The sequence below is a fragment of the Bacillus sp. FSL M8-0266 genome (assembly GCF_038613425.1).
GTDB classification, from domain to species: Bacteria; Bacillota; Bacilli; order Bacillales; family Bacillaceae; genus Bacillus; species Bacillus pumilus.
In genome coordinates this window covers 2,876,247-2,990,608 of record NZ_CP152015.1, presented here as the reverse complement: position 1 = coordinate 2,990,608, position 114,362 = coordinate 2,876,247, and the positions used below count along the sequence as shown (strand labels likewise).

General features: G+C 41.2%; 124 protein-coding genes and 2 pseudogenes (2 of these 126 cut by a window edge). 86 read left to right on the top strand and 40 right to left on the bottom strand.

The features are described from left to right. Positions 1 to 1,037: the 3' portion of a S9 family peptidase gene (locus tag MKY83_RS15525; RefSeq protein ID WP_278176411.1), read on the top strand. It extends 934 nt beyond the left edge of the window; 1,037 of the gene's 1,971 nt are visible here — the last part of the coding sequence; the start codon falls outside the window, past its left edge; the stop codon is at positions 1,035 to 1,037. Between the two features lie 49 nt (positions 1,038 to 1,086). On the opposite strand, the pseudogene MKY83_RS15520 reads toward MKY83_RS15525, so the two are convergent. Further along, a pseudogene (locus MKY83_RS15520) lies at positions 1,087 to 1,386 on the bottom strand (NifU family protein). 121 nt (positions 1,387 to 1,507) lie between these two features. Between MKY83_RS15520 and MKY83_RS15515 the strand changes: the two are divergent. Then, a complete protein-coding gene (locus tag MKY83_RS15515; RefSeq protein WP_003212989.1) occupies positions 1,508 to 1,837 on the top strand; it encodes a YuzD family protein in 330 nt (109 codons plus the stop codon). A 99-nt stretch (positions 1,838 to 1,936) separates the two neighbouring features. Further along, a complete protein-coding gene (locus MKY83_RS15510) occupies positions 1,937 to 2,167 on the top strand; it encodes a hypothetical protein (protein ID WP_126740854.1) in 231 nt (76 codons plus the stop codon). Between the two features lie 50 nt (positions 2,168 to 2,217). Here MKY83_RS15510 and MKY83_RS15505 read toward each other — a convergent pair whose 3' ends face one another. Then, positions 2,218 to 3,285 (bottom strand): NAD(P)/FAD-dependent oxidoreductase, encoded by a 1,068-nt coding sequence (locus MKY83_RS15505; RefSeq protein WP_065099090.1) that lies wholly within the window; start codon positions 3,283 to 3,285, stop codon positions 2,218 to 2,220. 255 nt (positions 3,286 to 3,540) lie between these two features. On the opposite strand from MKY83_RS15505, the gene MKY83_RS15500 reads away from it, so the two are divergent. From MKY83_RS15500 to erpA, 3 genes are all read left to right on the top strand, one after another. Beyond that, complete coding sequence (locus MKY83_RS15500; protein WP_003213414.1) at positions 3,541 to 3,777, top strand: YuzB family protein; 237 nt, start codon at positions 3,541 to 3,543, stop codon at positions 3,775 to 3,777. Positions 3,778 to 4,047: 270 nt separating this feature from the next. Further along, the gene (dapF, locus tag MKY83_RS15495) at positions 4,048 to 4,902 is read left to right on the top strand and encodes a diaminopimelate epimerase (protein ID WP_342487455.1); all 855 of its coding nucleotides are present in this window, start codon (positions 4,048 to 4,050) and stop codon (positions 4,900 to 4,902) included. Positions 4,903 to 4,975: 73 nt separating this feature from the next. Then, positions 4,976 to 5,338, top strand: a complete 363-nt coding sequence (gene erpA, locus MKY83_RS15490; RefSeq protein ID WP_340912823.1) for an iron-sulfur cluster insertion protein ErpA — start codon at positions 4,976 to 4,978, stop codon at positions 5,336 to 5,338. Between the two features lie 123 nt (positions 5,339 to 5,461). On the opposite strand, the gene MKY83_RS15485 is transcribed toward erpA, so the two are convergent. Then, entirely contained in the window at positions 5,462 to 5,878 is a 417-nt protein-coding gene (locus tag MKY83_RS15485) for a hypothetical protein (RefSeq protein ID WP_065099088.1), read from the bottom strand. A 199-nt stretch (positions 5,879 to 6,077) separates the two neighbouring features. Between MKY83_RS15485 and MKY83_RS15480 the strand changes: the two genes are divergently transcribed. Further along, on the top strand, positions 6,078 to 6,284 hold the full coding sequence (locus MKY83_RS15480; protein WP_012011136.1) for a hypothetical protein: 207 nt from the start codon (positions 6,078 to 6,080) through the stop codon (positions 6,282 to 6,284). Between the two features lie 45 nt (positions 6,285 to 6,329). Here the strand turns inward: MKY83_RS15480 and yumC are convergent, their stop codons facing one another. Further along, a complete protein-coding gene (gene yumC / locus MKY83_RS15475; protein ID WP_065099087.1) occupies positions 6,330 to 7,328 on the bottom strand; it encodes a ferredoxin--NADP reductase 2 in 999 nt (332 codons plus the stop codon). Between the two features lie 391 nt (positions 7,329 to 7,719). Between yumC and MKY83_RS15470 the strand changes: the two genes are divergently transcribed. From MKY83_RS15470 to MKY83_RS15455, 4 genes are all read left to right on the top strand, one after another. Then, positions 7,720 to 8,937, top strand: coding sequence for an NAD(P)/FAD-dependent oxidoreductase (locus MKY83_RS15470; protein WP_189318741.1), 1,218 nt, complete (start codon positions 7,720 to 7,722; stop codon positions 8,935 to 8,937). A gap of 130 nt (positions 8,938 to 9,067) precedes the next feature. Beyond that, the gene (locus MKY83_RS15465) at positions 9,068 to 9,193 is read left to right on the top strand and encodes a YuiA family protein (RefSeq protein WP_157957789.1); all 126 of its coding nucleotides are present in this window, start codon (positions 9,068 to 9,070) and stop codon (positions 9,191 to 9,193) included. Between the two features lie 81 nt (positions 9,194 to 9,274). Continuing rightward, positions 9,275 to 9,595 carry a YuiB family protein gene (locus MKY83_RS15460; RefSeq protein WP_044140838.1) on the top strand — a complete coding sequence of 107 codons (321 nt, stop codon included), beginning with the start codon at positions 9,275 to 9,277 and terminating at the stop codon, positions 9,593 to 9,595. A gap of 99 nt (positions 9,596 to 9,694) precedes the next feature. Beyond that, positions 9,695 to 10,339 carry a 3D domain-containing protein gene (locus MKY83_RS15455; protein WP_003212854.1) on the top strand — a complete coding sequence of 215 codons (645 nt, stop codon included), beginning with the start codon at positions 9,695 to 9,697 and terminating at the stop codon, positions 10,337 to 10,339. A gap of 41 nt (positions 10,340 to 10,380) precedes the next feature. On the opposite strand, the gene MKY83_RS15450 is transcribed toward MKY83_RS15455, so the two are convergent. Further along, a complete protein-coding gene (locus MKY83_RS15450) occupies positions 10,381 to 10,857 on the bottom strand; it encodes a divergent PAP2 family protein (RefSeq protein ID WP_044140837.1) in 477 nt (158 codons plus the stop codon). A 325-nt stretch (positions 10,858 to 11,182) separates the two neighbouring features. Between MKY83_RS15450 and MKY83_RS15445 the strand changes: the two genes are divergently transcribed. From MKY83_RS15445 to MKY83_RS15435, 3 genes are all read left to right on the top strand, one after another. Next, positions 11,183 to 12,673: a leucyl aminopeptidase gene (locus tag MKY83_RS15445; protein WP_065099085.1), complete on the top strand. Its 1,491-nt coding sequence runs from the start codon at positions 11,183 to 11,185 to the stop codon at positions 12,671 to 12,673. A 141-nt stretch (positions 12,674 to 12,814) separates the two neighbouring features. Further along, positions 12,815 to 14,143, top strand: a complete 1,329-nt coding sequence (locus MKY83_RS15440; protein WP_044140834.1) for a Na+/H+ antiporter family protein — start codon at positions 12,815 to 12,817, stop codon at positions 14,141 to 14,143. Positions 14,144 to 14,302: 159 nt separating this feature from the next. Continuing rightward, a complete protein-coding gene (locus tag MKY83_RS15435) occupies positions 14,303 to 15,079 on the top strand; it encodes a sporulation protein (RefSeq protein ID WP_342487454.1) in 777 nt (258 codons plus the stop codon). Positions 15,080 to 15,149: 70 nt separating this feature from the next. Here the strand turns inward: MKY83_RS15435 and MKY83_RS15430 are convergent, their stop codons facing one another. The 3 genes from MKY83_RS15430 to MKY83_RS15420 all read right to left on the bottom strand — a co-directional run bounded on the left by MKY83_RS15430 (position 15,150) and on the right by MKY83_RS15420 (position 18,338). After that, positions 15,150 to 15,746 carry a biotin transporter BioY gene (locus tag MKY83_RS15430; protein ID WP_003212636.1) on the bottom strand — a complete coding sequence of 199 codons (597 nt, stop codon included), beginning with the start codon at positions 15,744 to 15,746 and terminating at the stop codon, positions 15,150 to 15,152. A gap of 115 nt (positions 15,747 to 15,861) precedes the next feature. Next, positions 15,862 to 16,998 (bottom strand): alanine dehydrogenase, encoded by a 1,137-nt coding sequence (ald, locus tag MKY83_RS15425; protein WP_061409499.1) that lies wholly within the window; start codon positions 16,996 to 16,998, stop codon positions 15,862 to 15,864. A 110-nt stretch (positions 16,999 to 17,108) separates the two neighbouring features. Continuing rightward, entirely contained in the window at positions 17,109 to 18,338 is a 1,230-nt protein-coding gene (locus MKY83_RS15420; protein ID WP_044140830.1) for a PucR family transcriptional regulator, read from the bottom strand. 405 nt (positions 18,339 to 18,743) lie between these two features. Between MKY83_RS15420 and MKY83_RS15415 the strand changes: the two genes are divergently transcribed. The 8 genes from MKY83_RS15415 to MKY83_RS15380 all read left to right on the top strand — a co-directional run bounded on the left by MKY83_RS15415 (position 18,744) and on the right by MKY83_RS15380 (position 30,118). Then, on the top strand, positions 18,744 to 19,037 hold the full coding sequence (locus MKY83_RS15415; RefSeq protein ID WP_003213769.1) for a WXG100 family type VII secretion target: 294 nt from the start codon (positions 18,744 to 18,746) through the stop codon (positions 19,035 to 19,037). A 95-nt stretch (positions 19,038 to 19,132) separates the two neighbouring features. Then, the gene (locus MKY83_RS15410) at positions 19,133 to 19,372 is read left to right on the top strand and encodes an EsaB/YukD family protein (RefSeq protein WP_003213579.1); all 240 of its coding nucleotides are present in this window, start codon (positions 19,133 to 19,135) and stop codon (positions 19,370 to 19,372) included. A 14-nt stretch (positions 19,373 to 19,386) separates the two neighbouring features. Further along, on the top strand, positions 19,387 to 20,700 hold the full coding sequence (gene essB, locus MKY83_RS15405; protein ID WP_265208448.1) for a type VII secretion protein EssB: 1,314 nt from the start codon (positions 19,387 to 19,389) through the stop codon (positions 20,698 to 20,700). Positions 20,701 to 20,751: 51 nt separating this feature from the next. Beyond that, positions 20,752 to 25,227 carry a type VII secretion protein EssC gene (gene essC / locus MKY83_RS15400; RefSeq protein ID WP_342487453.1) on the top strand — a complete coding sequence of 1,492 codons (4,476 nt, stop codon included), beginning with the start codon at positions 20,752 to 20,754 and terminating at the stop codon, positions 25,225 to 25,227. After that, entirely contained in the window at positions 25,224 to 28,121 is a 2,898-nt protein-coding gene (esaA, locus tag MKY83_RS15395; protein ID WP_342487452.1) for a type VII secretion protein EsaA, read from the top strand. Before essC ends, esaA begins: the two co-directional genes overlap by 4 nt. Continuing rightward, positions 28,111 to 28,596, top strand: coding sequence for a type VII secretion protein EssA (essA, locus tag MKY83_RS15390; protein WP_185106866.1), 486 nt, complete (start codon positions 28,111 to 28,113; stop codon positions 28,594 to 28,596). Before esaA ends, essA begins: the two co-directional genes overlap by 11 nt. 99 nt (positions 28,597 to 28,695) lie before the next feature. Further along, the gene (locus MKY83_RS15385) at positions 28,696 to 29,439 is read left to right on the top strand and encodes a (S)-benzoin forming benzil reductase (RefSeq protein WP_342488690.1); all 744 of its coding nucleotides are present in this window, start codon (positions 28,696 to 28,698) and stop codon (positions 29,437 to 29,439) included. 145 nt (positions 29,440 to 29,584) lie between these two features. Next, positions 29,585 to 30,118: an HD domain-containing protein gene (locus MKY83_RS15380; protein WP_003212819.1), complete on the top strand. Its 534-nt coding sequence runs from the start codon at positions 29,585 to 29,587 to the stop codon at positions 30,116 to 30,118. Here MKY83_RS15380 and MKY83_RS15375 read toward each other — a convergent pair. Then, positions 30,115 to 31,599 carry an alpha/beta hydrolase gene (locus MKY83_RS15375; RefSeq protein WP_217012170.1) on the bottom strand — a complete coding sequence of 495 codons (1,485 nt, stop codon included), beginning with the start codon at positions 31,597 to 31,599 and terminating at the stop codon, positions 30,115 to 30,117. The two genes, MKY83_RS15380 and MKY83_RS15375, sit on opposite strands and share 4 nt — an antisense overlap. Before the next feature lie 182 nt (positions 31,600 to 31,781). On the opposite strand from MKY83_RS15375, the gene MKY83_RS15370 reads away from it, so the two are divergent. The 9 genes from MKY83_RS15370 to MKY83_RS15330 all read left to right on the top strand — a co-directional run bounded on the left by MKY83_RS15370 (position 31,782) and on the right by MKY83_RS15330 (position 38,167). Continuing rightward, on the top strand, positions 31,782 to 32,018 hold the full coding sequence (locus MKY83_RS15370) for a YuzF family protein (protein WP_003213721.1): 237 nt from the start codon (positions 31,782 to 31,784) through the stop codon (positions 32,016 to 32,018). Positions 32,019 to 32,203: 185 nt separating this feature from the next. Next, complete coding sequence (locus MKY83_RS15365) at positions 32,204 to 33,307, top strand: AI-2E family transporter (RefSeq protein WP_003213254.1); 1,104 nt, start codon at positions 32,204 to 32,206, stop codon at positions 33,305 to 33,307. A 71-nt stretch (positions 33,308 to 33,378) separates the two neighbouring features. Continuing rightward, a complete protein-coding gene (locus MKY83_RS15360; RefSeq protein WP_065099075.1) occupies positions 33,379 to 33,600 on the top strand; it encodes a spore germination protein in 222 nt (73 codons plus the stop codon). 98 nt (positions 33,601 to 33,698) lie between these two features. Beyond that, positions 33,699 to 33,920 carry a spore germination protein gene (locus MKY83_RS15355; protein ID WP_050944046.1) on the top strand — a complete coding sequence of 74 codons (222 nt, stop codon included), beginning with the start codon at positions 33,699 to 33,701 and terminating at the stop codon, positions 33,918 to 33,920. 96 nt (positions 33,921 to 34,016) lie between these two features. Continuing rightward, positions 34,017 to 34,265 carry a YueH family protein gene (locus MKY83_RS15350; RefSeq protein ID WP_034660684.1) on the top strand — a complete coding sequence of 83 codons (249 nt, stop codon included), beginning with the start codon at positions 34,017 to 34,019 and terminating at the stop codon, positions 34,263 to 34,265. 27 nt (positions 34,266 to 34,292) lie between these two features. Beyond that, positions 34,293 to 34,700, top strand: a complete 408-nt coding sequence (locus MKY83_RS15345; protein WP_044140823.1) for a YueI family protein — start codon at positions 34,293 to 34,295, stop codon at positions 34,698 to 34,700. Between the two features lie 60 nt (positions 34,701 to 34,760). After that, positions 34,761 to 35,312: an isochorismatase family cysteine hydrolase gene (locus tag MKY83_RS15340; RefSeq protein WP_012011112.1), complete on the top strand. Its 552-nt coding sequence runs from the start codon at positions 34,761 to 34,763 to the stop codon at positions 35,310 to 35,312. A gap of 17 nt (positions 35,313 to 35,329) precedes the next feature. Further along, positions 35,330 to 36,799 (top strand): nicotinate phosphoribosyltransferase, encoded by a 1,470-nt coding sequence (locus MKY83_RS15335; protein WP_058013789.1) that lies wholly within the window; start codon positions 35,330 to 35,332, stop codon positions 36,797 to 36,799. A 141-nt stretch (positions 36,800 to 36,940) separates the two neighbouring features. Beyond that, positions 36,941 to 38,167 carry an HDOD domain-containing protein gene (locus tag MKY83_RS15330; RefSeq protein WP_106066310.1) on the top strand — a complete coding sequence of 409 codons (1,227 nt, stop codon included), beginning with the start codon at positions 36,941 to 36,943 and terminating at the stop codon, positions 38,165 to 38,167. A gap of 30 nt (positions 38,168 to 38,197) precedes the next feature. On the opposite strand, the gene MKY83_RS15325 is transcribed toward MKY83_RS15330, so the two are convergent. After that, positions 38,198 to 38,551, bottom strand: coding sequence for an inner spore coat protein (locus tag MKY83_RS15325; protein WP_113768032.1), 354 nt, complete (start codon positions 38,549 to 38,551; stop codon positions 38,198 to 38,200). Positions 38,552 to 39,056: 505 nt separating this feature from the next. Here MKY83_RS15325 and degQ point away from each other — a divergent pair. From degQ to MKY83_RS15295, 6 genes are all read left to right on the top strand, one after another. Further along, positions 39,057 to 39,197 carry a degradation enzyme regulation protein DegQ gene (gene degQ / locus MKY83_RS15320; RefSeq protein WP_003213123.1) on the top strand — a complete coding sequence of 47 codons (141 nt, stop codon included), beginning with the start codon at positions 39,057 to 39,059 and terminating at the stop codon, positions 39,195 to 39,197. 151 nt (positions 39,198 to 39,348) lie between these two features. Further along, complete coding sequence (locus tag MKY83_RS15315) at positions 39,349 to 40,272, top strand: polyprenyl synthetase family protein (RefSeq protein WP_106029260.1); 924 nt, start codon at positions 39,349 to 39,351, stop codon at positions 40,270 to 40,272. Next, a complete protein-coding gene (gene comX, locus MKY83_RS15310; protein ID WP_012011107.1) occupies positions 40,250 to 40,420 on the top strand; it encodes a competence pheromone ComX in 171 nt (56 codons plus the stop codon). The genes MKY83_RS15315 and comX overlap by 23 nt, the downstream gene beginning before the upstream one ends. Positions 40,421 to 40,433: 13 nt before the next feature. Then, on the top strand, positions 40,434 to 42,740 hold the full coding sequence (locus MKY83_RS15305) for an ATP-binding protein (protein ID WP_044140820.1): 2,307 nt from the start codon (positions 40,434 to 40,436) through the stop codon (positions 42,738 to 42,740). Between the two features lie 80 nt (positions 42,741 to 42,820). Next, positions 42,821 to 43,462, top strand: coding sequence for a response regulator transcription factor (locus MKY83_RS15300; RefSeq protein ID WP_003213500.1), 642 nt, complete (start codon positions 42,821 to 42,823; stop codon positions 43,460 to 43,462). A gap of 23 nt (positions 43,463 to 43,485) precedes the next feature. Continuing rightward, positions 43,486 to 43,875 carry a hotdog fold thioesterase gene (locus MKY83_RS15295; protein ID WP_003213775.1) on the top strand — a complete coding sequence of 130 codons (390 nt, stop codon included), beginning with the start codon at positions 43,486 to 43,488 and terminating at the stop codon, positions 43,873 to 43,875. A 107-nt stretch (positions 43,876 to 43,982) separates the two neighbouring features. On the opposite strand, the gene mnhG is transcribed toward MKY83_RS15295, so the two are convergent. Genes mnhG through MKY83_RS15260 form a run of 7 tightly spaced genes read right to left on the bottom strand, consistent with a single transcriptional unit; the run spans position 43,983 to position 49,759 of the window. Beyond that, positions 43,983 to 44,357, bottom strand: coding sequence for a monovalent cation/H(+) antiporter subunit G (mnhG, locus tag MKY83_RS15290; protein ID WP_003213369.1), 375 nt, complete (start codon positions 44,355 to 44,357; stop codon positions 43,983 to 43,985). Continuing rightward, entirely contained in the window at positions 44,341 to 44,622 is a 282-nt protein-coding gene (locus MKY83_RS15285; RefSeq protein WP_113768029.1) for a Na(+)/H(+) antiporter subunit F1, read from the bottom strand. Before MKY83_RS15285 ends, mnhG begins: the two co-directional genes overlap by 17 nt. After that, positions 44,622 to 45,101 carry a Na+/H+ antiporter subunit E gene (locus MKY83_RS15280; RefSeq protein ID WP_003213059.1) on the bottom strand — a complete coding sequence of 160 codons (480 nt, stop codon included), beginning with the start codon at positions 45,099 to 45,101 and terminating at the stop codon, positions 44,622 to 44,624. The genes MKY83_RS15285 and MKY83_RS15280 overlap by 1 nt, the downstream gene beginning before the upstream one ends. A gap of 6 nt (positions 45,102 to 45,107) precedes the next feature. Further along, positions 45,108 to 46,586, bottom strand: coding sequence for a Na+/H+ antiporter subunit D (locus MKY83_RS15275; protein ID WP_342487451.1), 1,479 nt, complete (start codon positions 46,584 to 46,586; stop codon positions 45,108 to 45,110). Next, the gene (locus MKY83_RS15270; RefSeq protein ID WP_003213576.1) at positions 46,579 to 46,920 is read right to left on the bottom strand and encodes a Na(+)/H(+) antiporter subunit C; all 342 of its coding nucleotides are present in this window, start codon (positions 46,918 to 46,920) and stop codon (positions 46,579 to 46,581) included. The genes MKY83_RS15275 and MKY83_RS15270 overlap by 8 nt, the downstream gene beginning before the upstream one ends. After that, complete coding sequence (locus MKY83_RS15265) at positions 46,920 to 47,351, bottom strand: Na(+)/H(+) antiporter subunit B (RefSeq protein WP_034317176.1); 432 nt, start codon at positions 47,349 to 47,351, stop codon at positions 46,920 to 46,922. Before MKY83_RS15265 ends, MKY83_RS15270 begins: the two co-directional genes overlap by 1 nt. Beyond that, positions 47,348 to 49,759 (bottom strand): Na+/H+ antiporter subunit A, encoded by a 2,412-nt coding sequence (locus tag MKY83_RS15260; RefSeq protein WP_106067672.1) that lies wholly within the window; start codon positions 49,757 to 49,759, stop codon positions 47,348 to 47,350. The genes MKY83_RS15265 and MKY83_RS15260 overlap by 4 nt, the downstream gene beginning before the upstream one ends. A gap of 220 nt (positions 49,760 to 49,979) precedes the next feature. Between MKY83_RS15260 and MKY83_RS15255 the strand changes: the two genes are divergently transcribed. Next, positions 49,980 to 50,189 (top strand): hypothetical protein, encoded by a 210-nt coding sequence (locus MKY83_RS15255; RefSeq protein ID WP_012011099.1) that lies wholly within the window; start codon positions 49,980 to 49,982, stop codon positions 50,187 to 50,189. Between the two features lie 82 nt (positions 50,190 to 50,271). On the opposite strand, the gene MKY83_RS15250 is transcribed toward MKY83_RS15255, so the two are convergent. From MKY83_RS15250 to malK, 8 genes are all read right to left on the bottom strand, one after another. Further along, positions 50,272 to 51,422 (bottom strand): IS3 family transposase gene (locus tag MKY83_RS15250; RefSeq protein WP_340911867.1). Its coding sequence is split into 2 segments (ribosomal slippage): positions 50,272 to 51,149 and positions 51,149 to 51,422, totalling 1,152 coding nucleotides; the frame shifts between segments, so codons are not numbered across the junction. A 127-nt stretch (positions 51,423 to 51,549) separates the two neighbouring features. Next, the gene (locus MKY83_RS15245) at positions 51,550 to 52,887 is read right to left on the bottom strand and encodes a 2-hydroxycarboxylate transporter family protein (RefSeq protein WP_003213451.1); all 1,338 of its coding nucleotides are present in this window, start codon (positions 52,885 to 52,887) and stop codon (positions 51,550 to 51,552) included. 175 nt (positions 52,888 to 53,062) lie between these two features. Beyond that, positions 53,063 to 54,022, bottom strand: a complete 960-nt coding sequence (locus MKY83_RS15240; protein WP_003213713.1) for an ABC transporter permease — start codon at positions 54,020 to 54,022, stop codon at positions 53,063 to 53,065. Further along, positions 54,023 to 55,069: an ABC transporter permease gene (locus tag MKY83_RS15235; RefSeq protein WP_065099073.1), complete on the bottom strand. Its 1,047-nt coding sequence runs from the start codon at positions 55,067 to 55,069 to the stop codon at positions 54,023 to 54,025. Further along, entirely contained in the window at positions 55,062 to 56,597 is a 1,536-nt protein-coding gene (locus tag MKY83_RS15230; RefSeq protein ID WP_065099072.1) for an ABC transporter ATP-binding protein, read from the bottom strand. The genes MKY83_RS15235 and MKY83_RS15230 overlap by 8 nt, the downstream gene beginning before the upstream one ends. A 159-nt stretch (positions 56,598 to 56,756) precedes the next feature. Next, entirely contained in the window at positions 56,757 to 57,839 is a 1,083-nt protein-coding gene (locus MKY83_RS15225) for a BMP family protein (protein WP_342487450.1), read from the bottom strand. Positions 57,840 to 58,233: 394 nt separating this feature from the next. Beyond that, positions 58,234 to 58,941: a response regulator gene (locus MKY83_RS15220; RefSeq protein ID WP_065099070.1), complete on the bottom strand. Its 708-nt coding sequence runs from the start codon at positions 58,939 to 58,941 to the stop codon at positions 58,234 to 58,236. Continuing rightward, entirely contained in the window at positions 58,934 to 60,532 is a 1,599-nt protein-coding gene (gene malK, locus MKY83_RS15215) for a malate sensor histidine kinase MalK (protein ID WP_106067614.1), read from the bottom strand. The genes MKY83_RS15220 and malK overlap by 8 nt, the downstream gene beginning before the upstream one ends. Before the next feature lie 185 nt (positions 60,533 to 60,717). Here malK and MKY83_RS15210 point away from each other — a divergent pair, with 185 nt between their 5' ends. Continuing rightward, entirely contained in the window at positions 60,718 to 61,275 is a 558-nt protein-coding gene (locus tag MKY83_RS15210) for a YufK family protein (protein ID WP_044140810.1), read from the top strand. A gap of 42 nt (positions 61,276 to 61,317) precedes the next feature. On the opposite strand, the gene MKY83_RS15205 is transcribed toward MKY83_RS15210, so the two are convergent. The 3 genes from MKY83_RS15205 to MKY83_RS15195 all read right to left on the bottom strand — a co-directional run bounded on the left by MKY83_RS15205 (position 61,318) and on the right by MKY83_RS15195 (position 64,935). Further along, positions 61,318 to 61,728, bottom strand: coding sequence for a thiol-disulfide oxidoreductase DCC family protein (locus tag MKY83_RS15205; protein WP_106067615.1), 411 nt, complete (start codon positions 61,726 to 61,728; stop codon positions 61,318 to 61,320). 18 nt (positions 61,729 to 61,746) lie between these two features. Then, positions 61,747 to 63,648, bottom strand: a complete 1,902-nt coding sequence (locus tag MKY83_RS15200) for a transglycosylase domain-containing protein (protein ID WP_342487449.1) — start codon at positions 63,646 to 63,648, stop codon at positions 61,747 to 61,749. 108 nt (positions 63,649 to 63,756) lie between these two features. Then, on the bottom strand, positions 63,757 to 64,935 hold the full coding sequence (locus MKY83_RS15195) for an MFS transporter (RefSeq protein WP_044140807.1): 1,179 nt from the start codon (positions 64,933 to 64,935) through the stop codon (positions 63,757 to 63,759). A gap of 218 nt (positions 64,936 to 65,153) precedes the next feature. On the opposite strand from MKY83_RS15195, the gene kapD reads away from it, so the two are divergent. Next, positions 65,154 to 65,771: a 3'-5' exonuclease KapD gene (gene kapD / locus MKY83_RS15190; RefSeq protein ID WP_003213730.1), complete on the top strand. Its 618-nt coding sequence runs from the start codon at positions 65,154 to 65,156 to the stop codon at positions 65,769 to 65,771. Here kapD and MKY83_RS15185 read toward each other — a convergent pair. Further along, positions 65,768 to 66,160: a kinase-associated lipoprotein B gene (locus tag MKY83_RS15185; RefSeq protein ID WP_044140805.1), complete on the bottom strand. Its 393-nt coding sequence runs from the start codon at positions 66,158 to 66,160 to the stop codon at positions 65,768 to 65,770. The two genes, kapD and MKY83_RS15185, sit on opposite strands and share 4 nt — an antisense overlap. Before the next feature lie 90 nt (positions 66,161 to 66,250). On the opposite strand from MKY83_RS15185, the gene MKY83_RS15180 reads away from it, so the two are divergent. Further along, on the top strand, positions 66,251 to 66,430 hold the full coding sequence (locus MKY83_RS15180) for a hypothetical protein (RefSeq protein ID WP_044140804.1): 180 nt from the start codon (positions 66,251 to 66,253) through the stop codon (positions 66,428 to 66,430). Here MKY83_RS15180 and MKY83_RS15175 read toward each other — a convergent pair whose 3' ends face one another. Together MKY83_RS15175 and MKY83_RS15170 are read right to left on the bottom strand one after the other, a co-directional pair. Continuing rightward, positions 66,431 to 67,723: a sensor histidine kinase gene (locus MKY83_RS15175; RefSeq protein ID WP_044140803.1), complete on the bottom strand. Its 1,293-nt coding sequence runs from the start codon at positions 67,721 to 67,723 to the stop codon at positions 66,431 to 66,433. Positions 67,724 to 67,856: 133 nt separating this feature from the next. Beyond that, on the bottom strand, positions 67,857 to 69,032 hold the full coding sequence (locus MKY83_RS15170) for a MalY/PatB family protein (RefSeq protein ID WP_106067617.1): 1,176 nt from the start codon (positions 69,030 to 69,032) through the stop codon (positions 67,857 to 67,859). Between the two features lie 83 nt (positions 69,033 to 69,115). On the opposite strand from MKY83_RS15170, the gene MKY83_RS15165 reads away from it, so the two are divergent. After that, complete coding sequence (locus MKY83_RS15165; RefSeq protein WP_065099065.1) at positions 69,116 to 69,376, top strand: YugE family protein; 261 nt, start codon at positions 69,116 to 69,118, stop codon at positions 69,374 to 69,376. Here MKY83_RS15165 and MKY83_RS15160 read toward each other — a convergent pair. Further along, entirely contained in the window at positions 69,373 to 70,197 is an 825-nt protein-coding gene (locus MKY83_RS15160) for an alpha/beta hydrolase (protein ID WP_050944033.1), read from the bottom strand. The two genes, MKY83_RS15165 and MKY83_RS15160, sit on opposite strands and share 4 nt — an antisense overlap. Positions 70,198 to 70,373: 176 nt before the next feature. On the opposite strand from MKY83_RS15160, the gene MKY83_RS15155 reads away from it, so the two are divergent. The 3 genes from MKY83_RS15155 (at position 70,374) to yugI (ending at position 72,659) form a co-directional block, all read left to right on the top strand. Then, positions 70,374 to 70,874 (top strand): Lrp/AsnC family transcriptional regulator, encoded by a 501-nt coding sequence (locus tag MKY83_RS15155; protein ID WP_003213765.1) that lies wholly within the window; start codon positions 70,374 to 70,376, stop codon positions 70,872 to 70,874. Then, entirely contained in the window at positions 70,875 to 72,068 is a 1,194-nt protein-coding gene (locus tag MKY83_RS15150) for an aminotransferase (RefSeq protein ID WP_065099063.1), read from the top strand. 198 nt (positions 72,069 to 72,266) lie between these two features. After that, positions 72,267 to 72,659, top strand: a complete 393-nt coding sequence (yugI, locus tag MKY83_RS15145) for a S1 domain-containing post-transcriptional regulator GSP13 (protein WP_106067618.1) — start codon at positions 72,267 to 72,269, stop codon at positions 72,657 to 72,659. Positions 72,660 to 72,726: 67 nt separating this feature from the next. Here yugI and MKY83_RS15140 read toward each other — a convergent pair whose 3' ends face one another. Continuing rightward, positions 72,727 to 72,963 (bottom strand): DUF378 domain-containing protein, encoded by a 237-nt coding sequence (locus MKY83_RS15140; protein ID WP_003212952.1) that lies wholly within the window; start codon positions 72,961 to 72,963, stop codon positions 72,727 to 72,729. Positions 72,964 to 73,107: 144 nt separating this feature from the next. Here MKY83_RS15140 and MKY83_RS15135 point away from each other — a divergent pair, with 144 nt between their 5' ends. The 5 genes from MKY83_RS15135 (at position 73,108) to MKY83_RS15115 (ending at position 77,807) form a co-directional block, all read left to right on the top strand. Further along, on the top strand, positions 73,108 to 74,271 hold the full coding sequence (locus MKY83_RS15135; RefSeq protein ID WP_106067619.1) for an iron-containing alcohol dehydrogenase: 1,164 nt from the start codon (positions 73,108 to 73,110) through the stop codon (positions 74,269 to 74,271). A 121-nt stretch (positions 74,272 to 74,392) separates the two neighbouring features. Next, on the top strand, positions 74,393 to 75,565 hold the full coding sequence (locus MKY83_RS15130; RefSeq protein ID WP_065099061.1) for an iron-containing alcohol dehydrogenase: 1,173 nt from the start codon (positions 74,393 to 74,395) through the stop codon (positions 75,563 to 75,565). A gap of 126 nt (positions 75,566 to 75,691) precedes the next feature. Continuing rightward, the gene (locus MKY83_RS15125; RefSeq protein ID WP_342487448.1) at positions 75,692 to 77,047 is read left to right on the top strand and encodes a glucose-6-phosphate isomerase; all 1,356 of its coding nucleotides are present in this window, start codon (positions 75,692 to 75,694) and stop codon (positions 77,045 to 77,047) included. A 108-nt stretch (positions 77,048 to 77,155) separates the two neighbouring features. After that, positions 77,156 to 77,374 (top strand): spore germination protein, encoded by a 219-nt coding sequence (locus MKY83_RS15120; RefSeq protein ID WP_106067620.1) that lies wholly within the window; start codon positions 77,156 to 77,158, stop codon positions 77,372 to 77,374. A 31-nt stretch (positions 77,375 to 77,405) separates the two neighbouring features. Next, on the top strand, positions 77,406 to 77,807 hold the full coding sequence (locus MKY83_RS15115; RefSeq protein ID WP_342487447.1) for a YugN-like family protein: 402 nt from the start codon (positions 77,406 to 77,408) through the stop codon (positions 77,805 to 77,807). Here the strand turns inward: MKY83_RS15115 and MKY83_RS15110 are convergent. Continuing rightward, positions 77,804 to 78,790, bottom strand: coding sequence for a potassium channel family protein (locus MKY83_RS15110; protein WP_003213017.1), 987 nt, complete (start codon positions 78,788 to 78,790; stop codon positions 77,804 to 77,806). The genes MKY83_RS15115 and MKY83_RS15110 overlap by 4 nt on opposite strands. 118 nt (positions 78,791 to 78,908) lie before the next feature. Here MKY83_RS15110 and MKY83_RS15105 point away from each other — a divergent pair, with 118 nt between their 5' ends. The 6 genes and pseudogenes from MKY83_RS15105 (at position 78,909) to MKY83_RS15080 (ending at position 83,111) form a co-directional block, all read left to right on the top strand. After that, positions 78,909 to 79,133, top strand: a complete 225-nt coding sequence (locus MKY83_RS15105; RefSeq protein ID WP_003213467.1) for a hypothetical protein — start codon at positions 78,909 to 78,911, stop codon at positions 79,131 to 79,133. A gap of 81 nt (positions 79,134 to 79,214) precedes the next feature. Beyond that, a complete protein-coding gene (locus MKY83_RS15100; protein ID WP_041816317.1) occupies positions 79,215 to 79,889 on the top strand; it encodes a zinc metallopeptidase in 675 nt (224 codons plus the stop codon). Between the two features lie 48 nt (positions 79,890 to 79,937). After that, complete coding sequence (locus MKY83_RS15095; RefSeq protein WP_106067621.1) at positions 79,938 to 81,230, top strand: hemolysin family protein; 1,293 nt, start codon at positions 79,938 to 79,940, stop codon at positions 81,228 to 81,230. Between the two features lie 135 nt (positions 81,231 to 81,365). After that, positions 81,366 to 81,767, top strand: coding sequence for a secondary thiamine-phosphate synthase enzyme YjbQ (locus tag MKY83_RS15090; protein WP_065099057.1), 402 nt, complete (start codon positions 81,366 to 81,368; stop codon positions 81,765 to 81,767). A 16-nt stretch (positions 81,768 to 81,783) separates the two neighbouring features. Next, complete coding sequence (locus MKY83_RS15085; RefSeq protein WP_342487446.1) at positions 81,784 to 82,815, top strand: nitronate monooxygenase; 1,032 nt, start codon at positions 81,784 to 81,786, stop codon at positions 82,813 to 82,815. A gap of 24 nt (positions 82,816 to 82,839) precedes the next feature. Continuing rightward, positions 82,840 to 83,111: pseudogene (locus tag MKY83_RS15080) on the top strand (hypothetical protein). 14 nt (positions 83,112 to 83,125) lie between these two features. Here the strand turns inward: MKY83_RS15080 and MKY83_RS15075 are convergent. Further along, positions 83,126 to 83,866, bottom strand: a complete 741-nt coding sequence (locus MKY83_RS15075; RefSeq protein ID WP_044140789.1) for a protein-glutamine gamma-glutamyltransferase — start codon at positions 83,864 to 83,866, stop codon at positions 83,126 to 83,128. A 156-nt stretch (positions 83,867 to 84,022) separates the two neighbouring features. Between MKY83_RS15075 and MKY83_RS15070 the strand changes: the two genes are divergently transcribed. The 5 genes from MKY83_RS15070 (at position 84,023) to MKY83_RS15050 (ending at position 93,051) form a co-directional block, all read left to right on the top strand. Further along, positions 84,023 to 86,014, top strand: a complete 1,992-nt coding sequence (locus tag MKY83_RS15070) for a methyl-accepting chemotaxis protein (RefSeq protein ID WP_106067623.1) — start codon at positions 84,023 to 84,025, stop codon at positions 86,012 to 86,014. Between the two features lie 126 nt (positions 86,015 to 86,140). Then, complete coding sequence (locus MKY83_RS15065) at positions 86,141 to 88,132, top strand: methyl-accepting chemotaxis protein (RefSeq protein WP_065099055.1); 1,992 nt, start codon at positions 86,141 to 86,143, stop codon at positions 88,130 to 88,132. A 174-nt stretch (positions 88,133 to 88,306) separates the two neighbouring features. After that, the gene (locus MKY83_RS15060) at positions 88,307 to 90,283 is read left to right on the top strand and encodes a methyl-accepting chemotaxis protein (RefSeq protein WP_342487445.1); all 1,977 of its coding nucleotides are present in this window, start codon (positions 88,307 to 88,309) and stop codon (positions 90,281 to 90,283) included. A gap of 164 nt (positions 90,284 to 90,447) precedes the next feature. After that, on the top strand, positions 90,448 to 92,436 hold the full coding sequence (locus tag MKY83_RS15055; protein ID WP_342487444.1) for a methyl-accepting chemotaxis protein: 1,989 nt from the start codon (positions 90,448 to 90,450) through the stop codon (positions 92,434 to 92,436). Positions 92,437 to 92,526: 90 nt separating this feature from the next. After that, positions 92,527 to 93,051, top strand: a complete 525-nt coding sequence (locus MKY83_RS15050; RefSeq protein WP_044140784.1) for a type 1 glutamine amidotransferase domain-containing protein — start codon at positions 92,527 to 92,529, stop codon at positions 93,049 to 93,051. A gap of 81 nt (positions 93,052 to 93,132) precedes the next feature. Here the strand turns inward: MKY83_RS15050 and MKY83_RS15045 are convergent, their stop codons facing one another. After that, positions 93,133 to 94,116 carry a Gfo/Idh/MocA family oxidoreductase gene (locus tag MKY83_RS15045; RefSeq protein ID WP_268508378.1) on the bottom strand — a complete coding sequence of 328 codons (984 nt, stop codon included), beginning with the start codon at positions 94,114 to 94,116 and terminating at the stop codon, positions 93,133 to 93,135. Between the two features lie 200 nt (positions 94,117 to 94,316). Between MKY83_RS15045 and MKY83_RS15040 the strand changes: the two genes are divergently transcribed. The 4 genes from MKY83_RS15040 (at position 94,317) to MKY83_RS15025 (ending at position 97,533) form a co-directional block, all read left to right on the top strand. After that, positions 94,317 to 94,709, top strand: a complete 393-nt coding sequence (locus MKY83_RS15040; protein WP_065099051.1) for a DoxX family protein — start codon at positions 94,317 to 94,319, stop codon at positions 94,707 to 94,709. A 65-nt stretch (positions 94,710 to 94,774) separates the two neighbouring features. Further along, positions 94,775 to 95,917: an AI-2E family transporter gene (locus MKY83_RS15035; protein WP_003213553.1), complete on the top strand. Its 1,143-nt coding sequence runs from the start codon at positions 94,775 to 94,777 to the stop codon at positions 95,915 to 95,917. A 126-nt stretch (positions 95,918 to 96,043) separates the two neighbouring features. Further along, on the top strand, positions 96,044 to 96,877 hold the full coding sequence (locus MKY83_RS15030; protein WP_034660680.1) for an undecaprenyl-diphosphate phosphatase: 834 nt from the start codon (positions 96,044 to 96,046) through the stop codon (positions 96,875 to 96,877). Positions 96,878 to 97,059: 182 nt separating this feature from the next. Next, positions 97,060 to 97,533: a hypothetical protein gene (locus MKY83_RS15025; protein WP_003212767.1), complete on the top strand. Its 474-nt coding sequence runs from the start codon at positions 97,060 to 97,062 to the stop codon at positions 97,531 to 97,533. Positions 97,534 to 97,574: 41 nt separating this feature from the next. On the opposite strand, the gene bioB is transcribed toward MKY83_RS15025, so the two are convergent. The 3 genes from bioB to MKY83_RS15010 all read right to left on the bottom strand — a co-directional run bounded on the left by bioB (position 97,575) and on the right by MKY83_RS15010 (position 99,659). Then, on the bottom strand, positions 97,575 to 98,570 hold the full coding sequence (gene bioB / locus MKY83_RS15020) for a biotin synthase BioB (protein WP_065099049.1): 996 nt from the start codon (positions 98,568 to 98,570) through the stop codon (positions 97,575 to 97,577). A gap of 162 nt (positions 98,571 to 98,732) precedes the next feature. Beyond that, entirely contained in the window at positions 98,733 to 99,083 is a 351-nt protein-coding gene (locus MKY83_RS15015; protein ID WP_106029242.1) for a hypothetical protein, read from the bottom strand. A gap of 198 nt (positions 99,084 to 99,281) precedes the next feature. After that, entirely contained in the window at positions 99,282 to 99,659 is a 378-nt protein-coding gene (locus MKY83_RS15010) for a helix-turn-helix transcriptional regulator (RefSeq protein WP_044140780.1), read from the bottom strand. Between the two features lie 159 nt (positions 99,660 to 99,818). Between MKY83_RS15010 and MKY83_RS15005 the strand changes: the two genes are divergently transcribed. The 18 genes from MKY83_RS15005 (at position 99,819) to MKY83_RS14920 (ending at position 111,083) form a co-directional block, all read left to right on the top strand. Next, positions 99,819 to 100,082: a helix-turn-helix transcriptional regulator gene (locus MKY83_RS15005; protein WP_126741598.1), complete on the top strand. Its 264-nt coding sequence runs from the start codon at positions 99,819 to 99,821 to the stop codon at positions 100,080 to 100,082. Beyond that, positions 100,079 to 100,231: a hypothetical protein gene (locus MKY83_RS15000; RefSeq protein WP_165840216.1), complete on the top strand. Its 153-nt coding sequence runs from the start codon at positions 100,079 to 100,081 to the stop codon at positions 100,229 to 100,231. The genes MKY83_RS15005 and MKY83_RS15000 overlap by 4 nt, the downstream gene beginning before the upstream one ends. Further along, positions 100,209 to 100,451 carry a hypothetical protein gene (locus MKY83_RS14995; RefSeq protein ID WP_065099047.1) on the top strand — a complete coding sequence of 81 codons (243 nt, stop codon included), beginning with the start codon at positions 100,209 to 100,211 and terminating at the stop codon, positions 100,449 to 100,451. The genes MKY83_RS15000 and MKY83_RS14995 overlap by 23 nt, the downstream gene beginning before the upstream one ends. A gap of 50 nt (positions 100,452 to 100,501) precedes the next feature. Then, on the top strand, positions 100,502 to 100,903 hold the full coding sequence (locus tag MKY83_RS14990) for a hypothetical protein (RefSeq protein WP_044140778.1): 402 nt from the start codon (positions 100,502 to 100,504) through the stop codon (positions 100,901 to 100,903). Next, complete coding sequence (locus tag MKY83_RS14985; RefSeq protein ID WP_012011053.1) at positions 100,900 to 101,106, top strand: XtrA/YqaO family protein; 207 nt, start codon at positions 100,900 to 100,902, stop codon at positions 101,104 to 101,106. The genes MKY83_RS14990 and MKY83_RS14985 overlap by 4 nt, the downstream gene beginning before the upstream one ends. A gap of 126 nt (positions 101,107 to 101,232) precedes the next feature. After that, positions 101,233 to 101,751 (top strand): sigma-70 family RNA polymerase sigma factor, encoded by a 519-nt coding sequence (locus MKY83_RS14980; protein ID WP_044140776.1) that lies wholly within the window; start codon positions 101,233 to 101,235, stop codon positions 101,749 to 101,751. 152 nt (positions 101,752 to 101,903) lie between these two features. Continuing rightward, complete coding sequence (gene terS / locus MKY83_RS14975) at positions 101,904 to 102,548, top strand: phage terminase small subunit (RefSeq protein WP_044140775.1); 645 nt, start codon at positions 101,904 to 101,906, stop codon at positions 102,546 to 102,548. A gap of 8 nt (positions 102,549 to 102,556) precedes the next feature. Then, positions 102,557 to 103,858 (top strand): PBSX family phage terminase large subunit, encoded by a 1,302-nt coding sequence (locus MKY83_RS14970; RefSeq protein WP_268507048.1) that lies wholly within the window; start codon positions 102,557 to 102,559, stop codon positions 103,856 to 103,858. Beyond that, positions 103,855 to 105,312 carry a phage portal protein gene (locus MKY83_RS14965; protein ID WP_065099045.1) on the top strand — a complete coding sequence of 486 codons (1,458 nt, stop codon included), beginning with the start codon at positions 103,855 to 103,857 and terminating at the stop codon, positions 105,310 to 105,312. Before MKY83_RS14970 ends, MKY83_RS14965 begins: the two co-directional genes overlap by 4 nt. 38 nt (positions 105,313 to 105,350) lie before the next feature. After that, on the top strand, positions 105,351 to 106,439 hold the full coding sequence (locus MKY83_RS14960; protein ID WP_065099044.1) for an XkdF-like putative serine protease domain-containing protein: 1,089 nt from the start codon (positions 105,351 to 105,353) through the stop codon (positions 106,437 to 106,439). A 22-nt stretch (positions 106,440 to 106,461) separates the two neighbouring features. Beyond that, positions 106,462 to 107,385 carry a phage major capsid protein gene (locus MKY83_RS14955; protein WP_065099043.1) on the top strand — a complete coding sequence of 308 codons (924 nt, stop codon included), beginning with the start codon at positions 106,462 to 106,464 and terminating at the stop codon, positions 107,383 to 107,385. Between the two features lie 13 nt (positions 107,386 to 107,398). Then, positions 107,399 to 107,782, top strand: coding sequence for a DUF3199 family protein (locus tag MKY83_RS14950; protein WP_044140770.1), 384 nt, complete (start codon positions 107,399 to 107,401; stop codon positions 107,780 to 107,782). Next, positions 107,779 to 108,135, top strand: a complete 357-nt coding sequence (locus MKY83_RS14945) for a YqbH/XkdH family protein (RefSeq protein ID WP_044140769.1) — start codon at positions 107,779 to 107,781, stop codon at positions 108,133 to 108,135. The genes MKY83_RS14950 and MKY83_RS14945 overlap by 4 nt, the downstream gene beginning before the upstream one ends. Then, complete coding sequence (locus MKY83_RS14940) at positions 108,132 to 108,629, top strand: HK97 gp10 family phage protein (protein ID WP_065099041.1); 498 nt, start codon at positions 108,132 to 108,134, stop codon at positions 108,627 to 108,629. Before MKY83_RS14945 ends, MKY83_RS14940 begins: the two co-directional genes overlap by 4 nt. Positions 108,630 to 108,633: 4 nt before the next feature. Further along, the gene (locus MKY83_RS14935; protein ID WP_065099040.1) at positions 108,634 to 109,089 is read left to right on the top strand and encodes a phage portal protein; all 456 of its coding nucleotides are present in this window, start codon (positions 108,634 to 108,636) and stop codon (positions 109,087 to 109,089) included. Then, the gene (locus MKY83_RS14930) at positions 109,076 to 109,288 is read left to right on the top strand and encodes a hypothetical protein (RefSeq protein ID WP_003212736.1); all 213 of its coding nucleotides are present in this window, start codon (positions 109,076 to 109,078) and stop codon (positions 109,286 to 109,288) included. The genes MKY83_RS14935 and MKY83_RS14930 overlap by 14 nt, the downstream gene beginning before the upstream one ends. A 3-nt stretch (positions 109,289 to 109,291) precedes the next feature. Further along, complete coding sequence (locus MKY83_RS14925) at positions 109,292 to 110,638, top strand: phage tail sheath family protein (protein ID WP_065099039.1); 1,347 nt, start codon at positions 109,292 to 109,294, stop codon at positions 110,636 to 110,638. Position 110,639: 1 nt separating this feature from the next. Next, positions 110,640 to 111,083, top strand: a complete 444-nt coding sequence (locus tag MKY83_RS14920) for a phage tail tube protein (protein ID WP_003213309.1) — start codon at positions 110,640 to 110,642, stop codon at positions 111,081 to 111,083. Between the two features lie 285 nt (positions 111,084 to 111,368). Here the strand turns inward: MKY83_RS14920 and MKY83_RS14915 are convergent, their stop codons facing one another. After that, the gene (locus MKY83_RS14915) at positions 111,369 to 111,458 is read right to left on the bottom strand and encodes a putative holin-like toxin (protein ID WP_080772987.1); all 90 of its coding nucleotides are present in this window, start codon (positions 111,456 to 111,458) and stop codon (positions 111,369 to 111,371) included. A gap of 152 nt (positions 111,459 to 111,610) precedes the next feature. Here MKY83_RS14915 and MKY83_RS14910 point away from each other — a divergent pair, with 152 nt between their 5' ends. The 3 genes in view from MKY83_RS14910 to MKY83_RS14900 are tightly spaced (at most 41 nt apart) and all read left to right on the top strand, a layout consistent with a single transcriptional unit that may run on beyond the window. After that, positions 111,611 to 112,051: a phage portal protein gene (locus MKY83_RS14910; protein WP_012011040.1), complete on the top strand. Its 441-nt coding sequence runs from the start codon at positions 111,611 to 111,613 to the stop codon at positions 112,049 to 112,051. 41 nt (positions 112,052 to 112,092) lie between these two features. Continuing rightward, positions 112,093 to 112,230, top strand: coding sequence for a hypothetical protein (locus tag MKY83_RS14905; protein WP_088002055.1), 138 nt, complete (start codon positions 112,093 to 112,095; stop codon positions 112,228 to 112,230). Continuing rightward, on the top strand, positions 112,231 to 114,362 hold the 5' portion of the coding sequence (locus MKY83_RS14900) for a transglycosylase SLT domain-containing protein (protein ID WP_231129538.1). 1,972 nt of this gene lie beyond the right edge of the window; only the first 2,132 of its 4,104 coding nucleotides appear in the window; its start codon is at positions 112,231 to 112,233; its stop codon lies off the right edge, out of view.

Below are 114,362 nucleotides of genomic sequence, written 5' to 3'. Positions count from 1 at the left end.
AGGGATTTTATGCACTTGTTTCTGATCAAGGCAGTACAGGGATTTATTATTTCTCTGTTGAAGGCTTAGCCTATCCTGTTCGATTAGAGGCAGAACATATCACAAACTTCAGCCTTCATCCAGATGAATCCAAATTATTGCTTAGCCGACTGTCACCCGTTTCACCAAGTGAGCTGTATGAGCTGACATTAGGGGAGGCGGATCTAAAGCAAATCACGTTCGAGCATGGTGAATTCCTCAAGGAGCATGTTCTATCGGTACCAGAGCCATTTTCGTTTCAGTCAAAAGAAGGCGACGAGGTGCATGGCTGGTTTATGAAGCCCTCCCAAATGGAAGAGGGGAAGACTTATCCGCTTATTTTAGAAATTCATGGCGGACCGCATGCCATGTATGGTTATACGTATTTTCATGAATTTCAAATGCTCGCCGCTGAAGGCTATGCCATCGTATATATCAATCCTCATGGCAGTCATGGATACGGACAAATGTTTTCCGACCGTGTGAGAGGGAGCTATGGTGACGTTGATTATGAGGATGTCATGCTGGCTGTTGATCATGTGCTGAAAGCCTATGATTTCCTTGATGAGACAAGACTTGGAGTGACAGGCGGCAGCTATGGCGGTTTTATGACCAACTGGATTGTCGGACAGACCGACCGTTTTCACGCAGCCGTCACACAGCGGTCCATTTCAAACTGGATTAGCTTCTATGGCATCAGTGATATCGGTTATTACTTCACAAGATGGCAGATTGATGGGAATATTTATGATTCAGCCGATAAGCTATGGGACCGTTCGCCGCTCAAGTATGTGAAACAGGTGAACACGCCGCTTCTCATCCTGCACAGCGACGAAGACTATCGCTGCCCAGTTGATCAAGCAGAACAGCTTTTTGTGGCACTGAAGGAGCTTGGGAAAGACACAAGGCTCGTCAAATTCCCGAAGGCTTCTCATGATTTATCCAGAAGCGGACATCCGGGGCAGCGTATTCAAAGACTGACCTTTATAAAGGATTGGTTTAGAGAGAAGTTAAGCTAATAATGAAAAAAACGACCCGAATTCGGGTCGTTTTCATGTCATATATAAATTAGAAAACCTGTTCAACTTCTACAACGCCAGGCACTTCTTCTAATAATGCGCGCTCAATACCGGCTTTCAATGTAATGGTTGAACTTGGGCAGCTGCCGCATGCACCAAGAAGACGTAATTTCACAATGCCATCTTCAATGTCTACAAGCTCACAGTCTCCACCATCACGTAATAGAAATGGACGAAGTTTGTCCAGTACTTCCTGTACTTGGTCTTTCATTTCGACTTCAGTCATTGGATATAATCGCTCCTTTCACAACATATCACCATTATATTCATCTGGACGATAAAAATCTATTGATTGGTTTCAAAGTTTCCTTCTCATTATAGCACAAACTCATCTTGAAACAAAAAGTGATTTTGACTTTTTTCATACAGAAAATTCAGCTAAAATAAAGAAAGAATAGGGGGCTTGCCAAATGAATCAAACCGTCGACCTTTATGTATATGGAAGAGATGTACTTTGCGCTAGCTGCGTGAATCTGCCTTCTTCAAAAGATACATTTGAGTGGTTAGATGCAGCATTAAAACGAAAATATCCAAATCAGCCGTTTCGCATCACATATATTGATATTGAGCACCCACCAGAAAACGAACACCAAAAGGAATTGTCTGAACGAATTCTTGATGATGAATTCTTTTACCCGCTTGTCTTAGTTGAGGATCAAATTGTTGGAGAGGGCAATCCAAAATTAAAAGACATCTATCAAGAAATGGAGAAATACGGTTACACGGAGAGCAGTGAATAAACTGTTCTTTTTTTCAAAAATAAATAGAACAAACGTTCCTTTTTAGGTTGAAAAAGAACATTTGTTCGATTATAATTAAATGAAAGGAGCGTGAGCATCATGAATTATTTACTGAAACAATCTCTTCAACAGCAAATACCAATTGAGATGATTTATATGAAAAAAAACGGAGAGTGCACGAAGCGTAAAATCATTGTCCACCGTCAAACAGATCAGCTCATCCAAGCGTATTGTTTATCGAAAAAGACGATGAGAACGTTTCGTAAAGACTGCATCCTTGCCCTTGCTCCGATTAAATTGACCCGTTCATCGGCACATGCCGTTTCATAGAAAAAAGCTCCCTCGTCATGAAGGAGCTTTGAGAAAAAAATCACATGATGTTAGCCATTGTGATGCTTGTACATCCAAAGGAGTCCGGATTTTAGAAGTCTTGGTACACGGCCAATAAGTGGACGATCTGCTACTAAGCCAAAGCCGGCTTTTTTCCCTAAAGAGCCTAAGACACCTTTTAGCTTAAACTGAGGATAAGCCTCAGGAAGCGGCTCGTTTTTCCAGCGTTTTTGCAGAGATTGGACAATTTGTTCTGCCTGCGCCTCGGCAAGCTGTGCACTTGGGGCATGCGGCAAGCTTGCGCAATCACCCACGACATAGACGTGCTCATTTCCAGGGAGATTGTGATGAGGTGTTAGTACGACGCGGCCTTGTGCGTCTTTTTCAACATCCATCTCTCGTATCACTTTGCTTGGCTGAATGCCTGCTGTCCATACGGTGACCTCTGCTTCAATGGCGTCATCATGGTTGTAAACAACACCTTCTTCAACCTTCGTAATATTGGCACAGTTAATGATCTTTACGTCATTTTCTTCAAACCACTTTTGCACATATAAACTTAATCTTTTTGGGAAGCTTGATAGAATCAGCTCTCCGCGGTCAAAAAGAATAATGTTTAAATCAGCACGGCTTTCTCTTAATTCACTGGCTAGCTCTACCCCGCTAAGTCCAGCACCGACGATACCAACCGTTGCACCTGCACCCAAATTGTTTAATTTGTTATACGTATGTCTTGACTGATCAATGGTTTGAATGCTGTATGTATGTTCTTTCGCACCAGGGACATTATGATACTTGTCCTCACAGCCGAGTCCAATCACCGTGTCGTCATAAGGAATGGGTTCACGGTCGCTGAATAAGATCTGTTTGTTTTCAATATCAATTTTTTCTACTTCCCCATATTGAATATCCAGCTTCGGATGCTCTGGAAAAGATACTCGGATGTGATGATCAGAGATCGTTCCAGCAGCGAGTGCATAATATTCTGTTTTTAAACAGTGGTAAGGATTTCGATCAATTAATGTGATAGTAACATCATCAGGTAATTGATTTGGCAATAAGCGGTGGAGAACCCGCATATTCCCGTAACCTCCGCCGATCAAGACTAAATTTTTCATGACGATTCTCCTTTTCCCCGTAGACATTGAAAAACACTTATACTAAAAAACTTTAAGTTAAAATACCAAATAAAATTATATCGAATTTACTGTGAAACCACAATAATTGTTTCAAAATAACCTACATATTCATTAGTTAGTCCTAAATAGTAAAACATTTTACGAGTAATAGGCGTAACGATACAGGTGAAGCTCATGTTTTGACTAATAGAAGGAATTTCGGTAGGATGGTAAAGCAATGTGAGGTGAAGCAAAGTGTTCCCACTGATCGAATTTTGTGTAAGTAATCTTGCGCAAGGGTCTCAAGAAGCAAAAGAGAAGCTTGATAAAGACCCAAACCTAGACGTTATGGAATACGGCTGTTTAAGCTACTGCGGCAAATGTATGGACTCCCCATTTGCACTCGTGAATGGAGAATTTGTTTCAGGAGAAAATGCAGAGCAGCTAGTCGAGCGTATTTATGCTTTTATAGAGGAAAATGAGATGTTTTAAATGCACCACATGGGTCATGAGGTGCATTTTTTTCATACTTTCAGTTTCCATTTTTAAGGAGAATCAATAGAAAGCGCATCCAATATGTTATGCTAATAAAATATCATCAAAATGAAGCATCACACGAGAGAAAATGAGGCATATGCATAATAAAAGCCCCTTGCCATGGCAGCAAAGAGCTTTTATGTATGAAAAACGGGGGATGATAAGATTGTCTCCTGAATCGACTCCTTTTATACTATAAAGAAACAACATTTTTGGAGGACGCTCATGACATCATTTCAATTCACGAAAATGCACGGACTAGGAAATAATTATATTTACGTCAATCAGATGAAGGAACAGCTTCCAGAAGAGCAGCTATCAGAGATAGCAATCCGCGTGTCTTCTGTTTATACAGGAATCGGTTCAGATGGTATGATCCTCATTTGTCCATCAGATATTGCACCTGTGAAAATGCGCATTTTCAATAATGATGGATCAGAGGGGAAAAACTGCGGCAACGGTCTGCGCTGCGTCGCAAAATATGTGTATGAGCATCAAATCGTAACAGACACAACGTTTCAGATTGAAACATTGTCAGGACTCGTTGAAGCGACCGTTCATGTGCAGGATGGTCACGTACATTTAGTGACAGTTGATATGGGAAAACCTCGTTTTGAAAAAGAAGAAATGCCGATGCTTGGTGAACCAGCCAGCACAACGATTAATGAACCGCTTGATTTTGGCACGACGACCTTAAATGGAACGGCTGTTTCAATGGGAAACCCGCACATCGTTTTTTATTTAGAGGACATTGAAAAGGCACCGCTTGATACAGTTGGGCCAATCATCGAAAAACATGACATGTTCCCAGAAGGCGTCAATGTAGAATTTGTAGAAGTGGTCAGTGAAACAGAACTGCATTTTCGCGTGTGGGAAAGAGGGTCTGGCATTACTCAAGCCTGCGGAACGGGAGCTTGTGCGGCGGCCGTATCCACGATTGTGAATGGACAGGCGAAAAAAGAAACGGACATGACGGTTCACTTAGCAGGCGGAGATCTCATCATTCGCTGGAAAGGCAATGAGCATGTGCTCATGACAGGACCTGCTGAAACGATTTGTGACGGCACATTTTATTTGTAAACCATTTATTTGAGAAAAGGCACCATCACGTTTATAATTGAAAAGAAACATCCAGTCAAAAGGAGGGATGATCATGAGTACACCAGTAACCATTACAGAAGATGCTGCACTGCAGATTAAAGATATGATGAAAGAACATGAAGAAGAAAATGCGTTCCTACGAGTGGGCGTAAAAGGCGGCGGCTGCAGCGGTCTTTCATACGGCATGGGATTTGACCATGAAGTTTCAGAGAAAGACACGCAGTTCGAACAGCAAGGCATCCAGGTTCTTGTCGACTCCGAAAGCCTTGATATCATGAACGGCACCATCATTGACTTCAAACAATCACTAATGGGCGGCGGTTTCACCATCGACAATCCGAACGCGATTGCTTCATGCGGATGCGGCTCTTCTTTTAGAACAGCGAAGAATACCGGTACGCCGGAAGAGTGTTAACAACTGATCATGGATTAAGATAAGCCTTCTTGTTCGTTTGTTTTTGTAAACAACACGATCGAGGAGGCTTTTTTATTGAGGAAAATCAACCATAAAAAAAGACACTCATTCAGTGTCTCTTTCTCATATAGCTTCTTCTATTTTCAACAGTTCTTTATCCAAGACATCCACCAGCTCTTGGGTGCTAAACATATAGATCACCACTTCTTTATTGCCATCTTCCACATGAACTTCAATCACAATTTTAATCTTTGCTTGTTTTTCATGGTACACCACTTCAAAAGTACCCACTTTTTTCGTTTCATTGTTTTTATTCATTTTTTGAACTTTAGAGAGTATCTGTTTGATTTCTTGATCACTCAAACCAGAATCTAAAATTGAAGTGGACACATGCTTTAAAAAAGGTTCTAGTTGATCAACATCCATATTCAATCCTGCTGCGAACTGCGCATAATGTTTATTATAGTCTTTTGCAAACAGTTCAACTGAGCCACCAATCATCAGTAACAAGCTCAAACTGATTATTAAACGCTTAAACATCTTTCCACCTATCCTCCATTATATCTTCTTCATTTCCTTTCCTATATCGGTTGATCAGCTAAAACCTTCATTCTCACTTCAACAATTTATAAATCGCTCAATTTTGTTACAGCTTGCTCTCACAACTGGCTATTTCCACCCGAAAAGAGTATCATGAGAACCAAACATAAACTGTAGGTAGAAAAGAGGTTGCTGAGGTTTGAGTGAACAAATCAATTGCAGGAACTGTCATGAACTGATTCCGTATCGTTCTAAAACGTGTCCAGCTTGCGGGATTGAGAAGCCGCTTCCGAAAAAGGAACGTGTGAAGGATCGGGTGATTTTGGTTGTGGCAGGGATTGTTGTGGTGCTGCTTGCTGCAATGGTACTTGGAATGGCGAATGCCTATATTGGGGTTTTTAAATAAACGAAAAAGGAGTTCCGCTTGTGGGAACTCCTTTTTTGATTTCGCTTATTTGTTTTCAAATAAGCTTGTGGAATGAAGAGGCTGTACACGGGCTTTCGGGTCCATGTAGGCTTTCGCATTGTTGACAGCCGTTGGTGCTTCACCGAATCCGCTGGCAATCAATTTGACTTTTCCTTCATACGTACAGATGTCTCCTGCCGCATAGAAGCCTTCAATGTTTGTTTCCATTGTGGATTTCACGACGATCGAGTTCTTTTCGATTTCAAGACCCCATTGCTTAATTGGTCCAAGAGAGGAAACAAAACCGAAGTTGACGATCACGTCGTCCACATCAAGCACTTGTTTTTTGTCGCCTTTGACTTCTTCTAGCACAATCTGTTCAATGCGGTCTTCACCAATGAGCTCAGTTGGCACAAATGGTGTCACGACATTGACTTTCGAGTTGTGCAGGTTTTCTACACTGTGCTCATGCGCGCGGAATTTATCGCGGCGGTGAATAATGGAAACCTCTTTTGCGATAGGTTCAAGCATCAGTGCCCAGTCCACCGCAGAGTCTCCGCCGCCAAGAACAGCGACACGTCTGCCAGCAAATTGATTCAAATCATTAATGAAGTAATGCAGGTTGCTTCCTTCAAATGATTCTGCTGCATCTAGTTCAAGCTTTCTCGGTTGGAATGCACCGTTACCAGCTGTGATGATGATCGTTTTAGAATAATGAATCTCTTGATTTGTCACAAGTTTAAAGATACCATCTGCCTGTTTTTCAACTGTTTCAACTGCTTGCTCTAAGCAAATGGTTTGATCAAATTTATCCATTTGTTCCTTTAAGTTATCAATTAATTCTTGTGCGCGGATTTTTGGAAAACCAGCCACATCATAAATGTATTTTTCAGGGTAAAGAGCGGATAATTGACCGCCGAGCTGAGGAAGGCTTTCAATGATTTTCACACTTGCCTGTCTCATGCCACCGTAAAACGCAGTAAACAATCCTACTGGGCCGCCCCCGATAACGGTAATGTCATATACCTTAGAATCTTCTTGCATTCCTCTAATCCTCCCAAATGAAAATTGTTATCACTATATCATATCATACCACACATCGTCGTTTGACTTGTTTTGAAAAACTTGTCGTTTTTTGATGCCGAAGCTTTGAAAAAGAGGGAAAAGTGAGAAAGACCGTTTATCATGAGGATTTTCAGTTTAAAGCCTTGAAAATTGGATCAGAACTCGCTATTATTGTTAAGGGAACTAAATATTAATTTTTTATGAATTTTTGTCGGATACGGTCAAATGCTTTCGTTTTATGTAGGTGAAAGTTCAGATTTTCACATACTTATTTTTTTGTTTAAATTTCATAAAATGCCGGAAAGCGGTTGAGAATAACGATATGTAATTCTTTATCCGTTTTACAGCAAATTTAAAAAAGGTGGATGTGATTCCAGTGAATAAACCGAAAATCGTTGTATTAGGTGCAGGTTATGGCGGATTAATGACTGTAACAAGATTAACAAAACAGCTTGGCACAAATGATGCGGACATTACTCTTGTGAACAAGCATAATTATCATTACGAAACAACATGGTTACATGAAGCAAGTGCAGGTACACTTCATCATGACCGCTGTCGTTATCAAATCAAAGATGTGATTAACAGTTCCCGTGTCAACTTTGTACAAGCAACAGTTGAAAGCATTAATAAGGAAGAGAAGAAAGTCGTGACATCAGATGGCGAACTTTCTTACGACTACCTTGTTGTTGCGCTTGGTGCTGTTCCTGAAACATTTGGTATTGCAGGACTGAAAGAATATGCATTCTCAATCTCTAACATCAACTCTGCTCGTCAGCTTCGTGAGCATATTGAGCTTCAATTTGCGACGTATAATACGGAAACTGAAAAACGTCCAGAGCGCTTGACAATCGTTGTCGGCGGTGCGGGCTTCACAGGTATTGAGTTCCTTGGTGAGCTTGGAAACCGTGTGCCTGAGCTTTGCAAAGAGTATGATATTGATCAAAAAGATGTGCGCATCATCTGTGTAGAAGCTGCACCAACAGCTCTTCCAGGATTCGATCCTGCATTGATCGACTATGCAATGAACTACCTTCAAGGTAAAGGTGTTGAGTTCAAAATTGGTACAGCGATCAAAGAATGTACGCCTGAAGGCATCATTGTTGGAAAAGACGATGATACTGAAGAAATCAAAGCTGAAACTGTTGTTTGGGCAGCTGGTGTACGCGGTAACCCAATCGTTGAAGAAGCTGGATTTGAAAACATGCGCGGCCGCGTAAAAGTATCTCCAGATCTTCGTGTACCAGAAAATGATGATGTATTCATCATCGGTGACTGTTCATTGATCATCAATGAAGAAATCAACCGTCCATACCCACCAACTGCACAAATCGCGATGCAGCAAGGTGAAACAGTAGCGAAAAACCTTGCCGCACTAGTGAAAGGTGGTTCTCTTGAAAGCTTTAAGCCAGACATCAAAGGAACCGTTGCTTCTCTTGGTGAACACGACGCTGTAGGTGTTGCGTTTGGTAAAAAACTTCAAGGAACAAAAGCTTCAGCAATGAAGAAAATCATCGACAACCGTTCTTTATTCATGGTTGGCGGACCAGGACTTGTTCTGAAAAAAGGAAAATTCAAGTTCTTCTAAACCATCATAGACAAAAACGTGTATCCTCGTGATACACGTTTTTTTTTTGACATATTTTCTTACTTGGTTATCGGCAGTAAAGTATGGTATGATAAATTATCAGAAAATTTAGATTAAGGGAGTGAGCAATATGAATGCACATACAAAAGAAAAGAAGTCCACCTGTCAATATTGTTCGGGGAAAGGATATTTTCAGCTATTGCTCGGCGGATCTGAAACATGTGAGGAATGTAAAGGGACAGGAAAGAAGCTTTAATCCATCTGCTTTTTCCATTGATTGACTTCATCTCTATTTCCAAGTTAAACTAATGATGGGATATTTGGGGGTGGAGATGAAGTGATCAGTTTACCAGTCGTTATCATTTCAGTTATTTTATTTTTCGTGTTATTCTTCGGCATTGGCTTTTTGCTCAATATGCTGCTGAGAATGTCATGGATTATGGCTATTTTATATCCAATTGTATGCCTTTTCATTATCAATAATCAAAAGATGATCGCTTATGTCAGAGAACCGGGCACCGCTTTTTCAGGAATAGGAGACCGCATTGTCTCTCTCGCTGCGGCCGATATCATGATCTTGTTAAGTGGTCTGATTGGTGCAATTGCATCAGGTTTTGTCATCAATGCACTTCGAAAAAGAGGATATCAAATGTTTTAACTCACTTGTGGACATGCAAGTGGGTTTTTTTGTTTCTCCTTTGCATAGTTTCCATTTTGTTTGGAAACAAATAGATGGGTAGAGGAGTGACAAATAAAGATGAAAACATGGATGAAACGATTGTTCATGACAGCCCTTTTTATGCTTGCTCTTTTGACAAGCTTTACGGGCATATCTGGAGTTGAACCAAGTGATGTAGCTGCCTGGGTGAAAGAGACTGATCCTGGCAAGCAAGTATCTTCTTTTTTCCAACAGCAAAAAAGAGAAACGATGGCACTCAAAAGTGATGACTTGCGGGCTATTTCTCTCGAAGAAGCGTTTAATTGGAACGATTACCCGAAGCAAAAGGTTGTCGCCACAGGCTATACAGCAGGTGTGGAATCAACAGGTAAAACGAAGGAACACCATGCATATGGCATTACATATTCAGGCGTCAAAGTGAAACGTGATTTATATTCAACCGTGGCAGCAGACCCATCAGTCTTTCCGATTGGAACTGTTCTCTTTATCCCAAACTATGGCTACGGAGTGGTCGCAGATACGGGAAAAGCCATTAAAGGTCATAAGCTTGATTTATACTATGAAACCGTAGATGATGTGTATAGAGAATGGGGTAAAAAAGTGCTCGATGTGTATATCATCAAAAAGGGAGAAGGAACGTTAACGGAAAAAGACTTAAACCAGCTTAATGAAGCAAAATCAATGCAAGTATTCCGTCAACAGTTTCAAGCCAATAAAGAATAAAAAAGCTTTGGACAAGTTTTAGGTCCAAAGCTTTTTCGCTTCTACATGAAGTAATAATCTAAGATGAGTGTCAGTAAGACCCCTGTTAAGCCGCCAAAGAAGACTTCAATCGGCTTATGACCAAGAAGCTCTTTCAATTTCTTTTGCTTTTCTTTTTCTTCCGCACTCGGGAAATTCTTTGCTTCAGAAACAAATCGGTTAAAATCTGTTACCAGCTTGTTCAGTACAGTCGCCTGTTCTCCTGCCTGTCTGCGTACACCTGTTGCATCGAACATGGTAATAATCGCAAAGATGGCTGAAATCGCAAAGATCGATGTATTTAGCCCGTGCTCTAAAGCCACTGCTGTTGAGAGTGCTGTTACGGCTGCGGAGTGTGAACTTGGCATTCCGCCTGTGCTTGTAATGAGCGACCAATCTAGTCGTCTAGAAATGATAAATTGAATCGGTACTTTTACAAATTGAGCAAAAAAGATGGCTGCAAGGCTGGCAAGCAGCGGAAAATTCGTCAGTACGCTCATGAACAAGAAACATCCTCTCTGTAAGAAAAAATATCGTGCAAAATGATGGACTGTGTACCCTAGTATGATGAAAAAATGATAGCAGATTCAAATGCTGCCAAGTCCATGTTCAATTATAACATTAAAGAAAGTAGATGTGGAACGGGGAGACGCGGACGGGCTGTACAAGTTTTCATCGCTTGTTCATGATGCCCTTCCGCGTGTGAAAATATAAATGTTCATCAAGTAAAGACAGACTGGCAATGATCGTATAGACCCGCAAATTTTGATATAATAGAAGTTCCAATGTGAAAAATGGAGTTCATTGAAGGAGCGTGTGATAAATATGTTTTTCTCGACAAATGAATGGCAACATAAAGATACACTGGCGATCGGACTTTTTCAAAAGAGCCAATTATCAGGAAAAGCAAAAGAAATGGATGAATTACTTGAAGGACGAATCACTGAATTATTAAAAGAAGGCGATATTTCATCTAAACGAAATCAGCTTTCGAAGTTTTTCCCATCCCCTGAAACAGGCATCAAACGCATTTATTTTGTCGGGCTTGGGAAGGAATCAGATTACACGTTTGAAGAGGCAAAAGAAGGATTTGCCCATCTATTTAAAAAGCTTCATCAAGATAAAAAGCAGGCGGTTTCTGTCTTGCTAGATACGTTTATTGGAAAGGATCTGCCTGCCCAAGATGCAGCCCATGCCCTTTCTGAAAGCTGCCTTTTAGCTACATATGAATTACAAGATTTTAAACATAAAACAAATGAACCGGATCGCTTTATCGAGTTTGTTTATGCAACGACGGATCATGATACAGCAGAAATTCAGGCAAGTCTGAAAGTGGGCGAGGTCTACGGACAGTCTGTCAATTCGGCTCGTACCCTTGTGAATATGCCGCCGAATATGCTTACATCCTCTGATCTGGCTTCGTACGCGGCAGAGCTTGCGTATAAATACGAATTTGAGATTGAAATTTTAGATAAAGAACAAATGGAAGAGCTCGGGATGGGCGGGATTCTAGCTGTCAATAGAGGTTCAACAGAACCACCAAAGCTCATCGTTCTGAAATATCAAGGCAAGGAAGAATGGACGGACGTGATTGGGCTTGTCGGTAAAGGCATCACATATGATACTGGTGGCTATTCGTTAAAGCCAAGAGCCAGTATGGTTGGGATGAAAACTGATATGGGCGGCTCAGCCTCTGTTTTAGGTGCTATGGAAATCATCGGTGAACTGCGACCAGAGCAAAATGTCATTGCTGTCATTGCCTCAACCGATAATATGATCTCGGCTGACGCCATGAAGCCAGATGACGTCATTGTGTCGCTTAGCGGTAAAACAATCGAAGTACTGAATACGGATGCAGAGGGGCGTCTTGTTTTAGCAGATGGGGTGACATATGCGAAGCAGCATGGTGCCTCTGTCCTTGTAGACGTGGCGACATTAACAGGCGGAGTCATTGTGGCACTTGGAAATGAGACAACAGGCGTCATGACGAATAACGATGAACTGTATGCCCAGTTTAAAGAGGCATCAGAAGAATGCGGTGAAATGATTTGGCAGCTGCCAATCACTGAAAAAGATAAAAAACGCGTACGAAACAGCAAAATGGCGGATCTCAATAACTCACCAGGCCGTGATGGACATGCGATCATGGCAGGAGCATTCATTGGTGAGTTCGCTGAGGATACGCCTTGGGTTCACTTGGATATTGCAGGAACAGCAACAACAGAAAAGCCTTCATGCTTTGGGCCAACAGGGGCGACAGGTGTGATGGTAAGATCACTCGCAACGTTTGTGGAACGATTTGAAGGAAAGAAATAAAGGATGAGGCTCTGCCACATGGCGGGGCCTTTTTTATGTAGGACAAACGCCATTTGACGTAGTATTTTTTCTATGGTAACATACGTTGGTACTTTAATTATCTACTACATTAGTAAACTAAAGGATTTCGGGGGTTTCACCATGAATGCAGTTGTTCTAGCGGTTGTTTTAATGTTGATATTAAGCTTGCTGCGGGTCAATGTCGTGATTGCACTGGCACTTGGTGCTTTAGCTGGCGGACTTGCGGGTGGATTAGGCCTGGGAGGAACAGTGGAAGCCTTTACTGACGGGCTCGGAGGAAATGCGACAGTGGCGATTAGTTATGCGCTTTTAGGGGCATTTGCTGCGGCGCTGACAAAAACGGGTCTTCCAGATGCCATGGTTGAAGGAGCAGTGAAGCTTTTAGGAAAAGAAGGCGACTCAAGAAGAAAAACATTATCAAAAGTACTGATCATTCTTGTGATTTTGATCGTATCTTGTTTTTCACAAAACGTCGTTCCTGTTCACATTGCCTTTATTCCAGTCTTAATTCCGCCATTATTAAAAGTGTTTAACGAGCTTCAAATTGACCGTAGACTGCTAGCATGTGTCATGACCTTCGGACTCACTGCACCATATATTTTACTTCCAGTCGGTTTTGGACAGATTTTCCACGGAATGCTCCGTGACAATATGAAGGATGCAGGTCTAGCTGTGAATTTAGCAGATATTCCATATGCCATGCTGATCCCTGTTGGGGGGATGGTGCTAGGATTGATCGTCTCCCTTTTCATGTATCGTAAGCCAAAAGTATATGAGAATCGCGATATTACAGATGTAGAGAAATCAGCTTATACGACAAAAAGTCTATTCTTTGCCGGTCTTGCCATTCTCGTGTCCTTGATTGTCCAGCTTTATCTGTCTCAAAGCCTTGGCGTGGAAGGGATGATCTTCGGTGCACTTGCAGGACTGCTTGTCTTGTTTGTAACCGGAATGATGAAACGCGATGAAGCAGATCAACTGATTACATCTGGAATGAACATGATGGCATTTATCGGTTTTGTCATGCTTGTTGCGGCTGGATTTGCCAACGTTTTAACCAAAACAGGAGACATTGAAACGCTTGTTAAAGCATCTTCACAATTTATCGGCAACAGCCAAAGTCTCGCGGCCATTTTAATGCTGCTTGTGGGTCTGCTTGTGACAATGGGGATCGGATCATCATTTGCCACGATTCCGATTATTACGACCATCTTTGTTCCACTTTGTTTACACCTTGGATTTAGTCCAATGGCGACCATTGCCATTATTGGTTCAGCTGCGGCTGTTGGGGATGCAGGTTCACCTGCAAGTGACAGTACGCTTGGACCGACATCTGGATTGAACATGGATGGACAGCATCACCACATTTGGGGTACATGTGTCCCGACTTTTATCTATTATAATATTCCGCTTGTTCTATTCGGCTGGCTTGCGGCAATTATCCTGTAAGATGAAAAGCTTGTAGAGAAAACGATGATGTTTTTTCTATAAGCTTTTTTGTTGTTCACAAACGAAAAAATAATTAGGACTAAAGTATGTATTAAATGAATCTTTCTTCCTCTATTTTACGTATATATGCTGATAAAAATGAAAAGGGGAAGATGGGACATGTCATTTTTTAAAAAGCTAGCGACAAGTGCAGGGATTGGTGCGGCAAAGGTAGATACCATTTTGGAGAAAAACGCTTATTATCCTGGACAAGAGGTAAGGGGAACTGTCCATGCAAAGGGCGGAAAAATCTCTCAGGACATCCGCTATATTGATGTTAAGATTCAAACACAGTATGTGATTGTGCAAGATGATGAAGAGCGTCGAAAATATGTGGATATCATTTCTTTACGGGTGACGGATTCTTTTACCATCCAGCCTGGCGAAAAACACGAATTTCCGTTTTCATTTATTCTTCCGATTGATACCCCGATGACTATTGGAAAAGTAGAAATTGCCGTAGTGACAGACCTTGATATCCAAGGCGGAATTGATAAATCTGACTATGACCGTATTTTTGTGGAAGCACATCCTTGGGTGAAAAATGTACTGGAAGCCACTAGTCATCTAGGCTTCCACTTGAACGAAGCAGACTGTGAACAAGCGCCTTACTTCCAGCGTCGTCTGCCATTCGTTCAAGAATTTGAGTTTATTCCGACATCAGACGACTATCGTTATATGCTTGATGAGTTAGAGCTGATTTTTCTGATAGATGAAGGCGGATTAGACATTGTTTTCGAAGTCGACCGCAGAGCAAGAGGACTCAGAGGGTGGCTTGAGGAGATGTATCATGATGGAGAACAGCTTGTGCGCTACCGCTTCAGTCCATCAGATCTTGAAGATGTAGAAGTGCTTGTAGGGATGCTAGAAGGAATCATCAATCAATACGCTGAGTAATGATGAAAAAAAGAGCCTAAATGAAGAGAGGCTCTTTTCTCTATGTTCAACTTGTAGATGATGTCTGCACTTATGATGCGGCTTGTTGTTTTCGAAAGGACGTGGCTTTTGAAACAGAGCGATAAATTTTAGGTGCCAGCATCGCAAGCAATATCGTCAAAGCGTAGTCTTTCACCATAAACCAGATCATAAAGAACCACGTGGTTTGATAGGAAATGGGTGCATTCAGCCACACATTTAATGCGAGATACGTATAAGTCGTTCCGATCACATACATGACGGTCGTACCTGCAATAGCTGCAAGCAAAAAGCGGCCAAAGCCAGGATTTTTTCTTTTTTCTAAAATGAATCCAGCTAACCAAGCAGCAGGAATATACGATAAGACAAAACCACCGCTTTTACCTAAAATCACCCCAAAGCCTGCTGAGAACTGTGCGAATACAGGTGCGCCAGCAATTCCGACCAAGGCATATACAATCATAGCTAATGCACCAAGCCGTCTGCCGAGCAAAAGACCAGCAAGTACACAAAAAAACGGCTGCATCGTAAGTGGAATTCCGCCGACTTGCAAAAACGGCACAATGGATGTGATATTGGCTCCAATCGCCATGAGTGCAGCAAACATTCCGACTAACACAAAATCAGCGGTTCTTGTTTTCTGTTGCATGATGTTTCCCCCTGTCTTATCTGTACAAATAGATTAAGGGGAGGAGGACTATTTGTCAACCTGTTTTTATTGTTGGTTAACAATAAAACCCGCCCATCAAAAGGGCGGGTCTGTATTAAGCTTCTGTCATAGAAGACGCATCGATCGCTTGATGAACAGGTACATAATCATAGCCGAGATCACGAGCGACGGCTTCATATGTGATATGTCCGTTCATGACATTGACACCTTCTGCAATGGCTTTGTTTTCTTGAATGGCTTTTGCAGCGCCTTTATTAGCAATTTGCAGCGCATATGGAACGGTGACATTCGTTAAAGCAACAGTCGATGTCCGTGGAACTGCTCCAGGCATATTGGCGACAGCATAATGTAAAATACCGTGTTTTTCATAAGTAGGTTGATCATGTGTTGTGATATGATCTATGGTTTCGACAATGCCGCCTTGGTCAATGGCTACGTCTACGATGACGGAACCGGGCTTCATTTGCTTCACCATTTCTTCCGTCACAAGCGTTGGTGCTTTGGCACCTGGGATCAGTACCGCACAAATGAGAAGGTCTGCCTCACTGACTGAATCGGCGATGTTGACAGGGTTAGACATTAACGTTTTCATTTGATGACCAAATTGATCGTCCAGTTGACGTAAGCGTTCTGCGTTTACGTCAATAAGAGTGACATCTGCGCCAAGTCCAATCGCCATTTTCGCTGCGTTTGTTCCAACAACACCGCCGCCTATAATCGTGACCTTCCCTCTTGATACTCCTGGTACGCCTGCGAGCAAGATGCCTTTACCGCCTTTTGGCTTTTCTAAAAATTGTGCACCGATTTGGGCGGCCATTCTGCCTGCCACTTCAGACATAGGTGTTAAGAGAGGGAGTGATTTTCCGTCCGTTACAGTTTCATAAGCAATAGCTGTGACGCCTTTTTGTTTTAAAGCTTCAGCCAAGGAGGGCTCTGCAGCAAGATGCAGGTACGTAAATAAGATGAGTCCTTCTCTGAAAAATGAATATTCCTCAGGTAATGGTTCTTTTACCTTCATGATCATATCAGAAGATGCCCACACATCTTTCGCTTGATCAAGAATTTCTGCACCAACAGATACATAATCGTCATCAGTGAATCCGCTTCCAAAACCAGCGTTTGTTTCAATCAAAATCTGATGTCCAGCTGAAAGTAATTGAGAAGCTGCTCCTGGTGTTAATGCCACTCGGTTTTCATTGTTCTTAATCTCTTTCGGAATGCCGATGATCATGTTTATTCCTCCCATGCTTATCTATTCATATTGTATGTCTAGTGTATCCTGAATGTTTAAAAAATGCTTCGGTTGAAATAAAAAATAAAAAAACGCCTCTTTGTGAAATTTCACAAATGGACGTTTTTTAGCTTCATATCAAGGTATATGGTCATTTTCTCATTCATGTTTTTTAAATCGATTTCTGCAATGTCTGTAATGCGTTTTAATCTGTAATTCAATGTATTGATGTGGATGTTTAATTGCTTTGCCGCAATATTGGCATTGCTGTCACAGTCAATAAATCGTTCAAGGGTTTCGACTAGGTTGGAATGGTGCCTCAGGTCGTAATCTTCCAGCTTTGATAATGAGTAACTGGAGTAAGATGAGCCCCTTCGTTTTTCAGCGAGGACATCTAAATATTGATAAATACCAAGTTCAGAAAAACTGTGTAAACGTTCGGTTTCAACAGGGAAGCGCTCTTTTGTTTTTAATACAGCGAGTGCTTCTTTATAGGATGGCTGAATATGAGAGATGTTATCGTAAATTCCACCAATCGCTGCTTGAACGTGATGGATATGATAACGGTCAGACAGCTGCTGCAGCATGCCGCTTGTGAATTGTTTAATATCCTGCAGCGGGTGCTCTGTTTTTGGTGAGACAAGAATAATGAATTCGTGAAAATCAACAGTCGTTAACAGCACTTGGACTTGCTGCGTTGTTTCAAGCAGATAAGATAGCTTTTTTTCTGTGTCCTCTGTGAGTTCGTCACGAAGGCGGAAGATGATGATGGCATACGTGTCTGGACATCTGATGCCGAGTCTTAAAAATAGGTCGAGCATCTCATCCTTTTCATGAATATGACCTGTGAGCATCTTCCAAAAAAGCTCCTGATTGCGTACTTCTGTTTTCGTTTTACGAATTTGTAAGTTAAGTAATTTGTTTTTAACAGCATGTGCTGCCATCTTCAGAAGGTCCATGTCTTCTTCTGAAAAAGGCTGCGTGGATTCAATCGCCCAGATAAATCCGAGTACTTCTTTGTCCTTCCAGATTGAAATGGCAACCCTGCTAGATAAACCCACCTCTGCAATTTGAGGGACACGAAGCGGTTCGTCTGTTTTAAGAAGTGTAGGAATGATGCCGTCCTTCCAAAGCCGATTAATGACCTTTTCCGGTACGCGGCGGGAGATAATGGTTGAAGTTCTGGCGGGATCAGTAAAATCATTATGTGTGCTATAAGCCAACAATCGATGATGCGTATCTTCTATAGTAATAGGGCAATTGAGCACATCACTAATTTGGTCTGCCACATCCTCTAAACGATCAAGACTATACTTAAATGGATCCGTCTTTTTTGTCATAAAAACCCCTGCTTTTTCGAATATTTCACGTACTTACATTATGAAGAGAAAGAGGTACGTAAATCAATAACAAAATGCCATAAATTTAAAAAAGAGATCGCTATGAGAAGCGAGCGCATCGATGCTGAAAGATGGCGAAAAAGAAATAGTACAATAATAACGTAGTAATAAATCAATAGGCGGAAAGATTCAGTGAAGTGTGTCTACACTTATTAAGAATATATGACCAAAAAAATGTTAAATAATAGATAAAAAGCGAAAATACAGTAATTCTATAGACTCATTTTGTAAAATAAAAACAGATTTGTTTGACTGTGTATCATTTCTGTTTTTATAATAATAACGTCAAAAAATAAGTGGATTAGCCCATTATATGGCGGCTATGCACGGGAGGTAATGAGGAATATGTCAGGAATTATTCGTGTAACCCCAGAAGAACTAAGAGCGACCGCTAAGCAATATGGTGTTGAAAGTCAAGAAGTGTTAAACCAAGTTGATCGTCTAAATAGAATGATCTCAGATTTAAAAGGAATGTGGGAAGGTGCTTCTAGTGAAGCATTTGCTGATCAATACGAGCAGTTAAAGCCTTCATTCATCAAAATGTCTGATCTATTAACAGATGTCAGCAATCAGCTTGATCAAACGGCAAATACACTTGAAAGCACTGACCAAGACATCGCCAGCCAAATCCGCGGCTAATCAAAGGGATTTCCTTTCTAAGTGTGAAAAGCAGAAAAAGCGCCGAGTCTGTCAATGGATGCCGGCGCTCTTTCTATTTTGTGAGGTGGAAATTTGTGTATATCGATATTACCATCGACTTAAAAAATTATGATGGCAGTGTGTTTGATTTGAGACTATCAAATTATTTACATATTAAACAAGTCATCCATATCGCCTGGCAGGCAAAACAAATCTCACTTCCTAAGCGAGAAGGCGGCTGGGTGCGAGTAGTCAATAAGAAAGCTGTGTTTTCAGGCGAATATAAGCTGTCAGACTGTGGAATCACCACAGGAGACAGGCTGGAAATACTATGAAAGGACTTTTGTAAATGGCAGATAAAAAGAGTTCCTATTTAGAAGAACAATTAGAAGCAGTGATGAAAAAAGAGGGTGTCACCTACAGCTTCATTTTTCAAAGAGAGACCATTAAACTCTTAGACGGTTTAGAAGCGGCACCAATCAAAGACATCAATCCTTCATTCAAAAAAGAGATTCAATTAACTGAAGATGAGGTCATTATTTCTATTCAACCGCCTCCTGCCTATCAGGAATTTCGTTTCATCCATGCGAAGGATGAAAAAAGCAAATGGATTTTTTCATACCAGCTTGTCGATGCAGTGTGCAAACACGACGTGAAGCGGCTGCATCCTATTGTTTCTCCTGAAAACATTGTTTTTCATCAAGGCTTAGCTCCTGCACTTTTGCATTACGGCGTCAAAGAAAGCATCCCGCCATATGAAACGGATGAGCATCGTCTGTTAAAAGAGGTCAAAGCCGTCATTCTTCGAGTGGTGGACCATGAATATCAGTTTCAAGAATATGTGGCTTACTGCGAGACGCTGAAATTATCTGAACTGGCAAAAGAGATCAGCGAAACGCAGTCTCTGGAAGAATTGTCTGCCCTGATTCAGCAAAAGATCGAAGCGATTGAAACGAAAGAGAAAACGCTATTGACCATTCCGAAAAAGAAATGGAAGGTCGAACGATATGTCGGACTAGGTCTGCTTGTCCTATTAATCCCTGCATTGGTGTACACCATCTACACCTTCTTTTTTGCAATGCCGAAACAAGAAGCGTATGTCGAGGCAAACAAATATTATCTCAACAAACAGTACAGCCAAGTGGTGGATACGTTAGAAAAATATTCAGCCAATCAAATGCCGGTCTCTCTTCAATATGAACTGGCCATTTCGTATGTACAAACAAATCAAGGCAATCTGTTACTCGATCAGCATAAAAAAGAAATCACAGATACATACACATTACAGACTGATCCGCAATATTTCCTTTTCTGGATTCATATCGGACAAGGCAATAGCAAGGAAGCACTTGATATTGCACGGGTACTTGGAGACGACCGGTACATATTTACGGCACTCGTCGCCTACCGCAATGACATTCAAAACGATGACAGTCTTTCTGCTGAAGAAAAACAAAAACAGCTAGATCCGATCATTAAGGAAATGGCGAAATATGAAGAAAAAGAAACAACGGAGACAAGCACCAATGACTCCTCGGGCGCAAGCCAAACAGATGAAACAGCTGAACAAAAAGAGCAGTCAAAAACCGATCAAGAGAAAAAAGAGAAAGAATCTGAAGCGAAAAAGAAAACCTCTCAGACGAAAAAAGATGAGAAAAAATAATTCTTTCGATACAACTGACAGTTGGTGCTGTCCCATGAGGAGGTGGAGCGTTTGGGTCTTCTTTGGGTTTTTTATGAGGAGGATTATCAAACCGTCCGTTTAGACGAGCAGTTCAATCGAGAAGCTGTGATTGGACCTGAAATAGAGCATACGGTGACAATCCCTTCACTTTCGTTTGATGAAGGGGTCATCCGTTTAACTCCCGATGAACCGAATGATGGCTTTTCCATTTATCAGGGTGAAGAGAAGAAAGGCACATTGCTTCCACATGAACCATATAAGCTTAATACACTGACACTTATTTTAATGGAAGCACATCATGATCAACACATTTATTACCTAGGAAATAGAGTCGAGCTGTCTTTTTCACGTGAGAACAAAGATGAGATCGATGTGTGGAAAGAACAAGCGCATTCTATGTTTCAAGATGCGAGACAGTTTACTTTGGAGAAAATCGAAGGAACTTGGTACGTCATGCCTCAGGACGAAACGATTTATGTGAACGGGAAAAAAATTCACGGTCCAGAGACAATTGATGCTGGAGATGAGCTGTTCTGGAACTTTCTGACGGTGACATTGAAAGATGATGATTTATTGCAGGTGACTGCATATGAACCATTTCAAACACGTTTGGAAAAAACAAGAGCACCAAGCACAGAAACAAAACAAAAATATCCTTTATATAGACGAACACCACGTTTAATTTATGATCTGCCAGATGACCGGGTTTCCTTTAGCTTTCCTTCGCAGGAGAGCGAAAATAACAGCAGAGGGCTTTGGCTTGTTGTCCTCCCGCCGCTTGTGATGCTTCTTGTGATGGGAATTGTCGCTCTTGTCCAGCCGCGCGGAATCTTTATTGTCGTGTCGATGGCGATGTTTATCATGACATTAATCACATCGTCTGTTCAATACTTTAAAGAGAAATCACAACGCAAAAGACGGGAAGAGAAACGGCAGCGAGTCTATTCTCTTTACTTAGAAAATAAACGAAAAGAGCTGCAAGAGCTTTACGACCGCCAGCAATATATTTTGACGTATCATTATCCGTCATTTGAACAAATGAAGTATTTAACGTCAGAAATTAGCGGCCGAATTTGGGAAAAAACACTTGTGAGTGATGATTTCTTGCAGCTGCGTCTTGGGACGGGCGCAGTTCCGTCAAGCTATGAACTATCGATGAGCGGCGGTGATATGGCCAATCGTGATATCGATGACTTAATGGAACAAACGCAGCACATGCAACAGGTCTATCGTGAAGTGAAGGATGTACCTATCACATTCGGTCTTGCCGATGGCCCAACTGGATTGATTGGAAAGCCAGCCATTGTAAAAAAGGAGCTTCATCAGCTTGTCGGACAGCTTGCTTTCTCGCATAGCTATCATGATTTAAGATTTGTGTTTATTTTTCATGAGCAAGAGTATGAGAATTGGGAATGGATGAAATGGCTTCCGCATTTCCAGCTGCCTCATACATACGGCAAAGGGTTTATTTACAACGAACAAACACGCGATCAGCTGTTGTCCTCCATTTATGAAATTTTACGTGAGCGTGATCTAGAAGAAGAAAAAGAGAAGAAGATCTTTACGCCTCACTTTGTGTTTATCGTGACAAATCATGAGCTCATTGCGGAACATGTGATTTTAGAATATTTAGAAAGCAGCCGAACTGACCTTGGCATCTCCATTATTTTTGCTGCTGAAACAAAGGAAAGCTTAGCTGAAAACATCTCGACGCTTGTCCGTTATATTAACGAGGAAGAAGGAGATATTCTCATTCAGCACAAGAAAGCCGTCCGAATTCCATTTCAGCTGGATACACATGAGCGAGGGGACAATGAGCTATTTGCCAGAACGCTGAGAACATTAGATCATCAAGTTGGCATGACCAATTCGATTCCTGAAACGGTCTCCTTCCTTGATCTTTTTCATGCCAAACAGGTAGACGAGATTGACATTCGTGAAAAGTGGCTCACATCAGAAACGGCTAAATCACTCTCTGTTCCAATCGGTTATAAAGGAAAAAATGACATTGTGGATCTGAACCTGCACGAAAAAGCACACGGCCCGCACGGCCTGTTGGCGGGAACAACAGGATCAGGGAAAAGTGAATTTTTACAGACGTACATTTTATCGCTCGCTGTACACTTTCACCCGCATGAAGTCGCTTTCCTATTGATTGACTATAAAGGAGGCGGAATGGCGCAGCCGTTCCGGAATATTCCTCATTTACTTGGCACGATCACCAATATTGAAGGCAGTAAGAACTTTAGTGAAAGAGCGCTTGCCTCAATTAAAAGTGAATTGAAGAAAAGACAACGCTTGTTTGATCAATATCATGTGAATCACATCAATGATTATACGAAGCTCTATAAGGAGAAAAAGGCTGAACAGGCAATGCCTCATTTATTCTTAATCTCTGATGAGTTCGCTGAATTAAAAAGTGAAGAGCCCGACTTTATTAGAGAGCTTGTCAGTGCTGCACGTATCGGCCGAAGCCTTGGGGTTCATCTCATTTTGGCTACCCAAAAACCAGGTGGGGTGATCGATGATCAGATTTGGAGTAACTCCCGCTTTAAGGTCGCACTAAAAGTACAAGATGCGTCAGACAGTAAGGAAATATTGAAAAATAGTGATGCGGCGTCTATTACCGTTACAGGCCGCGGCTACTTACAAGTAGGAAACAATGAAATCTATGAATTGTTCCAATCAGCTTGGAGCGGTGCGCCTTATATGGAAGATGGCTACGGATCAGAAGATGACATTGCCATTGTGACTGATACTGGACTTATTCCGTTATCTGGGGTAAGTACAGAGCCGGCTGTGAAAAAGGAGACAGTGTCGGAGATTTCTGCTGTTGTGGATGAAATTGAACGTATGCAGCAGGAGCTTGGGATTGAGAAGCTCCCAAGTCCTTGGCTTCCACCGCTCGAAGAACGGATTCCAAAATCACGTTATGCGTCAAGTGAAGAGCATGTCTTCCATTTTGCGCTTGTCGATGAGCCAGATCAGCAAAGCCAGCATCCACTTTCTTATCACATGATGGAGGATGGAAACATTGGCATCTTTGGTTCCTCCGGCTACGGAAAATCACTTGCTGCCACAACACTGCTCATGAGCTTTGCGGAGAGATATTCACCGGAAGAATGGCATGCGTACATTTATGACTTCGGAAACGGAACATTGCTTCCGTTAGCCAAACTGCCGCACACGGCGGATTATTTCTTAATGGATCAAATGAGAAAGATTCAAAAGTCGATGACGCGTCTGCGGGAAGAAGTTGAATACCGCAAGCGGTTATTCAGGCAGCAAGAAATGAGTCATATCAAAATGTACAACGCCTTAAATGAGAAAAAGCTCCCATTCATTTTCATCGTGATCGACAACTTTGACATTGTCAAAGACGAAATGCATGAACTTGAATCTGAATTTATCCAGCTGAGCCGTGATGGTCAATCATTAGGAATTTACTTCTTGATTACAGCGACTCGGGTAAATGCAGTCCGCCAATCTCTTATGAACAACTTGAAAACAAAGGTCGTCCATTACTTAATGGATCAAGGAGAGGCGTACTCGATTATTGGCAGACCGAAATTTAGCTTAGAGCCGATTCCGGGGCGAGTCATTATCAACAAAGAAGAGCTTTACTTTGCACAAATGTTCCTACCAGTTGAAGGAGAGAACGATCTCGAGCTGTTTGAGCATTTGAAACAAGAGATTCAGCTTCTTCATGATCGCTTTGAATCAGCTGAAAAACCAAAACCTGTACCAATGCTTCCTGATAAACTAACCATTTGGGAGCTAGAGAATCGCTTAGAAGAACAAAAACAGCCTTATGACATTCCAGTTGGACTAGATGAGGAATCTGTTGCACCTGTTTACTTTGACTTGAAGAAGAATAAACACTGCCTCATCATCGGTCAAACGCAGCGAGGGAAAACAAATGTGACAAAACTGATGCTTGATCAGCTTTTAGCAGCAAAACCTGAGAAGCTGGCCGTCTTTGATTCGATTGATCGGGGTCTCTCTCATTATGCAAAAGAAGAGAACATTGATTACCTTGAAACAAAAGATGATATCACCGAATGGGCAGAGGAAATAGACCGTTTATTCAAGGTGCGGGAAGAGATGTACGTCGAAGCTGTGCGCCGGGGAGAGACTGATCAGTTGTCGTTCCCTCAAATTGTGCTTGTGGTTGATGGGATCACGCGTTTTCAGCAGACAATCGACCCGCGTCTTCAAGATCAATTGGCTGATTTCATGAAATCATATGCGCACCTAGGCTTTAGCCTGATCGCATCAGGAAATCATACCGAATTCAGTAAAGGCTATGATGCACTCACAAACGAAATCAAACAAGTTCGTCATGCCATGTTACTCATGAAAAAATCAGAGCAAAACATCATACCGCTTCCGTATGCAAGACAAGAACCAGATATTCAGCCAGGCTTCGGGTATTTGGTTGAGAACGGGAAAGAGAAGAAAATTCAGGTTCCTTTATGTGCGGTAGAAAGGAAGAGTGTTCAATGACAGAGCAGCAAAAAAGCTCCATCAAAATCGTATCGACGATGATATTGATTCTTGTTCTGCCGGTTTTATTTTTCCACCTCATTGGAGATGATCCGGCAAAACAGAAAAAGAATGCCACACGTAATATTGCTGTGGTCAATGAGGATATGGGAGCGAGCGAAAGTGAAAACACCGCTCGTTTCGGACAAGATGTCGTCGCCGCATTATCAGAGCGTCCAGATTATACATGGACCGTAGTGAACCGCAGTGCGGCGGAAAATGGACTGAAAAGCAGAAAGTATGACGCTGTCCTCTATATTCCGTCTGATTTCTCTAAAAATGTGCTGAGCTATGATAAAGACCATCCTGAAAAGGCATCCATTCAATTTTCCATTCAAGATCAGCTCAATTCAGTCAATAAAGAGAAAGTGCAAAGAGAGCTGGAAAATGCGCAAAAGAAAATGAATGAACAGATGTCGACGTTATACTGGAGTTTTGTATCACAGGAAATCGGCAATGTCAGAGAAGAGTTTGAGCATATTGTCGGCAAAGAAGTCGAATTCCAAAACACGATGTATAACTTCTATAAGCCAAACTCAAACAAACTATCAGACGCGGTTCAGCAGCAGAAGAAACAAATAGAAGAATTAAAAAATGCGATGACCGACTCGCAGAAACAGTATAAAGACGGTCTGACTACAACAGAAGAAGCAAAGAACCAGTTAAAGGACTTTGTGAAAGTAGTCGATCAGTACCAGCAGTATCAAGACAAACAAAAGGACCTCTTGATCAAAGCGCAATCGACAAACCAAAAACAAATCCAGCAGGGGCTCAAACAGCTCGCTGATATCCAAAACCAAAATGCCCGCAGCTTTAGTGATCAAATGGGCGGACTCAAAACAGACATCAACGGGGTACAAAGTCAGCTGAACACAACGGACAGCGCCATCCAATCTGTTCAAAAGTCAAGAGAAGAAGCCATTCCTAAGCAATCGACGGGATTAACGGAACTTGTGATAGCGTCTCAGAAGGAACTAATTAAAAACTATGAAGATCGTTACTTAGAAGACTATCGAAATAAGATATCAGTCTTGCAGACAAAGCTATTGGCAAAAAGGCAAGAGTTGATGGACGAGCCTGACCCGCCAGTTGATTCTGAAGATGACGGGCCATCAGATCAAGATAATGAAAACCCAGAAGAGATTGGGATTAACCTAGATGAAGAAACAAATGAGCTCTCGCAAATTTCAATAGAAATGAACGACCTCGCGGATCAATTAGGAGAACAGGAGACACCGCCTTCGGCTGGAGATGGGGAAGAAGGTGAAAGTGGTGAAAATCCTGCTCAGCCAGATAGCGGCAGCAAGAATTCATCGCAGGATGACCTAAAAGCACTCTCAACTCGCTTAGATGAAGTGAAAAAGAAAATTCAAGAAAAAGCGGCTGCTCATAATGACGAATTGAAAGACAAAGTGAGTCAAATGAGTAAAGAGCTTGAGAGTCTGACGAAAAAAGTAGATAAACTTGAAAAGATGATTCTATGGTTACAAGATCGATATAACGTCATTCCGAATGAAATCAAAAATCAAGAATCATCCATTGTAAGCAAAGTAAAAGAGCTGAAGCGCAGTAACTCACCGATTAGTCATGCCTTTAGCGATCATCTTTTTGAGAAAAAGTTCGAAACAAAATCAACAAGAACTAAAAAATTAATGGAGTATTCCAATCAACTCTCTCAGCTAGAGCTGATGATCGCAAATGTCTATCAACCATCTAATAACTCTTCTTTATATGACGCAAAAGAAGAGAATATCCAGTCCATCCTCTCCATCAAAAAAGAGGAAACAGACAACTGGGATACGCTCAAAAAACAAATGCTGACGTCAAACGATGATGTGGCTACTTTTATTGATGAGATGCAGAAGTTTTCAGATGGCTATGCAGAATACATTTCGACTCAGCAGGCAAGCATGGAACAGGAATTAAACACAATTTCTGATAGTGCGGACAATGTTGCGGAGCAAATGGCTGATCAAGGAGATGCAGTGTATACGGCAGACCTTGCAGGCAGTTCTATTGTTGTCAGTGCGCAGGATTCAATTGGTCAGGAAGTGCTTCGACTTTCTGAAAATATGAGTTCGTTAACCGATCGCCAAAAAGGGGTGGCGGATTATACGAATAACATTGAAGAGAGTGTCACAACGGTCCAAGAAAAAGCGGATACGCTGAATGAAAACTGGAGCAAGAATGTTCATTCCACGAAACTTGTTCAGCAAGATTTGAAAGGTATTTTAGGAAACACATTAAGCGATCAAGGCAACAGCAACTATGTGTATAATCACTTAGCCAATCCGCTGAAAATCAGTGGTGATGTACCAGAAGAAAAAACGCAGACTGTACCGCCAGTGGTCATTTTGGTCATTGTGATGATCAGTAGTTTGTTAATTGGCTTTTTCAGCTCGTATTATGCGGCAGCTCCGATGCTGGTTAAAGGTGCACTGTTTGGCATCTTAAATCTATTAGTCGGACTCATGATCAGCTTGTTCGGACTGAACATTTACAAGCTTGCAGATGATCAAGCGATTCAATGGTCCATTTTCACGATTTTACTATTAGTGACTTGTTCCGCCTTTATTCGCACGGCGTTCCATTTCGGCTCTATTGCCGGATGGATGGCAGCAACGGCGCTTATTTTCTTCTTTGTCGCACCATTAATTGATTTGGTGATGCCGAATTTCCATTTCACAAATCCAGTGACAGACGTGTACCTGTCCATCCAATATGGAAATGGAGATCACTTTGGAATGGGTGTTATAGGATTAGTGATTTTAACTGTCCTCTTCATGGCCATCCCGCTTGTGACAAAGCTATGGAAAGATAAAACGGAGGAACGTGATGTGACTCATGAGGCTTAATCTGTTCGTGAAAGGGATGGCACTTGGTGTCATGTCCCTTTTTCTCCTCATTCCTGCTGCTTTCGCTGCTGGTGAAGATACGGATACAAATGTCAGGCCGAATGAATATCAAGAAAAAGAACTCAATATTAACTCAAGTATATTGAGGGATCAAACGAAATACGAACAAAGCAAAAAGACATCAACAGTTAAAACAGACATTCATTTTGCTGAACCGCCTAAAACTCCGGGAGGGTCTCTTTCTCCGCAGCTTTTCAGTGATCTAAAAGAGAACCCGCCCAAAACATCAGCACACATGATGGAAAAGATGAATATCTCTTTTCGTGATGCCGCTGTATCGGCACCTTCTGGCGATGATCACAAGAAACAGTCATCCGCACTGCTTCCGATCATCTTTGGTTTCTTAATCGTCTTTGGCATCGTTGTGATGTTTATTCTAATTCCAAAGGTGAATGTGAAGGCTGAGAAGAAATAGCCTGTCTCTTTAAAAAGAGGCAGGTTTTTCTTTATGCAGATTGCTTGAAGTCGTACCGTTTCACTACGTAAAATAAGGTTATCAAGGGAGGAGATTGTCATTCGAATTTCAATCGTTACAGGCGGATCAAAAGGATTTGGCCTAGCACTTGTGAACCGGCTGCTCTCACGCGGAGATCATGTGTACACGGCAGCAAGAAGTGCATCACCGATTTCTCATCCGAAGCTTACACATACACAGGTCGACCTGACAGATGAGAAAGCAGCAGCCAAATGGCTTCAAGATTGTCTCACGCCGCAAACACTGGCAGCAGCTGATGACATCTTATTCGTTAATAATGCAGGCATGGTGACACCAATCAAGCGTGTGGGGCAAGGCGGACAGGATATGCTTCATCAGCATTATACGCTGAATCTTGTGATTCCTGTTTTACTGAGCCATGTGTTTGTTAAGCAGACTCAATCATTTAATGGAAAGAAATCGATTGTTCACCTTTCTTCTGGAGCGGCGAAAAATCCTTATAAAGGCTGGAGTGCGTATTGCAGCTCAAAGGCAGGACTTGATATGTTTATGAGGACTTTGCATGAGGAACAGCAGGACGAGGCGTATCCAATCAACACGTTTTCATTTTCCCCAGGCACGATTGATACAGATATGCAGGGAGAGATTCGGAAATCATCAAAACAGGACTTCGAACAAATTGAACGTTTTCAGCAATTATATGAAACAGGTACTTTGAAGAGTCCAGATGAAGTCGCAAGTATTTTGCTCGATCTTTTAGCGGATGATCCAGCTGGCGGCTGCGTATACGATGCACGTGACTATGGAAAAAAGCAGTCATAACGACTGCTTTTTTCCGTATTGTACAAGCAAAACCGGTTAATTTGACATAAGCTAATCTTGAGACTCATAGAAAATATAACAGAACATTTGAGTTTCTTTTCAGAATATGTTAGGATGCTAAAAATATAGATAAGGAGGGGTTTCCATGAGAAAGGTTACATTAATGGATGTTTACACCCATCCAGTTGCTCAAAAGTATTTAAATCGTTCAGGAAAAGCCCATGCGATTGCTTGTGCTTATCACGCATTCAAGCTGGCGATGAAGGCTGGGATTAACCCAGATCTGGCTGTGAAAGCAGCGCTCTTACATGACATTGGCCATTATGAATGGTATACAGCCGGCGGAGAGTGGGATTACGAGACATATAGACGAAATGATATTCATGCCATTAAAGGTGCAGAGCGGGCACATAAACTGCTCATACGGCTCGGGGAGGAACCAAAAGCAGCCAAAGATATTGCACTTGCGATTCTGCTTCATACAGATTCCTATTTGCCAGAGGGCGACCTTCATAAGGACACACTTCAACAAATTGTGAAGAAAGCAGATGAAATGGATGAAGAGCCTGGCGGACACCACCATTACAGACAAATAGACGAATCACTCGCAATGAAAAAAATTGCTGATTTGGATCAGAAAGTGCAGCAGGCACTCCAGCCCATGAAACGTTCTGTTTAATATGGAATGTCTCCATGAATCGTTCCGTGCTGATCGACATACAATGTTCGAATAACGGTACGGTTAAACGCAGATGTCCCTGACGTAGTGAGTCCAGTGTATTGCACCGTGACGGAATAAGCACCTTCTTTTTTCAATTGAATAGCTGATGAGGTACTTGTTTTCAGTGGATGATCCTTTTGTGCGTCTTTAAAGTAATTGGTTTCCACTGATTTGCTTAACCGCTTAATCAGACCGCTTGAATGGGTCGATGCACCCCCTGATTTCGATGCAGCTTCTTTAATTTCTTCATTTAATGGTGAATCAAAGGATACAAGCAGCAGATAAGGAGCCTTTTTTCCTGAATTCGATTGAATCGTCCATTTTCCGGGAACGGGTTTATTGATTTTTACATGGTGTGAATATGCGCCTTCATATGGGAAAGATGCTTCCGATGTCTTAAGGTTTGTTAAGACATCTCCATTTGGGGCAATGATTTCGGGCTGCGTCTCCTGCCTTTCATTTAACCACTGGATCGATAAGCCATTCGTTCCTTCCTCTACATAGAACGCTTCTGTTTTATCCTTTTCACTTTCTCCACCTTTCACATAAACATCTGTATTGAGCTCAGCAGAGACGGGCTCTTGTTCCTCTTTATGTTTATTTTCAGCGCTCGCGGCATTTGCCAGCAGCTGATGCTGGAACACAGGAAACATACTTGTGCCGTTTTTGATTGAATAGTGATCCCATTTTCCTGTTAAAATATTGTTTGCATACGATAGTCTTGTGCTGTTTACCGTGACGGCACCATCATTTGCACCAAAGCTCTTTAAATACATGCCGCCTAAATATAGCGCACCGCCAAATGTTCCCCATTCCGAGCCAGAGTAGGTGACATATTTATTGGGGAACGCCTCTAGCTGGTCCGTTTCACTTCGAAAAGCCGCCATCAGACCGGTTTGCAAAGAATAAAGCGCGTCGCTTTTTTGTCCAAGAATTTCCGCAAGCCAGCTTCCGCCCTTGCTATACGCTAGATCCGCAAGCGGTGTCCCGTTATGAGGAGAGCCGAGAGTAATGACTTTTTCCACATAGGGATGGGCTTTGAAATACACCAGGGCGGACTGTGTATCGACCCCTCCTTTACTATGACCAATCACAATGAGTTTTCTACCAAACGCATCATAGATTTCTTTGAGCTTTTCTGCTAATAGTTTGCCGTTCTTTTTCATGTCCTGATCTGGATACAAATCTATGAATGCGCTTTCGTATCCGTTCAGAACAGCCTGCTTTGCCATATCGTTTCGATCGGACCAAGTGGAGGAGGAGCTGTTAATGCCATGAACAAAAACAAGTGGTGGTTTTGATCCGTCTTTTTGAACGGGCTCTTCTCCTTTAAACCACTTCCCTGGCGTCCCAGGTGGATCTCCAATTGTGCCTGCATACGCATAACTTGCAGAGGAAAGAAAGAGCATGACAAAAACAATATAGATGAGTTTTTTCAAGACAATTCACCTCTTCAAATGATTTAAATGGTTGGCAGCACCAATCTATTATACTTCTAAAAAATGTAAAAACGTACCTGTTGTTAAAATATGGTATTGATGTTGTGGGATTGCTCTGAGTGACATTCACATGGGTTCATGCATACGCTGTGGGTAAATACACAAGTAAAGGGGCGAGTAGTATGGCACAACAAGGAAGTCCACAGCTTGTTTCATTAGTTGATCCATATGTTTATCAAACATTGCAGAAAGTGGTCGGTATGAGATTAATTGTGCAAACAGTGAAAGATACGGTCCGTGGGAAATTGAAGGAAGTCATGCCGGATCATATTGTCATAGAAGCGGGGGCGAAATCAGTTTTTTATGTGCGGATCCAGCAAATCGTGTCGGTGATGCCTGATCACAGTGAAAGAGTGTAACAAGCAGACGCATAGGTGTCTGCTTTTTTTCATGCTTATAGAATGTATATCTAGAAAAAGTGCATGATATACCAATTGTTCTTTTTTTTTCAAAAAATGAGGTTCTAAAAACAAGAAGCAGTTGACAGAAGGTGGGTTGAATAGTAGTTTTTTAATAAGATCAATATGTAACAGGAGGAGCATCTTTGTTAAAATCTAAAGTTCATTTTTGGACATTCCAAATATTACTTGTTTTACTCATTGTGTATGTATCAACAAAGGTTTCGTTTTTATTTCAGCCGATTATTTTATTTGCGTCAACACTGTTTGTCCCTATCTTGCTGGCAGGTATTCTCTTTTTCATTTTTAATCCAATTGTGCGATTCTTGTCCAAGAAGATTCCTAGGTCACTCGCCATCCTGATTATTTATCTCCTGTTCATCGGACTCATCACATTCATCGTCAATGCTGCCGGACCTGTCATTGTCACGCAGTTAGGCGGACTTGTCAAAAGCTTCCCTGGATATGTGACGGACATGCAGAAATTTATCAATGACTTTTCGCATTCTAAAACATTTACTTGGATGATGAGCCAAGATTATGTGTCTGTCTCAAAGTTTGAACAGACGGTCGTTTCGACATTAAAGGCATTACCGGAAAACATTGCTTCAAGCATGTCTGCAGTGTTTGGCGTGATTGCGAATATTGCCTTAGCCGTCATCACAGTTCCATTTATTTTATTTTATATGCTGAAAGACGGGCATAAGTTTCCGGACAAGCTCGTTCAGTTCTTACCAATGCCTTACCGCAAGGAAGGGCTCAAGATCTTCAAAGAATTAAACGACACGCTCGCAGCCTACATACAGGGGCAGATTATTGTCTGTTTGTTTGTCGGAGTCGCTTGTTTTATTGGATACTTATTAATTGGTGTGAAATATGCGCTTATTCTCGGTATTATCATTGCGGTCACAAATGTGATTCCATACCTTGGACCATATCTTGGAGCGGCACCAGCTGTGCTGATTGCCTTTCTTGATTCGCCTGGAAAAGCAGTGGTGACAGTGATTGTGATTCTTGTCGTGCAGCAAATTGACGGAAATGTCATTTCTCCATTGATCATTGGGAAACGCCTGAACACACATCCTTTGACCATTATCCTGTTATTAATTGGGGCAGGAAGCTTTGGTGGCATCCTTGGCATGATCTTTGCGGTTCCTGTCTATGCACTGCTCAAAGCCATCACCCTGAATATTGTCAGATTGGTTCAGCTGCGTCAGCGGTCTCGTAAAGAACAGCATTTAAACGTCTAAGTCAGGACAAATGCACAACTTTTCCCTTTCTGCATAAGATGATTGACATAAGCAGATAGGGGGAGATTTTGATGCCTGCAATCGTTGGACCTATTCATATCGAGTCATTAGGAGGAAATGGTGCAGCTACTTTCGGTGATGTACTGGCCATTGCTCCTTTAGCTGTAGACCACTCGACTGGCGGGGCTGGAGCCTTTAATTCAGGTGATTATATGTCTCTTACAAGTGATCCAAATGCGACGATGCTTTGGGACTTCACATTGTTTGACCAGCCTCAATCATTTAATGCATAGAAAGACAGCTGGTGATGACGTATCAGCTGTCTTTTTTATTTGTGATACACGTATTGTTGAGCTGGGCATATGATGTAGATAGAAAAGGTGGTGGAGCAATGCCAGCGATTGTTGGACCTATTCATATAGATCGTGTGTACGGAAATGGGGCGGCACATTTCGGTGATGTTTTTGCCATTTCACCAAAAAGTGTTGATCACTCCGCCGGTGGTTCAGGTACCTATAATGCAGGGGACCTCGTCCAATTTTTTAACAGTCCAAACGTCACTTTTGTTTGGGATTCAAATCTTATTAGTCAGCAAAAAAGCTTCAATGCGTAGCCAGCTTTGAAAGGGAATTCCTTTTCAGAAGCTGTCTTTTTTTATGGTACAATGGATATGGATGTAAGAAGAAAAAAGAGGTGTGAACAGAGTCAAATGAAAATTAGAAAAGCACACATCACAAGCCGACAACCAAAGACCTACAATGTATATTTACATGAAAATAAAAAAGAATATAAAACGCTTGTTGCCGTACCTGATATTGAATGGAGTATCTCCATTGCGTACGAGGACGAAAAAGAGCAGCTGATCCATACGCTCGAGCAATCCTTAATGGAAAGAGCAGAAACAGACGAAGCCCGTGAACTTGCACTAAAGATTGTGCACTGGGTCACAGAAATGTAAATTTTAAAACCAGGAGTGAAAACAGCGATGAAAGAAGAATCCGTAGACTTTTATTTGCAGCAAGGGATATTTGGACATGCTGAAACAAAACCCGATGAACGAAGAATGTTTCTCGGGTCATTAAGAGAACGAGCGCTTCTTGCCCTGACAAAGGGACAGGTATCACGAAATAAACCGTATCAAGAGGTCGAACAAATATTAAAGGTCAACCGTCAGGCCACTGTTCTTTTAAATGGTGAGTTGTCCTATGCTTCTTATTCTCAATATGTGAAAATGGCTAATGCCGCTGGATGTTCCTTTAAAGTGGTGAATCATCATGAGGCACATTCACCTTTTGGTCTTGTGATAGAGCTGCCGAATGCGGTCAATCAAGAGCACATCTATATAGAAGATGAGCTGTTTCAAAAGGCTTTTGCTCACGAATCTGTTGAATAGGTTTCCCTAGTGAAATGAATAAGCTATAATGAGTCAAAAGAGCATATGGGAGAGATGCGGATGGGCAAAGCATTGATTTGTATTGATTATACCGTTGATTTTGTTGCAGACGATGGAAAATTGACATGCGGAAAGCCTGGACAGGCGATTGAGCCTAAGATCACAGAGATCACTTCTTCTTTTATTGATGAAGGGCACTTTGTCGTCTTTGCAGTCGATCATCATGAGGAGCAAGACCCTTATCATCCAGAGACAAAGTTATTTCCGCCCCATAATATTCGCGGGACAAAGGGAATTGAACTTTATGGCAAACTAAGTTCACTATTTCACACGTCAAAGCATTTAAAACATGTCTACTATATGGAAAAAACAAGATACTCTGCTTTTGCAGGCACTCAATTAGAAATGAAACTGCGCGAGCGTGGCATCACTGAACTTCATTTAGCCGGCGTATGTACCGATATTTGTGTACTTCATACAGCTGTTGATGCGTACAATAAAGGCTTTGAACTTGTGATTCACGAGAATGCTGTAGCGAGTTTTAATGAAGCGGGGCACGAGTGGGCACTTTCTCACTTTGAGCAGTCGCTTGGTGCGAAAGTGGTTAAGTAAGGGAAGGAGAATGGAAGTTGGAGCATCGGTTTATTGACGACAGTTTATCACTACATACAGACCTTTATCAAATTAACATGGCAGAAACGTATTGGAGAGACGGCATTCATGAGAAGAAGGCAGTGTTTGAACTCTTCTTCAGAAAGCTTCCATTTGACAATGGCTTCGCTGTATTTGCTGGTTTAGAGAAAGCGATTGAATATTTATCGGACTTCTCCTTCACCGAAAGTGATCTAGCGTATTTAAAAGACGAACTCGGTTATAAAAGCGATTTCATTGATTATTTAAGCGGGTTGTCCTTTACAGGCTCCCTTCATTCAATGCGGGAAGGCGAAATTGTCTTTGCAAATGAACCGATTATGCGCATCGAGGCAACGCTAGTAGAAGCGCAGCTAATCGAAACCGCCTTGTTGAATATTGTGAACTTCCAGACGCTGATTGCAACAAAGGCAGCTCGGATTAAAGGAATCATTGAAGACGAGACAGCACTAGAATTTGGAACAAGACGTGCACATGAAATGGATGCAGCAATGTGGGGAGCAAGAGCGGCACTCATCGGCGGCTTTCAGGCGACAAGTAATGTTCGTGCTGGGAAACGCTTCAACATCCCAGTGTCAGGAACACATGCTCACGCACTTGTACAAGCATACCGTGATGAATATACGGCATTTAAAAAATACGCTGAAACCCATACAGACTGTGTCTTTTTAGTCGATACGTATGATACCGTGAGATCCGGTATTCCGAATGCCATTAAGGTAGCGAAAGAATTCGGAGACAAGATCAACTTTATTGGTGTCAGACTTGATAGTGGTGACCTTGCCTACTTGTCTAAAAAAGCTAGAACGATGCTGGATGAAGCTGGATTTCATGACGCAAAAATCATTGCATCAAGTGATCTCGATGAACATACCATCATGAATTTAAAAGCACAGGGTGCCAAAATTGATGTGTGGGGTGTTGGAACAAAACTGATCACAGCATTTGATCAGCCAGCTCTCGGTGCAGTGTATAAGCTTGTGTCCATTGAAGAGAATGGTAAGATGAATGACACCATCAAAATTTCATCCAACCCAGAGAAAGTGACAACACCAGGACGTAAACGTGTGTACCGCATTATCAACCAATTGAATCATCACTCAGAGGGTGACTACATTGCGCTCGAAGAGGAAGATGTTCATAGTGAGGATAAGCTGAAAATGTTCCACCCTGTGCACACATTTATCAGCAAATTTGTCACAAACTTTGTGGCGAAGGATCTACATGTCCCGATTTTCGAACAAGGAAAACTTGTATATGACAATCCGGATATTCAAACGATTCAAGCCTATGTGCAGGAGAGCCTCGGACTTTTCTGGGAGGAATATAAACGAATCAGCAAACCAGAAGAATATCCAGTCGATTTGAGTCAAAAATGCTGGGATAACAAGATGCAGTTTATCCATGACGTGAAAAATAAAATTAAACTAGAGCTTTATGAAAGCTAATGTTGGAAGAAAAGGAGATCATCAAGCCGGGTGATCTCTTTTTTTTATTTTTTGACCGATTCAAATTGAACCATAAGCGCAATCATTTGGTATACTGAAAGCACATCTTGTTTGTCATTGCATAAAGGAGGATTGGAGCAGTTGAGGGTGTTTGTTGCGAGACAGCCTATTTTTAACAGAAAAGAACAAGTCGTATCATATGAGCTACTTTATAGAGATAGTGAAACCAATACATATAGCGCTGAAGATGGTGACCAAGCGACAACGGACCTCATTATTAACAGTTTTTTAAATATCGGCATCGAAACATTGACAGAAGGCAAAAGATGCTACATTAATTTCACCGAAAGCTTACTTTCGTCTGATCTGCTCACCTATTTTGATCCGCATCAGCTTGTGATCGAGATATTAGAAAATGTCCCGATTACCCCGGCACTTATTATGAGATGTAAGGAATTAAAAAAATGGGGATATACGATTGCACTTGATGATTTTTTTCTAAGCGGATCACATTTCAGTGACAAGTTGCTTGACGAACTCCTCTATTGCATTGATATTTTAAAAATTGACTTTCTAAAGACCACATCGGAAGAACGTAGAAAAATTCTACATACCTATAAAAAATATCGACTTCGATTCCTTGCAGAAAAGGTGGAAACGCGAAGAGAATATGAAGAAGCGCTAGAAGCTGGCTTCCATTTGTTTCAAGGGTATTTCTTTAGTGAGCCGCATGTCATATCAGGACGAGCATTATCGACCAGCTTCCATGCGTACCACCAGCTTTTAAATGAGCTGAGCAAGGAACAGCCGAATATCCAGGTCGTGACACATTTTATTGAAAGTGACCTTTCGCTATCATACCAATTATTAAAAATGCTCAATTCAGGCGGCATGAGACGTCTTTATCAAATCAAAAGTATTCGGCAGGCGATTATTCTGCTTGGTTTTAATGAAATTAGGCGCTGGATCTTTATTCTTTCATTTAAAGAATTGAATGTTCAAGCTAACTCAAGCCAAAAAGAAATTATTAAAATGTCCTTCATTCGGGCGAAAACGTGTGAACTGATTGCGAGTCGTACCGAACGAGAGCACCCAGCCTCTTATATGCTGACAGGCATGTTTTCTCTCATTGATACACTTGTCAGGGCAGATATCACAGAACTTGTAAAAGAGCTGCCACTTTCTGATGAAGTGGGCGAGGCACTGCTTGGCTATGAAAATGATTATTCATTTGTACTCGGTGTAGCCAAACGGATTGAACGAAATGAATGGGATGATGAGATGTTAGATGGGAATCTCCCGAAGCAAGAAGCCTACGGATGTTATATAGAAGCCATTGAATGGTGTCATAAAATGTTTGAATCTTAAAAGCCGCTCACGTCAGAGCGGCTTTTTTTGTTATGCCCACTGTAAAAGAAGAAACAGTCTGCTAGAGGCGAGAGACAAGTAGATACGAATGCCTTCTGGACTAAAGCGGATGTCAATACCACTTTTCACACCGATTTGTTTCAGCATTCTGATGACACTTGTCGAATCAGAGCGCTCAGCAGCCTCCATGATCCGCTGTGCAAACGAAAGTGAGCTGGAAATCTGCTGTGTAATAAGTGAAGCATCAGCAACAAGTCGGGCTGATTCCTTTGCGGCTCGTTGAAACGAGTGGGCATCTACTGGAGGAAAAGTCATAGGCGTGCGCGAATATGCACGGCTCATTGCGGGACCTTGCAAAGCAGGATAAGGAACATAGTAAAACACGTGGTCACCTCTTCTCTCATTGACGTGAAATTGGACGGATATCTGTTCTAAATGTATGTAGAAAATCAGAATAAAGAATCAAAATGATCTTTCTATCTTTATAAATCCAACATAAAAATAGGTACTTTTGCGGTCAATTTCGGTGAATGTCGCCAAAAAATTGCGGTGTCCACAATGGGGTCTGTCGTCTGACCTATAACACGCAAAACCGAGGTTATAGAAGGGATCGTATGTTCTGTTGTGAGAGAAGTGTGACGAATGATGCCTATTCTTGTCGCAAAAATGACGAAGTTCCTTTGAAATTAAGATAAAAGTATGATTTGAAAAGTCAGAAAATGATGAAAAAAGACCTATTGAATTTTGCGGTATCACGCACACATTTTGTGCATACTTTTCGGTGAAAAAATACTCAATTACATTTACACTGTTAGTAACAGATCAAATACTTATGACCCAATCACCATACACAAATACATTGATCTTCCAAAAAAGGAGAGTGGAATCGATGGAAAAGTATGAAATCGAAGAACTTAAACAATTATTATGGAAACTTGAAAACGAAATTAGAGAAACAACGGCTTCTCTTCATAACATTAACAAAAGCATTGATCAATACGACAAATATGAATATGTGAAAATTTCTTAAAGACTTGATAATCATCAAGTCTTTTTTTTATCCAAATACATACAAAAAAAGGATATATTATTATATAATTGTTAAGTAGTGATGTCAGTGGACATTTGCTCATGTCTTTTTAGTAAAATAAAAGGCGGAAGGGTGAGGGACAAGACCGAGTATGCTAAACTATCTAGAGAATACAAAAATCAAGCAGAATATGTCTGATTTTATTCAACATGCAGTCAGGCAGAAAGATTTACAGCAACTGCTTTTAGAATTTACAGATATAAAGAATGAATTTCCCTTTGGACAATTGGCTTACAAGCATTATGAGGCATTTGGCGGACAAGACAAGCAAGCGATTACACAATTGGCAGCAGGGATTGAACTTCTCATCTTATCAGCCGATATATTAGATGATATCGAAGATCAGGATAAAGATTCGTATCCTTGGATGAAATGTCAGAGCGGAATTGCGATTAATGCGGCGAATGTTCTTTTTACATTGAGTTTTGAAGTCTTTTCAAAGCTTGAGCATGCAACGGAAATTTTACACAGTGTATATACTTATTCTATTCAATCAATGCAAGGACAGCATATGGATATGACACTGGAGCCAGAGAATGAGCAGGATTGTTTAAATATCATGAAGTCAAAAGCAGGATCACTGTTTGTGTTACCCTGTGTGTTAGGGGTTATCTTGGCAACAGGTTCTTTTGAAAAGAATGTAGAAGAATATGCGTATTATCTTGGAATGGCGGAGCAGCTTGAAAATGACTATTTAGGTCTTTTTAATAAAGAGAATATTGATTTTAAAAGAATGCAAACATTACCGCTAGTTTACTTGAAAAATGAGTTTAATCCATCTAGTTCAGACTTGCTAAGGTATTTTCAATCAAAGGATAAGAGTGCCGGCTCTGAAGAATTAAAGGATAAATTAAAAAAATCTGGTGCTCAACAATATGTATTTATTATGAGAAACCTTCTCAGAAATAAGTTTAAAGAAACATTCAAGAAACTACATTTAGAGGCTTCAAAAAAGAAAAAACTGATACTTTTTTTAATTGGAGATGGAGAAGATGAAAATTCAGGAATTGGTTAGTTATTTAGTGGAGAATCCTTCAACATTAAATCAAATCGTTAATGGGAACGCATCACTGCTTCACGTTGATCAAGAAACTGCAAGTATTATTGTTGACGGATTCCAGAAAGAAGACGTTATTAAAGCAATCATATGGTCAACTGCTTGAGTAGATAAATATTATGAGAAAGTTTTACTCTAAGTTAACAGTTATATTAGTTATCCTTAGCTTCATCTATGTGATTTATATCTCTTATATCAACGTATTTAATATTTTTGTTGGAGCAGCTGTTAAGGAAAATAGTCACGGTCAACTTGAGGTAGTGGATGTCGATAATTTTACAGATAGCTATCTAGCTGGAGTTAGAAAAGGCGATATCATACTTGAAGTGAATGGGAATAAAAAACCAGTTGAAGAAGTTAAAAGAGGTTTTTTAGCTAATGTTAAAAGTTTAGTCGTTGATAGACATGGTGATAAAATTGATTTAGAGAATGTAAGGTTATTGAGTCAAGCGAATCTGTTTATTTATCTAATACCAGTCATTCTTTATTCCATCTGTCTATTTTGTATATTTATGATTTTAAAAATGAATAAAGCAAACCAAAAAGAGTCAGCTTATATTTTAGCTTTATTTCTTTTGGCGGTGTCTATAGGTTATGTAAGTTCTGGTGGTTCTGGAAAAGGAGAGGCTATCAGTCGTATTCTTGTAATCGTTACAATGAATATTGTACCTCCACTATATATGCACTTTATGTATCAATATTTAAAAGAATTAGGAACAGAAATTATTCGTCGTCGAGTTCTTTTTTATTTGTATCTAGTTCCAGTTACTAACGTTTTATTAGTTTTATTCTATAAAAATAAAGCTGGACCAGTAGATCTATTAGCATATGTCAATTTACTTTCATTTTTTGTTCTGGCTTTCCTTTCGATTATTATCACTATAAGGGCTGCTAAAAAATTGAAAGACAATGAAGTCAGCAATGTACTTCGAGCATTTGCACTCATTTTAATCTCAGCATTCAGTCCATTCATGCTATTTTTTATCATTCCTTATTTTTTTGGTATATATTTTATTTCACCATATGTTGTAGCATCGTTTGTTCTTTTAATTCCTTTTTTCTTAGTCTATCAATTTATGTCAAATAAGCTGTATAATGTTGATTTCTTTATGGGGAGGATTAAATACTACGGTTTTTTAGCGATTACACCAACAATACTAGTGGTTGTTCTTTTTGATTTTATTCAAAAGCCGAATGCAAATTTCTATACAGTGAAATTTACGATCATCACGTACATTCTTATGCTCACCGTTTTCTACTTTAAAGAAATCATCGATTTCCGCTTTCGTTTGAAGCGTTTTTCAGAGAAGCATAATTATCAGGATAGTGTATTTAAATTTACACAGCTTATTCGTGAGGCGTCATCACTTCATCAAGTATTGTATCATTTAAAATACACCATCTTAGAAGTACTTGTTGTGAACAAAGCCTTTGTGCTTGAAGTGAAGGCAGATGGACAAATTGTTGAAATTGATGAATCAATAGAAGAAAGCCAGCTATGGAAAGATTATGTGGATCAATTTCAAGATATTTTAGGTGAAGTCGGAAAAATCATTGCGCTTGATAAAGGGTTCATGATGAAAATTGGTGAGCGGGGCGGTCACTCTTTTGTGATTTGCTGTTTATCTAATTTACGTACACCTAAATTGACGCGGGATGAGATTTCTTGGTTGAAAACATTGGCATTTTACACAAGTGTCAGTTTAGAAAATGTCGTCAAGATTGAAGAATTGATGGAGCATCTTGAAGATTTGAAGCAGCGTGAAGCGAACCCCGCTTGGCTGAAAAAAGTCATGTTTGCGATGGAGGAAAAACAGCGCTCCGATTTAGCGAGGGATCTTCATGATTCCGTGCTGCAGGATTTGATATCGCTGAAAAGACAGTCAGAGATGTTTTTAACGAATTTCCAAAACGATCAATGCCCAACGTCTATTGAACAATCGCTTATCTCATGGAATGAACAAATGTCTAAGGTGATTCAAACGACGAGAGAAACGTGTCATGAACTTCGGCCGCAGCTGCTGTACGATTTAGGTTTAGTGAAGGCGATATCGAAGCTGACTTCTCAAATTCAGGAGGAAGCACCATTTCATATTCGGCTGAATACGACACGCTTTGATAAGGAGCTGGACATTGATATTGACTCCCAGCTCAATATTTACCGAATTGTTCAGGAGCTGTTATCCAATGCCTTGAAACATTCTCAAGCCAGCCAAGTGCTCGTAATGCTGATTTGTATTAAAGATCAGGTTGTTCTTCACTACGAGGATGATGGAGTTGGGTTTGACGCAAGACATCTTGATCAGCACACCATGAGCATGGGCCTTTCTGGCATCAGAGAACGAGTCAAGGCGTTAAATGGGAAGCTTCACATTCACACAGCACCTGAAAAAGGGCTGAAGGTGAAAATTGAAATGGAATTGTAACGATTTATTAAGGAATAAGACTTGGCATCTGCCAAGTCTTTTATATAAAATGGAAGTGAGTGATTTAAAGGGAGGAAGACATGAAGAAGATATTGGTCATTGATGATCATCCGGCTGTCATGGAAGGGACAAAAAGCATATTAGAATCAGATCAGCAGCTATCAGTCGATTGTTTAAGTCCTGATGCAGAAGCCGCCTTTTTAAAGACGCATGACTTTTCCATCTATGATGTGATTTTGATGGATTTAAATCTCGGGGATATCAATGGAATGGACATTGCGAAACAAATTCTAGAAACCAACCAACAAGTGAAAATCATCATTTATACAGGGTATGAAGTAGATGATTATTTTGAAGAGGCCATTCGGGCTGGATTGCACGGTGCAATTAGTAAAACAGAGACAAAAGACAAAATTATTGAATACATACACCGCACATTGCAAGGAGAAGTTGTCATTCAGCTATCCTATTTAAAGAAATTAATTTCACAGCAGCAAGAAAAGCCAGAACAGGCGCAGGAGACCGATCACGAGCTGTTAACAGAGCGAGAGTGTTTGATCCTCAGAGAAGTGGAAAAAGGATACACGAACCAAGAGATTGCCGATGTGCTGCATTTGAGCAAACGCTCGATTGAATACAGCTTGACGTCCATCTTTAATAAGCTGAATGTTGGCTCTCGAACCGAAGCGGTGTTAATTGCAAAATCTGAAAGTGTGCTGTAAACGTGTGAAGGGAGAGAACCCTGATGGAAGTGAGTGGATCAAATACACTGCTTGAGGCACTGGGGATTGAGATTGTAGAGTGTAATGAGTCTCGATGCGTAGCGACAATGCCAGTTGATCACAGAACAAAACAGCCATTTGGACTGCTGCACGGAGGAGCTTCTGCTGCTCTAGCAGAAACAGTGGCAAGCATGGGAGCTGCGGCTCATTTAGACTTAACTCAGCAAGTTTGCTCAGGGATTGAAATCAATGCCAATCACTTAAAATCTGTACGTGATGGAGTAGTGACAGCGACGGCTGTTCCTGTACATGTCGGGCGCCGTACAATGGTATTTCAAATTGATATTAAAGATGATCGAGACCGGCACATCTGTACGTCAAGATGCACACTTGCTGTCATTGATCGCATATAAAAAAGCTCCCGGTGCAGCGGAAGCTTTTTTAGGTTGGATTGATTCATAAAAAGGTTTTTCCATAGAAATAAAAGAAAGGACCCCACATGTGAGGTCCTTCTTTCGGTTTATAAGTACGAGTCTTCTTTGCGTTTAATCACGAAGTTACGAAAACCGCCATAATCATCCTGTACACTTCGTTTGTCCATCTTGACCCCCGTATTGTAGGCGGCTCTTCCGATCAAGTGTGCGCCGACTGGAGCTGTTAAAAAGATAAAGACAATCCCAAGTAGGATCTTCGCAGAAATAATCCCTGCAAGAAACCATTCGTGAAAGAACACCCCAACTAATATGAGGACAACACCAAGTGTCGATGCTTTTGATGCAGCATGCATACGTGTATAAACATCCGGCAGGCGAAGAACGCCAATGGCTGAAATGAGACAAAGGATGGCGCCAAGCAGGATAAAGAAAATGACAATAGCTTTAGCGATGACGATCATTTTCAATCACTTCCCCTTTCTCAAGGAATTTGGAAAAAGCGACAGTGCCGATAAAGGCAAGGATACCGAGCAGTAAAATAATTTCAAAGAACGTTGTCGTTTTCAGCAAAATAGAAACGATAGCTGTCATCCCAATTAAATTGATTCCTATCGCATCAAGCGCACTTACACGATCAGGAATAGAGGGACCTTTGATAACCCGTATCACAAAAAGTAAGGTGGACAGTGCAAGAATGCCAAGTGAAATTTGTAATATGAGCTCCATTACTTACCGCTCACCTCCTGAATCGCTTTTTCAAATGAAACCCGGATATCGTGAATGGCTTTTTCTGCATCTTCAATATCCATCGCATGAATGTATAAAATTGAACGATCATCAGAAATATCAATGACAAGTGTACCTGGTGTCAATGTAATCATATTAGCCAGTATGGTGATTTCCCAATCCGTTTTCAAGTCTGTACGAAAGGCGAAAATACCGGGCTTAATTGTGAGCTTTGGAGATAATACTGTCTTTAATACACTTAAATTGGCAAGAAGCAGCTCTCGAATAAATATCATGACGAGCTTGAAAATCGCAAACAGGGCATAGCCGTAAAAACGCTGCGGGAAAAACCGCCGAAGCATAAAAATGGCGACCATCCCTAGTACAAAGCCTGATACAAAGTCTGCGGCTCTGTATGTATCATTCATAAACATCCATGTAAAGGCGAGGAGAGCGTTTAGTAATATTTGAAAGGCCATGTTCATCTACTCCTTCAGCACAGCTTGAATATATTTTTCTGGTGTTGAGAGCATTTCCGCTGCTTGATTGATATAAGGGGCAATGAACTCTGTCCCTAACCCAATGGCAAGCGACAAGATCACAAGCAGTACGCCAGGGTACACCATTCCTTTAATCGACGGTTTCCTTCTTCGCATATCTTGTTCCTCGCCCCAAAATGCGAGCATGAAGATCCTCATAATCGAATACAGGACAAGCAGGCTGGACAGTAAGACAAGGATAGAAAAGGTCATGTGTCCAGCAGAAAAGCCGCCTTCTACAATCTTTAGCTTTCCAACAAACCCACTCAGAGGAGGAATTCCTGCTAGGGATAAAGCCGATATGAAAAACATCCACCCTAGTATAGGCTGAGATTGAATCAGTCCACCCATCTTTTTCAAGTGATTGGTGCCAGCATACACAAAGAGTGCACCTGCCAGCATAAATAAAGCGCCTTTAATCACCATATCATGAATGAGATAATAAATGGCCCCTTGGAGTGAGGCAGGTGTATTGGCTGCAATCCCAAACAAAATGACACCAACGGCTGTGACAATGTTATAGATGACGATCTTTTGCACATCAGAATAGGCAATAGAGCCAATCACACCGAATATCACCGTAAGTGCGGCAAACCAAGCCATGAGTGTATGTGTAAACCCTGTATCATGTATAAAAATTAACGTAAAAACTCTGGCAATCGCATATAAGCCAACCTTTGTCAGTAGTGCACCAAATAGAGCAGAAATCGCCGCTGGCGGTGCATGATATGATCCTGGCAGCCAGAAATAAAGCGGGAAGATCCCAGCTTTTAAGCCAAATACAATGAGGAACAGAATAGAAATGACAGTGATTAATCCTGTTTGCCCTGATTCAGCTATTTTCACGCTTAAATCAGCCATATTCAAAGTGCCCGTGACTGCATATAAACAAGCGACACCGACGATAAATAAAGCCGATGAGATGATATTAAACACAATGTATTTGAGTGATTCTCGAAGCTGCGGTTTTGATCCGCCCAGTACAATGAGCATGTATGATGCCATCAGCAGCAGTTCAAAGAATACAAACAGGTTGAAAATATCGCCTGTTAAAAAGGCCCCACTTACGCCAGCTAACAAAAATTGCACGCCAGAGTAATAGAACAGCCGCTCCTTTTCCTTCCCAATCGTTTGAAAGGAGAAAAGAACTGTCACTAGCCCAACGACGGAAGCGGTGAGCACAAGGAGCGCAGCAAACTGATCGGCCACAAGGGCAATCCCAAATGGTGCTTCCCAGCCTCCTAAATAGAGGGTTTGAATGCCATTAGTAAAGATGGTTTGGACTAAATACACATTACAGACAATGGCTAAGAGTGAAGCAAACACACTAAAGCCTCTCGACAGCATGATGTTCTTATTCATAAAGATCAATAGTGTAGCAGCTAATAATGGAATTAAAATTGGCAGGATCACGAGATTATTCATGCTGATCATTTCCTCTCATTTGATCCATGTCATCTGTTCGCAGCTCTTGGAAGGCACGGAAGGCCATGACAAGTAAAAAGGATGTCACACCAAAAGCAATGACAATGGCTGTTAAAATTAATGCTTGTGGTAATGGATCTACATAGGATGTGAGCCCCTCTTTTAAAATAGGTGGAGCTCCTTTTTTTAAGCCGCCCATTGTTAAAAGAAGCAAATGGACGCCGTGACTTAAAACAGCAGTACCGACGATGACCCGTAGAAGGCTTTTTGAAAGCATTAAATAGGTCGCCGCCATAAAAATAATACCGACGATAATAGACATTAGAAATTCCATTATTCCTTCTCTCCAATCGTTTGAATAATGGTCATGGTGACACCGACAACAACTAAATATACACCGATATCAAACAGTACGGCTGTCGCCAGTTCTGTTTTCCCTAAAAACGGCAGTTGAAAATAATCAAATGCATGGGATAGAAAAGGTGCACCGAATAGAAAGGATCCCATCCCCGTCAGGATCGCGACGAGCAGCCCGGTCGCTGCAACATAAATAAAGTTAAAGGGCAGAATACGTCTCACTGTTTTCAGATCATAGGCTAAAAGCAGAAGAACGACAGCCCCAGCACTCATCAGGCCGCCAATGAACCCCCCGCCAGGGTTGTTATGTCCCGCAAGAAATAAGTGAAGGGAAAAAAGCAGGATGATGAATGCTGTGATTTTTGTTGTGACTTGTAAGAGCATATCATTCGTATCAATCTTCCTCATCGCCGCACGCCTCTCTTCCGTTTTCCTTGTGCCTGTGCCTTTAATAATCCATAAATACCGAGTGCCGCAATGGCAAGTACGGTAATTTCAAAGAGTGTATCAAAGCCCCTGAAATCTACAAGAATGACATTGACAATGTTGTCGCCGCCAGCAAGTTTATAGCTGTTTTCAATAAAGTAAGTTGAAATGGACTCAAGTGACTGCTGACTTGTGGAAGCAAAAGCAAGACAAGTGACAGTGAGACCAACACCTATTGAAATGATCAAATTGGTTAATTTGAATTTTCTCGTTTTTTGCTTCAAGCTTAGCTTCGGCAAATGATAGAAGCAAAGTAAAAACAGTGCGACAGAAATCGTTTCAATAATCAGCTGTGTCAGGGCAAGGTCAGGTGCCCTGAAAATCACGAAGAATAATGACAGCGTGTATCCCATGACACCTAGAGCAATAATGGCAGTTAAGCGTGAGCGGGCGAATACGGTCGTGACCGTCGCCGCCACCATCACAAGTGAAAGAATGGCTTCATACGTGCCAATTGGCGCAGCTTTTTCTGTTTCAAATGAGAAAGCTTGCTGATAGAACATCACGCTGCCAAGTACAATAATCATGAACCCAAACACATAGACAAGGTAATCACGAAGGAAACCGGTCATATAACTGTTTGTCAGGCGGTATGAACCTTTTTCTAAACCGATTAGAGAACGATCGTATAACGTGTTAAATGACCATTTTTCCTTAAATATATTGTACATTGGACGCCATTTTGACAACGTTAAATAGCCGATTGTACCAAGTACAACAACACCTATCGTCATATAGAGCTCTGGTTGGAAACCGTGCCACGCTTCAATTTTTACTGCAAAACGGCTTCCTGTTTCAATGGCTTCCGGGATGATCGCAGCAATCGCGGGTTCAATGACCGAGTAGGCAAGAATATTAGGGAAAAAGAAGAAAGTGACCACAAGTGCAGCGAGAATGATTGGCGGAATGAGCATGCCAATCGGTGCTTCATGCGGTTTTTTCTCTAATTGGTCTACATTCAGACGACCTCTAAATGTTTTAAAGAGAAGCATCATACTGTAAATGAACGTAAAGACACTAGCGAGCCAAGCAATTGCTGGAAAAATAGCGCCCCATGTCGAAATATCTGTAAAGTTGATCTCAGAAATACGTAACATACTTGTGAAAAACAGCTCTTTACTTAAGAAGCCGTTAAATGGCGGTAGTCCAGCCATTGAAAATGTACCGATTAGCGTAATCGTAAAGGTAATCGGCATGATGGTCATTAAACCACCTAATTTCCGAATGTCACGAGTACCTGTTTCGTGATCGATAATACCTGCTGCCATAAAGAGACTGCCTTTAAACGTAGCATGGTTAATGAGGTGAAAAATAGCAGCAAGAACGGCTGCGCCAAAAAAGGCAGGGTTGTTTTCATGAATCGCAGCTGCGCCGACGCCAAGCATGAGCATAATCATGCCGAGCTGACTAACTGTCGAGTAGGCCAGAATGGCTTTCAAATCATTTTGCCGGACGGCATGGAATGATCCCCAGAATAATGTGATAAGTCCGACAATGGATATGGTCCAGAACCACACCTCTGATATAGCAAAGATCGGACTGAAGCGGGCAACAAGATAAATACCGGCTTTCACCATCGTAGCAGAATGCAGATAACTGCTCACAGGGGTAGGTGCTTCCATTGCATCAGGCAGCCAGATATAGAATGGGAATTGCGCTGATTTCGTAAAGGCACCTAGTAAGATCAGGATCATGGCAGGGATAAAGTAAGGTGATGCCATAATGAGCTGAAGCTGATTGACTGCTTCACGAATACTGAATGAATCAGTGATCAGGTAGATGAGGATGAAGCCACCAAGCATAGCTAATCCGCCAAAAACAGTAATAAGCAGTGATTTGGTTGCACCATATCTAGAGCGCTCCCGCTTATACCAATACCCAATTAAGAGGAAGGAAGAAATACTCGTTAGCTCCCAAAACAAGTACAGAACCACCATATTGTCAGAGAGAACCACACCAAGCATAGCGGTCATAAACATTAACAAATACGTATAGAAAGAGCCAAGCTGTTCTTTTTCTTTTGATAAGTAGAAAATACTGTACAAGACCACAAGTGCGCCAATACCTGTAATTAATAATGCAAATAACAGGCTAAGGCCATCGACATATACAGTAAAATTCATCCCTAAAGATGGAATCCATTCAGCTTGTGAGAAAAGCGTTCGTCCATTCGAGGTAATGTGTAACATTTGGACAAAATAGCTAAATAATAGAATAGGCAAGATAAGAACAAACCACCCTGTATGTATACGCTTTACGTATTTAAAAAGAAAAGGCACAACAAACGCAAGCAAAAAAGGCGATAGGATGGCGAAGTGAATAAGCTGCAAGAATATAAACCTCCTTCAATCAATATAAATTTCACGTTCTAAAGAACTGGTAAATAAAATTATAGCGTAAATACAGACATAGTGCATTGGTTTGAACTGAATTACAGCAAATTGTATTTGTTTTGAGTTCTTTTGACCACAAAAAATATTTTATCAAAAATAAAACTCGTTGTATATTGTTTTGTATTTCGTACATGCTTTTCTTAAAGGAGCTGATTACATGAAACTAAAAGCGGGCATCAGCTTAAGCATATTCTGCACGATTTTAGGAGGAGCATTCTTCATAGAACGAAATGATCAAAAAAGGTGGCAGGCGGAAAGTGAATGGCCGTTGTTTTCAGAACATCTTCTCTATATGACCTATCAAGAAGCAAGACAATATCCATTCCAGCCAAGAGAATATATACGAGTAGTTTCTGCTGAAGAATAAACCCTTATAGGATAAAAGAAATATAAAAAAAGCATGTGCCCGGGGACTGACCCCCGTTTTTGAGACAGGGATCAAAACACCTTTATACAGCCAATTGCCGATAGTTTATCGGTGATTGGTTGTTTAGTTTCGTTTGAATACGAATGTTGTTATAATAATAAATGTATTCTTTGACAGTGCGTTCTACGATGCTGGTCGTAGTGCGGTCAATCCTGTTAAGATAGAACGTTTCAGACTTTAGTGAGGAATGAAACGATTCGATGGAGGCATTATCAGCGGGCGTCCCTTTACGGGACATGCTCATGGTAATGCCTTTTATATGAACAGCTTTCTGATACTCGTAAGATGTATACACAGAACCTTGATCGCTATGTAACACGCAATTCTCAGGCAGTGCTGGGAGCTGATTAAGTGTGTTTAAGATAAAGTCTGTGTCCTGCTTATCACCAATCGTAAAAGCAATCACTTCTCCATTATATAAATCCAATATACTGGAAAGGTACAATTGTTTCTGTCCATAAGGCAAATACGTGATGTCCGTTACTAGTTTTTCAAGAGGGCGATCAGACTGAAAGTTCCGATCCAGTATGTTATCGGCCACGGCATAGGGCTGCCCATTCTTCTTACGCTTTTTCATTTTAACCCGGCATTGCCACTGGTTTTTCTGCATGATGCGTTGAACAGTTTTATGGTTAATACGCATTCTCCTTTTTAGTATGGCTGTGATTTTTCGATAACCATATCGATATTTGTGCTTTCGGCACAACGTGCCGACCTGTTTCTCTAGTTGTCTTTTAGAATGATTCTGAGTCAGATCCTTTTTCCATCTATAATACGAAGTACGTAAGATGCCTAAATGGACACAGATGTCCTGTACCGTCATCGTTTTGCACAATTCTTCTACCAGTTTGATTGACGTTTCCTTATCAACTTCCTTTCCAATTCGTTGTACTTTTTTAAAACTTCATTCTGTTGACTCAAATAGCGATTTTCTGCCTGCAGTCTCTCTAATTCGGAAGAGTACTCGGGACCCTTTCCATAGGTATATTGTTTTCCAACAGGCTGTTCGAACCGGTGTGTATCCCCAGCTTTATGCCACCTCACCCATGTCTGAACCTGCGTCTTATTCTTGATATTCAATTTCTGCATGATCTCTTTCATAGGTACGCCTGCCAATCTCATTTCTACAGCCTTCTGTTTGACTTCAACCGGATAACTCACTCTTGTCCCCATAGAAAAAACACCTCCATGTTTTATTTCGGATCACAACGATCCATTTTCAAACTTGAAGGTGTTTTTTATTTGTCTCATCTTATGGGGTCAGTTCCCCGTAATAGAGCCCATGCTTTTTATTGTTTGATTAAGTAAACATTCTAAGTAAGATTGTTGCGCAGATCACAGTTGCTGCTCCGCCAAGACGTGTAGATACTTGTGCGAAAGGCATGAGACCCATTCTTCCAGAAGCTGAAAGGATCGCAACGTCACCAGTACCGCCAAGTCCGCTGTGACAGCCTGTCACAATCGCAGATTCTACTGGGTACATGTTCATCAATTTCCCAACGAAATAACCAGAACCCACCATTCCAAGAACGACAGCGATACATACACAAACGAATGGAATAGAAATCACTGTTGCTACATCATCAAGTGGAATGTATAGAATCCCTAGACCGACCATAAGTGGCCATGTAAAGCTTCTTGATACAAACTTGTAGAACTGCTGTGAGCCATCTTGCAGATGCTGAGGCATCACGTTTAAGTATTTGATTAAAGCGGCAAGGACAATCATTAAGATTGGACCAGGAATATGAACAAAGCTTTCTAACAAACCACCAAAAATGAACGTTGTACAAGCAACGAGTACACCAGCACCCATTAAACCAAAATCAACTTTTGGATCCATATCAGGCTGTTCAAAAATTTCATTTGCCTCTTTAGACTTTACAAGACGACCATTTCCGTTTAGTTCAGGACGTTTTTCACCAAGCTTCTTCATTGCGCCAGCACAGATAATGGCAATGACGTTCCCAATGACGGCAGCAGGAATTAATTGAGAGATTAATGACTCTGCTGATACACCAAGAATTTGTGAATAAGCAATAGATAATGGCAAAATCCCTTCTCCAACACCACCGGCAATAATCGGAACAATAATAAAGAAGAACGAATGATGCGGTGTGTAACCAACTAAAAGACCAACAAGAATTCCGGCAGTCACAGCTGCAATTGTACCTGCAACAAGAGGAACAAACATACGAATAAGGCCTTGTACTAAAACAGTTCGCTGCATCCCAAGAATACTACCTACTACAAGAGCAGAAATATAGAAGTAAAGGAAGTTCGACGTCTTCATAAGAGACGTAACCGCTTCCAACGAGTTCGGATTCAGAACATGAAAAAAGACCAGGAACGATGGTACGAATAAAGAAAGAATCGCCGGTCCACCAATATCTTTTAATATCGGAATACGTTGTCCTATATCTCCAAGGAAAATCCCCAAAATCATAATAACAGCGAAACCACCAAGCATATTTGCTGGAATTTTATTAAAATAAGCGGCAGTTAAAATAATCGCTGCAAGTACTAAATACACAGGTAAGTCAATAACACCAATTTTCCAAGACATGATCTTACGGAAAACGCTTTTATTATTGTCAGAATCGTCTGTAATCGATTTCAATTGTTGTGTATTAGCCACATAAACACCCCCAAATGCTATTTGTCTCAATTGTAGAAGATTCTGTGACACTCATCTATTTATTAAACTAAATTAAGTGTAATAAAAGTAAAATAAACAGGAGTTTTTATGTTTTTATCATACAAAAATCCCCTGAAGGTAGTTTATCCTTCAGGGGATTGATCATACATCGTTATTATCGTTTTCCTTTTAAATAAGGTGTCCCAAGTGCTTTCGGTGCATCTGCTCGGCCGATGAAGCCAGTGAGTGCTAGGATGGTCAGCACATATGGTGCAATGAGCATATACACGTTCGGTATATCTTGGAATAGCGGCAGGAGAGAGCCAATAATGCTTAAACTTTGAGCAAATCCAAAGAATAAAGCAGCGCCCATTGCGCCGAATGGGTGCCATTTACCGAAGACAAGTGCAGCTAGTGCGATGAAGCCTTGTCCAGTAATGGTCGCATGTGAGAAATCAAGTGCGATGGTTGACGCATAAACAGCTCCGCCAAGACCACCAAACAGTCCACTAATAAAGACACCGATATAGCGCATCCGGTACACTTTGATTCCCATTGTATCAGCAGCCATTGGATGTTCTCCGACTGCACGAAGACGAAGACCAAACGGCATTTTAAATAAAACAAACCAAGCTACAACCGCAAGCGCTAATGCGAGTATGGACGTATAATAAACATCTTTAAAGAAGATATCGCCAATTATCGGAATGTCACTTAAAAGGGGAATATCCCCTTTATAGAAAGGCTCTGTAATTTTATCTGTTTGAGCTTTCCCGTAAATGAGTTTCACGACAAACAGCGTAGCGCCAAGTGCCAGCATATTAATGGCAACACCACTGACCGTTTGATCTGCACGGAATGTAATGGTCGCAACTGCATGAATCAGAGAGAACAATCCGCCAATCGCCATTCCGACGAGGAGCCCAAGCCACGGGGTCAAGGCGCCAAATGTATCAGCAAAAAACAAGTTAAAGATAATACTGGAAAATGCTCCGACGACCATCAAACCTTCAAGACCGATATTCACAACACCTGATCTTTCTGAAAAGACGCCTCCAAGAGCGGTTAAAATAAGTGGTGCAGCATAGACAAGTGTTGCTGGGACGATGATTTCAAGAATTTGCAGAAATCCCACTTATTTTCCCCCCTTTTTCTTCATTTGGTTCATCACAAGACGGATAATATAGCTTGAGGCGACGAAAAGAATAATGATCGCAATGACAATATCAACGACCTCAGTCGGTACGCCAGATTCAAGTGGCATATTTAAAGCGCCGACCTTCAATCCACCAAGCAATAATGCGGCTAATACGACACCAATGGCTGTGTTACCGCCTAATAAAGCAACAGCGATTCCATCAAAACCGACGCCAGTGAAGGCATCTTTTATTGAAGCATATTCGAAGGTTCCTAATCCCTCCATTGCCCCTGCTAAACCTGCAAAAGCACCAGAAATTAGCATTGAATATATAATATTTTTTCTCACATTCATTCCTGCATATTGGGAGGCGTGTGGATTCATACCAACAGCTCGCAATTCAAAACCTTTAGAGGTTTTTTGGATAATGATCCACATAATAACGGCAGATATAATAGCTACAATAATTCCGTTATGCATGCTTGAGAAATCAGTTATTTTTTCAAAAAAGTCAGAGTGCAAAGAGGCTGTGGATTTGATATTATCTGTTTTATCTTTATGATCTGTAAGAACATTTGTAATAATAAAATTTGTCACATGAAGGGCAATATAGTTCATCATAATGGTGACGATCACTTCATGAACATAAAAACGAGCTTTTAAAAAACCAGGAATAAAGCCCCATAATGCACCAGCAGCAGCTGCAGTGATGAGTGCAAGCGGCAGATGAATATACATAGGTGCATTGACAGTTGTTCCGATCCAAACAGCAGCTATCCATCCAATGAGCATTTGACCTTCTACACCGATATTAAATAGGCCTGTCCGAAATGCAAAGGCAACCGCAAGACCTGATAAAATATAAGGTGTCACTTGCCTGATGGTTTCTCCCATATAATAGGTTTCCCCGAAAACGCCATTCCAAAGGGCGCTATATCCTTCAATGACACTATAACCGCTTGCCAGCATAATAATGGCCCCAACTAAAAGGCCAAGTACAATGGCTATAAGCGGAATCAGCAGATTTGTTAAGCGATTAGACATTTGCTTCTTTCCCCACTTCCTGTTGCGTACTTCCAGCCATTAATAGACCAAGTTCTTGCTCTGTTGTTTCTTTTGGATCAACGATAGCAATAATGCTGCCTTCAAAAATAACAGCAATTTTATCACTGACATTCATAATTTCATCAAGCTCGAATGAGATGAGCAGGACGGCTTTGCCTTTGTCCCTTTGCTCAATGAGGCGCTTATGAACAAATTCAATCGCACCAACATCAAGTCCACGTGTCGGCTGAGCGGCAATTAATAAATCAGGATTGCGGTCAACTTCACGGCCAATAATGGCTTTTTGCTGATTCCCGCCTGACAGGGCGCGCGCCTCTGTGTATTCACTCGGTGTTCTGACGTCATACTCGGCAATGATTCGCTTTGCCTTTTCATAAATATTTTTCATATTCATCAAGCCAAATTTTGAGTATGGACGCTGATAATACGTTTGTAAGGAAATATTTTCTCCTATTGAAAAATCAAGCACGAGTCCGTGTTTATGACGGTCTTGAGGAATATGTCCAATTCCAGATTCGGTCACCTTACGAGGCGGAAGATTTTGAATGGCTTTCCCGTTCAGCATGATCGTGCCAGATTCTGATTTTTTTAGACCAGTAATGGCTTCAATTAATTCAGATTGACCATTGCCATCGACTCCAGCAATACCGACAATTTCTCCAGCCTTTACTGAGAGGTTGAGATGTTTGACTGCTTCAATTCCTCGCGCGTCTTTTACCGTAAGGTCTTGAATGTGAAGTACTTCCTCAGCAGGAGAGGCTTCTTTTTTGTCTGTCTTAAATGAAACTTCACGACCGACCATGAGGCTTGCAAGCTCATCTTTGTTTGTGCTTTCCACATCAAGTGTACGAATGCCCTGGCCTTTTCGAATAATGGTGACGCGGTGACAGGCATCCATAATTTCTTTCAGTTTATGCGTAATTAAAATAATGGATTTGCCTTCATTAATTAAGTTTTTCATAATTTGTATGAGTTCTTTAATCTCTTGAGGTGTTAAGACGGCTGTTGGTTCGTCGAAGATCAAAATATCAGCGCCGCGATAAAGTGTTTTTAAAATTTCTGCACGCTGCTGCATGCCGACAGAGATGTCAGATACTTTTGCGGCAGGGTCTATTTTTAAGCCATAGCGGTCAGAAAGCTCTTGTACTTGCTGTATGGCTTGTTCTTTGTCGATCTTTCCAAATTTCTTGGGCTCTTTTCCTAAGATAATGTTTTCAGCGACGGTGAAGGTATCGACAAGCATAAAGTGTTGATGCACCATACCGATGCCTAAATCACTTGCATCATTCGGGCTAGAGATGGACACAGGTTTTCCATGAACCTTGAGTTCACCTTTTTCAGGCTGGTAAAGACCGAAAAGCACGTTCATGAGCGTTGATTTTCCAGCGCCGTTTTCACCAAGCAGCGCATGAATTTCGCCCTTTTTTAGCTGCAGCGTAATGTTGTCGTTTGCTACAATGCCAGGGAATTCTTTGCGTATATTCAACATTTCAATGACATAATCCACAGGTTTAACCGCTCCTTTTTTAGGGTGCTGATGAAGATAAAAACTAGCAAAAGAAAAGCTGCAAAACGAGGCTGCAGCTTTTCTTTTACCACCTTTTACGAATAAAGAGGAGGTAAAGGAGAGGCAAGGGGATAAGACGCGCTTATCCCGATGCTCAAATTAAGCTTTAAAATCTTTTAGTTCATCACGTGTTGCAGGGATTTTCACTTCGCCCTTGATGATTTTTTGTTTCCATTCTTCAATTTTCTTTAACACATCTTTATTAAGGTTGTCCTGAGATGGAGAGATGTCAACGCCGCCTTCTTTCAGACCGTATGTGATCACTTGACCGCCAGGGAATTTACCTTCTTTTGCTTTTGTTGTTAAGTCTTGTACTGCTGTGTCAACTTTTTTAATCATAGAAGTAAGGGTGACACTTTGTTTTGTTCCAGGTACTTTTCCTTCGTCATACTGATCTTTATCAACACCGATGACCCAGACATTTCGATTTGGATCTGCCTTTTTTAAATTAGTTGCTTCTGTGAAGACACCATTTCCAGTGCCGCCAGCAGCATGATAGATGATGTCGACGCCAGATTTGTACATGCTTTCAGCTGTTGCTTTTCCGATGTCAGCTTTATCGAATGCACCAGCATATTTCACTTCAACTTTTGCTTTCGGATTAGTTGCTTCAACGCCTGCACGGAAACCAACTTCGAATTTTCTGACTAATTCAGAGTCAACTCCGCCGACAAAACCAATTTTGTTCGATTTTGTTGTAAGAGCAGCCGCAACACCCACAAGGAAGGATCCTTCGTTTTCGTTAAACATTATGCTTGCTACATTGTCTTTTTTTACAACTGCATCAACGATAGCAAAGTGGTTTTTCTTACGTTGATCGGCTATTTTTGAAATGGCGCTCTCCATTTTATAACCGATACCATAAATGAGGTTGAATTTTTGCCTGACAAGTGTATTTAAATTTGTTGGATAATCTGCATCGGTTTTGGATAGTAGATAATCAAAGCCGTTTTTACCTTTTTTTAGATTGTTGTCTTTTCCAAATGCTTGTAAACCTTCCCAAGCTGATTGGTTAAACGATTTGTCATCGACACCACCGACATCAGTTACCATTGCAACAGTGAATTGATCTTTATCTTTTTTGCTTTCACCGCTGTTTGAGCCAGAGTTGCCGCATGCTCCAAGGATGGTTCCTGCTGCTACGACTAAGGACAATGCTAGTCCAATTTTGCGCTTCTTCAAAACATAACCCCCTATAAAATTTAAAAGTTTCAGAAAAGTCTCGCGAAAAAAGACCGACCTATCTCTTCTCACCCTTCTGAATAGGGTATTTTATCCTGCTTTCTCCTGAAACTTATGGAGGACAGGAGAGAAGATGTAAGACATCAGACTTATATCTCGTTGAACTAATCAATCATAATTTATCATTTCCAATCGAATAAATAAATAGAAATTTGTTTTATTTTAAAAAAAATGTTAAAAGGCTAAATTCGATGTCTTTTTATGTGCTGAAATATGATATAATGCCGCTTTTGTGATGTGATCTACTACAGTGGAACCACTGATATCAAGGGGTTTGTCACATCATGTTCCATAAAAAAACATCTGGCCTCTGTATAAGGTCAGATGTGTCAAATTATAGATATTGCTGAATTAAATTCATATTTGTTGTACTGAGTTTATATTGGAAAACAGGGCGTCCAATTGTCCCGTATGCCATTTCAACATCAACTACTTCGATGTCCTCAAGGAATTTCAAGTATTTTCTAATAGAGACTTGAGAGATTTCTGTATGATTCGCTAGGTCTTCGGTCGTGAAAGCCTGATGACCGAATGATTGAATACTTGTCCAGATGAGTTTGAGTGTGCTTTTGGTCAGGCCTTTTGGCAGAAGGACTTTTTCCGTCTCTGCTTTTTTATGAAAGAGTTTCGCATCTAAATCATTTTGCGAGATGCTGTTCATCGTTTGGTACAAGGCGTGTTTTCGTTTATATTCTGAGAGCGCTGATTGGAAACGTTCAAATTCAAACGGCTTGATCAAATAATCAACAGCCCCGTTTCGCATCGTTTGCTGGATCACGTCGACTTCATTGGCAGCTGAAATGACAATGACATCAACCGAATGATTTTGTTTGCGAATTTCTGATAATAATGCCAGGCCATTTTGTCCAGGCATATAAATATCGAGCAGTACAAGGTGAATGGCTTCTGTTTTTAAGATGTCCAGTGCCTGCTGAAAAGAGGTGGCAATCCCTTTTAATTCAAAGCCCTCGATTTGGGTCAGGTAGCGTTTGTTCAGCTCCCCAACCATTGGATCATCTTCTACTATTAACACATTAATCATGTGAATCCTCCTTTTGTTTATACGGAATGCGGAGACTAAAGGTCGTTCCTTCTCCTTTTTCACTCGTGACAATCAAATGTCCGTTCAATTTTTTGATGCTTTGGTCAACGAAGTAGAGACCGAATCCTCTGTCTTCTCCTTTAGTTGAAAAGCCTTGATCAAACATGATGTCTTGTTCTTCTTTTGTGAGACCAACACCTGTGTCTGTAATTTCAATATGAAGCTGCTCCTGAACGTATCGGAATGAGATCGAGATGTTTTTCGTCTCAGTATGAGAAACAGCATCGAGTGCGTTATTTAACAGGTTGCCAATGACGGTAATGAGATCATGCGTCACTGCCGGGTCCTCTGAATTTGGGACTTGTGTGCTGCATATGACTTCTAAGGTCGCGCCTTGTTCCCTGATATAGCTTTGTTTTCCTAGTAAAAATCCTGCTAAAACAGAGTTTTTCACATGGTTGATGATTTCATTTGTTTCCGTCTGCTGATAGATCGCAATATCTTTGATATAAGTGCCAAGGTCATCGTAGTTTTTGAGCTGAACCAATCCTAAAATGACATGAAGCTTGTTCATAAATTCATGCGACTGGGCACGGAGGGCATTTGCATACATTTTGACTCCGCTCAGCTGCTCAGCCAAGTGTTTGACTTCTGTTTTGTCACGGAAGGTGGCGATTGCTCCAACGATCTCGCCCTTTACCGTAATCGGGACTTCGTTAAATACGAGCTCCAGTCCGTTCATTCTCACGTCGCGGTCAAGCAGCGGCTTGCGTGTTTCAATGACTTGCTTTAGGCCGCTTGAAGGGAGGAGCACCTGAACATCTTGTTCTCTAGGATCAACCATAATGCCCATATTATGAAAGAGCCGTTTCGCTTCAGCATTGGCGAGCTTGATTTTACCGTGCTGATCGACGGCAAGAATCCCTTCTTTTGTTGATTCTAGCATGGCGCTTCGTTCTTTTAATAATGTAGCAATTTCATCTGGCTCTAGTCCAAACATAATTTTCTTCACTTTTCGTGCCACAATGAGTGCTCCGATGATACCAGAAAGAAGACTGAGCGATATGACGAAGTAGAGTGGAAGTAAGCTTTGATGAATAATCAAGTCAATTTCCTTTAACGTAATCCCTACTGCTACAGCCCCGAGCTGCTTCCCATTTTGATCATAAACCGGAACAAACGCACGCATGGATCTGCCAAGTGTTCCAGAAGCCGTACTAATATGCTCTTTACCCTGTAATGCTAGTTTTTCATCACCGCCAGCAAACCGCTTCCCGATCTTCTGCGGATTTGGATGGGTTTTGCGAATGCCGTTCATATCCATCACGACAACGAATTCAGTTTTGGTGATTCGCTGAACACTTGTTGTATATTGACGCAGTGCAGAGTATGAATGCTTTTCTAATGATTTCGCCGTGATCGGTGCCTCTGCGACCATTTTGGCAGTGGAGAGGGCGATGTCACGTTCCTGCTGATGAATGTTTTTAGCTGTTTCTGACCAGATCGTAAAGAAAGTGATACAAAGGGAGATCAGGACAACGATACAAACAAAAATCGTCAGTCGTGTTTGCAGTCTTAATGTTTTTTTCACGAGTATACCCCTAACGCACGATTTTTTCGTAATAGTAATACTTTAACGGGAAAATGTAAGTTTGTGAAGGAATGTACGTGCAAAATCACAAATTTGATTTTGCTGCCAGTTTACTTTGAAAGCATCTTGTCAATCCGTTTTAAGTGAGCCATAATAAATGTGAGCTTATGAGAAAGGATCTATTTATGAAAAATACATATTTGACTGGATATTTTCCGCTGATTTCGATTTTACTATTCAGCTCTGCTTTTTCGATTTTCACGGTAGGGATTACGACTGATTTCTTGACTCAAGCAGGTATTTTAAAAGGAATGCTGGAATTCTTCTCGGAACAGGGCATCCGGCTTGCTCTTTTTGCTGCTTTTGCACTTGTTTATTTTATGATTTTATCTGCCTTGAAACTGATTGCAGATACGGTGTTAGAGCTGGCGCTACTCTTTTTCGCGAAAGATCCTGAAGGAGAGAACTTAAAGAAAATTCGGATTGCATCCGTTGTTTATTTATTTGCCAGCTTGCTTGCATTTCTGCTGACGCAGCAGCTGATTCTGCTTGTCGGACTATTTGTTTTAGCAGGTCTTGTCTATTTTATCTGGGTTGTGGTCCGCATTTATCAATCGCTTTCCATGCTGAATTTAATTGGATTTATGATGTTTATTTTGCTGTTTTGGGCCACGTTTTTAATCGGCATTTTGTACTTATTTATTAAGCTTTATAATAGTGTTATGGCAAGTCTGCCTTCATAAACAGACAAAGAAAGCATCCTCCACTATCGGAGGATGCTTTTTTTATGATAGAAACCGTTTTTGAATATCCGGTGTAGGTATCATACAAGATGTTTTTTGACCGAACCATTTGTAGCGATTTTTCGCTATCCGCTCATAAAACCAATCACGGATAGGGCGCGGAATGGCAAGGAATAAATAACTCCATCTGTAGATCCCTTTTAAATGCCGCGTGGCTTTTAAGATGCCTGTCGATTTCGTATAAAGGGTGCCTTTTTCAATATAAATGAATGAATTAAACTCATCTAGAGGCAAACCGTTTTCTTTTAAAATGCGCTGCCCTGTCTCTGATTGTAATGAAGCAAACATCATTCGCTCATTTGGATCACGTTTAATCACAAACTGAACAGCGCCGCTGCACACGTTGCAGACACCATCAAATAAAATCAAATGGGGTGGATGTGTTGAATGCATTGCAATCAAACCTCCTGTTTATCTGGCGTATTGCATCGTATTCTTCCAAATACGTAAGTGCGGACTTGAGCTGTAAATAGATTCAACCGTTCCTCTATCTCTTCCAACCCATACACCCATTGTATATTGATCTGTCAGTCCAACAAACCAAATGTCTTTGTAGTCATTGGATGTCCCTGTTTTACCACCAATGTAAGGGGAACTGAAATTCGCTTTTTTCCCTGTTCCGCTTTTTACAACGGAGGCAAGCAGTTTACGCATGGTGTCATTTGTCCGCTGAGAATACACTTGCTTCGGTGACTCTTTCCACTTGTAAAGGGTTTTACCGTTTAAGTCTGTCACCTTTGTGATCGAATGATTTTGCGTGTAAGCACCTTGGTTGCCAAAGACGGTATACGCATCTGTTATTTCTAGCGGCGAGAAGCCCTTCGTAAATCCGCCAAGTGCAGAAGGCAGGCGATAATCATCCGCTACGATATGTTCGAATGAGAATTTCTCTAAGTAGCTAAATCCCTTTTTGACACCAACTGTATCCAGCATTCGGATCGCAGGTGTATTGTAAGAGTTCTTAAAGGCTGTTTCAAGTGTGACGGTTCCATACGTTTTATGATTATAGTTCTGCGGACAGTATCCGCTGCTACAAAACTTACCGGCACTAATTTTGCTTGAAGCTGTTGCACCGGTTTGGTCGATGTAAGGACCATAGTCTAAAAGCGGCTTAATCGCAGAACCAGGCTGTCTTTGCGCTTGATAGGCGTAGTTGAAATCAAACTTTTTATAGTTCTTCCCGCCAGCAAGTGCAACAATTTGATGTGTTTCATGATGAATGACCGCTGCTCCGCCTTCTACACCTTGGTAAGGTAGTTGCGCATTGAGCTGATAGACGGCTCGCTGCTGTAAGGAAGGATCAAGTGCCGTATAAATTTTGACACCATCCTGAAGCAGAGCACTAACCTTTTCAGATAATTCTTTTTGAATGGCTTTTTTTGCTCCATCTGTTTTGGCCTTCTTCAAGCGTTTTGTAAAGCCTTCCTGATCTGACACAAGATCGGTAAATTCCTCATTGGCATATGTCACATAGTCAGGGTAAAGGTTTTTCTTTTCACTCAAGGACAGGCTGATTTTTTGTTTGACGGCTTTTTTGTATTGCTTTTTGGTGATGACGCCGTCTTTCTTTAAAATACCTAGCAGTCGTTCTTGGCGTTTCTTTGTGTGTTTGAATTGCTTCAATGGGTCATACAGTGTTGGGTTGTTTGGAATCGCAGAGATAAATGCCATCTGTGCAAGCGTTAAAGAACTAAGCGGCTTATCAAAATAGTAATTAGCCGCAGAACCGACACCGTAAACACCATTACTGAAATAAATCGTATTTAGATAGCTTTCGAGAATTTCATCTTTCGAGAATTTCCGCTCTAATTCATAGGAATAGAGCAGCTCTGTAAACTTTCGGGTGAACGAACGTTCATGGCTTAAATATAAATTACGAGATAATTGCTGTGTGATCGTACTTGCGCCTTGGCTAATGCCATGGTTTTTCACATTTGAGGCAAGGGCACGAACAACTCCCATAAAGTCAATGCCTTTATGGTCATAAAAGTTACGGTCCTCTGAGCGGAGGAACAGCTCCTTCACATGATCAGGAATTTTATCATACGTGACGAACACTCGGTTTTCATCGTTTGATACGATCTCAGAGATGAGAGAACCATCCCGGTCATACATATAACTGTTTTGGGAAAAATCTATCTTTTCCAGCTTGATTTTTTGATCAAGCACTTCGTTCACAGGCTTCACACTTGCAGCTTCTTCCTTTGATAGATAAAAAGTCAGAACAAATAATGGAATGAGGGCAGCAAGTAATAACCAACCAATCATTGCACGAAACATGAGGTCACTCACTTTCTTCAATTTTCTAGCCATATCGTACCATTCTTTTGCGAATACGAGAAGGTTATTTTTAGAAAAGAATGGGCTTGAAGTCTAGTGAATAAGGCTTCTACACAAGAAAAAAGAGTATCTGATGTTGGATCAGACACTCCTCTCTTTTGCCTTGGACTGTGAGCGGACTGCCCATAAAAATAATGCGCCAAATAGAAAAATTCCGGCGGTGACATAAAAGACAGCTGGAATCCCGTAATGACTTGCCACAATGCCGCCAATCACCGGACCGACAACATTCCCAAGAAAGCGGAAGCTGACATTGTATCCAAGCACTTCCCCTTGCATAGAGGCAGGTGCTTTGATCCGAATATATGCCGTCGTACACGGAATAATCCCGCCAAGTGCCATCCCGTATAGAAAGCGGAAAAGTACTAACATCGCATAGGAATCCGCCATTGCTTGCGGGATGAATAAAATAGAGGAGAGGATGAGAAGGGCAAGCAGCACCTTGTCGTGACCAATTCGATCTCCGAGATCTCCCCATTTTCGTGTAAAGAGCAGGTTGCCAAGTCCAGTTGCAGAGAACGCAAGACCTGCATAAAATGCGAGATTAACAGGACCGTGTAAATCATGAATGTATAAAGCCAAAAGTGGCTGAATGCTAAAGTTCCCTACTTGTGTAATAAACGTTAAAAGCATCGTGACGACAAGCAAAGGCTGTTTGAAAATATGAACGAGCACATCCTTCCGTGAGTAAGAAACGCGCCTCGCTTCTTTTGAACGGATGGGATGTTCTTTCACTCCGAAAATAATCACAATTGCTGACGCATAAATGACAGCCGCTGTGAGGAAAAACGTATAAATAAATCCGACGCTGTCTGCCATGAATCCGCCCATTAATGGACCAAACAATCCTCCGGCAACATTACTCATCTGCATCGTACCAAGGGTTTTACCAGCAGTTGCCTTTTCCGTCTGTGCAGAGATGAGTGCCATTGAAGTCGAGATAAAGCCTGTGACAAGCCCCATGAAGAGCCGCAGGGCGAATAGCTGATAAACGGTTTGCACAAGCCCCATTAATAGAATACTTGTTGCAATCCCAATCCCGTTAATGAGCAAAATCTTTTTATAGCCATGCCGGTCTCCAATCCGTCCCCAAATCGGAGAAATCAGAAAGGCCGTTAAAAATGTGACGCCAAAGACATAGCCGCTCCATCTTTGGACAAATTCATTTGAATAACTGCTATCAAGAGATTCTATGTAAAGTGATAAAAAAGGGACGATCATTGTAATGCTGGCAGATACAAAAAAGTTCACAAACCACATGATGTATAAGTTTTTCTTCCTGTTTGTGATAGAGACCACCTTCTTTATTTATTTCGTGTTCCTTAATAATTATAAAGGAAAATAAACGATCTTTCATCTGATGGATAGGTTGGGCATAGTGAATCTGCATTATTTTCAAGAAAATGAAGTGATTTCAAGGTCCGTCTTAATATAATGGTATCAGAATGAAAAACTGACGAAAAAGTGAGGTGAGACTGGTGGAACAGAAGACGGTGCTTGTGGTCGATTTTGAATTTACGATGCCTGATGGAAAGTATCATCCGCAAAATTTTTTTCCTGAAATTATTGAAGCTGGGGTAGTGAAAGCGGCAAGTGAAACGATCATAGACACGTTCTCTAGCTACGTCAAACCGAAAAAGTTCCCGAAGCTGACGAAGCGCTGTAAATCGTTCCTCGGCATTACGCAGCAGGATGTAGAGAGCGGGATTTCCTTTGAGGCATTTATCGAGAAGCTTGTGTCGCTTGATGGGGGAGAGGATTGTGAGATTATTACATGGGGCAATATGGACATGAAAGTGCTGAAGCAAAACTGTATGCTCAATCACATTGCCTTTCCTTTTAAGGGGAAGCTGAGGGACCTTGCCTTTGAATATAAAACTTTTTTTGGTGATCGCACACTGACAGGGCTTCGGAAAGCGGCAAAGGAATACGGCAGTGAAGGAGCTGGTAAGCATCATAAGGCACTAGATGATGCCATGACGACTTATCAGCTGTTAACCCTTTTTGAAAAAGACAGAGCCTATGTGGAAAATCCGCAAACAACCAAAATTGGTGAGCTGATTGATTTCTCACACTTTTTTGATTCGGCTGATTAGCGGGCGTCTTCTGGAAAATAATCTTTTTCGAGAGAAGATAGGCATGCTCTTGATTTTTCAGCCCATTTTGAATCATCCGCATGGAGCGCTTGTTTTAATTTTTCTACAGCTTCTTTTAGTGATACTTGATAATCTGGTATAACGCCATCATAAGGCTTCACCATATGATGAGGGATATTCGTCTGTTCACGATAGGCCAAAGCCCGTCTTTCTTGGAAAAAAGGCACGTCTGCTTCTTTTGGGTGATGCAGGTCGCCTTGAGTGGGATGTGTCAGAACGGCTTTTACTTGAACGAGATAGGCCGATGGTTTCACTGCTGTCACTTCCCCAACGTAAACACCTGTTTTATAAAATCCTTTCACAACTTGTCCAATTTGAATGTCTGTCATGTGAAATTCCTCCATTTCCTTCTCGTAGGAAGGTATTTCATTTCTTTTAGCCAATATAGTGAAGTAAACGAGCAAAAGGGGGAATGGCGAATGCTGTCGTTCATCGCACTCTTTCTACTGTATTTTCCTGAAGATAAAAGGGAGTACATCCCAGCGGCAATCACCACGGTGATTTTCTTTATGGCTGCATTTATTTGCTTTCGTCTGATCGTTCGTGCGTCTAAGAAGCAGGAGCGGATAGATGAAAAAAAGACAAAAAAAATGGAGTGATCATTTTCTTCTTGTATCTTCAGGAAACTTCACGGTAACGGTTGTACCAGACTGAAGCGAGCTTTTGAAACGAATGGTTCCATGGTGATTTTCAATGATAGAAAATGTCACTGTCAGCCCAAGTCCAGTCCCTTTATTTTTCAAGGTGTAATAGGGTTCGCCAAGCTTTTTCATTTGGCTTTCTGTCATTCCTACACCGTTATCTACGAAATAAATGCATATTTTATGATTTTCTTTTGAAGCAAAAAGTTCAATTTTCCCTTCGTGTTCTGGGGCTGCTTCAATCGCATTTTTGATTAAATTAATCATGACTTGCTTGATCTTCGTTTCATCACCTTGAATGTATAAGTCTGGTTCAATGGATTGATGAATCGTGACCGATTTGAAATTCGCATAGGATGTCATCAGTGATGCACATTCCTCGAGTAATTTAGATAGGTTGAGAGATTCAATTTGATAATAATTTTGTTTCGCAATGTCAAGATAACTCGTAATAATATCCTGCGCCCTGTCTAACTCGGAAAGAACGAGATTTTTATAATCTTTATTGGTTGACGTCTCTTTTGTATTGTCACTAGAAAAGAGCAATTGGATAAAGCCTCTCACCACTGTCAGCGGATTGCGTACTTCATGGGCAACGCTTGCAGCGAGTTCACTTACAATGGTCAGCTTTTCTGATTGGACGAGCTGTGTTCTCATTTGCGCATTTTCTTTCACGAATTCAATGGAATAGATACTTAGCACGAGAAAGAATATGTAGTAAAGAGTTGAGAAAAATAACTCAAGTAACTTCTGCTGCATAATAAAGGCCGGGCTGTATTCCATTAAGCTGACCGCAAATAGTCCAATGTAAATAAAGAATCCTTTGGATAAACCGATAAGCACTCCATACATCAGCTTTTTCAGCTTCGAATATTGACGCCATTTCCGGTAGAACAGAAATGGGATGAAAAAGTAAATCGGTACGACAATGAGTCCAACCCATAAAAAAGAGCCATACATCACGAATTTGACCATGGAACTTATCAAGATGGCGACGATCCCAGCTGTGTAGCCTCCGTATAAAATGGCAAGTACAAGAGGGATGGATTGAAGGCCAGTCTGCAAGTCTAAAATCGAACCAACTGGATACATAATACATAGTGCTGAAGAGATGGATGCGAATACTGTGATGAGCAGTTTATTCGTTTTTGGGAAATGAGCAGGGGTCCGGCTTAGCCATAGCGCATGATATAAAAAGATTGGAAATAGAATAAAAGATACATGGAGCAGAAAATCCTTGAACATTTCCATTTAAATGCTCTCCTCGTAAATAATAGTAATTCCTCTCATTATATCATTTCATGTACAAAGTAGATATGATAAAAGGAGGGTTTTTTTCTTTAAAAAGAACACCCGTGAGGATGTTCTTTCGATCATATTGGTCTTAATTAGATGATTGCATAAACGCTTGATGAAGGCGTTTCAATCCTTCTTTGACTGTTGAAGCAGGACAGCCGAGATTCATCCGAATAAAGCCATCTCCTTCGAGTCCGTACACGTGACCAAGCTCTAGGATCACTTTGCCCCTTTTTAGCAAATTGCGTTTCAATTCCGCTTGACTGAATTGATAATCTCGAATGTCTAGCCACAATAAATAAGAAGCATCTGGTTTCATATAACGCATGTTTGGAAGATGTTCGTCCATATAGTCCATTGCCATTTTCATATTGTTTTCGAGATAAAGAACAAGTGCATCAAGCCACTCATCCCCATGGCGGTATGCTGCTTCCATCGCAGGGATCGCAAAAGCATTCAGTTTGGCCAGTCCGTTTCTTTGCATTTCATTGTTGAAAAGGGTTCTTTTTTCTTCATCGGAAATGATAATGGCAGATGCTTGGAGGCCAGCTAAATTAAATGTTTTACTTGGTGCAATGCACGTCACTGTGATATGTGCTATGTCGTCAGAAAGACTAGCAAATGGTACATGCTGCTTTCCGTATAGCATCAAATCAGAATGAATCTCATCTGAAACGACTGTGACACCGTGCTTGATACAGAGGTCTCCTACTCGCTTTAACTCTTCTTTTGACCACGCTCTTCCGGACGGATTATGCGGATGACAGAGGAACATGAGCTTCGCTTCTGGTCTGCTTAATTTTTTCTCTAAATCATCAAAATCCATGACATAGCGGTTGTTTTCTATTTTTAAAGGATTGGTTGAGACTGTTCGTCCATTTCGTTCAATCATTTGATAAAAAGGAGTATACACAGGGGACTGTATGACGACTTCGTCACTTGGTTCTGTATAGGCTTGGACTGCAAAACTAAGTGCCGTGACAATCCCAGGCGTGAAGGTGACAGCTTCTGTCTGGATCGACCATCCATGCCTTCTTTTGAGCCATTCAGCTACTGCCTGCTGCGTATCCTGATCTTGAAAAGCATAGCCAAATACACCGTGATCCAATCGCTTTTTTAATGCATCAAGGACGACCTGCGGCGCTTTAAAATCCATATCGGCTACCCACATTGGCAGCGCATCTGTTGTAAGGAATAAAGACTCTGCTTGATCCCATTTCACTGATTTTGAACCTTTACGTATGATCTGTTCGTCGAAATTCATGAAACCCACCTCTAGCCGTTTTTCAACCATTGTTGGTTGTGCTAAAATAAACATCACAAAATTTATTATAAGCGGTGATACCGATGAAAGATAGTCAAGCTGTAGAAGAGATGATTCAACTCATTAAGGCATGGGACCCTTTTCAATATGGGGAGGACTTTTATGAAACGGAGCCTGCTGACGTCATCAGTGCATTATACGACGCAGAAGACTCTTTATCTTTAGCAAAAGACATTCAAGCCATTTATCATCACTCATTTGAGCAGTTCCTGCCTTTTGAGAGCTGTCAACATATAGCGAATCAGCTTTTCGTCATACGAGACAGCAGCTCCTGCACACGCTAAGACAGGCTGAAATGTCCGATTTGATCAGACACAAAGACCGGATTTTCCTCAGGAACGAGGTGCCCGGTTTTTTTTAATGCGTGCAAGGTCGAGTTTGGCAGATCCTTGTGCAGCCTCTCTCCTATTTGGATGGGAACGATTCGATCTTCCTCACCCCAAATGAGCAGCACGGGTGTCTCCATTTTCTTTAGGACATCCGAGGTCAAATCCCCTTCCCGGTGCCGAATCAAGCGGAAAATCCCTCGGAAAATTTGATCATCAGAAAAAGGCTTTAAATATCCATCCACCATCTCTTGATCAATGATGGAATGATCATGCACAACAGCCGTTAAATTTTTCATGATGCCTTGCTTCAAGAGCTTTCTTTTAAGATAGAGATAAAAATAAGGAATATATGTGCTGTAAACAACTGATCTCTTTGATTTATTTAAATATCCTGAGCTGCACAAAAGGACCGCCTTTTCAAATAGGTCTGGCCGTTCAGATGCGGCATATAAAGCAATTTGGCCGCCCATCGAATGACCCACAAGGATCGCATGCTGAATCTGTAAGTAACCAGCTAGCTCGATAATGATCTTTGCCATGTTGCGATAGCTGTAAATAAACGTATTCGACTTCTCGGACTGTCCAAATGGCGGCAGATCGATCGCGATTAAATTGAAGTCTTGTTTCAGAAGCGGGATGAGCTTTCGATAGCTGAAGGTAGAAGAGAAAAGACCATGAATTAAGATCAATGTTTTCTTCCCCTGATTTGGATAGTGCTCGTAATAGATGTCTAAACCGAATTTACTTTTCATATAAGCTGGCTGAACAATGTCCATACTCATCACTCCGATACTTGATACTCTCTCTGTTAGGTGACTGTATTGTACCCTAAAAAGTGGATTTTAAGCTATGGTTAGCATCTTTTCCCTGCTTAGCATAATGGGAAAAACGTGCTATAATGTTCAGAAGATTTTTTAAAACTAGCTTTTTACAATCTGAGGTGTGAAATCAAATGAAACTAACAGAAAAAGAAACTGAAATATTAGAGATTTTAGATGAAAACAGCCGTGCCGATTTAAATACAATTGCAAAAATGGCAGGCGTGACAACAGAAGAAGCAGAAGCGATTATTCAAAAACTTGAAGATCAAAAAGTCATTATTGATTACTCAACCATGATTGACTGGCGTAAAGTAGATGGTCACGAAGGCGTCACAGCAATGATTGATGTCAAAGTGACACCAAAAAGAGGCGTCGGATTTGATGAAATTGCTGAACGTATTTACCGCTTTCAGGAAGTGGAGTCTGTCTATCTCATGTCAGGTGTTTACGATCTATCTGTTGTGATCCGCGGAAGATCTATGTCTGATATTGCCCGCTTCGTGTCTGAAAAATTATCGACACTTGATTCCGTTGTTTCAACAACTACCCACTTTATTTTGAAGAGATATAAACATGATGGGAAAGTGTTTGAAACAGGAGACGATGACAAAAGAATCGTGGTGTCACCTTAAATGAAAAAGTCTTATTTATCTGAAACGGTGCAAAGCATTCAGCCGTCAGGTATTCGGAAATTCTTTGATTTGGCAGCCACAATGGAAGGGGTCATTTCCCTTGGTGTTGGCGAGCCAGATTTCGTGACAGCTTGGAATGTCAGAGAAGCAAGTATTATGTCATTAGAACAAGGGCTTACCTCTTATACGGCGAATGCAGGGTTATTATCTTTGCGAAAAGAATTGAGCAACTATTTATATAAGCGGTTTTACATTGACTACAGTCCTGAAGAAGAACTGATTATCACAGTTGGCGGAAGCCAGGCACTTGATTTGGCGTTTCGTGCGATTTTAAACAGCGGGGATGAAGTGATCATTCCAGAGCCTTGTTTCGTAGCATATGGGGCCCTTACGACACTTGCGGGCGGAGTACCTGTTTATTTAAGTACATCGGCTGAAAAAGATTTCAAAGCAGATTCTGCGGATCTTCGCACGAAGCTGACGCCTAAGACAAAAGCGATCCTGCTTTGCTCACCATCAAATCCAACTGGCTCAGTCTATTCAAAGGAAGAGCTTGAAGATATTGCTCAATTTGCAAAAGAGCATGACCTTCTCATTATCACGGATGAGATTTACGCAGAGCTGACGTACGATGAAGCTTTTACAAGTGTGGCGGCAATTCAAGATATGAAGGAAAGAACGATCCTCATTTCAGGCTTTTCAAAAGGGTTTGCTATGACTGGCTGGCGCTTAGGATATGTGGCAGCACCACCTGTACTGCGCGATGCCATGCTGAAAATACACCAATATTCTATGATGTGCGCGCCCTCTATGGCACAATATGCAGCAGAAGAAGCCTTGAAAAATGGGCTTGAAGATGTAGAGAAAATGAAGAAAAGCTACAGAAGGCGGCGAAATTTGTTTGTCGGCTCTTTGAATGAACTAGGGCTCACATGTCACCAGCCAAACGGCGCATTTTACGCTTTCCCGTCCATTAAAACGACGGGCATGACGTCAGAACAATTTGCTGAGGAGCTGCTCATAAGTGAAAAAGTAGCCGTAGTCCCTGGTAATGTCTTCGGACCGAGTGGTGAAGGTCATATTCGTTGTTCATATGCTTCGTCTCTTGACCATCTTCAGGAATCACTTTCAAGAATCCAGCGCTTTTTGCAGGAACGACAAGTGAAAGAAGAAGCACCTGCCATCATCAAATAAAAAAAGGCATCAATCCATTAGGACTCATGCCTCTCAAATTAGGGGGGAATACTAGAAAGCATTCTTGTTTTCAGGTATTCCCCCTTTTGAACTGATCTAAACCCAATTAAAAAATATTTTGCGTAAAAGATCGTTCTGTGATATAGTTTTTAATTGCGTATAAACGAATATTAAAACATTTATTTAGGAGTTGTTATCATGGCGACAAAGTTTGAAGTAGGCAGTGTTTACACTGGTAAAGTAACAGGATTACAAGCGTATGGTGCGTTTGTTGCATTAGATGAAGAAACTCAAGGACTTGTGCATATTTCTGAAGTAACACATGGTTTCGTAAAAGACATCAACGAGCATCTTTCAATTGGTGACGAAGTTCAAGTGAAAGTTCTTTCTGTTGATGAAAAAGCTGGTAAAATCAGCCTTTCTATCCGTGCTACACAAGAAGCACCTGAAAGAAAAGAAAGCAAACCAAAGAAACAAAGACCACATCAAGTGAAAGAAGAAGCTGCTACACCACAAGGTTTCAATACGCTTAAAGATAAACTTGAAGAGTGGATTGAGCAGTCTAACCGTAAAGACTTAATCAAGAAATAAAAAAAGCACCGCTTCAAACGGTGCCTTTGGCTGCCTCGTATAGGCGGCCTTTTTTATGTCTTTTTGTTTAGCGAACCTCTGGATTCGGCTCGTCACGGCGAACAGCTTCTTCGCTTGGCTTGAACAATAGACCAAGGTTAACAAGACCTGCAATTCCAACAAGACCATAAATAATACGTGATAATGCAGAGCCTTGTCCGCCAAAGATCGCTGCTACTAAGTCAAATTGAAAAAAGCCGATTAGTCCCCAGTTAATAGCACCGATAATCGTGAGCACGAGGGCAATACGCTGAATAGCACTCATCGTGATTCCTCCTTTCGCTACAGCATCAATACATTTATATTTTGCAGATTTTTAGCCAAACTATGCGTAAGAAAATGGATTAAAGCAAATTACTTTACTTTTGGAATGATTGAGGCGCATAATGTAGCGCGAGGAGGAGATCAAATGGATCGATTTACTTATTGGAACCCAACGAAATTAATATTTGGAAAGGGAGAAGTTTCAGCCCTTTCAGATGAACTCAAACACTACGGAAAAAACGTATTACTTGTATATGGTGGAGGCAGTATTAAACGAAACGGCCTTTATGACCAAGTTGTCAGCATCCTAAAAGAATCAGGAGCTGCAATCACTGAACTTGCTGGTGTTGAGCCAAACCCGCGCTTAACAACGGTAAGAAAAGGGGTTGAGCTTTGCAAAGAGAACAACGTTGACTTTATTTTGGCAGTTGGTGGCGGCAGTGTTATTGATGCAACGAAAGCGATCGCAGCCGGAGCCAAGTACGATGGAGATGCTTGGGATATCGTGACGCGTAAGCATGTCCCAATGGAAGCAATTCCGTTCGGTACGGTGTTAACCCTTGCTGCAACAGGTTCTGAAATGAACTCTGGATCAGTGATCACAAACTGGGAAACAAATGAGAAATATGGCTGGGGAAGTCCAGCAGTTTTCCCTAAATTCTCTATTCTTGATCCAGTGAACACATTCACTGTACCAAAAAACCATACGATTTATGGCATGGTTGATATGATGTCTCACGTGTTCGAACAATATTTCCATCACACGGAAAATACACCTTACCAAGACCGGATGTGTGAAGGGCTTCTTCGTACAGTCATTGAAACAGCACCGAAGCTGATCAACGATCTAGAGAACTATGAGCTGCGTGAAACGATCTTATTCACTGGGACCATTGCGCTCAATGGTATGCTGTCAATGGGAGCACGCGGTGACTGGGCATCTCACAACATCGAGCATGCGGTATCTGCTGTCTATGATATCCCTCATGCAGGCGGACTTGCGATCTTGTTCCCGAACTGGATGAAGCATGTCATTCAGGAAAACCCAGGCCGCTTTAAACAATTAGCAGTACGCGTATTTGATGTGGATCCTGCGGGCAAAACAGACGAAGAAGTCGGCTTAGAAGGAATCGACAAATTGTCAGCTTTCTGGACAAGCCTTGGCGCACCGAACCGTTTAGCGGACTATGATATCAACGATGAGAAAATTGATTTAATCGCAGATCGTGCAATGGCACGCGGTGAATTTGGTCAATTTAAAAAGCTAAACAAAGAAGATGTTCTAGCTATTTTGAATGCTTCTTTATAATCAAACAATGAAAAGATAATTGCTTTCGAGCAGTTATCTTTTTTTGAGTTCGACGTGTACATATGTTAAAGTAGTCTTTCATGTTTTTGGATATATACGCTGTAAGGAGATGTATCAACAGATGGAAAATTTTATTTATTATAATCCAACGAAATTAATGTTTGGAAAAGGACAACTAGACGGACTAAAAAGCGAACTCGCTCGTTATGGAAAACGAGTGTTACTTGTATATGGTGGAGGCAGCATTAAGAAAAATGGTCTTTATGATAATGTGATCAGCGCGTTAAATGAAGCAGAAGCTGACGTATTTGAGTTGTCAGGTGTTGAACCAAACCCGCGCCTCACCACAGTGAAAAAAGGAATCGACATCTGCCAAAATGAAAAAATTGATTTCTTATTAGCTGTTGGCGGCGGCAGTGTGATCGACTGTACAAAAGCGATTGCAGCCGGAGCGGAATATGACGGAGATGTGTGGGACATTATCTCAAAGAAAACAACCGCTCAAAAAGCATTGCCGTTTGGCACAGTGCTCACACTTGCGGCAACTGGTTCAGAAATGAATCCAGACTCTGTCATCACAAACTGGGAAACAAATGAAAAATATGTGTGGGGCAGTTCAGTCACTCATCCTGCTTTTTCAATTTTAGACCCTGAGCATACTTATTCAGTGCCAGAAAACCAGACGGTGTACGGCATGGTCGATATGATGAGCCACGTCTTCGAACAATACTTCCATAATGTCAAAAACACGCCTTTACAGGATCGAATGTGTTTTGCTGTTCTTCAAACAGTCATCGAGACAGCACCAAAACTGCTTGAAGACTTACAAAACTATGAGCACCGTGAAACGATCCTTTACGCAGGAACGATCGCTTTAAATGGCACGCTGCAAATGGGTTACTTTGGCGACTGGGCGTCCCATACGATTGAGCATGCAGTATCGGCTGTCTATGACATTCCGCATGCAGGCGGACTTGCGATCCTCTTCCCAAATTGGATGCGTCATACACTCGATCACAATGTGGAGCGCTTTAAAAATCTCATGCTGAACATGTTTGACATCGAGACAGAAGGAAAATCTGATCGTGATATCGCATTAGAAGGTATCGACAAGCTGTCAACATTCTGGACAAGCCTCGGTGCACCAAGCCGTCTAGCCGATTATGACATTGGTGAAGATCAGCTGGACAAAATTGCCGACATTGCGGCGAAAGAAATGGAATACGGTGGTTTTGGTAACTTTATGAAACTTGGTCGTGATGACATTCTTTCTATTTTGAAAGCTTCTTTATAATCCTGCTTGCCGTTTCTCTCTATGAGAAACGGCTTTTTGCTATCGGAGTGACGATCACTTGATTTCAATAGCTAGTTCCGCTAAAGTGAAAGGGACAGAACTAACGTAATGGAGGGCTTACAAGCGATGACACATATTCAATTTGACTACTCAAAAGCGTTACCTTTCTTTCAAGAACATGAGCTTACATATTTAAAAGATTTTGTGAAGGTGGCCCATCATAATATTCATGAACAAACGGGTACAGGCAGTGATTATTTAGGCTGGGTTGACTTGCCGAAGCAATATGATCGCGAAGAATTTGCCCGCATTAAAAAAAGTGCAGATAAAATTAAGTCAGACTCTGATGTCTTGCTTGTTGTCGGAATCGGCGGTTCGTATCTCGGCGCACGTGCGGCGATTGAATTTTTGAACCACTCTTTCTATAACACGCTACCAAAAGGCAAACGCAAGACGCCGCAAATCATCTTTATTGGAAACAACATCAGTTCTTCTTATTTAACAGATGTGATGGATCTATTGGTAGACGCAGATTTCTCTATTAACGTCATTTCAAAATCTGGTACAACAACAGAGCCAGCGATTGCGTTCCGCATCTTTAAAAAGCTCCTCATTGAAAAATACGGTGCCGAAGAAGCGAAAAAACGTATTTATGCAACAACTGATAAGGCACGCGGTGCATTGAAGACATTAGCAACAGAAGAAGGCTACGAATCATTTATCATCCCTGATGATGTAGGTGGACGCTATTCAGTCTTAACAGCAGTAGGTCTATTGCCAATCGCTGTGAGCGGTGCAGACATTGATCAGATGATGGAAGGTGCGGCAAAAGCAAGCGAAGACTTCGCTTCATCTGAGCTTTCTGAGAATGCGGCATACCAATATGCTGTCGTCCGTAATGTCCTTTACAATAAAGGCAGAACGATTGAAATGCTGATTAACTATGAGCCAGGACTGCAATACTTTGCAGAATGGTGGAAACAATTATTCGGTGAAAGTGAAGGGAAAGATGAAAAAGGAATCTATCCTTCATCTGCGAACTTCTCAACAGATCTTCATTCACTTGGTCAATATGTTCAAGAAGGAAGAAGAGACTTGTTTGAAACAATCGTTAATGTAGACAAGCCTCGTCATGAGCTTGTCATCGAAGCAGAAGAACAAGACCTTGATGGCTTGAACTATCTAGCAGGAAAAACGGTTGATTTTGTTAATAAAAAAGCATTTGAAGGAACGATGCTTGCTCATACAGATGGAAAAGTACCGAATCTGATCGTCACAATTCCTGAGATGGATGCTTATACATTCGGATATCTCGTTTACTTCTTTGAGAAAGCATGCGCGATGTCTGGATATCTACTAGGCGTCAATCCATTCGACCAGCCTGGCGTAGAAGCTTATAAAGTGAATATGTTTGCTTTATTAGGAAAACCAGGCTTCGAAGAGAAAAAAGCCGAACTTGAAAGCCGACTGAAACAATCATAAGAATGAAAAGCACACCTTTGAAGGGTGTGCCTTTTTTATTTTCTCACGGTTCCTGTGCAAGCCTCCTTACGCTCTGTACATAGAATAATGAGTAGAGGAGGGTGAAACATGAGAACGAATCATATTTACATTCACGATATTTCTGGCCAGGCAATCGTCAACTTTGGCAATGTCGGACGCATTTGTCCTATGAGTGCTACGAAGGAAACATCAGGTTCCGTCAGTGCGAACGAGACGAATCAATCATCCAATCAAAACTTATTTGATGCCACTTTTTCAAACAATGTACAAATCACGAGAGATAGATGTATGAATTCTTCTCTTTAACGAAACCTATTAGACAAAAGGAGGGTTTCGTATGATTCATGTACCATCCAGGCTGCCTGGTGAAAGCTTTTCACTTTACCATTTAGAAGAGACGATGAAGCCGCTCGGTTATGTTATTAATGGTAACTGGGATTACGATCACGGATACTTTGATTATAAAATTGATAATCGTGATGGCTATACTTTTCTCAGAGTTCCTTTTACAGCCGAAAAGGGCCAGCTGGATCAGCCAGGCGTTGTGGTGAAACTGGGAGATCCATTTCTCTTAAAGCATGTCTATCAAGATAAGTTAGATGATCATGCGATGGTTGGAAATGTGGGAGCATCCTTTAACCAATTCCAAGAACCAAAAGAGAAAGATGGAGATGTATCAAAAGCTTATATTGAGATTGGCTTTTCGCTCGTCAAGGAATTAGAAGACGCACTGCTTTAAAGGCTGATTAGTTCATCCTCTGGATGAAGCTCATAATCAAAGGGAGGATTCATCATGGGTCCTTCTTTTTTTTGTACACCGACAATGATCACATGATGCTCTAAAAAATGATGGAGCGCTGTTAAGAATGTTTCTCCGGCTAACGAAGCTGGAACCGGTATGATGGTGATCTGTTTATGCAAGGTCATATGTCGTTTTTTCTTTAACGCTTTGAACTGTTCCTTTAAAAGAAAATGCTCGACCATTAAATGATTGACTGCATCAGAGGTATGAATGACTTGATTGGCGCCAGCCCGCTCGGCATTTTTCACGTAACGATCTGTTAAAATTTCAATTAAACAGTATAGAGAAGGGTTTAATCCTTTTGCTGCAAGTAATGTTAAAACACTCTGCATATCAGCTGTCACTTCATTCTCGTGCTGATCTGCGGTAATCATCAGTGCATCTGCACCTGAAATATTGGCTTTGCGAAGTGTGCCATCTTCTGTGCCATGTCCTTTAATAAAATGGACATTCTCTAAAAGCGGCCCTTCCTTCAAGGAGTCATCAATCAGCACAATCGGCATAGCTGGATCAATTGTTTGAAACGACTGAAGCAGTTTGTTCGTTTTCTCATTCCAGCCGACGATAATGAGATGTCCTTTTCCTTTAAAGGCGACCTTTCCTTCTACATAATGGTGCTGCTTGCTGAACACAGCGGCGGCAAGTGTGGCGAAATAAGCTGTGACAAAGCTTGCCCCGATCAGAATCAGCGCCATACCTGCGATTTGTCCGGGCATGGTTTGCGGCACAAAATCACCGTAGCCGACCGTCGCGACTGTAATGAGGGCCCACCAGATCCCATCAAAGATCGTATGATACTGCTTCGGTTCAAGTAAAACGATTAATTGTCCAAAAAAAAGAAGCAAGAAACAGATGATGATGGCAATTCGAAGATACAGTGGCCACCTTAGCCAAGCGATAAAGATACGATTTGATTTCATTGGACACTTCCTTTCAGGAAACTGCTAATGTCAGTATGCCCGATTGAGGAAACATTTTTTCATCTTCGTCATGTAGATCCCATATCTTAAAATAAGAGAGAAGAAGGAGGGAATGCGAATGTCGTTCGTTCAAAAGACCGTACTTCTTTTTATCGGCGCTCACTTTTTATCATCAGCTATGATCTTACTTGTGTTTGACTTAAATGCGGTGAATCATTTTATGAATGATTTTTCATGGCTGCACTTTTTTCAAAACCTATACGGAACGGTGACCTTTTATACAGCATGCTTAGGTGTGTTCTTCTTTTTCATTGGCGTGGTGATCCCCCTTAAAAAGACCTAGTGCTTTTTTCTGTACACGTTACATAAAAGTCATTAAAATTGTAAATAAATATATAAAATAAAAAGGAAGCTGATGAGCATGCTGTTTTTTTATTTTTTAACTTTTGCCGCATTGGGATTATCATTTTGGGCACAATTTAAAGTAAAGAATAATTTTGAAAAGTATTCAAAGGTTGAAGCATCCAGTATGAAAACAGGTGCGGAAACCGCTCGACATATTTTAGATCGCAACGGGTTATACGACGTGCCTGTTGAACCGGTAAGAGGAACTTTGACTGATCATTACGACCCGACGCAGCGTGTGGTTCGCTTATCTGAACCTGTGTACTACGGCCATTCCATTTCGGCCATTTCAGTCGCATCACACGAGGTTGGACATGCCTTGCAGCATCAGGAATCCTATGGTGCGCTTGTCTTGAGACATAAGATCTTTCCTGTCGTGAACTTTGCATCTGGTGTTGCCCCGCTTCTTTTCCTTGGTGGAATCTTACTTGGCAGCCTTAACTTAATCGGGCTTGGGATCATTTTGTTCTCAGCGGCTGTGTTCTTTCAGCTTGTGACATTGCCTGTCGAGTTTAATGCAAGTTCTCGTGCGAAAGATATCATTGTTTCAGAAGGAATCATTAGAAGCAGTGAAGAAAGAGGCGTGAACAAGGTGTTAAATGCTGCCGCTCTTACGTACGTCGCAGCAGCCCTTGTCTCCTTGTTTGAATTGCTCCGTTTTGTAATGATCTTCCTAAATGGCCGTAATGATTAATTGATGCCAGAGGAGGTGAGCCCTTACCATTGTTAGGTAAGGGTTTTTTTGTATATTTTAAACGTATTTTTAGTCATATTACTCATTGCTGCGACAGCATTTTTTGTTGTCACTGAATTTGCGATTGTGAAAATTAGAGGCTCTAAAATCAATCAACTGATTGAGAGCGGAGATAAGAGAGCCATTCACGTACAAAAGCTTATATCAAATCTCGACGAATATTTATCCGCCTGTCAACTCGGCATTACCATTACCGCTTTAGGCTTAGGGTGGCTGGGCGAGCCGACGGTGGAGCATTTTCTGCATCCACTGTTTGAGGATTTGGGGCTTCATTCCGCATTAACCGACATCCTATCGTTTATCATCGCATTTGTGATCATTACGTTTTTACATGTCGTTGTGGGAGAACTGGCGCCTAAAACGATTGCCATTCAAAAGGCAGAGGCGGTCAGCCTTGTGACAGCAAAGCCACTCATCTTTTTCTATAAAGTCATGTACCCGTTTATTAAAGCATTAAATGGATCTGCGCGAGGCATTGTGAAATTATTCGGTTTTCATTCTGTCAAAGAACATGAAGTGGCGATCAGTGAGGAAGAATTGCGTCTCATTTTATCTGAAAGCTATGAAAAGGGTGAGATTAACCAATCTGAGTACAAATATGTGAATAAAATTTTTGAATTTGATAACCGAGTGGCGAGAGAGATCATGATTCCTCGTACAGAAATTTCAGCCATAGAGATTGAACAGACGCTTGAAGACGTGACACATTATATGCTGAACGAAAGATACACACGCTACCCCGTCATTAAAGAAGACAAAGATCATGTGATTGGTGTCATCAATAGCAAAGATGTGTTTAAGGCGAGTTTCCTGAATCAAGATGTGACGATTGCAGACTTAATGCGTCCTGTGATACGAGTGATTGAAAGTACGCCTGTTCAAGAATTGCTCATTTTGATGCAAAAGGAACGAATTCATATGTCAGTGCTCGTAGACGAATATGGAGGAACAGCCGGGCTTGTTACAGTAGAGGACATATTAGAGGAAATCGTGGGCGAAATTCGTGATGAATATGATCAAGATGAAACACCTCATATCGTCAAAAAAGGTGACTTCCACTATGTAATGGATGGGAAAGCCTTGATTGATGAAGTGAATGATTTATTGGATTTAGCCATTGAGAATGATGATGTTGATACAATTGCTGGCTGGATGATGACACATAAATTTGATATTGAGATTGGAGATACGATTGAAGCAGAAGGCTGTGAATTTACCATCATAGATGCGGAAGACCATCATATTCGGACCATTGACATCAAAAAGGTCCACTTTTCCTAAAAACCTCGTAACACTTGACGAGGTTTTTTTACTTGGTAAACTTTAGGTGGGAGAATACCTTCCACCGATAAACAGTGATTGATTTCACATAAAAAGGGTATGGTTTTATAGAAATAACAAAAGGGAGCCGCTCATATGAAAAAAATCAATGTACAAACAGACAGACGCGATGAGATGATCGACGTGACGAACGAGGTCCATCAATATATTAAGGAAACAGGTATTCAAAACGGAACCGTCATCGTCTACTGTCCTCATACGACAGCAGGGATGACCATTAATGAAAATGCGGACCCAGATGTGAAACGAGATATGCTCCGCCGGCTTGACGAAGTCTTTCCGTGGGAACATTCGAAGGACCGCCATATGGAAGGAAATACAGCCGCACATATGAAAGCGAGCTATATGGGTGCCTCGCAGCATGTTCTCATCCATCATGGTGATCTTGTCCTTGGCACGTGGCAGGGAATCTATTTCTGTGAGTTTGACGGACCGAGACATCGCCATTTTTATATACAGGTGTCATCAAACGAGTAAGAGATGGGGGACATAAATGGGGGATATCACGAAATTACTGCAAATCAAATATGGGATGATCCAAGCACCAATGGCAGGAGGTGCCGTGACACCGCAGCTGGCAGCCGCTGTTTCGCAATGCGGGGGACTTGGCAGTTTGGCAAGTGGATATGTGCAGCCTGACCATTTGAGGCAGCAGATCAAACAGGTCAAACAGCTGACAACGGGCCTGTTTCAGGTCAATGTATTTGTACCAGAGCCAATTTCTGAAGTCAAAAAAGAGGATGTGGCTTTTTGGGAGAAGAGATTGCCAGCAAGACCAGTAGCTGATAGTCTGCCGAGCGAAGAGGAATTGTGGCATGATTTTGAACAGAAAATCAACATTCTTTTGGAAGAAGACGTACCGGTCGTTTCCTTTACCTTCTCTTGTCCAAATGAACAAACGATACATCGCTTAAAACAAAAGGGGATCTTTTTGATCGGAACCGCCACAACAAAAGAGGAAGCACTGCTTTTAGAGGAAAAAGGGATGGATGCCATTGTTCTGCAAGGAAGTGAAGCAGGGGGTCACCGAGGTACCTTTTTACCTGCAAAAGGAGATGCCCTGATGGGACTCTTTAGCCTGATCTCTGATGTCAAGACGCTCTGTCATGTGCCATTGATCGCCGCAGGCGGGATTACAGATCGAACAGGTGTGGCAGCCGCTCTAGCGCTTGGAGCGGATGCGGTGCAAATCGGCACACGATTTTTAGCCAGTCAGGAAAGTGCTGCGGCAGACGTATACAAAAAGGCGATTTTACAGGCAGAAAGCAGTGAAACAAAGATCACAAGGCTGTTTTCTGGAAAAAGAGCAAGAGGTATTGTGAATCAGTGGATGGAGGAAGAAAGACAGAATGAAGATAGGGTTCTTCCTTATCCGGTTCAGCATGTATGGACGACACCGATGCGAAAAGCAGCAGCTGCTGCGGGAAACCCTGATCAAATGGCTCTTTGGGCGGGACAGGGCGTCGGTCGTATTCACTCGATTTTAACCGTTGAGGAGATCATGCATGAACTGACGCACATATAAAATCATGTTGGGTGGTGTGAAAGGGTGGACATTTTAAAACATTCATACCGAAAAAAGGACAAATTGAATTTTGGTTTGATGAATTTCCGCACTCTCCTGCCATCCTTACGCCCATTCGTCATTACTATTTTGTTCGTTATGTAAAATGGAGCCGGCACGATCCGCCGGTCACAAGAAAAGACTTAGAAAAAATGGAGCTCCTTGCGAACACGATGCTTGGCACGCTGCAAGATTATCGAAAGCGCAAGGCATACAAAAGCGCAAGGCATACAAAAGCCCCTTGTCATAACCACTAGACAAGAGGCTTTTTTTAGCTGCCAAACATTTGCCTGAGATAAATCACATCCATCCGAGTAGTCTGCGGCAATAGATAAGCAGATTGAACAGCACCTGGCCGCCTTCTCTTATTCAATTTATCGATAATTTCTGCCGCTGTTAAAATCCCAAGTCCATGTCCGTAATATTGATCTTCACCTAAGTAAATCACATTTTCCCCGCGCCACTGTGACTGCTGATAGCTAAACTCTGGATTCTCAAAATATAAGCAATCCCCATAGATAAAGTCATTCCCGCGCTCTGTATAAATCGACAATGTATCATAATGCCAGTCATACAGGGTTAGACTGCGAAGCCTTCGGTTAAACTTCTCGTCTCCTACCGTTTGCAAGACGCCCATATAAAACACGATGACAATGGCGGTGGCACATTCAAATGCATATTGTGAGCCATTTTCAAAAATGTCTTTAATGCCTCTAGATGGTTCGACTTGATAGCGCAGCTCTAATGCCCCTGCTTCAGATACGCGCCAAAAGGCGTCATTTGCACGAGACCTTTGAAAGATGGCAAATGAGGCACCACTTTTATGCAAATCTCTTGCAGCATTCATAATGTTCGATCTCAATGTGACCTCAAATAACAAATCAGATGCTTGCCTGTAGCGGAACGTATCATTTGAGGCTTGTAACTGCATCAAAATGATCCGCTTTTGTCCTTCTAGCTGAAATGAAGCCAGCTGCTCATTTGTCACTGGCTGTCCTGAAAGGATAATCATATGAAAAGCGCCCCCTTTTGTATTAGCGTATGCAGGGTGCTTGGGCAATGAATCAATTTGTGTAAATAAACAAAAAGGCATCCTTTTTATTAGAAAAACATGAAAATAATATGAAGATGTCCGATATATAACATATCGTTTAAAAGGAGGAAAAACATGAAAAATGCACTAAAATGGTTGAAAAAACCATCGATTTCTAAGAGACTGATTATTTCATTTACTCTCGTTCTTGTCTTGCCAATTATTACACTCAGTACGATTTCATATCAGATTGCCAAAGAAGAATTAGATCATGAAATCATGTACGGAGCAAACACAAGAGTCAATGAACTGAATGATATGATCCAGCAAAAGCTTATGAATAAGGAAAACGCAGTAAAACTCTTTACTGAAACATCTACTGCTGCAGACTTTAAGAAGAACAACCAGGATGAACTGTATGAGCATTTCGAGATATACAGTAAAATCAATGAAGATGATGTGGTTGGATTTTATGCAGCAAGTAAAAAGCGTGATTTCATTCAGTTTCCTAAAGTAGACATGCCAAAAGGCTATGATCCAACAACGCGCGATTGGTATCAACTAGCTATGCAGGATGACAGTGGTAATCCAGTTGTTACCAACCCATACATCTCTGCTACAACAAATGGCATGGTTGTCACGATTGCCCAGCGTCTGAAGGACGGATCAGGAGCGATCGGAATTGACATTGATGTGCAAGACATTGTCGATAAAATAAAAGAGATTAAAATCGGACGTCAAGGATATCCAATTATTGCAAATAAAAACAAACAAATTGTGGCTCATCCAGAAGAAAAGTCAGGATCTAAGGTCACTGAAAATATTTCATCTATCCTTTACAGCGGAAAAGAAGGAACGTCAACTTATGAGAATAAAGGAGAACAAAAGCGTCTCGTTTTTGTGACAAATGATTTAACAGGTTGGAAAATTGCTGGAACGATGTTTGTATCAGAAACAGAAGAAGCAGCACAGCCAGTTTGGAATTCTGCCATTATTCTTTTAATTTCTTCTTTTATCCTTGGCGGTATTGCGATCTTCTTTATCGTTCGCTCCATCACAATTGGACTTCGAAAGCTTGTTGATTTCTCAGAAAAGGTGAGTGATGGTGATTTAACCGAAACCCTTGAAACCAAATCGAAGGATGAAATTGGAGATCTCACGAGAAGCTTTAGCAAAATGAGTGAATCCCTTCGTGACGTCATTCGAGCGGTACAGCAATCTGTCGACAATGTGGCTTCCGCTTCCGAGGAGCTGACGGCAAGTGCCAGCCAAACAAGTCAAGCAACCGAGCATATCACAATGTCGATTGAACAATTTTCAAACGGAAATGAAGCACAAAACGAGAAAGTCGAATCTAGTACGAATCAGCTTGTGGCAATGAATGAAGGATTACAAGGCATGTCACAAACGTCATCAGAAGTGGCTACTGTCTCACTTCAATCGACAGAGGCAGCTGGTCAAGGCGGTCGAATTGTTGAAAGCACAGCGAGCCAAATGAAACATATTGATACATCTGTACAAGAAGCAGAACAAGTCATGAAGCAATTAGAATATAAGTCTAAAGATATTACGAGCATTTTAAATGTCATTAACGGCATTGCAGATCAAACGAATCTTCTTGCGTTAAATGCAGCCATCGAAGCAGCTAGAGCAGGCGAATCAGGACGCGGCTTCTCTGTCGTGGCAGAAGAAGTGAGAAAACTAGCTGTCCAATCGGCAGACTCAGCGAAAGAAATAGAAAAACTCATTCAAGAAATTGTGTTAGAAATTGCTAAATCTCAAGATATGTTCAAAACGGTCAATCGAGAAGTACATGCAGGACTTGGTATGACAGAAGAAGCAAAAGAAAGCTTCCAGAACATTTATGAGGCGGCAGAAGGAATGTCGAAAAAACTGACGCAATTAAACGATACAGCCATTGATCTATCGAGCGGTTCGAAGCTAGTTTCACAAGCTATGCAGGAGATGCGCCAAGTCTCTAGAGAAAGTGCGGCGAACATTCAGGACATTGCGGCTTCTGCTGAAGAGCAACTTGCATCTATGGAAGAAATATCATCTTCTTCAGTGACACTATCTAATATGGCAGAGGAACTAAAAGAGCTCACAAGTCAATTTAAAATTGATTAAATAATGATGAAAAAATACCCAAAATTGTCTGGGTATTTTTTTTATATTTTAAACATCGTTTTCAGCCTGTAAAAATAAACCTTTCATCCGATAATAACTTTAGAGAAGTAAAGGGGGAAAGAGAAAATGGGGAAAATGATCCAATGGTTAAAAAAACCATCCATTTCAAAAAAATTAATTATGGCTTTTTTGGTAGTCCTTATCCTGCCAACCACTGCACTGACAATTAGTGCATTTTTTACATCAAAGACAGAGCTAGACAAACAGATTATGGGCAGTGCAATGAGTCAAGTCAATGCATTTGATACTTTAATCAATGAGAATATAGGAAATAAAGCAGATGCTGTGGCTCTGTTTACAGACTCACTCAAAGCGTCTAATCTCCAAGAAAAAAATAGAAATTCGACCATTAAAGAATTGCAGCAATTTGGAAAAATTAATGAAAAAGATGTTTCCGCTATCTATGCAGGCTCCGAAAAGGGATTGTTTATGCAATATCCTGTTCAAAAGATGCCTGATGGCTACGATCCGAGAGAGCGCCCATGGTATCAAGAAGCGCTCAATGCAGAAAACGGTAAACAAGTCATCACAAAACCATATGTAGCAGCCTCCACAGGCAAAATGGTCATCACCATTACTCAAAAAATGAAAGATGGTTCAGGTGTTATTGGACTTGATATGGAAATTGACACCCTGATTCAAAAGTTAAAAGAAATCAAAATTGGGCAAAAAGGTTATGCCTTCATCATGGAGAAAGATAAAACAGTTTTAGCAGATCCGACCCAAAAGCCAGGAAGTCAGGTCAATGAGAATCTAGCAAATATTATTTATAAAAACAAAGAAGGAAGCGGCAGCTACACACTCAAAGGAATAGATAAAAAGGTTGCGTATGTGACCAATGAATTAACCGGCTGGAAAATTGGTGGAACGATGCTCGTATCAGAAGTAGAAGATGCAGCAAAGCCCGTTTTCAATACAGCCATTATTGTGTTCAGTGTGACACTTATCGTAGCAGGTACCCTCATCTTCTTTATCGTCCGCTCTATATCTAAAAGATTATCCAACCTTGCCCGCTTCTCGAAAAAAGTCAGCGAAGGTGATTTGCGCGATAAGCTTCAGATCCAATCAGATGACGAAATTGGCCAAGTTGGGAAAGGCTTTAATACAATGATTGACTCATTAAGAACCCTCATTGGTGCCGTCCAAACCTCAGTCGAAAATGTCGCTTCTTCATCAGAAGAACTGACCGCCAGCGCAGGGCAAACAAGTAAAGCAACAGAGCATATTACACTAGCCATTGAACAATTTTCAAATGGAAATGAAAGTCAAAATGACAAAGTCGAATCCAGCTCAGAAGAGTTAGATGAAATGAACCGTGGCCTTCAGCACATGAATGAGTCGGCTGAATCCATTACTGCTTCATCGATCAAATCAACAGATATCGCAGGGGAAGGCGGACAGCTTGTCGAAAAAACCGCTTCTCAAATGAATGTCATTGATCAGTCCGTGAAAAAAGCAGAGAATGTCATCAGCGCTCTTGAAAGTAAATCAAAAGACATTACACAAATTCTAGGTGTCATCAATGGAATCGCCGACCAAACGAATCTACTTGCGCTAAATGCAGCAATTGAGGCAGCAAGAGCTGGGGAATCCGGCAGAGGCTTCTCCGTTGTAGCAGAAGAAGTAAGAAAACTGGCTGTTCAATCAGCCAATTCAGCGAAAGAAATCGAGAATTTGATTAAAGAGATCGTTCAAGACATCGATGTATCACAGGAAGTATTCACTGCGGTGAATCGAGAAGTTCAATCAGGCTTAAGCTTCACTGAACAAACAAGAGTCAGCTTCCACAATATTTTCGAAATGACAAAAGAAATTTCTGACCAGCTTCAAACAATGAATCAAACGGTTGTCCAGCTTTCAAATGGCTCTGCACATGTGTCAGAGGCTGTCCGTGAGATTGCAGACGTCTCACGTGAAAGCTCCGCAAACATTCAAGACATTGCGGCTTCAGCGGAAGAACAGCTGGCATCTATGGAAGAAATCAGCTCCTCCTCTGCTACGCTTTCATCAATGGCAGAAGAATTGCGTGATTTGATCAGCAAATTTAAAGTCGAATAGACATAATGAAGAGCCCTTCAGCTAGAGGGCTCTTTTTTAATTGAGTAAATCAAAAGAAATAGGTAATTTTACTTATTTTTATTTATATTCGAACATTAAGTCTTGAAAAATAATTCATATTACCTAAGAATAGAAGAGGAAGACCACAAATCATAATCCAAAAGGAGTATAGTCATGAAAAAAATCAACTTTTTTAAGCACTTTACAATGTCGAAGAAATTAATTACTGCATTCTTAGCGATTCTCCTAGTGCCAATTCTCGTATTGGCAGCATTTTCTTATGAAGTGGCATCAAAGTCTCTCAATGATGAGATTATGTCTAGTGCTGCAAATGGTGTTCAGCAATTAAACGAACTCATTAATAAAGATGTACAGCCTAAAATTGATATCGTTTCTTATTTATCGAAATCGGTGAAAAAGAGTGAATTGACTTCTAAAAACAAGGATTTACTCAAGGTGAAATTAGAGCAATTATCGGAAACAGATGAAGATGTAGTGGAAGTATTCATTGCAGATCAAAATGGTAAACTAACCGAATATTCCGAGATTCATAAAGGTAGTGCGGCGAGTGCAAAAAACGAACCGTGGTTTCAACAATCGATGGGAGATGAGAAACTCATCATTTCAGATCCTTTTGTCGACAAGTCATCAGATGACCTGCTCATCACAATATCAGAACAGTTAGCAGATGGTTCTGGTGTGATTGGAATCAATGTGCGCTTGAACACGATCGTGAAAGATACAAACAGTATCAAAATAGGCAAAGAAGGCTATGCGTTTGTCGCGACTCCAGATCAGCACTATGTTGCCCATAAAACAGACAAGCCTGGGGCGAAATTGACAGGTGATTTCATCACGAAATTGTATGATAAAAAACAAGGCAGTTTCAAATATGAATACAATGGACAGCCGAAGCAAATGTTCTTTGACACAAATGAAGCAACAGGCTGGAAGCTTGCTGGAACCATGTATGTGGACGAAGTCCATGAAGCTGCAAAACCAGTGCTCGACTTAACAATGATCATACTGGCAGTTGCGATTGCCATAGGCGGAATTGCGATTTATTTTATTATTAAATCGATCCGAAAGCCACTGATAGCACTCTCTGAATCGGCTGAGAAAATCAGTCAGGGTGATCTGACCCAGCACATTGAAGTTCGTACTCATGATGAAATCGGTAAGCTTGCGCAGAGCTTTAACGAGATGTCAGCTAAGCTGAAACAAGTCATTCAAGCTGTTCAGAATTCCATTGAAAATGTGGCCGCCTCTTCTGAAGAATTAACAGCAAGTGCGGGACAGACCGCTCAAGCGACTGAGCATATCACATCATCTATTGAACAGTTCTCAAACAGCAATGAACATCAAAATGATATGATCGAAAAAAGCTCAGTCCAGTTAAACGAAATGGATCGCAGCTTATCCCATATGGTCGATACGACCTCACATATGATGGAATCGTCGATTGATTCAAGCAAAACGGCTCAGGCTGGTGGAGAACTTGTTCAAAAAACAGCAGGGCAAATGCAAACCATCGAGCAGGCAGTGAAAGAAGCAGAGCTTGTTATTCAAGGCTTAGAGCAGAAATCAAAGGATATTACGAACATTCTGGGGGTCATTAACGGCATTGCCGACCAAACCAATCTCCTAGCTTTAAATGCTGCGATAGAAGCCGCTCGGGCAGGAGAAGCAGGTAGAGGTTTCTCTGTTGTTGCAGAAGAAGTTCGTAAGCTGGCAGAGCAATCCGGAAGCTCTTCAAAGGAAATTGAAAGCCTGACGAACGAGATTGTAGAGGAAATTGAAAAATCACAGAACATGTTTAAACAAGTAGCAGGTGAAGTACAATCTGGATTAAATATTACAGATGAAACGAAAATCAGCTTTGAGAAAATCACCGATAAAACATCAGAAATGACAGAACGAATGAAACAAATGAACGGAACGGCCAAAGAACTCTCGCATGGCTCAAATGATATTTCACATGCGGTGAATCAAATCAAAGAGCTTTCACGAGAAAGCTCCGCAGGCTTCCAAGATATCGCAGCATCCGCAGAAGAACAGTTGGCATCTATGGAAGAGATTAGCTCCTCCTCTGCTACGTTATCTCAGATGGCAGAAGAGCTAAGAGAGCTCATTAAACAATTTAAAATGTAAGAGTATAAGGAAGCACCTGACGTTTTGGCGTCAGGTGTTTTTCCATTCAATGCATATAATTTGGGTATTTTGGTCTTATTTAGACTTTAATAAGTTAAAAAAGTAAAGAACGTAGTAGTGCTTCCGATATATATACTATCTTACTAAAAGGAGTTTTCTTTTTTATGAAATTCATACAGTATTTCAGAAAGCCATCTATTTCAAAAAAGCTCGTATTCTCTTTCTTATTCATTCTTTTATGCCCAATCATTGTATTGGCATTCTCTTCATATCATACGGCGAGCACCTCCTTAAATGATCAAATCATGCAAAGTGCAAAGGAGAACGTCGAACAGCTAGATAAAAATATTACGAAGGTTGTGAAAGTGAAAACAGACGCAACCGATTTCTTTAGCAAATGGATCACGGAGAAAAAGCTTAAGCAAAAAGGCACGACAGATATTCAAGGGCGCTTTGAACAGTTCATGAGTATGAATGATGACACAGAAGGCATTTTTGTCGCTTCAAGTGATGGCAAAGTGTTTTCAAGATATCCTAACAAAAAAATGCCTGCTGACTATGTCGCAACGGAGCGGGATTGGTATAAAGACGGCTGGGCGAAAAACGGAGAGCTGTCTGTTTCAGCACCGTATCCAACAGCTTCCACAGGTACGCTTGTGGTCACCATCTCTAAAAAGTTAGAGGACGGATCAGGAGTCATTGCAATGAACCTAGACATTGCAAATCTAGTAAAAGAATCAAATAGCATAAATATCGGGAAACAAGGCTATGCCTTTATCGGAAGTCCGGATCGTACCTTTGTTGCCCATCCTACGAAAAAAGCTGGAACAAAATTATCTGGTGAATGGCTAGAAAAGCTTTATTCACAAGATGAAGGTTCTATGAGTTATATGTTTGAAGGAAAAGAAAAGCAAATGGAATTCACCACAAACAAAGCGACTGGCTGGAAAATTGTCGGTACGATGTTTGTGACAGAAGTAGAAGAAGCTGCACAGCCAGTCTTTAACATGGCCGCTATCATTTTAGCAGGCGCGCTCATCATTGGCGGGATTCTGATCTTCTTGATCATCCGTTCCATTACAAAACCACTATCTATACTTGTCTCTTCTTCAAAGAAAATCAGTGAGGGAGATTTAACAGAAAAAATTGATGTCCGGTCAAAAGATGAGATTGGACAGCTAGGCACAAGCTTTAATGAAATGAGTGAATCATTAAGAGATGTCATCCAAGCAGTACAAACATCTGTAGAAAACGTGGCTTCTTCATCTGAAGAACTGACAGCAAGCGCAGGTCAAACAACAAAAGCAACCGAACATATCACATCATCTATTGAAACATTCTCAAACGGAAACGAAAATCAAAGCGAAATGGTGGAGCAAAGTGCGGCTCATTTAAAACAAATGAATGAAGGTCTGAACGAAGTCGCAGAAACATCTAATGTCATCACAGCATCATCTATTCAATCAAGAACAGTCGCGGAATCAGGCGGACAGCTTGTGGAGCAAACCGTTGGCCAAATGAAGACGATCGACCATTCAGTGAAAGAAGCTGAAGGGGTGATCAACGGGCTAGAGCATAAATCAAAAGACATCACAAACATCCTAGGCGTGATTAACGGCATTGCGGATCAAACGAATTTACTTGCACTCAATGCTGCCATTGAAGCAGCACGTGCAGGTGAGTCAGGCAGAGGCTTCTCTGTTGTCGCAGAGGAAGTACGTAAACTTGCAGTTCAATCATCAGATTCAGCAAAAGAGATTGAAAAGCTTGTGAAAGAAATTGTATCTGAAATCGAAACATCTCAAAATATGTTCAAATCAGTGAATGAAGAAGTGAAGAATGGTCTTTCCATTACAGATCAAACGAAAGAAAGCTTCTCACAAATTAATCAGCAAACAGCGGAAATTGCTACAAGAATGAATGAAATGAATACAACAGTACGCGAGCTTTCAAAAGGATCTGAGCAAATTTCTAAAGCAGTGCATGAAATTGCAGATGTATCACGAGAGAGTTCAGCAAGCATCCAAGATATCGCTGCATCTGCTGAAGAGCAGCTTGCTTCTATGGAAGAGATTAGTTCTTCCTCTACGACTCTTTCCCAAATGGCGGAAGAATTACGTGATTTAATTAAAAAATTCAAGATCAGCGAATAAGATCAAGTGGTTCTCCTCAAGGGGAACCGCTTTTCTTTTTAAGAGGTCATCTCGTACAATAGAGGAAATCGAAAGAATAGGAGAGATGTTATGCGTTTATCAAATAAGAAGGTCATTGCGTTTGTCAGTGATGATTTTGAAGATTTAGAGCTATGGTATCCGGTTCTACGTTTAAGAGAAGAAGGGGCAACTGTGCATCTTGTAGGAGAAAAAGCAAATCATGAGTACACCGGGAAGTATGGTGTGCCGGCTGTATCTGATGCAGATTTTTATTCCATTCAAGCAGATGAATATGATGCTGTGCTTGTCCCAGGAGGATGGGCGCCAGATAAACTGCGCCGTTATCCAGAAGTGTTAAACATCGTTCGTTCATTTGATGAAAAGGCGAAACCAATCGGGCAAATTTGCCACGCTGGCTGGGTGCTGATTTCAGCAGGAATCCTGCACGGCAAAAAAGTGACAAGTACACCTGGTATTAAAGATGATATGACAAATGCTGGAGCGGACTGGTTTGATGAAGCAGTCGTCACAGATGGTCACCTCGTCTCGAGCAGACGTCCGCCGGACCTTCCTCCATATGTGAAAGCATTTGCGGATGTGTTAGCGGCAACATAAACAATGGATCCACAACAAAAAACAAAGGGCGAACTTGCACATCATGTTCGCCCTTTGTTTATCATTTCATGCCCATTCATTTTATCTATCGGCAGGAAACCTCACGCCCATTTGTTTTCTCGCCTCGTCCATGACGGACATGGTTTGAACAGATAAGGCAAATGTATTGACCGGAGACTGAATCATTCCTTCCTGAATACACTCAATAAAATGACAGATTTCATAATACATGGCTGGCTGATCATCTTTGAGAGAGATGTCGGTATGGTGTCCTTGCCGATCATGGATCGTGATATGCGAAGGACGGTGGAATTGATCAATCACCATCGTCGCATCCTCTCCTTGAATTTCCGCAGATAAATGAGACGTTGAAATTTTAGAATGAAAAAGGAGTGCTTGATGCCCGTCATATTGTAAAAGGACAGAGCCGCTCCCATCTACACCAGAAGAAAGCTTATAGCCTCTTGCGGTGATTTGATTCGGCAGACCAAATAAATAGACCACCGGGTAGACGAGATACACACCGATATCCATTAAAGAACCATTGGATAATTCAGGCTTAAAAGCATTTGGAATCTCGCCATTTCGGTAGGCATCGTATCTTGAGGAATATTTACAGTAATGAGCGACCACTTGCCGAATGGGTCCGAGCTGATCAAGATGCTGTTTGATTTGAAGGAAGTTGGGCAGAAATGTCGTTTTCATCGCTTCCATCAAACACACTTGATGTTTTTTCGCTGCAGCAATCATCTCTTCCACTTCTTTTCGGCGAGAGGCGAATGGTTTTTCGCATAAAACGTGCTTTTGGTGCTCCATCATCAACATGGCCTGCTCCTTATGAAGGGCATTTGGACTCGCAATATACACGGCATCAAACGCATCACTTTCTGCCATTTGATGTAAGTTCGTGAAAACTGTATCAATACCGTATTTTTCGGCAAATGCCTGGCCTTTTTCAGCGGACCGTGAATAGACGGCTGTACATGTAAAATCAGCTACTTCTTCACCGGCCTGTAAGAATCGATCTGTAATCCAGTTCGTTCCGATGACAGCAAATCGAATCATGTCGTTCCCTCCTTCTACTTTTCTCTGATTATACATCCTTTGAAAGCGTTTGTATGAAAGAACATTCTTTTTATTGAAAAGCGGATGAAACCTTTATATAGGCTGATGCGTCTTACATAAAGGATATAAATGTACGAAAAGGGGTAGTTTCTTCCTTCATTCGGGTAATACTCTGATAGAAGGGAGAGGAGGAAACGACCATGAAGCGCGTCCTGCATATAGGAAGTACATACGTCTTTGCGCTTTTATTCATAGCAGCCGGTATTTTTCATGTGATAGAGCCGAGCGGCTTTGCCCGTATGATGCCAGGCTGGCCATATCCATATGTAATGGTCTATGCGACGGCATGCTTAGAATGGCTGCTTGCTGTCTTGCTGCTTTTGCCAAATGTCAGGATCGCAGCAGCAAAAATCATTGCTGTCTATCTTGTCCTCATTTTCCCTGCAAACTTATTTGCTGCACGAGAGGGAATTCCATTTCCAGGTCAAGAAAGCACAGAGCAGTCTTTGCTATGGATAAGACTGATAGGACAGCCAATTCTGATTGTATGGGTGATGTCCATTGCAAAATGGGAAAAAAAGCTGAAACAATGACCACCATATCATGATCAGGTAGTGTACAATTTATTCATAAATAAGCCCGAGTTTGGAGGAACGATATGAATTCTATGCAAATGTGGAGCAGTCGATTTAGAAAATTTTTTCTTGATAACAAGTTTGTTCTCTTTTTACTCGTCCTGCTATTAATCGGATTGAATATCCTTGTTTTCATGAAAACATCCTTTATTTTCACACCGCTCATTGTACTCGTCAAAACCATTGCCTTACCGATTATTTTAACGGGGGTCGTGTATTATTTATTAAATCCGATTGTCAATTTGTTAGAGAAGTTTAGAGTCAAACGGATCTTTTCGATTTTGCTTTTATATATTGTCATTATTGGCATTATTACAGTGACGATCGTGTCTATTATTCCGTTTTTACAAGCGCAAATGATGAGTCTGTTTCATAATCTTCCGAAATATGTTGATACGGTAGAAGATCAGATTAGACAACTAACGGGAAGCAACTTCATTAATCAAGCGCAAAAAGCGATGAATTTTAACGTTTCTGAATTGGTGAGCAAAGCGTCAAGTCAAGCGACGAAAATTTTGGAAAGTACCTTTACCGGAGTGGGGACATTCTTAGGGGCGCTCACTGAAGTCATCATCTCGATCGTGACCGTTCCGTTCATTCTGTTTTATTTATTAAAAGACGGCAAAAAATTACCTGACTATTTCTTGAAATTTATTCCGAATAAGTTTAGAGAACATACACATATCGTGCTTCACGAAATGAACCATCGCCTGAGCTCTTATATTCTCGGACAGATCATTGTCAGCTTTTGTATAGGTGTTCTTCTTTTAATTGGTTATATGATCATTGGGTTAGACTATGCCTTTTTGTTAGCTATCATTGCGGCATGTACAAGTATTGTGCCTTACCTTGGTCCAACGATTGCCATTACACCAGCGATTGTGATTGCCCTTGTTACGTCACCAATTATGCTGCTCAAACTAATCATTGTCTGGACAGTTGTTCAGCTCATTGAAGGGAAATTTATCTCACCTCAGGTCATGGGGAAAAACCTTCATATCCATCCAATCACGATTATCTTTGTTCTCTTAACAGCAGGTAAATTGTTCAGCGTAGTCGGCATTATTGTTGCGATTCCGACATATGCCGTCCTGAAGGTCATCACGACCCACTTGTTTGATTGGTTCAAAATGCGATCCAATTTGTATAAAGAAGAAAAGGTTTAATGTCATAATCTTTTTTTGAAAAAAATATAGTATCATAAAGACGAGCTTTCGATGAAGGAAGCTTGTCTTTATGCGGACATAGATGGTTGCCTGTTCAAAAGATCAGAATTGAAAGGAAAGAAAATCATGAATCTATGGGATTTATTCGTGGCACTGGTTTTAGGAATTGTCGAAGGATTAACAGAGTATGCACCTGTCTCGTCTACAGGTCACATGATCATTGTCGATGATCTATGGTTAAAATCAAAGGAAATCATTACGCCAGAGGCGGCAAACACATTTAAAGTCGTGATTCAGTTAGGCTCTATTTTAGCTGTCATGATTGTGTTCAAGGATCGGATTTTGAACTTGTTAGGCTTAAAGAAAAATATTACTGAAGAACAAAAGCGCAGCGGGCATAAGCTGACCATTGCTCAAATTGCAGTAGGACTCGTCCCAGCCGTCATTTTAGGATTCTTATTTGAAGATTATATTGATAAATACTTGTTTGACGTGAGAACAGTTGCTGTCGGTTTGATTTTAGGCGCAGTGCTGATGCTTGTCGCTGACTGGATCAATAAACGTAAAACAGAAACAAGCTCTGTCGATAACATGACGTACAAACAGGCGCTTTATATCGGACTGTTTCAATGTTTGGCGTTATGGCCAGGCTTCTCTCGCTCAGGTTCAACAATCGCAGGTGGTGTTATTCTTGGTTTGAATCACCGTGCGGCAGCTGACTTTACATTTATTATGGCGATGCCGATTATGGCGGGCGCAAGCTTCTTAACACTTGTGAAAAACGCCGAATATTTAACAACAGACATGCTGCCATTCTTTATCGTCGGCTTTGTGAGTGCATTTGTTGTGGCTCTCTTTGTTGTTCGATTCTTCCTAAAACTGATCAATAAAATCAAGCTGGTGCCTTTTGCAATATACCGAATTATCCTAGGTGTGATTTTATTTATCCTATTCATGTAATGCTGAAAACTACTATTTAACTACTCTTTAAAAAGAGTAGTTTTTTTGTTATTCCAACTCTTTTAAACAGTAAAATCACCCTCTTAATTGGTAGAAAAAGAAGTTTTTTCATAAATTAGTGTTTAAGAGACAAGAGAAGGGGTAGTACATAAACATACCAATTAAAGGAGGAGTTAGAAATAATGAGAAAAACAAGCAAATTTTTTGTTAGTTCTGTGATCGCTACGTCAATGGTTGCTGCCCCTCTATCTCTTACGACTTTTGGTCAAACGGCTGAAGCTGCAACGACAACAGGTGTTGATGGAAGTGTCTCTATTGATCCAGTAGCCATTGCCGATAAAATTGAACAAGCAGTAAAATCATCTCAAAATCGTGATGGGTTCGTTAAAAATGCAGCTTACAGCGCCTTCTATGAAGCAGGTCAAAACTATAACGTCGTAGTCCAAAACTTAAGCCAAGACCATGACTTTAGCGGACTGAACAATGTGGTTTACTATGATAGTGTTGAATATGATGGTATTACGTTTGGTATTTGGGTATTCGAAGATGGGACGTTCGTCAATAATGGAGACGGTGGCTATATTAACTGGACATTTGTTGGTAGCTTTGACCGTGAGGAAGGAAGCGGCACTGTCGACTTCCATAAAAGATTCTAATCTTATTGTTAAAAGTCTGCCGATTCACCGGCAGACTTTTTTTATAACGCACATTCTTCTATGTCAAAACCTAAATCTTCAATGATATGATGATCCATTTGGACTTGCTGACCTTTTGTTGTCAAATAATCGCCTACGAAAATGGAATTTGCCGCATAAAGGGCAAGCGGCTGAAGCGTCCGTAAATTGAACTCTCTGCCTCCAGATACTCGAATTTCCTTGGTTGGATTGACAAACCTCATGAGTGCCAACACTTTCAATGCTTTGACCGGATGTGTTCGTTCTTGATGCTCAAGTGGTGTTCCTTCAATTGCATGAAGAAAGTTGACTGGAATAGAATCCGCATCAATGGCTCTGAGCGCAAAAGCCATTTCGACAATTTGCTGGTTGGTTTCACCCATTCCAATGATAACCCCTGAGCAAGGTGACATGCCCGACTGTTTGACCTCCTCAAGGGTCGACAAGCGGTCATGATATGTATGAGTTGTCGTAATGTGAGCATGATGATCTTGATGTGTATTGATATTGTGATTGTACCGATGAACCCCTGCTTCCTTCAGCCGCTTCGCTTTGTCTTCATTTAATAACCCAAGACATGCACACACCTTCAAAGGCATGGTCTCAGTGATCTCTTTTACTGCTGCCGTCACCTCGTCTAATTCTCTGTGAGAAGGTGCTCGGCCGCTCGCGACAATACAATAAGTCCCCGCTTTTCTCTTGAGCGCCTCACGCGCGCCAGCCACAATCGTTTTTTGATCAAGCATTGTATATCGTTCAACCGGTGCTTTAGAAATGATCGACTGTGAACAATAACCACAGTTTTCAGGACAATAACCGCTTTTTGCGTTAAAAATCATATTTAATTTCACCTTATTTTGAAAAAAATGAAATCGTACTTGATAGGCTGCATGCATGATAGATAATAATTCTCTATCGTCAGCTTCAAGAATATCTAGACCTTCTTGTAGCGTGATCCGTTCATTTTTCAGCGCTTTCTCTGCTATCGCTTCCCAAGACAAAGACATTGGTTTTCCCATCATAAGCTCCTCTCATTATGTTAACTTATTTTTATTAAAAGTTAACATAATGGATAGTCGTTGGCAAGCATTGGATAAATGAAGTCTACAAAAATACTTGAAGACACACAAAAAGGCGATGATCATGAAGTCATCGCCTTTTTATATGTAAAGCTTTATAGCTTATCGAACAGTAATATAGTTAATCACAAGCTCGCCTAGTGAATTATAGTAGGAAACTGTGACAGAACCACGTTGTACGGCACGAATCCAAGTGAAGTTCGGAGCTGTTTGATCTAATTGAATGGCATATGTTGCGCCTGACACAGAAATTTGACTTGCTGGAAGAGAGACGGCGATTGAAGAACCTACAGTAAGCGTACGGTTCACTGTAATCACTTTATTCATAATAGGAGCTTTTGCTATAACTGGTTCTTTTGGCTGTGCAGCTGCATGAGCCCCTTCAGTTTGAGAGAACGTAAGAGCACCTAAAGCAGCTAAAGACAGTGTACAAGCTTTCATTAATTTTTTCATCGGTAACACTCCTTTTTTTGGTATATACATATATTAATAATAATAGTATTATATGTCAATTAAATATGTGAAAAAAAGAGTATTTATGGTGAAATTTGTCACATATTATTCATGGGTCGTCTCTTTTTTCGGGGAAAAAGAGACATAAAAAAAAGCTGGGCGTATCCCAGCAATGTAAAGCTTTATGAAAAGAGATGATCAATCGTCGTCTCGCTGTTTTGGCTGACGGCCTTTTTGCTTCTCTTTTTCTTTAATGTAGTGAATAAAATCGATGGTTTGTCTTCGTGCTTCTTCGGAAAAATCGGAGGCAGCCTTAAATGCAATTTGCAAATCAGGATCGTCTGCAAGGTCGGCATCAATTCCGCCTTTGTCCTTACCTGTGAGAAGATAGTCCGTTGAGACCCCGTATAACTCGGCGATTTTCACAATCATTTCACCGTCGGGCTTTCTCAAGCCATATTCCCAATTTGCATAAGTGGACATCGCCTTTAATCCGAGTTTTTTAGCAACCGTTGACTTGCTCCATCCATGCTTCTCTCTTAATTCAGTTAAAATCTTTCCAGTCAAATTATCCATTGGAAACACCTTTTTTCATGTTATGAGTAAATTTTATCATGAATTACACGGTAAAGATAAATAATTACACAAAAAGAATAAAAAAATGATTGACTTACTCGTTTTGTGTATATTATCATAATGAATATAACTTACACATATTGAGTAAGAGGTGGAAAGATGAAACTTGAAAATTTACGAGAAGAACGCATTTTACAAGGAAAAACACAAACCTATATGGCGAAAAAGTTAGGGTATAAGTACACGAGCGGCTATGCAAATATAGAAATGGGCAGAACGAAGACCAGCTTAGAAATAGCAAAGCATATTGCAGATTTGCTAAATAGGGGTGTTCAAGAGCTTTTTTTTGATCAAAAGTTACACAAAATGAGTAATTCTTTAAAGGAAAAGCACTTCTTTGAAAAGGAGAGACAAACAAAATGAATATTGAACATCCAATGGTAGCGCAGATGAATGACTTTGGATATCCAAAAAGCTACTGGTCATATGACATGACACGTTATGGGTATCAAGCAGAGATTGAGGAAAGTCTGGAGGGATTTGAAGAAGATGAAACATCAGATGACGTTTGATGCCAGAAAGGAAGCGCAGCTTTGTTTAGTCCAAGCTGGCGGCTGGATGACCTTTCATCATCAGAAACCGGTGTTTGTTTTTTCCACATCAGAAGACAAGCAAACATACATGACCCTCTTGGCGGAAAAGGTCGCTGAAGCAAAAAAGGAGGAATCAAGACGACATGAAACGATGGAAGAAAATCATGGTAATCCTCAAATGCTTGCTCAAAGCGAGTAAAAACGAACAAAACATCCGTCAGTGGGAAAAGGATGACGGGAGATCATAACATGGTCATCCATTTCATTATTGAGGCAGAGTTTTTGTTAACAAAAGATACATTGATAAAAAGAATACGAGCAGCAGCAAAAGCGCAATGCCCGCATAAAATAAAAGACGCACTATCACTCGAGATTCGTTTATTTGACGACATGCCGCTTGACATAGCTGACTGTCAAATCAAGCGTACATATGCAGAAAAAGGTTTGATACGTCCAGTGAACGTCAGCATCTTTCAGCCCCGACTACACCATATTCAAGAAGCACTTCATTCTATTGCGGATAGGGCCCCTCTACAGATTGTCGATTTAAGAGTTTCCCAGTTTTATAGTATGCGTCCAAGAATTGAAATCATTTTAAATACGATAGGTGATGGCACGAAGTCCTCACCAATTAAGGAGACAAGCATATGAACGAGCCAAAACAATTATTCATTCAAGAAAACCAGACATTTGTCGGTGAGATGGAAACAGGAAAAATTCAAGTCATCGTGTTAGATGGGAATGTAGGAACAGCTTATCAGATAGATGTACCTGAACATGGAAAAACCATTATCCAAACGGCAAAAGGTCATTTTGCAAGAGTAGACCACGAGATTGGTTTTAAAATCAGCTAGATCACTGAACAGATCACAACATCATACGTCCAAGACGGAAAGCCTGCGGACACTGATCAAGACCCTATGAAAAGGGGACTGATTGGTGTCCGTTTTTTATTTTCTTAAAAAAGGGAGAGAGCCAATATGCAAGATTTACTTATCGAATACAAACGAGCATTAAAGGATGCTAGAAAAAGATATGAACCATATAGAGAAAAAGAAGACAAACAGCTGTCAGATCAAGAGAAGCATGATAAAAAAATTATCGCTAGTATGGTCAGCGATCTCGAATACGTCGTGGAATGGCTTCAAATTGGCAGACAGCCAGGCGCACGCAGAGGATTAGACAGACGTTCAGTCTATCAGCGCACCATTCTAGCAAATCCAGAAGTGTTAGAGGCTTTATCACATGAATATACACTCATCCAAGAAAATGAAAAAGAAGTCAGTGAGCGGGACAAGAAACGAATTGACGAAGCCTTGTCCGTTTTAACGGATCGAGAAAAGGACGTATTCTTCATGCACACAACACAAGGATTATCGTTTAGCGAGATTGCGATTATGCTGGATGTGAAAAAAGGAACTGTCCAAAAACATATGGAGAGAGCTCGGACAAAGATGTCCAAAAAAGTACAAGAACGCCTATTCGAAGCAGCTGAATAGGCGTTTTTTCTTTTACAAAATAAATGGAGCAACACTTGTCTTACAGTTGCCACCTATAGTTAGAAAGACCAAACGGATGTTTGCTAGCCCTACACAAATGATTCCTTCACAGAAAATCGTTCGAATTAAAAGGAGGCGGCAGGTGAATGTAAATGAAAGATAAACGGATAGAAGCCAAGCAAGATTATATGAAAGGGATGACGTACCAGCAAATTGCTGATCATTACAATGTCTCGATCCATACCGTGAAATCATGGAAAAGACGATACGGATGGCAAAGGCAAAAAGGTTCGTCAAAGCAGGCACACTCGATCTTCAATCAGTTTCTTTCAGATGAAACAATTGAAATCATGGAGAAAATGAGCGGGCGTACATCGCTTGATTTAATCTGGGATCAAATTCAAATTCAATATGCTGCCATTATTCGGGCGCAGCGCATCATGTATGTGTCAGATCAAGATGACATGATCAAAGAGCTGAAAAAGGCGGCATACATGCCTTCTTCATTAGAAGAAACAGTAGAAGGCATTCAGCCAGAACAAGAAATCAGCACAGAAGAATATTCGTTTCAATTTTCATGGGATCGGCATGCCACCTTTTTAAATGCCCAATCCCGTGCAATGGGAGAGCTCAGGCGTCTCATTAAACAGTTTGAAGAGCTTGCACATGCGAAGGATGAACGAAGATTAAGGCTAAAGCAAATTGAACTGACCATCGAAAAAACAAAAAAAGCAGTGCGCGAAGAAAAAGAGGAAGATCTTCACATCATGATCAAGCGAAAAGAGGATAACTCATGACGTCATTGATTGAAAAAGAAGTCAATCCTCACTTTGAACATTTTCTATTCGATTGGAATCAAAAGTTTCAATTTTTAGTAGGCGGCTACGGCTCCTCGAAAAGCTATCACATTGCGTTAAAACTCATTTTAAAGCTGCTGGAAGAAAAACGGACAGCACTTGTCATTCGAGAAGTATATGATACGCACCGCGAATCAACCTTTTCTCTCTTACAAGAGATCGTCAGCGATCTTGGCATCGATCATGTGGTGAAGTGCCGCAGTTCGCCGCTTGCCTTGACGTTTCGAAATGGCAGCAGCATCTTATTCAAAGGGCTGGACAAGCCTGAGAAATTGAAATCGATTAACAACATCTCGATGATTTGGATTGAGGAGTGTTCAGAGGTTTCTTATGAAGGCTTTAAAGAGCTGCTTGGAAGATTGAGGCATCCGTCCTTACCGCTTTATATGATGTTATCGACCAATCCTGTTGGTCAAGATAATTGGACGTACAGACATTTCTTTCGAGATGAACAGCTGAAGCGATTTGTCCTAGATGACGAAACCTTATACAAAAAACGCACCGTTGTGATCAAGGATACGTACTATCATCACTCCACAGCGGAAGATAACCTATTTCTCCCTAAAAGCTATGTGAAACAGCTGGATGAGCTGAAAGAATACGACCCAGACCTCTATCGAATTGCGAGGAAGGGCTATTTCGGCATCAACGGCACAAAGGTTTTTCCTCAATTTGAGGTGAGAAGTCATTCTGATGTATTAGAAGCCATTCAGCAGATTGACCGGCCGCTAAAACGAGCAGGCATGGATTTTGGATTTGTTGAATCATACAATGCGCTCATTCGATTAGCCGTCGACCATGAAAAAAAGTACTTATATATTTACTGGGAATATTACGACCGCGGGAAAACAGATGATGAAACAGCTGTTGACCTAAAAGAGTTCATTGAATCAAAGGAACTCATCAAAGCCGATGCAGCCGAGCCTAAAACCATTCACTATTTTCGGCAGCGTGGATTTCAAATGGTGGCAGCACATAAGTTCCAAGGCTCTCGTTTGCAGTATACGAAAAAGATCAAACGGTTTAAAAAAATCATTTGCTCTGATGCTTGTCCGTACACAATCTATGAACTTCAATCACTGACCTATAAGGCAGATAAGGATGGACGTTTAGAGGAAGATACATTTCAAATCGATCCGCACACATTATCAGCGATCTGGTATGCGCTGGATGATTATGAAGTGACGGATTTGAAACAGACCGCCTCAGAGCGTGTCCGTCCAAACAGAGAGAGGAGGTCCATACAATGAAACAATTGAAAGCAACGATTATGAAGGCAAACATGTCTGATCATACAAAACAAATGTATGCAGATGAATTTTCCTATGAAAAAGATGACATTGTTCCCCCTCCTTACAACATCAATGAATTAAAAAGCATGGCAGAATATTCAACCATTCTTCAGCAATGTATTGATGCGTACAAAACGAATATTTTAGGCTTTGGATTTGGGGTGGAATACGCCTTTGACTTTAATGCAGAAGGTGTAAAACCGGCAAAAAAGAAAGCCGCAGAAAAGGAATGGACAAGACTTGAAGAGTTTACGAAGTACATGAACTATGATGAGTCCGCTGATGTGATTCTTGGCTATGTCCTCGAAGACCGAGAGAAAACGGGCAATGGTTTTTTAGAGGTGCTGAGAGATGGACAAGGAAAGCCGGCCGGAATCGAGTATTTAGATGCGCTTCATATCCGCATTTGCAAGCTTAGTGAGCCAGTCGACGTCGAATTCAGGTACACCGAAAATGGCGAAATGAAGACAATGAATCGAAAGAAACGATTCCGTAAATATGTACAGGTAATCAACGAAAAGAAAGTCTTCTTCAAGGAGTATGGTGATCCGCGCATTTTGCACTGTGAAACAGGCAAGTACGATGACACTACACCAGAGCCGCTTCGCGCAACAGAAGTGATTCATTTTAAAATTGGCAGTGGAACGTATGGGATTCCCCGCTGGATTGGCAACATCGTCAATATGTACGGAGCACGCAAGGCAGAGGAGCTGAACTATCTTTATTTTAAACAAGGGCGGCATGTACCAGGTGCCATCATTGTCGAAAATGGCATGCTGTCAGAATCCTCTTATCAGCAGCTTCAAGATTATATGGACGATATTGAAGGATCTGATCATGCACATAAATTTCTATTGCTTGAAGTTGAAGGTCTGCCGACAGAAAAAGGGTTAACGGGAGAAGAAGATGTCTCAAATGTCAAAGTAAACTTCAAATCTCTAGCTGAGATCCTGCAAGAAGATGCGCTTTTTTTAGAATACGATGAAAAAACAAGAAACAAAATCCGCTCTGCGTTTCGCCTTCCGCCAATTTACACAGGTGAGTCTCAAGACTATAACAAAGCGACAGCAGATACAGCGCGTAAAACAACAGAAGAGCAAGTATTTCAGCCGGAACGTCATCTCATCACAGGAAAACTCAATACTCTTTTCCTGCCGGATCTTGAAATTTGGCATGTCCGTTTTCTATTAAATGGTCCTGATTTTAGAGACCCATTAGAGATTGCCAAGGTACTGACACCATTTATTCAGGCGGGAGCAGTGTCACCAAACGATTTGCGCGATCTAGCAGGAAGAATTCTCGGAAAAACGCTAGAGGAATGGCCTGAGGAACTGTATCACCGCCCTTTAGAAAGCCGCATGAAATCAGCTGAAGAAAAGCCTCAACCAGAGCCGGACCAGCTGACGAAATAAACAGAAGCGAGTGCGCTTTTTTGAAAGGGGGTGAACATATGCCAAGAGAACTAAAAAACGCTAAAATTACGCATGTTTCCTACGTGGACAAAGCAGCGAACAAGAAGAAATTCTTTCTGATGAAAGCAAAGAAAAAGCGGCCTGACTTTCAAAAGGAGGTCAGTGTCCTGACAAAGGCAGAAGATGCTCATCGCCTCGTGTACGGAGTCGTGTATGAGCCGAATACGCCTGATGCACATCAAGACTTTATGACAGCCAAGGAAATTGAAAGAGCGGCACACGGCTTTATGAAGGATGCCCGTCATATTGACAAGCAGCATGATTTTCAGGATGGTGTTGGCGAAGTGGTTGAATCATATATTGCTCCGGCTGATGTTGAAGTGGGAGGGGAGCTGATTCGCAAAGGATCTTGGGTGCTTGTGACAAAGGCTTCCCAAGAGATTTGGGATCAAATTCAGAAAGGCCACATTACAGGCTATTCAATGGCTGGAACGGCGGACATCGTCGCCATAGAAGAACAAGATCAGCTTCTATCTCAAGATACAAATGAGAGAGGGCTTTTTTCTTTGCTGAAAAATTTCTTTTTAAAAGAGGAAGGTGCAAACATGTCACAACCATTTTGGAACGTTTTAGACCATCTGCTGGAAACCTTACAGTCAAGTGATGGTGATGAGGCGGAAGTAAGAGCTGCCTTAGAACAGCTCATTCCAATCATGCAGGACATCCTGAAGACAGAGGATGTACTTCAAACGATTGGTGAAAGGCCAGCAGACGTACAAAAAGAAGAGGCCGCTTTGACGACGGATCAAGTACGAGAGCTCGAAAAAGCAAAAAAGGCCATCGAAAACGTCTTGCAGCAGGCTGAACAGCAGGAAACAGAACAAACAGGGGAAGAACCTGTCCAAAAAGTGCTCGAACAAGTCGTTGCACCGATTCGTCATCAGCTCTCTTCCTTAGAGAAATCAGCTAGCAGAGAAAAAGCAGCAATGCAGGAAGTGCTTCAGCAGCAGCTTTTGCCTATTTCAGAGCGGATTCACATGCTTGAAAAGGCAAGGGGCATATCAAAACAAACAATCCATGATACACAAAACGACACGACAAAACCCATATGGGATGGCTTACTATAAGCCGAAATAAGGAGGAAACAGTGTGAGAAATCAAGAGTTGATTCGTAAGGCTGAAATGACACTTGCCAGCTTAAAAACCGGCGGTCTCATGAACGCAACCCAATCCAACACATTCATTAGAATGATGCAAAACACACCAACCGTTTTAAATGATGCACGCATCATTCCGATGGAAAGTGATTCACAAAAAATCGAAAAAATCGGCTTTGGCCAGCGTATTTTGCGCCCGGCAGAGGAAGGCAAAGCGCTTGATGCGAAAGACCGTGTTGTCCCAGCGACAAGCACTGTCCAGCTAAATGCAAAAGAGGTCATTGCAGAAATTCATATGACCTACGACAGCATTGAAAACAATATTGAAAAAGACGGAATTCAGCAGACCATTATGCAAATGCTTGCTGAACGAGCGGCCGTTGATATTGAAGAGCTCATCGTCAATGGGGATACGACTTCATCAGATCCGTTTTTAGCCCAAATGGATGGCGTGAGAAAACAAGCAGTATCTCATATTGTTGATGCAAATGGAGCGGAAATTAGCCGCCAAATGTTTAAACAAGCCTATAAAGCGATGCCGTCAAAATATTTACGTGTACCTCAGGATTTCCGTTTCTACACATCCCCAAGTTTAGAGGTGGAATGGAAGGATCAAGTAGCAAACCGTCAGACAACTCTCGGAGATGCGGTGATTCAAGGCGGACTTTCTTCTGCATTCGGTGTGCCGGTCAAAGGTCTTGCCAATATGCAGCCATATGACGAAGCGGGAACAGACGTATCAGATATTTTGCTGACACACCCTAAAAATATTATCGTAGGTTTTTCTCGTCATATTCGAATTGAAGTAGAAAAAGATATTCGTAGCCGGAAATTTATTATAGTTCTGACAGCGAAGCTAGACAGCAAATTTGAGGAAGAGGATGCTGTAGCAAAAGTGATGAAAGTGAAAGAGTAGGTGACGGCAGGTCATGATTATTTCTCCTGAAGAACTGCAAGCCTATTCTGTATTTGAGCGTGTGAAAAATCGATCTGTAGAAAGACTGACAGCAGATATTATCGAAGCAGAAGCTGCGGTATTTCAGATCGTAGGTCATGATTTCTCAAGCGGAAAATATCAGCCCCTCCCTGAAAAAGCAAGAATCGCATTATTAAAAATGGCTCAATATTTTGCCATGCTGAATGATGATGAGTCTATGATGAAAGGCTTTACGTCAGAGAAAATGGGTGATTATTCATATGCGAAGGCAGCTGATCAAGTGAAAGGCAAACCTTATGTATATGCCCTGCTTGTCGATTACATTGAACCATCATTATCGGGCGGCAGTACCAAATTAAAGGTGAGATCATTATGAGTTATCAATCTCTCTTAACAGACCGCTGTGATCTTTTTCACCTTGAACATCAGGAGGCTTCCCGAGGAAAATTTGGGATTCCAGCTGATGACTTACAAATGACTCTTTCCTATCCTGATGCGCCTAGCCTGACGGACCTGGCTTGTTATGTCATAGAAAAAAATCAGTCACTTGTGCAAGAAGAGCCGAATACAGTGATTTATCAATCCTATCTTGTCCATTTTCCTTTAGCAAGTGATATTCGCCTACATGACAAAATGGTGTGGAACGGCGTCTCACTTAAGTTGCAGCAGCCCAAAATAATGAAAAATCATCACATTGAAGTGATGGCAGTCAGGAAGGAAAATCTATGAAAATTGATGGACTTGACCGGCTACTTTCACAGCTGGAAACAGCGTGTGCTGGCGGCTTAAAAGCAGAATATCAAGATTGGCTAGAGGATATGGGCCTAGAGCTTTTGGACATCATTCAAGATGAGCTAATCAAGGAGAATACTGTCGATACAGGCCGGCTTCTAAGCTCTTTTACGCAAGGAGACAAGGAGAATCATTTTCTCATGTCAAAAGGTGGTCTCACACTTGAAGTGGGAACGCAGCTTGAATATGCCTCCTATGTCAATGACGGACATGCTACTTCTTCAAGTGGGGAGCGAAGATGGGTGCCTGGCAGGTGGGCTGGCAGCCGCTTTGAATATGATCCGAATGCAAAGACAGGAATGATGCTTGCCTCTCAATGGATAGATGGAAATGGCTACTGGGATCATGCTGTCATGCTCTATGAGCAAATGTTTGAACGGTCGCTGGATCGAAAGCTTCAAAGCTGGTTCGATCGACATTTTGGGAGGTGATGAAATGAATCAAGAAGTCGGGGCAATCATGCATTATATTTACACACACTTTCCTGTGACAATGTATGATCGTCTTTTACCAGAGCGTTTTCAAGTACCATCCGTTTATGTGCCGCCCGTAACAGTCATCAGCGGTCCAGATACGGTATCTACGTTTATGAAATCTTATTCGCTGCAAGTGAAAGTGTTTCATATGGATTCAGAAAAAGCGCATGACGCGGCAGAAACGATTGTTGATGCATTGCTTGCTGATCGTCAAATGATTCAGATGATGAGTGAAGATGGAGAGGTGCTTGATGATTATGTCCGCATAAAAAGAGTGGAAACCAGAATGTTAGATCAAGGCGTAGCAGCGATTGTCCTGACGTGGGATAGCAGTTATTGGTACAACCGAGACAAACAAGCAAGCCTTGAAGATATCAATTTTTCAGATGGGGTGATCAAACGTGAGCAAGACTAAAAAAGCAGAGCCCGCTCAAACAGCTGGCGAAGAAAAAGAATTTGGCTTTTCATTTGAAGCCTTAAAGGAGCACAGTAAGGATCTTTTTGGTGTTAAACCAGAAATCCTTGAAGGTGCTCTTTTTTATATCAAACATCAACCAATTACAAAAACAGAAGCGAAAAAGCACATTGATGCTTTTTTGTCCAAGGAGGTTTAAAGGATGAACGGAGGCACATTTACACCAGGTACAGAGAAAAAGCGTCCTGGCATTTACTTTAATTTTAAAACAACAGCAGAGCAGCGAATTACTTTAGGCGATCGAGGTACGGTGGCACTTCCTCTTGTGATGAGCTGGGGAGAACCAAAAACCTTTATTTCCATTTCCAATATGGAAGACTTAAATAAAAAGGTTGGACTTAATATTGATGACAAGTCGCTTCTTCTTTTCCGTGAAGCAAAGAAAAAAGCGCAAACAGTCTTGCTTTACCGTCTAAACGAAGGGGAGCCAGCCAAAGCTGAAATCTCAGAAAACTTTGTGGTTACAGCCAATTATGGCGGTCTAAAAGGAAATGAGATCACCATTCAAGTGGCAGAAAATGTACTCGACAGCACCAAACGTGACGTCATTACTTATCTTGGAACAGATATTGTGGATAAGCAGATTGTGACGGATGTCAAAGATCTTGTGAAAAACAAATATGTTCAATTTTCTGGTGAAGGTGAAGCAGTTATCACAGCTGGTGTGGCACTAAGCGGCGGAAAAAACGGTGTGGCAAGTGTCGCAGATTATACAGCTTTCCTAGAAGCAGCAGAAACAGAATACTTTGATGTCATTGCGCTCCCAGTCGATAATAGTGAGCAATTAAAAGCAACCTTCGCTTCATTTATCGAGCGTCTACGTGATAAGCAAGGACGTAAGGTGCAAGGCGTTGTCGCTAACTATGCAGCTGACCAAGAAGGCATCATTAATGTGACAAGTGGTGTTGTGCTGGAAGATGGAACAGAACTAACACCTGCTCAAACAACAGCTTGGGTCGCAGGGGCTAGTGCAGGTGCAAACTTCAATCAGTCACTCACCTTTGTGGAATACGAAGGAGCGGTAGATACATTAGAACGCCTTGATAATGATCAAGTAGAATACCGGTTATCACAAGGGGAGTTCCTCTTCACCTTTGATGCGAGAGACCGCACGGTGAGTGTTGAAAAAGATATTAACTCTTTAACAAGCTTCACAGCTGAAAAGAATCAGCAAATGGCGAAAAACAAAATCATTCGTGTGCTTGATGCCATCAACAATGATTTAACGTTCGAATTAAAAAATCTGATTAAATTACGCAAAGCCAATGGCAATGACATTCCAGCATCCGATGATGGAGTGCAGCTTGTGAAAACACTGATTACACAGTATCTCACACAGCTTCAAGATGGCAGCGGCATTACAGGCTTTAACTCAGAAACAGATATCGTCATCGGTCTCAATGAAGATCGTGATGGATTTATCATCGATCTAGCTGTTCAACCAGTAGATGCAGCAGAAAAATTCTATTTCAATGTGGAGGTGAAGTAAGATGGCTTTTAAAGCGCAAAATACAATTTCAGGTAAAGAGGGTCGTCTTTTCTTAGAAGGTGAGGAACTTGCCTTTATCAAAACGTTTGAAGCAAACGTGGAAAAAAACAAATCAGAAGTCAACGTGATGGGCCGCCGAATGACTGGTCATAAAACAACTGGGGCAAACGGAACAGGAACGGCAACATTCTATAAAGTTACGTCTCGTTTCGTTCAATTAATGCTCAACTATGTGAAAAAAGGGGAAGATCCTTATTTCACTCTTCAAGCGGTGATTGACGATAAATCATCAGGCCGAGGTACTGAGCGTGTAACATTATTTGATGTCAACTTCGATTCAGCTAAAATTGCTGGACTTGATGTCGATTCAGAAGCACTAGAAGAAGAAGTACCGTTTACGTTCGAGGACTTTGATCTTCCTGAAAAGCTGAAGAATTCCTTTTAATGAACAAAAGGCATACAAATGACGAAAATATATGTTGTTTTTATTTTATTCAGCAATATGGTATAATTTTTCATAGTTACAGAGTAGCTACAAAAGAGTGACTGTGTAACCCCAAAGATTTTCTTAGAAATATGTTTACATGCAAAGTACTTTGCATAAAATAAAAAGAAGCCAGGATGCGTCAACATCCCGGCAATGTACAATTCGGCCCTCAAGGGGCTGGCTAATCGAATAGGATACTTTAGGATAGACTTCCCTTTTACCTACCAAAGCTCAAGGGGGAGTCTATTTTTTGTCTATATACGTCAACAGGGTTATAATAAATGACCCGAAAGCAAGCATTAACATTAGTGCTTGAAATGTTGACATGAGCATCACCCCCTTCCTATCGGGGGATGAGCCAGACACCCTTGAGCTAGCCGTTCAATTGTACAATTTAAATTATACATGAAAAGATTGGAAAGCACATTCAAAAATGGATGTGCTTTTTTGCATTCAAAAAAACATAACAAAGGGAGTTTTTAAACATGAGCGAAAAACAAACATTTGATCTTTCATTTTTTATGCCAGGACAAACAGTAGAAGCAGAAGAGGTCAAAGTGCCAATTTCTAAGCGTTTTGTTGATAAAAAAGGGAATGTCATTCCTTTTGTCTTTAAAGCCATTACAACTGAACGCATTGATGAACTGGAAAAAGAAAACACCACGTTCAAAAATGTCAAAGGAAGAGGCCGTGTGAAAGACTTAGACAGCCAACGCTTCTACGCACGTATTGCTATTGAATCAACGATTTACCCAGATTTCCGCTCAAAGGAATTAAGAGAAGCCTACAGCACACAAGATCCAGTTGAAGTCGCAAAACGTGTATTATCTGTCGGCGGTGAATACGCAAACTGGTTAAACAAGGCCATTGAAATCAACGGATTCGAAGACGAAATTGAAGATTTAGAAGAAGCAGCAAAAAACTAATAAAAGATGGGGATAAAGAAGCCGTGTTTTTATATTACGCCATGCATGAGCTTCACTACTCCCCATCTGAACTCCTAGATTTATACGAATCACCAAGACCGTTCAAAGCACTCCTATTCGGACTCATCAGCTACAAGCTCGACATGCTAGAAAAAGAAGCAAAGAAAGGAGGGAAATAATTGGCGAAACTCACTGCACGATTTGAATTAGAAGACAAAGTATCGAAGAAGCTGCTGCGAATACAAAAGCGATTTCAAACATTTGAGAAGCAGCTCAAACCATTTAGAAAACCGGTGAAAATAAACCTGGATATAGATGACAAGAAATTAAAAAACTTCAGTTTATCGCTTCGAAAAATTTCAGTGATTTCCATGAGACTGGATCAAGGAATCTTTCGTGATCTTAAAGCATTAAACAATCAGTTAAATATGCTCCCGAATCACTTGGTCTTATCCATTCAAGCGAAGGGGCTAAATGTCATTAAATCCAGCATAAATCGTTTAAAGCAAGCGGGAACAAGCCCCATTATGCTGACGTTTAAACTAAACGATCAATTGTCAGATAAAATGTCATCAATCAAAAAATCTATCTTTCAGCTCATGAACAGAACGTACTATATGAGATTAAACATGGTTGACCAAGCCACCGCTGCAATTCAACGAATCAAAAAGACACTCAAAAGCTTGACGATGTCTAAACACGAAATCAGAGTGTCTGTTCAAGACAATGCAAAGAGTAAGTTGAAAAAACGAGATCAAGCAGAGTCGGTTGTGAAAGAACAAAACATAAAAAAAGAACCTGAGGCTGTTAGTCCGTCAGTGAAAGCGGAAGATCCTAAACAGAGCTGGCTCCAGAGCCTTGCCAATAAGGGATTAAGTGAAATTCAAAAATATGCAGGTGACGTTGCAGATAAAGTGAAGGAAAAATTGAGTCCTAGAAAATTTTGGGATGAAAAGGCACTTCCTTGGGTTGAAAATAAAATAGAAGAGTACAAGCAAGACGTGATCGGAAGAATTAAAGAGAAGATTAAATTTAATCCTGAAAAAAAACTAGATCAATTAGTGAAGGCTGGATTAGATCGACTCTTAGGTGCAAGTGATCAATCAAGTGAAAGTACCACTCAGACACCAACAACAGCGCCAACAACAGCACCAACATCTACACCATCAAATCCAGCTCCCAAAACGAAACCACAGTCACGAGGTGGAAAAGGCTTGTTTCGCAATAGTTGTTGCCCCTGTTGTGCAAGAGGTTTAAGCAGGGGAGGATCTACTAAAACTAAAAATCGAAATGGTCGCTCACCAAGACAGACAAGAAATCCAAATGCTACATCAAGGGCCGAAATGAATAGAAGACCCCCAAGTAGATTAGGGAAGCTGAAAACAAATGCAGGTAAATTATTTGGAAAAATCCCTAATGGACTAAAGAAAGGTGCGGGTATCGCAGCTTCAGCTGGTGGACTTACGGGTTTAGTGAAAGGTAGCAAGGGGTTAAGTGGATTAGGGAAAGCGATGAAAAGTATAGGTAAAGGGAGCGGCAAGTTATTAAAGAAAGTACCTATTCTAGGAAGTGTACTTAGTGCAACAAATCTAATCGGTATGAACAAAGAGAATGCTGGTGAAAAGATTGGTACGACTGGAGGCGGCATCGCCGGCGGAATGGCAGGTGCTGCAGCAGGTGCAGCTATTGGAAGCGTAGTCCCGGGGATAGGTACAGCCATCGGCGGTCTAGTAGGTGGCATCGCTGGAAGTATGGGCGGAGAATCTATCGGTGAAACAATTGGGAAATGGTTTGATGGCGGCGGATTTGAAAAGATTGGCCAAAAAGCCATTGAAATCAAAAATCAAATTGTCGAAGTTTGGTCAACAGTCGCGGCTTGGTTCACAGAAAATGTCTGGACACCATTAAGCAGTACGGTTGTCACAGTAGCGTCAGCCATTTGGTCAAGTTTAGTCAATGCCTGGACATGGATACAAGAAACGTTCAGTGCAGTAGCAGGCTGGTTTATTGAAAATGTCTGGACACCGCTCAGCGACACAGTCGTTACAGTAGCAACGACCATTTGGACAAATCTAGTCAATGCTTGGACATGGATACAAGAAACGTTTAGTGCAGTAGCAGGTTGGTTTATCGAAAACGTTTGGACACCGCTCAGCGACACAGTCGTTACGGTAGCAACGACTATCTGGTCAAGTTTAGTCAATGCCTGGACATGGATACAAGAAACGTTCAGTGCGGTAGCGGGTTGGTTTATTGAAAACGTTTGGACACCACTGAGCAGTACAGTTGTTACAGTCGCTACAGGGATTTG

What these genes read in the sequence shown, in the direction of transcription:
- MKY83_RS15515 (WP_003212989.1), top strand. Translation starts at nt 1,508, where the DNA reads ATGAATCAAACCGTCGACCTTTATGTATATGGAAGAGATGTACTTTGC.
- MKY83_RS15510 (WP_126740854.1), top strand. Translation starts at nt 1,937, where the DNA reads ATGAATTATTTACTGAAACAATCTCTTCAACAGCAAATACCAATTGAG.
- MKY83_RS15505 (WP_065099090.1), bottom strand. Translation starts at nt 3,285, where the DNA reads ATGAAAAATTTAGTCTTGATCGGCGGAGGTTACGGGAATATGCGGGTT.
- dapF (WP_342487455.1), top strand. Translation starts at nt 4,048, where the DNA reads ATGACATCATTTCAATTCACGAAAATGCACGGACTAGGAAATAATTAT.
- erpA (WP_340912823.1), top strand. Translation starts at nt 4,976, where the DNA reads ATGAGTACACCAGTAACCATTACAGAAGATGCTGCACTGCAGATTAAA.
- MKY83_RS15485 (WP_065099088.1), bottom strand. Translation starts at nt 5,878, where the DNA reads ATGTTTAAGCGTTTAATAATCAGTTTGAGCTTGTTACTGATGATTGGT.
- yumC (WP_065099087.1), bottom strand. Translation starts at nt 7,328, where the DNA reads ATGCAAGAAGATTCTAAGGTATATGACATTACCGTTATCGGGGGCGGC.
- MKY83_RS15465 (WP_157957789.1), top strand. Translation starts at nt 9,068, where the DNA reads ATGAATGCACATACAAAAGAAAAGAAGTCCACCTGTCAATATTGTTCG.
- MKY83_RS15455 (WP_003212854.1), top strand. Translation starts at nt 9,695, where the DNA reads ATGAAAACATGGATGAAACGATTGTTCATGACAGCCCTTTTTATGCTT.
- MKY83_RS15450 (WP_044140837.1), bottom strand. Translation starts at nt 10,857, where the DNA reads ATGAGCGTACTGACGAATTTTCCGCTGCTTGCCAGCCTTGCAGCCATC.
- MKY83_RS15445 (WP_065099085.1), top strand. Translation starts at nt 11,183, where the DNA reads ATGTTTTTCTCGACAAATGAATGGCAACATAAAGATACACTGGCGATC.
- MKY83_RS15440 (WP_044140834.1), top strand. Translation starts at nt 12,815, where the DNA reads ATGAATGCAGTTGTTCTAGCGGTTGTTTTAATGTTGATATTAAGCTTG.
- MKY83_RS15435 (WP_342487454.1), top strand. Translation starts at nt 14,303, where the DNA reads ATGTCATTTTTTAAAAAGCTAGCGACAAGTGCAGGGATTGGTGCGGCA.
- MKY83_RS15430 (WP_003212636.1), bottom strand. Translation starts at nt 15,746, where the DNA reads ATGCAACAGAAAACAAGAACCGCTGATTTTGTGTTAGTCGGAATGTTT.
- ald (WP_061409499.1), bottom strand. Translation starts at nt 16,998, where the DNA reads ATGATCATCGGCATTCCGAAAGAGATTAAGAACAATGAAAACCGAGTG.
- MKY83_RS15420 (WP_044140830.1), bottom strand. Translation starts at nt 18,338, where the DNA reads ATGACAAAAAAGACGGATCCATTTAAGTATAGTCTTGATCGTTTAGAG.
- MKY83_RS15415 (WP_003213769.1), top strand. Translation starts at nt 18,744, where the DNA reads ATGTCAGGAATTATTCGTGTAACCCCAGAAGAACTAAGAGCGACCGCT.
- essB (WP_265208448.1), top strand. Translation starts at nt 19,387, where the DNA reads ATGGCAGATAAAAAGAGTTCCTATTTAGAAGAACAATTAGAAGCAGTG.
- esaA (WP_342487452.1), top strand. Translation starts at nt 25,224, where the DNA reads ATGACAGAGCAGCAAAAAAGCTCCATCAAAATCGTATCGACGATGATA.
- essA (WP_185106866.1), top strand. Translation starts at nt 28,111, where the DNA reads ATGAGGCTTAATCTGTTCGTGAAAGGGATGGCACTTGGTGTCATGTCC.
- MKY83_RS15380 (WP_003212819.1), top strand. Translation starts at nt 29,585, where the DNA reads ATGAGAAAGGTTACATTAATGGATGTTTACACCCATCCAGTTGCTCAA.
- MKY83_RS15370 (WP_003213721.1), top strand. Translation starts at nt 31,782, where the DNA reads ATGGCACAACAAGGAAGTCCACAGCTTGTTTCATTAGTTGATCCATAT.
- MKY83_RS15360 (WP_065099075.1), top strand. Translation starts at nt 33,379, where the DNA reads ATGCCTGCAATCGTTGGACCTATTCATATCGAGTCATTAGGAGGAAAT.
- MKY83_RS15355 (WP_050944046.1), top strand. Translation starts at nt 33,699, where the DNA reads ATGCCAGCGATTGTTGGACCTATTCATATAGATCGTGTGTACGGAAAT.
- MKY83_RS15350 (WP_034660684.1), top strand. Translation starts at nt 34,017, where the DNA reads ATGAAAATTAGAAAAGCACACATCACAAGCCGACAACCAAAGACCTAC.
- MKY83_RS15345 (WP_044140823.1), top strand. Translation starts at nt 34,293, where the DNA reads ATGAAAGAAGAATCCGTAGACTTTTATTTGCAGCAAGGGATATTTGGA.
- MKY83_RS15340 (WP_012011112.1), top strand. Translation starts at nt 34,761, where the DNA reads ATGGGCAAAGCATTGATTTGTATTGATTATACCGTTGATTTTGTTGCA.
- degQ (WP_003213123.1), top strand. Translation starts at nt 39,057, where the DNA reads ATGGAAAAGTATGAAATCGAAGAACTTAAACAATTATTATGGAAACTT.
- MKY83_RS15315 (WP_106029260.1), top strand. Translation starts at nt 39,349, where the DNA reads ATGCTAAACTATCTAGAGAATACAAAAATCAAGCAGAATATGTCTGAT.
- comX (WP_012011107.1), top strand. Translation starts at nt 40,250, where the DNA reads ATGAAAATTCAGGAATTGGTTAGTTATTTAGTGGAGAATCCTTCAACA.
- MKY83_RS15305 (WP_044140820.1), top strand. Translation starts at nt 40,434, where the DNA reads ATGAGAAAGTTTTACTCTAAGTTAACAGTTATATTAGTTATCCTTAGC.
- MKY83_RS15300 (WP_003213500.1), top strand. Translation starts at nt 42,821, where the DNA reads ATGAAGAAGATATTGGTCATTGATGATCATCCGGCTGTCATGGAAGGG.
- MKY83_RS15295 (WP_003213775.1), top strand. Translation starts at nt 43,486, where the DNA reads ATGGAAGTGAGTGGATCAAATACACTGCTTGAGGCACTGGGGATTGAG.
- mnhG (WP_003213369.1), bottom strand. Translation starts at nt 44,357, where the DNA reads ATGATCGTCATCGCTAAAGCTATTGTCATTTTCTTTATCCTGCTTGGC.
- MKY83_RS15285 (WP_113768029.1), bottom strand. Translation starts at nt 44,622, where the DNA reads ATGGAGCTCATATTACAAATTTCACTTGGCATTCTTGCACTGTCCACC.
- MKY83_RS15280 (WP_003213059.1), bottom strand. Translation starts at nt 45,101, where the DNA reads ATGGCCTTTCAAATATTACTAAACGCTCTCCTCGCCTTTACATGGATG.
- MKY83_RS15275 (WP_342487451.1), bottom strand. Translation starts at nt 46,586, where the DNA reads ATGAATAATCTCGTGATCCTGCCAATTTTAATTCCATTATTAGCTGCT.
- MKY83_RS15270 (WP_003213576.1), bottom strand. Translation starts at nt 46,920, where the DNA reads ATGGAATTTCTAATGTCTATTATCGTCGGTATTATTTTTATGGCGGCG.
- MKY83_RS15265 (WP_034317176.1), bottom strand. Translation starts at nt 47,351, where the DNA reads ATGAGGAAGATTGATACGAATGATATGCTCTTACAAGTCACAACAAAA.
- MKY83_RS15255 (WP_012011099.1), top strand. Translation starts at nt 49,980, where the DNA reads ATGAAACTAAAAGCGGGCATCAGCTTAAGCATATTCTGCACGATTTTA.
- MKY83_RS15235 (WP_065099073.1), bottom strand. Translation starts at nt 55,069, where the DNA reads ATGTCTAATCGCTTAACAAATCTGCTGATTCCGCTTATAGCCATTGTA.
- MKY83_RS15220 (WP_065099070.1), bottom strand. Translation starts at nt 58,941, where the DNA reads ATGATTAATGTGTTAATAGTAGAAGATGATCCAATGGTTGGGGAGCTG.
- MKY83_RS15210 (WP_044140810.1), top strand. Translation starts at nt 60,718, where the DNA reads ATGAAAAATACATATTTGACTGGATATTTTCCGCTGATTTCGATTTTA.
- MKY83_RS15205 (WP_106067615.1), bottom strand. Translation starts at nt 61,728, where the DNA reads ATGCATTCAACACATCCACCCCATTTGATTTTATTTGATGGTGTCTGC.
- MKY83_RS15200 (WP_342487449.1), bottom strand. Translation starts at nt 63,648, where the DNA reads ATGGCTAGAAAATTGAAGAAAGTGAGTGACCTCATGTTTCGTGCAATG.
- MKY83_RS15195 (WP_044140807.1), bottom strand. Translation starts at nt 64,935, where the DNA reads ATGTGGTTTGTGAACTTTTTTGTATCTGCCAGCATTACAATGATCGTC.
- MKY83_RS15185 (WP_044140805.1), bottom strand. Translation starts at nt 66,160, where the DNA reads ATGACAGACATTCAAATTGGACAAGTTGTGAAAGGATTTTATAAAACA.
- MKY83_RS15180 (WP_044140804.1), top strand. Translation starts at nt 66,251, where the DNA reads ATGCTGTCGTTCATCGCACTCTTTCTACTGTATTTTCCTGAAGATAAA.
- MKY83_RS15175 (WP_044140803.1), bottom strand. Translation starts at nt 67,723, where the DNA reads ATGGAAATGTTCAAGGATTTTCTGCTCCATGTATCTTTTATTCTATTT.
- MKY83_RS15170 (WP_106067617.1), bottom strand. Translation starts at nt 69,032, where the DNA reads ATGAATTTCGACGAACAGATCATACGTAAAGGTTCAAAATCAGTGAAA.
- MKY83_RS15165 (WP_065099065.1), top strand. Translation starts at nt 69,116, where the DNA reads ATGAAAGATAGTCAAGCTGTAGAAGAGATGATTCAACTCATTAAGGCA.
- MKY83_RS15160 (WP_050944033.1), bottom strand. Translation starts at nt 70,197, where the DNA reads ATGGACATTGTTCAGCCAGCTTATATGAAAAGTAAATTCGGTTTAGAC.
- MKY83_RS15155 (WP_003213765.1), top strand. Translation starts at nt 70,374, where the DNA reads ATGAAACTAACAGAAAAAGAAACTGAAATATTAGAGATTTTAGATGAA.
- MKY83_RS15150 (WP_065099063.1), top strand. Translation starts at nt 70,875, where the DNA reads ATGAAAAAGTCTTATTTATCTGAAACGGTGCAAAGCATTCAGCCGTCA.
- yugI (WP_106067618.1), top strand. Translation starts at nt 72,267, where the DNA reads ATGGCGACAAAGTTTGAAGTAGGCAGTGTTTACACTGGTAAAGTAACA.
- MKY83_RS15140 (WP_003212952.1), bottom strand. Translation starts at nt 72,963, where the DNA reads ATGAGTGCTATTCAGCGTATTGCCCTCGTGCTCACGATTATCGGTGCT.
- MKY83_RS15135 (WP_106067619.1), top strand. Translation starts at nt 73,108, where the DNA reads ATGGATCGATTTACTTATTGGAACCCAACGAAATTAATATTTGGAAAG.
- MKY83_RS15130 (WP_065099061.1), top strand. Translation starts at nt 74,393, where the DNA reads ATGGAAAATTTTATTTATTATAATCCAACGAAATTAATGTTTGGAAAA.
- MKY83_RS15125 (WP_342487448.1), top strand. Translation starts at nt 75,692, where the DNA reads ATGACACATATTCAATTTGACTACTCAAAAGCGTTACCTTTCTTTCAA.
- MKY83_RS15120 (WP_106067620.1), top strand. Translation starts at nt 77,156, where the DNA reads ATGAGAACGAATCATATTTACATTCACGATATTTCTGGCCAGGCAATC.
- MKY83_RS15115 (WP_342487447.1), top strand. Translation starts at nt 77,406, where the DNA reads ATGATTCATGTACCATCCAGGCTGCCTGGTGAAAGCTTTTCACTTTAC.
- MKY83_RS15110 (WP_003213017.1), bottom strand. Translation starts at nt 78,790, where the DNA reads ATGAAATCAAATCGTATCTTTATCGCTTGGCTAAGGTGGCCACTGTAT.
- MKY83_RS15105 (WP_003213467.1), top strand. Translation starts at nt 78,909, where the DNA reads ATGTCGTTCGTTCAAAAGACCGTACTTCTTTTTATCGGCGCTCACTTT.
- MKY83_RS15090 (WP_065099057.1), top strand. Translation starts at nt 81,366, where the DNA reads ATGAAAAAAATCAATGTACAAACAGACAGACGCGATGAGATGATCGAC.
- MKY83_RS15085 (WP_342487446.1), top strand. Translation starts at nt 81,784, where the DNA reads ATGGGGGATATCACGAAATTACTGCAAATCAAATATGGGATGATCCAA.
- MKY83_RS15075 (WP_044140789.1), bottom strand. Translation starts at nt 83,866, where the DNA reads ATGATTATCCTTTCAGGACAGCCAGTGACAAATGAGCAGCTGGCTTCA.
- MKY83_RS15070 (WP_106067623.1), top strand. Translation starts at nt 84,023, where the DNA reads ATGAAAAATGCACTAAAATGGTTGAAAAAACCATCGATTTCTAAGAGA.
- MKY83_RS15065 (WP_065099055.1), top strand. Translation starts at nt 86,141, where the DNA reads ATGGGGAAAATGATCCAATGGTTAAAAAAACCATCCATTTCAAAAAAA.
- MKY83_RS15060 (WP_342487445.1), top strand. Translation starts at nt 88,307, where the DNA reads ATGAAAAAAATCAACTTTTTTAAGCACTTTACAATGTCGAAGAAATTA.
- MKY83_RS15055 (WP_342487444.1), top strand. Translation starts at nt 90,448, where the DNA reads ATGAAATTCATACAGTATTTCAGAAAGCCATCTATTTCAAAAAAGCTC.
- MKY83_RS15050 (WP_044140784.1), top strand. Translation starts at nt 92,527, where the DNA reads ATGCGTTTATCAAATAAGAAGGTCATTGCGTTTGTCAGTGATGATTTT.
- MKY83_RS15045 (WP_268508378.1), bottom strand. Translation starts at nt 94,116, where the DNA reads ATGATTCGATTTGCTGTCATCGGAACGAACTGGATTACAGATCGATTC.
- MKY83_RS15040 (WP_065099051.1), top strand. Translation starts at nt 94,317, where the DNA reads ATGAAGCGCGTCCTGCATATAGGAAGTACATACGTCTTTGCGCTTTTA.
- MKY83_RS15035 (WP_003213553.1), top strand. Translation starts at nt 94,775, where the DNA reads ATGAATTCTATGCAAATGTGGAGCAGTCGATTTAGAAAATTTTTTCTT.
- MKY83_RS15030 (WP_034660680.1), top strand. Translation starts at nt 96,044, where the DNA reads ATGAATCTATGGGATTTATTCGTGGCACTGGTTTTAGGAATTGTCGAA.
- MKY83_RS15025 (WP_003212767.1), top strand. Translation starts at nt 97,060, where the DNA reads ATGAGAAAAACAAGCAAATTTTTTGTTAGTTCTGTGATCGCTACGTCA.
- bioB (WP_065099049.1), bottom strand. Translation starts at nt 98,570, where the DNA reads ATGGGAAAACCAATGTCTTTGTCTTGGGAAGCGATAGCAGAGAAAGCG.
- MKY83_RS15015 (WP_106029242.1), bottom strand. Translation starts at nt 99,083, where the DNA reads ATGAAAAAATTAATGAAAGCTTGTACACTGTCTTTAGCTGCTTTAGGT.
- MKY83_RS15010 (WP_044140780.1), bottom strand. Translation starts at nt 99,659, where the DNA reads ATGGATAATTTGACTGGAAAGATTTTAACTGAATTAAGAGAGAAGCAT.
- MKY83_RS15005 (WP_126741598.1), top strand. Translation starts at nt 99,819, where the DNA reads ATGAAACTTGAAAATTTACGAGAAGAACGCATTTTACAAGGAAAAACA.
- MKY83_RS15000 (WP_165840216.1), top strand. Translation starts at nt 100,079, where the DNA reads ATGAATATTGAACATCCAATGGTAGCGCAGATGAATGACTTTGGATAT.
- MKY83_RS14995 (WP_065099047.1), top strand. Translation starts at nt 100,209, where the DNA reads ATGAAACATCAGATGACGTTTGATGCCAGAAAGGAAGCGCAGCTTTGT.
- MKY83_RS14990 (WP_044140778.1), top strand. Translation starts at nt 100,502, where the DNA reads ATGGTCATCCATTTCATTATTGAGGCAGAGTTTTTGTTAACAAAAGAT.
- MKY83_RS14985 (WP_012011053.1), top strand. Translation starts at nt 100,900, where the DNA reads ATGAACGAGCCAAAACAATTATTCATTCAAGAAAACCAGACATTTGTC.
- MKY83_RS14980 (WP_044140776.1), top strand. Translation starts at nt 101,233, where the DNA reads ATGCAAGATTTACTTATCGAATACAAACGAGCATTAAAGGATGCTAGA.
- terS (WP_044140775.1), top strand. Translation starts at nt 101,904, where the DNA reads ATGAAAGATAAACGGATAGAAGCCAAGCAAGATTATATGAAAGGGATG.
- MKY83_RS14965 (WP_065099045.1), top strand. Translation starts at nt 103,855, where the DNA reads ATGAAACAATTGAAAGCAACGATTATGAAGGCAAACATGTCTGATCAT.
- MKY83_RS14960 (WP_065099044.1), top strand. Translation starts at nt 105,351, where the DNA reads ATGCCAAGAGAACTAAAAAACGCTAAAATTACGCATGTTTCCTACGTG.
- MKY83_RS14950 (WP_044140770.1), top strand. Translation starts at nt 107,399, where the DNA reads ATGATTATTTCTCCTGAAGAACTGCAAGCCTATTCTGTATTTGAGCGT.
- MKY83_RS14945 (WP_044140769.1), top strand. Translation starts at nt 107,779, where the DNA reads ATGAGTTATCAATCTCTCTTAACAGACCGCTGTGATCTTTTTCACCTT.
- MKY83_RS14940 (WP_065099041.1), top strand. Translation starts at nt 108,132, where the DNA reads ATGAAAATTGATGGACTTGACCGGCTACTTTCACAGCTGGAAACAGCG.
- MKY83_RS14935 (WP_065099040.1), top strand. Translation starts at nt 108,634, where the DNA reads ATGAATCAAGAAGTCGGGGCAATCATGCATTATATTTACACACACTTT.
- MKY83_RS14925 (WP_065099039.1), top strand. Translation starts at nt 109,292, where the DNA reads ATGAACGGAGGCACATTTACACCAGGTACAGAGAAAAAGCGTCCTGGC.
- MKY83_RS14920 (WP_003213309.1), top strand. Translation starts at nt 110,640, where the DNA reads ATGGCTTTTAAAGCGCAAAATACAATTTCAGGTAAAGAGGGTCGTCTT.
- MKY83_RS14915 (WP_080772987.1), bottom strand. Translation starts at nt 111,458, where the DNA reads ATGCTCATGTCAACATTTCAAGCACTAATGTTAATGCTTGCTTTCGGG.
- MKY83_RS14910 (WP_012011040.1), top strand. Translation starts at nt 111,611, where the DNA reads ATGAGCGAAAAACAAACATTTGATCTTTCATTTTTTATGCCAGGACAA.
- MKY83_RS14905 (WP_088002055.1), top strand. Translation starts at nt 112,093, where the DNA reads ATGCATGAGCTTCACTACTCCCCATCTGAACTCCTAGATTTATACGAA.